The organism is Chromobacterium haemolyticum (assembly GCF_009936155.1).
Lineage (GTDB): Bacteria > Pseudomonadota > Gammaproteobacteria > Burkholderiales > Chromobacteriaceae > Chromobacterium > Chromobacterium haemolyticum.
Genome location: NZ_AP019312.1, coordinates 2,429,614 through 2,542,481 on the forward strand (window position 1 = coordinate 2,429,614; position 112,868 = coordinate 2,542,481).

Below are 112,868 nucleotides of genomic sequence, written 5' to 3' on the forward strand. Positions count from 1 at the left end.
GTCAGCTGTTTTGTCGCGACTTTGACAAGAGTCTTGCCGGTGCTTGGAGATTGAATTTGCTCAGACACGGTTAACCCTCCAAATAGATATCGATCTGGTGCTGTTCTGCGACAGAAGCCAGCAAATGCGTGTGTCCATTCGAATCTGTTACGCCATGCTCAGGCTCGCCGCCATCCACAGACAGTGCATACTCGGTATTGGCCAGCGGTGTTCCTTCGGAGTCTTTGATAACGTACTTGTCATTGAACATCAATGCGGCAGCTGCATTAGCAGCTGCAAGCATAGAACCGCCAAGTTCTGCCCCGACGCTAGCAGCAGCGCCCGGCGTGTTATCAACCGTGGCTTGTCCCTGCGAAGCGATCAGCACCGCTCCGCAAGCAGTATGCATGCCTTCGACAGCGACGTTTTTACCCATGAAGGTGTAGTTGACTGCCCCCGCCACGATAGGAAAGCTCCCTTTGCACATCGGACAGAAAACCTGATGGCCGATCCCTGAGGCGTTTTTGCCAAAGACGGTGAGGGTAGGGAACGCTTCCAGAACCGTTCCCCCGTGCGAGGTGGAGTCGCCCTCTCGGATAATGGGCTTACCCATACTGCGCGTCTTCACTTGGTACTGGTACATACGCAGGGTCGAGCAGTCCTTCGATCGATGGTTCGTCCGCATATTGAATGATGGTGACATCATTGTGGATGGGGCCGATGATGCGATCTCCATTGTCCAACTCGCTGCCTACGATAGCCATCGGCCGATCATCCATCACGCCGGCTGCGCCCGCGCCGCTGATGATCCTGGCTTCTGTCCCATCGGCATAGCACACGCTGTCGCCGACCAAGGCCACGCGCTCCTCAAACAGATACATGGGGGACGTAGCTATCACCTTGCCGCCACGCTCAGAATAAAACGCGCTGGTGGCGATGGGATAAACGGCCTTAACCGGTCTTGCTGAGATTCGCGCCATGAGATCGACCGCTATGCGTTGTCCTTGATCTGGAGTGTGTTGCATACGCTTGTCCTCAGGTTGTGTTGAATGCTTTGCCAAGGTGGCGGCAATATCGACTAACGCGTCCAGCGAGAAGCGGCCTGTATTCCCACGCCACAAGTCGCTGATGCGGGGCTGCGTCAGCCCGCACAATTGTGCAGCTTCGCTCTGCGTCCAGTCATTTGATGCAAGCAGTAGCCTGATCTTTTCTAGGACCATTGCGCGGATACCGTGGCTTGAGTCTCCATTGAGCCAATTGGCATAATTTATGGTTTGGAATAGTGCCATTAGGATACAATGCCATAAAGCGCATATTATGAGAAATCCACCGTGTTCCAGCCATAAAGGCAGGCATGCTCTAAGCTGATTTCATGTGCGTAAACTTCACTCCGCCAACTCACCGTCAGTTGCTGGATGGCTTCGGCCTGGACGCCACCGGCTTGGAGTGGCGCGCCGAAACCTGGCAGGACTACCCAGCGCCCATCATCACCGCCGGCGGCCTGCTACTGGCCAGCTACGGTTTCATCCCTAAGCCTCACTTGCCACCTGGCGTGCGACTGACGACGATGAATGCGCGCGCTGAGACGATAGGGGAGAAGCCGACATACAAAAGAGCGTGGAGCCGGTGTCAGCTGTGCTTGGTGCCGATGCAGGCCTTTTTCGAACCCTGCTATGAAACCGGCAAAGCCGTGCGCACTCGGATTGGCCTGGCCAGCGGCGAACCGTTTGCGGTGGCGGGGATGTGGCGAGAGTGGCAGGAGCCTGACGGAGGCGTTTCACATGCGTTCACACAGATCACCATCAACGCCGAGGAGCATCCGCCGATGAAGCACATGCACAAGCCTAGGGACGAGAAACGCTCGCTGGTGATTCTGCCTCGCGAGATTTACGGCGATTGGCTGGTGTGCCGCGAACCGGAGCTGGCGCGGGCGATGTTGGTGCTGTTCCCTGCAGATTTTGTGGTGGCGAGAGCTGTGCTGCTCAAAACAAGATGATAAGCAAAACTGGGGCTATGCTTTTTACTGTATAGATGTATTTATGCGTATGGACTTAGTGGTATGCCTGTGGTATATGTGCTAATTGAAAAGCATCTTAAGCACTGTACTGACACGGGAATTAATTAAGTGAACGCAAGACATAACATATTGCTGAGTGATTTAACCAAAGCTTATCAGCAGTCAAAGATACCTTTGCATGTGGTATGTGATTATTTAAAGGCTGAGGACAAACCCGTGGGGCGGTCTTGGGATGATTTATATGAAAAAAATAAAAATGAACTCGATTTGCTTGACAATATATTGGCAGAAATAAACTGCTTTGGCTGTAAAACCATCTTTGCTTTTGATGCGAAAGAAATTAACCTAGACTCATTGCGTCTATTTCAGGTTGATGAATCAAGCTTTTATACTAAGGCATTTAAAAATTATGCATATTACCTTCCTATAAAAAAAATTGACACGCACGACTATTGTGCAATCTCATTTGGTCGCACAAAATATGCATATGAGATATACAATCTAGTGGAGGGCGACCTCACTCAAATGGCAAGGCAAAAATTTTGGAAGTCGAATACGACTGTGAAATTAAAGTCTGAAATTCCTGTTCTTGTTTTTGATGGACTGGTTCATGATAGATTAAATAATATTCTTTTTGTTCTTATTGATAATAAAAGGTTCAGTTTTGATGAGAGTGCATCAGATATGTGTTCTCACTTTATGGCATTCTTAGAAGCATCCTTTCCTGGAGTTGCTGGCTGTGAACCCATTGATCTGTTTCCGCTGATTGAAGGAATTTACAATAGGTCATCAGAAGGACTGGTTCATCGTCTTGCTTTTGAGTGTTCTACGGGTGTTAGTCGTGATGAGAAATTAAAGACTGGCCAGCTCGACTTAAGGGATGAAGGCTACCATGTTTCAGGTAAAGCTGCTATTGGTGGAAAAGTATCACCATATAAAATTGGGATTACATGGACTACTCAAAAGAACAAGGGGCTGAGAAGTCAGGTTTGTTTCGAGTTGCATGGTCAGAAAATTAACTTACATAAGCAAGGAGGCATATTCTTTGGGGCAGCCACTTCTTACAATATGTTTGATGAGCTTTGTTTTAATTTAAAGAGAATAGGGTTGTATGTCTGACATTGCTAGAGGGCTAGCCATTAGTAGGCGCATAGACATATTAACTGGAGCATCTTCTCCAGTTAATCATGTAGTGCGTGAGCTCGTGCGCCACTATCAGAATGTAGACGTACGTCATATCCCATCGTATGAATTGGAAAAAATATTTGACCGGCTGAGTCTACCCAAAAGTGACAATTGGAAGGAGTTGATTGATTTGATCTGCTTCGACCTGAAGCTGGCCGAGTTAAAGTTTCATCTTGTTGATGGTGATTCTGACTTTGACTTGAATTTTGATGATATTCAAATGGTAATGCAAGGTCACCCTATACTGGTTAATCACACCTTCTACTCACCTGCCGCCGCAAGAGAAAAAATATTTACTTATCTCGTGCCAAATAAGCGATTTCGTTACTTGCTTTGTGCTAAAAGGGCTTGTGATGAGTAGCTTTGATGATTTTGCCAGACTCTATGGAGAGGTTCCATTCAGGCGAACATTGGAGATCATTGCCCCTGCCAATTATGACACATTCGTATCTCGTCTCTACGAAGAACTTGGGTGCATTATCCAAAATTTAGAAAGCGCCCCAAAGGAAAGGTCAAAAGATCTAGAAGATAGGTTGTCTTTGGAAATAGTAAACTGTTTGAAGTCTGCAGGTTATATCTCAGAGAAAGATCCTACGCACGGTGGGCATGTAGATATCCTTGTTTACCCTGTGCAGAAGAAGGACATGAAATGGTATGCTGAAGCAAAAATCTGGGGTGGTGTGGAGTACTTAAATGGAGGAATGGATCAGCTGTTGACACGCTATGCATCTGGCCGACATCCCAGCTTAGGTTTTATCGTGTATTTTAAAAATGGCGAAATTATTGATAGTATGAGTAAATGGGCTGTTTGCCTTAAAGATAGAAGCGATTTTCAAGAGAAAGACGAAAGCGAAGATGGCTTCACATTTTCCACCATGCACAACCACGCTTCTGGAAAGAATATTATGGTGAGACATTTTGCGGTCAATTTAAATTGGAGCCCGAAAATTCGAAAATCAAAGCGTATAAAATTGTGACCTAAATCATCGTCAGATACTCAATAACTCATTGATCTTCGTTGTTAAACAGGGAGACCGCAGCTCCTGCCGCATGTGCCAGTCCGCCGTCAGGGGACTTCCAGAAACCTCCCGTTCTGGCATGATCTGACCTGCCCCCTGACCGAGACACACCCATGAAGAGCCTGTTCGCCGCCGAAGAACGTGAAAGCAAACTGTCCAAGCTAGGAGACCCGCTGACATCGCTGAATCAGCATGTCGACTTTGCCGGGCTGGCTGCCAGCGTCGACCGGGCATTGCCGAGGCCACACCGCTACTTTGGCGGCAGACCGCCATATCCCACTGAACTGATGATCCGGCTCCTAGTGATCCAGCAGTTGTTCAACCTGTCCGATGCCCAGCTTGAATTCCAGGTGCTCGACCGAACCAGCTTCCAGCGTTTCCTGGGTATTCGCGACAGCGGAAAGGTGCCAGATCGAAATACGGTGTGGGCCTTCCGCGAGCGGCTTGCGCAGGCGGGGTTAGGTGCAAGCCTGTTTGACGAGGTGAACCGCCAGTTGCATGCCGAAGGCTATCTGGCACGCTGCGGCCAGATCATTGATGCCACCTTGGTGCCAGTGCCGACCCAGCGCAACGGGCGGACCGAGAACGCCCAGATCAAGCAGGGGGAAACGCCGGAAGAATGGTCGGCCAAAAAGCTCGCGCACAAGGATGTCGACGCTCGCTGGACCGAGAAACATGGCAAGCAGACCTTCGGCTACAAGCTATCGGTATCGACCGACTGCCGCTACAAACTGATCCGTACCGCGCACGTCAGCCCGGCCAACGAAGGCGACCAGACCCACCTGTTGAAGGTGCTCGATTGGAACAATACCAGCCGCGCCATGTATGCCGATCGTGGCTACACGGCGCTGGATATTCTCAAGGTGTGTGGTTGGCGGCAACACATCCAGCGCCGCGCCAAGCCGAAACAGGCCCTCTCCGAAACGCAGGTCGGTCGTAACCGGCGTATTGCCAAGATCCGTGCACGCGGAGAGCACCCGTTCGCCGGTCTACGCGCCTTGGGTGGCAAATTCCTGCGCTGCGTTGGCTTGCCGCGCGCGACCTTGCAACTGCACCTCAAGGTGCTGACCTATAACCTGAAGCGGATGTGCTGGCTGAAAAGCAAAGGGGTGGGGGTATTTTGACGCCCGAGGTGCGTCCGGAGTCTGCGAAATACGGGCTCCGGGCGCAAAAACAGCAGCTTCAGCGACGCTGGCTGCGTCAAGTTGCTGAAAATTTTATCTGTGTGAGGGCATGCTTGGTTTTTGATTGCCTGAAGCAGGTTTCTGGAAGTCCCCGTCAGCTGCTCCGCAGCGGTACGCAGCGTGCCGCGGCCCCAGTCCTTATTGATCTTGTCCATGGTGGCCATCAGCCGCGCGCGGCGAGGATCCGACGGTGCGGCGAACAGGTCCGACTGCTGCACCGCCTGATCGCCAATCTCCAGCAACATAATTCCCGCCTTGTGATAGCGAAACCCTGGCCTGTATATCTGGCGCAGGCCGGCCAGCGCTGCGCGCGTGATTAGCAGGGTGTCGTTGCTGGGCTGGACGAGTGGCACGACAATATAAGGCCGGTATTGCGGTGTGTCGGCGAAGGGGCTGGTCATGATCTGCACCGCGACCAACCGAGCTGTGCTGTGCTGCTGGCGTAGCTTTTCGGAACCGCGGGCAGCGTGGTGAGCAACGGAAGCGGTGAGGGTGGCCAGGTCGGTGACTTTCTCGCTAAATGATCTGCTTGCGATGATCTGCTGCTTGGCCGGCGCCACGTCCTCCAGAGCCAGGCAAGAGACCCCGTTTAGCTCCTGCACCGTCCGTTCCACCACCACTGAGAACGTCCTTTTTATACGGCGCGGGTCAGCCTGCTTGAGCTGCAGCGCCGTGGTGATCCCCATGGCACCCAGCTTTTCGGTTAGCCGACCGCCGATGCCCCAGATTTCGTTGACCGGAATCTGCCCCATGAGTGCATCAGCCTCGGCTGTGCTCAGCCAGCCCCAGGCAAACACGCCGCCCCATTCTGGTCGCTTCTTCGCCACGCGATTGGCCAGCTTGGCCAGCGTTTTCGACGTACCAAAGCCGACACAGGTCGGGATACCAACTCGTTGCAGCACCGCTTGGCGGATGCGATGGCCGTGGCTGTCCAGGTCCGGCATGCCGTCCATGCCCAGGAAGCACTCGTCGATCGAATACACCTCTTGGTCCGCGGCGAACTCGGACAGCACGCGCATCATGCGCTGGCTCATGTCGCCGTAGAGCGCGTAATTCGAACTGAACACCGCTACGTGGTGCTTGCGGCATAGCGCCGCGACTTCGAAGTAGGGCCCGAACATTTTCAGCCCCCATTTTTTGGCCTCAGCGCTGGCAGCGACGACACAGCCGTCGTTATTGCTCAGCACCACAATCGGCCGGCCGGCGAGGTCTGGGCGAAACACTCGCTCGCAGCTGGCATAGAAGCTATTGCCATCAACCAGAGCAAACATTACCTGAACCTTTTCACACAGCCGCGCACCACGCCCCACACCTCCAGTTCCTGGCTGGCGGCCAGACGGATGGGAGGATAGGCCGGGTTCTCGGCGACCAGCGCACAGCGGCCGCGCACGCGGTGCAGTCTTTTGACGGTGAATTCGCCATCGACCACGGCGATGACGATGTCGCCATTATTTGCGGTCAGCCCCTTGTCCACCACCAGCAGATCACCCTCGTCGATGCCGGCGCCGATCATCGAATCGCCGCGGACGCGCACCAGGAAGGTGGCTGGTGGGTCGGCAATCAGGTAGGCATCGAGGCTGATGGCGTCGTCGAGGTAGTCGTCGGCGGGCGAGGGAAAGCCGGCGCGCACCGGAAACCCGGCGACAGGCAGCCATTGGCCGCTTGGCTGGCATGAATGAATTGTCATGTAAAGATGGGATAAATTGAATGTGTACGAATTCAAATTACACCACGAAATGCAAAAGATAAAGCTGATTTAGTAGGATTTTTCCAGCGGTGTCGATTCGTCCCAAAGCCTTGTCCACTCAAGCGCATAGCGTGATGCCAGCGGCTTTGCATTCCAGATCACCAGAACATTTTCCGCATTTTTACTGGCGGCTGCGGCGCTGTAGTTGAAGCTGCCGGTTTGAACATGTAAACCGTCAATAACCATGAACTTGTGATGCATGATCGAGTATTTGCCATTCAAGCGGACCGGGACGCCCTGGTTGGCCAGAAAAGTCGTGGCGCTGTAGCTCTGGCTATTGCTTTTCTCATCGGCGACCACCTGGACGGTGACGCCTCTTTTGTGCGCCTCTAACAACGAGGTGGCCACTGGCTTGCTTGAGAACGAGTAGGCTGCGACTTGGATGGAGGAGTTTGCGCTGCTAATGCTGCGTAGGATGAGGTCTTGGCTGCCACCTTTCGGCGAAAAGCCGACTTCGTAGCTGGCGCCTGGTGGCATGGACTGGAATAGACCGCTCCCGATAGGAGAGCGCAGATGAAGAGGAGGGAGAGTTTGGGGAACGTCATGGCATCGATTCCTTGAGCTGAGGGTGTCAGCGGACCGTACCATGTGACCGCGCAATGGCCCACTCAGCGTGGACTTGCGACGGGCGCTGCCGCGCGAGTGTCAGTTTTCAGCACGTCGTGTGTCGAGATAGCCGGTGGCGGGGAAGGGAAAGCCGTCCTGGACGGGGCTTGCAGCCAGAGGAAGCCGGCAGGATGCGGGTGGCTGGGCGATTGGTCTTGGCGAGTGCATGGTCTTGCGTAAAATGAATTTGTATAAATTCAAACCATACAAAAGAGTGACCGCTGCCAAGGGCGATTTGACTGATGGCTACTCCACATCAAGGGCATCGAGTAGCCAATTCAGCCAAGCTCTATCCTCAAGAGGGTAGCAGCCTACCCAGCGATCTCGGCTGATTGACCAATCACGGCGACTCCCGAAAGACGACACTATCGCACCCGGAAGAGAGGATAGGTCTGTGGCAGTGGGCTTCATCCTATTAGATGATATGACTTCGCGGACAAGGTCCGTGCTGAGGCCGGTCGGTCTCGGCGCAATTGCAACTGGGGCATGGGCTGGCTCGTAGTCGGCAGCAGTGTATTCAATAGGCTCTGCGTCACGTCGGTGGTACAGCCATGACTTGTCGGACGTACCCGTGATGACGATTTTCCGGAGGCAGTCGAGCGTAATTTTCTCCTCTCCTCGCTGGTAGGCTTTCAGTAGGCCGACGAGATTAATCGCGATGGCCGGCTGCTTCGCAATGCGGAAGGCATCGCGCATGCCCTGCTTCAGACGGCGGCGGAATTCGAGGACGATGGCAAGCTGTGCGTGTTTTTTGTGGAGCAAGAAGTCGGCGAGCATACTGCTCGGCAGGGCGGGAGATCGGATAATGTTGTCTGGGATAAAGCGTTTCACAGGTGTGCGCTGAGATTTGCCGAAAGCAAGACTGTCATGAATAGGGACTGAAAAGGGTAAGCCTTCGCGCAGTAGCTGGTCTACAGCAGATGAAATTGAGTTAGCAAGCGCCTCGCTGCAGGGAGGGACGCCGTGATGCGCAAAGTGATGAACGTTTACTTCTCCCTTTCTGGCTATGAGTGGCCCGCCGCAGGCTGTGCATACACACTCACATGCCAGCCCCCGTTCCACTTCTGAAATATCTACAATACGCCCTTGCTTAAGGCCGAAGGGAATGTGGTTACTCATACACTTTCAAGAGAGTCGATTGATATCGCATGGCTGAATGCTTTGCATTTTGCAATCAGCATGACAATGCTAGGTGAATTATGCAAATTTATAAATAGTCATGTGCGAGTTGTGTAGTAATTGGACGACGGTGCAATGAGTAGAGAACGCGGTTCATCGCGTGCTTTTTCTTCCTTGGCCGGCACTTCAGTCTCTCCTGCACCCGGGAAAGCCTTCAGGTTGGTCTTGCTCTTGACTCACTGCCACCGCGCGCGAATCTTGGCCGCTGGGCTGCCCAACAGGCGATTTTTGATGTGACAGATTTGTACCGCACAGTTCTGAGGGCAAAAGGGGGGCATGTGACAAAATAGCGCCGCAAAGCCGAGGCACTGTCCTGCACTGTGACGTAATGTGCCGTAACTTGCGAAATGGCAAAAGGCGCAAGCCATTGATTTAATTGCATTCTTACAAAACAGTTCTGACTTGTAATCAGGGGGTCGCGAGTTCGATTCCTGCCGCCGGCACCAATAAAATCAAGGGCTTATAGGGTTTCTCTATAAGCCCTTGGTGCTTTTTAGGCAAAATATTAGACAGCATCGTCTAAAATCCCCCCCAATCTCTCTCAATTCCCCGTTCGGTATTGTGTTCAAAGCGTATCCAATCACCCGTCCGGTCGCTTTATGCCCCCGTCCACGCCCTGAGAGCCCGTTCAAAGTCTGCCGCGCTGCGTGAAGCGTTGCACGGTGAGTACAAGCTCAAAATGCTCATGTCCCCCTTGGACATTCCGTTTTTTTGCTTGTTTTCGCCTTGCCTCGCCCTTGCCCGCGAGATTGGCTATCTCTATTCATTTTTATGGCAATCAGCATACTGAAAAGCGGCTTTAATAGCTTCTTCTGCGATGACACGCTTAGAATTTGTAAAAATTCAAGAGTCACAATCACGCGCCCGATCCCAAGCTGTCGCCGCACGACCAAACGCTATTCGTTAACACCACCTACTGCAAGCCGGTTTTCCTTCTGGTTTACTTGAACTTTCTGGCCAGGGCTGGCGCAGAGTTGGCGTAGTCATCAACATCTAGAAGAGGAGGAGGCCGGCCACCACGGACTATCCTCGGAGTGTGCGTTGTTTTGAATACAAGCAAATGAGCCCGACACACAGTCAAATGGTCAGAATATTCTTTTTTAATATTTGCTAATTAGTAATTTCCCCTGCCTAAAGTTTATCAAGCGAATGTGAATAATAACGAACAAAAGTCATGAACTGAAGTTGAATCATTAAGTCATTATAGTGTGCGGCCGCATTTATATTAACTTCATTGTTAATATTATTTTGATTTTGACTATCTTGATCTAGGCTCGTGTGCTTGTCTAGGCGAGAGCCTTTAGCTATTAGCATTGCCTGAATCTTATTGTCACTATAGAAATTTGCGGTTTTGCTGCGTTTTTCTTGCACACTAAAGGATTTGAGTCATGAAGACCGTCAATTCTCTAACCATTTCTTTTGCCGCTGCCCTTTTATTGGCTTCCTCCATCGTCAGCGCGTCATCTATCGGATCCACTCAAGCTAACGAAGTCACTTCCGCAACACAGCAAGCTAGCAAGAATGATAGCCATCCATCCTCAAATGCTCCAATGGATCAAATCCAACCAAGAAAACCAGGGCAGTGCTTCTCTGCAAAGAACTGCACAGGGAAGGTAATTGGCAATCACCAGCATGCGCACAATTGCAAGAATGCCGGCGGCAAATCTTGGCGAAGCGGTGTGACGGGACAATGCAGTAATTTGTAATTGTCCAGTTCCTAATCTCAAACAAAGGCTTCGCGAGCTTCGGTTCGCGAAGATTTTGCGAAGATATAAAAAGACCCCAGCCTAATTGGCTGGGGGTCATGGTCATAACAGGAGGCTGACATTGAGGGTGCCAGCTATTGCCTGTTATAGGCATCAGGTACGCTTATTCGCACTGACCAAAAGACCGGCCCCCCACCACTGGCCGACAGGCGAGCTCTGAAGCGGGCTCTCCGTGCCGCATTCATTAGGCGTAGTAGGTTTTGAAACGCTTTTTAAGCGGCAAAACGCTTGCGCAGCCAGTAATCCAAGCTGACATAGCGGCCGCCGCCGTAGAAGAACAGCACCAGCAGCATGACGAAGTAGGTGGCGGCGAATTCCATCCCGTTGTTGAGGATGACCGGATCGCCCAATTCGGTGATGTAGTTGTACCGGCCGGGGAAGTTCTCAGCCAGCCAGGACAGGAAGCCGGCCAGCCGCTGGCTGGATTCCATATCCTTGGAAGCGATGGCCAGCCAGCCGCGCGGCAGGTGCACCATGGCGCTGGCCGCGCTCATCAGTACCATCATCGGGATGGCCATTGCTCGGGTGAACAGCCCCAGCGCAATGCAGACCAGGCCCAGGACCTCGGTGGCCGCGGCCAGAAAGGCGAACAGCACAGGAAAGGGCAACCCCAGGCCGCCTTCGCTGGCGGGCGCGCCAAACCAGGTCGCCGCTTCGCTGAAGCCAGCCACTTTGGAGTGAGCGCCGACATAGATTACCGGCAGAAGATAGAGGCGGATACCCAGAAGAGCGATGAAGTCGTATTGTTTGCAGGCTGCAACCGCACGGTCGAAGCCATTCATTATCTTGGCAATCATTTTCGTGTTCCTTATGTTGGGCCGCCGGCGTCATACGTTGTCGACCGGCGACGACGTGTTGGCGTCGAGCATGTGTATCAAGCCGATAGCGGAGGCTTCGTCCAGCCAGGTAGCCAGAAGGTCGAGCGGGACGCTTGCCCGCAGCGTGGGATAGGCGCAGGGGCTCCGCAGCGTCTCCAGCAACCTGCGATCGAAACCGGTTAGCGGTTTCTGAATAATCTGATGGCTTGAGTCGCGAAATAGGGCGAAGGGTCCGGCAAGTCCGGCGACGTCCAGTTGGATCTCAATGCAGGCTAGCGTGGGATTGAGCGAGAAGATTGAGCGTTCCGTCACTTCGCTTGTGGATGGCGGCGGCACGAGAGCTTCGTCGATTTCCACGCTGAACAGCACCCATTCGTACTCCAGGCATTGGCGCAGATCTGCAGACAGGCGGGGCTGGGCGAAACAGAGAAACTCGGTGGCGATATGGTGGAACTCAGGGCTGGACGACGCGTGTTCCGCCAAAAACTCATCGATGCGCAGACTCAGCTCCGCTGCCGATAGCCTGGCGCAAAACAATGGAAAGACTTGAGTCAGCACGTCTTCGATATTGCCGCGCAGAAACTGGCGGTAAAGCTCGATGGAGCGATCACCCAAGACCGCCGGGCCATCTCGCAGCCGCCGGCTGAATGTTTCGATGTCCGATATCGTGTTCATGGCTTCTCCTTTGTCGCGCTCAGGCCGCCTTGGCCGCTGCTTGGTGGAGGCGTTGCCGCAGTTCAGCCGCTTCAGCGCATAACTCGCTCCACGGCGGCATGCTGTTGTCTCGCTCCAGCAGCAGGGGACGAGAGCCGTGCCGAGCTAGGGTGTACCGGGCAAGCTCCAGAACTTCCTCGCATACAGCCGCGCCATGGGTATCGATCAACATGCCGTCGTCGCGGCGCCAATGACCGGCGATGTGGAAGTAGCGAATGGCGGTGGACGGCAGTTCGGCGATAAAGCGCCGCGGGTCGTAGCCGTGGTTGCAGGCGTTGACGTAGACGTTGTTGATGTCCAGCAGTAATTGACAGCCGCTTTGCTCCACGACGGCGCTGATGAAATCCGCTTCCGCCATCTGGCCGGGGTGATTGTGGTAGTAGCTGATGTTTTCCAGAATCAGCGGCCGCTCCAGCATGTCTTGGGTTTGGCGGATCTTGGCTGCGATGCGCGCCGCGGCCATCTCGTGGCGCGGAATCGGCAATAGTTCGTACAGATAGCCCTGGCGGTCGCGGGAGTAGCTGAGGTGGTCGCTGTGAAGGTGAATCCGGTAGCGATCAAGAAAGCGTTTGGCGCGTTTGAGGTAGTCAACGTCCAACGGCAGTTCGTCGCCTATCGACAGGCTGAGCCCATGCGCGATCAACGGGTACTTCTCCGCCAGACGGTCCAACTGCTCGCGTTTGCGGCCGCCGACGTCCATCCAGTTTTCCAGCGTGATTTCCAGAAAGTCGATTTCAGGCTGCGGAGCGTGATCGGCCAGCCATTGGGCGTGCTCGGCGCGCAGCCCCACGCCGACGGCCCGCTGATTCATTGTCCGCATACACCCTCCACCATTTTGCCGGGGCCGGCTTTGCCAGGATGGATGCCTTGGCCGGTCTTGCCGCACTTGCCGTCGCGGGCGCGCACTAGTTGATCTTGCGGGTTGTGCTTGATGTCGGCTTTTTCATACATCTTCACCGTGCCGCACTTGCCGCTGGCGCATTTACCGCCATGGCCGCTTTGGCTTTTCACCTCTTGCGCTGGTTGGCTGGCTTCCGCCGCCAGCGCGGAGTCGGCGCCCAAACCAAGCAAGGACGTCATGGCAATGGAAAGGATGATCTGTTTTTTCATGTTGAATCTCCGTTGGGGTGGCGATGTTTAGAGCGGTGAACAACATCCGTTTTACGTCAGTGGCAAGGCGGGCCGGCGCGGGCAGTTTGAGTACGACAAGTCGGCGCAGCCCAGAGGTTTGTTAGCGGCTCTTAATGCACCGGGAAGCATGAAAGGTCGCGGCTGGCATAGATCGGCCCTTTGTAATAGCGGCGGACAATGGAGATGGATTGCTCCTTGAGCCGTAGCCCCTTGCCCATGAAATGGTTGAGCACCAGCTGCTTGGGTTTCACCGCCGCGGCGATGCGGCCAACGGCGGATGGTTTGGCGTGTAAGAAAGCAGAGGAGGGGTCCGCCTGCTCGTCGATGGCGAGCGGCATTACCAGAATGTCCGCGTTTTTGGCGAAATCGAGAAAGTGCGGGTTGCTGCCGTTCTGGTCCGCGGAGACGACAATGCTGCCGTCCTTCGTGTCTATGCGATAAGCCAGGCAGGGCACGTCGCCATGAGGAATGCCGAGCGCGCTGATGCTGACGCCGTCTTTTTCATACACCTTGGTCGGCGTGGTTTTGCGGTAGTCCACATTGGACAGCGACACCTTCAGTGGAATATCACCCTGGCCAGAGTAGATGCCTGACAGATAGGCGTAAGCGCCGTTCTTGGCGTTGAACTGGGCGTTCATGAAGCCGCTCAGGCTGGGAAAGCCGGCCCCGCTCGTTGGGCCGGACATTTCGATGGCGCGGGGAGAACTGAAGAAGTAGCTGCCTTTGAACAATGCGGGCAAATCCGATACGTGGTCCGTGTGGAAGTGGGTAAGGCCGATGAAGCCCACGTCTTCCAGGCGCGCGCCAGATTGACCGAAACGCAGAAAGGCTCCGCCCCCGGCGTCTATCATCGCCACCGGTTTGTTCTTCCACCAGATTAGCGAAGCCGACGAGGCGCGACCATCGTCGGAGATCGGTCCGCCCGAGCCCAGTAGTTGCAACGAAAAGCTCTTGTTTTCGCATTGAGTCGGGCTGGCGAGAGTTACGCCGGTGCCGCTGGCCAGCATGAGTGATAAGGCAAGCATGCGGATTTTCATTGTGCACTCCTTGCGCGGCGCGAAGATTTTGCCTGCGGAAGGAGACCGCTTGCGAAGTTGGCGCCGTATGTCTTTGAATTTAAAAATCTACCGTTGCTGAGAGAAATTTTGCCGCTTTGGCTTTGGCTTTGGCTTTGGCAATGATTAAAGCTTATCACTGCCCGTATATCAGTATTACTTTTTGTATTTATGTATATAAGTAGAAAAATTTATATGAAACAATGAGGAGCAGGGTGGGAAAGAGCATCTTCGGAATGATGCATAGGCCAATAAGGAATCAAGCGAGCTGCGCAGGCCCACTTGCGGAGGAAGGAACTTAGCCATGCGGCGCAAGAAGCCGGAAGCCTGACGGCAACCAGCCAACTCGCGAGCTAGCAGAGATAAGGTGTTGCGACAGAGGAGGGGGTGAAACGCAGAGGCAGGGGTTGACTAAACTTGCCCTTCATCCTTCTCGCGCAGCCAAGCCACAGTATGTTTCAGCAATTGATAGGCAATGGAGATGGGTGTCGGCGTTTGCGGCAGGGCGTCGATGTCGAACCAGCCGGCGTCTTCGATTTCCCCCTCCTGCGGCAGGATCTCGCCGCTGTCGTATTCGGCGGTAAAGCCCAACATCAGCGAGTGGGGAAAGGGCCAGGATTGCGAGCAGACGTAGCGGAGATTCTTGATTCGAACGCCCACTTCCTCGAAGGCTTCGCGGTGCACGCATTCCTCCAGTGTTTCGCCGGGTTCGACAAAGCCGGCCAGCGCACTGTAGACGCCGGGAACGAAGTGAGGGCTGCGCGCCAGCAGCAACTCTCGGCCGCGATGAATCACCACCATCATCGCCGGCGACAGCTTGGGATAGTAAAGCTGGCCGCAGCTGGAGCAGCGTTTGCCGCTATCCCCGGACCGCTGAAGCAGCGGCCCGGCACAACGGCCGCAATAGCGATGAGTGCGCTGAAACTGGCGGATCTGCGCGGCGCGGGCGATGGCGGGCGTCAGCCCGGAGGGCAGGCTGAGCAAGGCCGGCCGCAGAGCCAGCCAGTTGCAGCCGGCCGGCGGCGCGCCCACCAGTTCCGCCAAATAAAGATTGTGACCATCATGTACGCCGATGAACAGTTGCTGGGACAGAGGCCAGCCGCGCGCGCGCTCATCCGGCAAGGCCTGATCCAATAGTAAAATCTTGGACCCTTCGAAAATGCAGTAACGGGCAGGCAGGGCGGGGTCGGGCAGAGCGGGCAGGTCGAATGGCATGGCGGCTTGGGCTAATGTCGTAGCCGCTTAGTTTACGCCCACACCCGGTGCCTCGTACATCCAGTGTTCGCTTTGTTGCCGCACAACTTCGGATAGAGAACCGCTGCCGTCGAACACTTGGCGCAGCCAGGCGCTGTCCGACTGTCGCTTCAGCACTCGCTGACGCAAGGCGGCCAGCTGCGCCTGGTTACCCAGCGCCTCGGCCTGCGGCTCCAACTGATTCAGAGTGTTGACCAAGTCCTCCTGCAGTCCGATCTGACTATTGTTGCCAGCATCGACCAACATGCCGTCAAAACCGAAGCGGCAGGCCTGAAAGCGATTGTAGCTATAGGTCAGATAATGTTCCTGACACACCTCGTCCTGCTGTTCGCCCAGGCAGCGATGAGCCAGCATCTGCGCGTAAGCCGCCAGCAACACAGGGGTCTCCACCGACAACGGTGTATCGCAAATACGGATTTCCACCGTGCCGTATTCCGGCTTGGGCCGGATATCCCAGTAGAAATCCTTCATGCTGGCGACAATGCCCAGATTGGCCATGCGCCGGAAGTAGTCGTTGAACTGCTCCCAGTTGTTGACGCAAGGCATGCAACCGGACAGCGGAAAGGCGTTGACGCTGGTCAGCCGCGAGGTCTGGAACAGCGTATCCACGCCCTGGTAAAAAGGAGAGGAGGCGGATAGCGCGATGAAGTGCGGGATGTAGCGCGCCAGATAATGGGTCAGCCGCACCGCGCTGTCGCCGTCCGGGCAGCCGATGTGAATGTGCTGACCGTAGACGGTGAATTGCTTGGCCAGATAACCGTACAGCTCGGATACCAGGTGATAGCGCTCTTTGGGATAAATGCGCTGTTCGTCCCAATGCTGGAACGGATGCGAGCCGCCGCCGGCCAGACCCAGGTTCAGTTTGCGCGCGCTGCTGACCAGCAGCTCGCGGATGGCCAGAATCTCCTCCAGCATCTTGTTGACGTCGCTGTGCACTGCGGTGCCGATTTCTATCATGCCCTGGGTGATTTCCGGCTTGATGTCGAAACCGTGTTGCTGACGATTCACCTGCAGCAGCAGATCGTCCGAGCCACGGGTCAGGTTGTAGTCGCGGCGGTTGAGGATCATCAATTCCAGCTCCACCCCCAGAGTCAGCGGCTGACTGTGGTTGAACTCCAGCATGTTCTCACTCCTGCGCCCGGGTTTCGCCGGCCAGCCGCAAGGCCAGCCGGGTCAAGACCGGCGCGCACAATTCATTGATCACCAGGATGGACATCATCGCGCCGCTGAAGCTTTGCGCGGCGGCGCCCAGCGACACCGCGCCCAGGCTCATCAGCAGCGCGGTGCCGCCGGACCAGGCATTCAGCGCCAGGCCCAGGCAGGCGCCATGGCGTTTCGGCAAGCCATTGGCGCCGGCCGCCAGCCACCAGATCAGCATCGCCAGCCCGGTGCGCAGCGCCAGACAGGCCAGCGCCAGCGGCCAGAACTCGGCCAGCGATTGCGGAGCCAACTGCGCGCCGGCGGCAACGAAGAAGGCCACGGTGAAAATCTGCGCCGACGACATCACGCCGCGCTCGGTCACGGTATGGCCGTGCTTGAGGTTGCGGGTGGCCAGCCCGGCAACCAGCAGCGCCAGCGACGGCAGCACCTGCAGCATATCGGCCACCCCGACCACCAGCGCGATCAAGCCGAACAGCATGACCTTTTGCGATTCGCGCTGCCGGCCACCCAGCCAGCGATTAAGCTGGATTGCCGCGAGGCCGGCCAGCAAACCCAGCGCACAGGAGGCCAGCGTAAGCCAGCCCGGCAGCAAAATACCGCTTTCCACTCCGTTGTTGCCGGAGAGATGTCCATAAGACAAGGCCAGCGCGAAGCAGGGCAGCGCCAGCAGATTGGAGAGCGCGGTGGCCACCAACAGGCGCTCGCTGACCTGACCGTCCGCGTTAGATTCCCGCACGATTTCCAGCGTGACCACCGGAGAAGTGGCCACGCCCAGCGCCGCCAACATCAGACTGGCCGCCAGCCCCAGGCCGAACAACTGCAAGGCGGCGAACAGGCCGAGCAAGGTCAGCAGACAATAGAACAAGGTGGTCAGCAGCAAGGTGCGCTCCACCCGTAGCCACCGCAGATCCACGCGGCGCCCGGCCTCAAACAGCGCGATGCCCAAGGCCAAGTGCACGAAAATGGACGCTTGCTGCAAGAGTTGCTCGTCCAGCAGGCGCAGGCTGTGCGGGCCGATCAGCAAGCCGGTCAGCACATAGCCGACGATGGCGGGCAGCCGCGCCACCCGCACCGCGATCTGGCCGCCTATCACCCCCAGCGACAGCAGCACGCCGAATGCCGCCAAAGGATTGAGCGCCAGCGTTTGCCAAGGCAGGCTCATGATAATTCCCCCGTTTATTTTATGATTTTGACTGTTGCGCCAGCCTGGGCCGGCGCAGCGAAAGCGGAATGTTGACGTCTTGCGACAGATCGGATGGGGCGCGCATTGAAATGTGCAAAATCGCCCTCAGAGTAGGAGAGACGATAAAACGGGACGAGAGTTCATGGTGATTGAGTGGATTCGCCGCGCGCTATCCGGCAAAACCGCTCCGGAAACGATGGCAGCGCTGCGCGAACAGGCCGCGCGCATGCCGCTGCTGTCCGGTTTGGACGAAGCGGAGTTGTTGCGCTTGATCGAGTTGGCCGCCTGGGTGTTGCACAGCAAAAGCTTTTCCGGACAGGACGGGGTGCGGCTAGGCACCCGCTCCTGCGCCAGCGTGGCCTTGCAAATGGCGCTGCCTGCCATGAATCTGGGCAAATCCGCCTTGAGCGGATGGAGCGATGTGGTGCTGTATCCGTCTCCGTTTGTCGCGCGCGACATCTGGATGGACGGCATCGGCTTGCAGCATGAAAGCGAGAGCGTGCTGATAGGCCAGGCGCGTCAGGACGGCCCGGTGGTGCTGTCGCTTCCGGACGCGCGAGCCTCAGAGCAATTGGATGGATGGAATGTGGTGATCCATGAAGTGGCGCACAAGCTGGACATGCTCAACGGTCCGGCCAACGGCTCACCGCCTCTGCATAAAGGAATGAACCAGGCGCAATGGAGCCGCGCCTGGTCTCAAGGTTATCGTTTATTGTGTCGCATGCTGGACCGCGGAATCAATCCTGGCTGGCTGGATCCGTACGCGGCGGAGAACCCCGCGGAGTTCTTCGCCGTGTTAAGTGAGGCTTTTTTCGAGCTGCCGCATCATCTCAAGCTGGACTACCCGGAGCTTTATGAGCAGCTTGCCTTGTTCTATCGGCAAGACACGGCAAGGAGATTGCCCGAACCCGAGGGGATGCCCGCCCCAGAACCCGAGCGCTGACTCAGCCGACCCGCGGCGCCGGCAGTTTCTCCAGATCATCCAGCAAGCCCAGCAGCTGCGTCAGTTTTTCCTGGCCCAAATGGCTTTCGATCTGTCGATAACAGTCTTCCGCCAACGGAGAGATCTGTTGAATCAGCTCGCGCCCGTCCCGCGACATTGAAATGATCAAACGCCGGCTGTCTATATGATCACGCTGGCGATGGATCAACCCCGCTTTTTCCATGCGGACCAAGATGCCGGTCAGACTTGGAGGCAAGATGCAAGCCCGGTCTGCGATCACGCCGGCTTCTTGGTCTCCAAAGTCTTCCAAAACTCGCAAAATGCGCCACTGTTGCTCTGTCACCCCGTAACGGTTGAGGATCGGGCGGAAGTAGGCCATCACCGATTCTCGTGCCCGTAGCAGGTGCTGGGGCAGCCGTTGATTATGTAGTTTTATGTTTTTGTTGGTCATTTAGATCGTTGCTTCCGGCTGCGCGCAGCCAGTGTTGCTGGTTATCGCTCTCGCGGGCGAACTCGACAAATAAAATGCCATGCAAATACCTGTCACATATTTACTTTATTCCAAATTTTAATCCAAAAACAAAAAAAATAGCATCTCAATACCATATATCCTTCGAATTAATTATGCATACCGGGCGAAGTGACTGGCACAAGCGCTACGATGCAGAGCGACTAAGCAGACTTTTTACGTTACAGTGACGATAAATTTCAATTTTCGTCACTGTAACGCATAATAAATCCAGGCAAGCAGAGGAGGGCACGCGATGAACACAGACCCGTTGCAAGAAAAGGCCGACGTCACAGTCAAGAAACGCGGCCGACCAACCACCGGCCTAGCAATGTCCGGCGCCGAACGGCAGCGAAAGTATCGGGCAAATACTGTCACCGTAACGTTAAATGATAAGGAGTGGGCACACCTGACCAATATGCTGGAGCAGGCGCTTAAGGCCGATCCATCACGTTATGGCGAATCCGATTTCGCGCTGGCCAGAAAAATTTACAGAGCCGCCATCAAAGGCAATCCGCCGCCGGATTGCTTTCACAAGCCAGCGGTCAAGTGATAGAACAGCGCGCAGTCTTGCCATGAATTGTAAAAACAGCCCTGAACTGATACCCAGTTCAGGAGGATTGACCTAAATTGAGGAATATTCATTATTTGACATAATATACAAATGGCATGTTGCGGCAACGCCACATGCAGCATTTGTCATGCGCTGAGACGCACTAGCATTGTTAGCGCTTAGACTCCCCATCAGCATCGCCCCCGCCGTCAGCCCGCCCAGGGCGAGGGCGCCCATCTTTTTTAGCAAGTCCTCCCAAACGTCCTTACGTGCTTGATTTTTCTCGCGTTCCATCTGTGCTGCCGCGATGACAATCATGCCGTCAATACCCAAGATTTTGGCGACCATGATGCATGCGAAGTCGTCCATGATGCGTTCGCCGCTTAGGTATTGCCCGATGGTGTTCCCATGGATGCCTAGCTTTTCTCCTGCCTTCCTATTGCTTGTCTCGCCCATCTTTTCCATGGCTTCGCGCAGGTAGTCGCTGCTGAGCTTCATGTTTTCCTCTCTTGTTCACTCAACCGAGTGAGAATAATATCCGGCTGTCACTCATGCGAGTGAATTTGTCTGTTACCCAATTTTAGCAGGGGGGAGCGCCATGGAAGCCAGTCAGCCGCAAAAACTCACTTACCGCGTATCAGCCTACGGGACGCATGCTCGCCGTTTCGATCCTCCCGCAAACGCCAAGGCACTGAATGCTCTTTGGACCTACATGGATCTGCACACCCCTGGTTGCTTGATGTGGTTCTGCGGCGACTCGGTTCCTCCGGTTGTTCGCCGTTTCCCCTTTCCGTCCTACGCCCATCTGCTGGCTCCAAAGCCGCGCCACATGCTTTGGAGTCTCCACGACGCCGGCCATCGTAGTCGTCAACAGCAATATCGCTCGGTGGATCTGGCCACCTTTGCCCCAGTGGCCGGTTTTTTCTACGAGATTATTTGTCACTGTAACGGTAATTACATTTCCACCTTTATTTTTCACCGTAACGCTTTTATTCCCGTATCGGATAGCTTCTTTTAACAGGCTGCATGTCCATGCAGCCCTTTGTTTTTACTTACTCTTGAGGACCTACCCATGAAAGCCATTTTGTCCGGTTTCCTTCACATGAGCGGCATTGCCAAGCAGTCCGGCAAGCCGTTCGACATGCGCACATTGATTGTGCTTGTCCCGGCTCAGAACGCCGCGTCCGAGAAATTTAACAAGCTGGGTGTTGGTTATGAAGTCGCTGAGTTGCCGGTGGCTGACTCCGCCAAACCGGCTTTCATGTCGTTGACCTATCCCTGCCATGCGCAGCTGGACATCAGCCACGAGATTTTCAACGGCAAGATGCAGCCCATGGTCAACGGCGTTTCCCACGTCGTGTTGCTCAAGCCTGTAGACAAGGCCGCCGCCTGATATGTCCGCTTTCATCGACTACATCTCGATCTCGCAAGTGCATCCGGGTCGACTTAACCCCGAAACTGGGGTAGTCGAACCGAGATTGCCGCTTGTGGATTCGGGCGTGGTCGGTAAGTGGGGCAGGGACATGGAAACCGGTGATCTGATTGATAACCCGGAGTGGGGACAGTCTTCAAAGCTGTTCCTGCGCGGCTCTTTCGATAGCCTGGTTATCGTCAAATGCGACGGTTTCCGCATCACCTTGTCCGGCAACGTGGGCCGCCTGGATCGGCCCGACAACCTGTTCAACCTGGACTTCGAACAGACAATTGCGAAGTGCAATGAAATCCTGTCGCGTTTCCGTTTGCCTCCTTTCACCGCTGGTGAGCAGGTGGTAAACGCAAATCCGTCAGCGTATGACCTGGAACACGGCGTCAACCTCGTTCAGTGGAGCGGCGCCACCGTCTCCGGCCTCCATATCACGCGCAACTATCAAACCGGCAGTCCGAAGGATGCCGAAGCCTTTATGCGCTGGCTCTCTACCCAGTCCATCAGCAACGTCAAACGTAACCGCGCTAGCCCTGAGTCGTGCGCCTGGGGCAGCAAGGGCGGTCGCAAAATGTTGAAGGCCTACATCAAGTATCTCGAAATGCTCGCCCCCGGTCACAAGCATGGGCGCTCTACATCTCAAATTAAGTGTGACCCTGTTTATCAATTTGCACGGGAACAAGGCATTGTGCGGCTGGAAATGGAGGCAGGACGCCTCTTGCTGCGCGACAAAGGTCTTCGGTTCCTGGGAGATATCACGATGGATAACATCGTCCAACTCTTTGACGCCGAAGTCCGGCCCCTCCTGTCCCGCGTTCGCCAAGACATCACCCGCCTGGACATCGAGGGCTTGCCCTCAAAAATACGCATGACTGCGGCCTGCTACTTGCGCGGCGAGGACGTTCGCCAGTTGGTCAGCCAGGCCACGTTCTACCGTCACGCAAAAGCCTTGCGTGATTACGGCATCGACATCAGCGAACCGCTGGCCAAGTTCGACAAGATCAATCAAGTAATCAAGGTCGTTGAAGTCGCGCCGGCCACTTGCCCTGACTGGTACTGGCAGCACCAGGAACGCTTGTTTGTCGAGCGCACACGCCTTGAAGCCGATCTGGCGCTTGTAGAGGCTGAACGCGCAGATCGCGCCGCGGCTATAGCTGCAAACGAGGAAATCCCGCTCCCGTTGGTTGCCAACGGCCGCATTGAAGACCCCGACAGGCTCGCCCACTTGCTCCAGGCCGCGAAGGACTATGAAGTCCCTCGCGCCAGGCCTCAAGGCTTTCAGCAATATTCGTCACAGTAACGAAAATATCTGGTTGCAGCGTCTGGCTACGCGCTGCATCTGGTTCTTGTAGTGGCCACAGGAGATTTACATGAAATATCGCGTTGTTGCTCAAAAGTTCGCTGCTCGTGCCGCCTTGGCTGGCTCTTTCCTGCTGGGCACTTGCGCAACTGCTTACGCCGCGCTGCCGGCTGACGTCAAGACCTCTGTTGAGGGCGCTAAAGGCGATGCAACCGAAGCCGGCGGCTTGGTCATCGGCGTTGTCGTTGCCATTTTCGGGCTGATGATCATCAAGGGCATGTTCAAGGGCCGCTAACCATGGGCTTTCAAGTCGGCTGGCAGTGTGTTGCCGACTCGAACAAGGCTGCGGATTTGGTGCTATCCAATTCGCAGCCTTTTTTGTTCGAGTCATATGTAAAGCAATACGAAAAGGGCGCGGATGGCTCTTGGAGCCTTGTCACGTATGACGCGAACAATACCGCAATTTCAACTCAAGCTGTTTCCCTTAAATTTCCAACTTGTTCTCCAAGCGAGCAATTTAATGATGGCGCTGAATTGGGCTGGCTTTTGTTTGGCGTAATGCTGATTGCTTGGTCAGGCCGTCAGATTAGGAGGTTTTTCTAATGGTCATTGATTTTTACTTCTTGCTAGGTTTCTTTATTCCGCTTTGCTTGGCTTGGGTGCTTTTCAAATGAGACATATTCGGAACCTCCTGTTTTTTATTATTGGCGCAGCTATATCTTTCGTTTCGCTTTATTCATTTGCCGGCGTCGTTACTCCGGTCGATGATGGGTATATTTATGAAAATGGCAGATTAAAACCTGCTCCGGGCTATCGCGTTCCCGCAGGCTCTACAATTGTTACCACGCCGGCTAATGATCCGTACTTGAAAATGACGCGTAGTGTTGGTGTGGTTTTAAAAGACATGGAAGGCCACGCGGCCAATGCCACTGTCAAAGACCTTATTAGAGTTAATCGCGCTGTCGCTATTGGTAATATCGTTTCTATTATGCGTGGCGGCTTATACCAAGCGGCAGCTTCATTTGCTACGGACTATCTTATCGGCAAGGGCTGGGAGTGGATGAGCGATGCCCAGTATTGGGCTAAGAAAACTGATCCAGATGTGACAAAGGCTATGGCTGATTTAAGCTTTGACCCAAATGGCTATTGCCGTGCGCAAGGTTACTCCGGATATACTGGTGTACATATTGCCATTGGTGCCACTCCGGAAGGCGGTAAAGCTCCCTATCTTTATTGCGCTTGCAAAGATGGCCCTGAATATCGTTTTGGCCCGCTTGCTGATTCCTATAGCCCAGAGGGCAAGGTTAAAGTTAATGACGCTGAGGTTGCGGATGCTGGTTATGAGCTCGTAAATAGCAATCAACAAGGTACGGTTGATTTCTTGCAGCAATTAAAGAGTTTGCCTTATGAGAGCAGTACACCAACGCTTGATGCTCCGCTTTCAGTTGATTCTGAGCCTTACGCCCATCCGGATGGCGCTTCAAAAACACGGTTTACTTTGACGCCCGATGCGACTGGCGCAGTTTCTGTTGGAGTAACTCGCGTTCCTGCATCATCTCCAAATCCGAATCCTGACCCCACTAAGCCCGATCCTAAGCCTGATCCTGAAAGCAAAGACCCTTGTCAAACGAATCCTAATCGTATCTCTTGTTCCGAATACGGCGACATCCCAGAGGGCGAAATGCCGTCACAGCAACAAGGTTCAGATTTTAAAGTGTTTTCATTGAGCTTCTCCCATTCTTGCCCAGCTCCTCGCGCCTACCGTGCTGGAGGCAATGTTTATTATTCGGACTGGACGCAAATGTGTAATTTTGCTGAGAAAATTAAGCCCATCATTATTCTGGCGGCTTCCATTGTTTCGGTCCTGATTATTTCTTTCGGGGTTAAGTCATGAAAACGCTAGCCGCCTTTTTAATGGCAATGGTAAAGCCATTACTCCAAAAGATTTTCCTTTCACTCGGGCTAGGGATTATTACATATGCGTCGATACAGCTTGCGTTCGATAAGCTTGTCACATATACGGTTTCTTCGATTAGCTCGTTACCTCCGGAAACTTCTGCGATATTGGGTCTTGCGGGCATAGATATTGGTCTTGGCTTGATATTGGGTGCTGTGTCTTTTGTTATTTCTATGACTGTGGTTTCCAAAATTGGGATGATGAACAAATGATTACGGTTATAACCGGCGGTCCTGGCATGGGTAAAACTAGTCTTGTGGTTTCTATGATTATGGATGATCCCCATTTGCAAAATCGCCCCATATTCACAATGGGCATTAATGACTTGCTACTGGAGCATATTCCATGCCCTCCAGTTAAAGAGTGGACGGAAATGCGCGTTTCTGATGAAGATGAAACGCTGATGTTGCCTTATTTCACGTTTCCGCCCAATGCGGTTGTTATTGTAGATGAGGCTCAACGTGTTTATCGTGCGCGCGGGAATGGCACTAAAGTTCCCGATCATGTGGCAGCTTTGGAAACCCATAGACATGGCGGTATCGATTTCATATTGATGACGCAAGGCCCATCCTTACTTGATTCTAATATTAAAGTTCTTGCTGGTCGCCATCTCCATATTCTCAAAACCAAGCTGGGACTTAGAAAGATTGTTGAATGGCCATCTATCCATAACCCTCAAAGCAGCGCTGACATTAATTCCGGCATTACAAAGCCATTTGTTCTCAAGAAAAAAGCTTTTTCCAAATATAAAAGTTCTGAGGTTCATACAAAGCAGACATTTGCATTTCCTTGGCCCGTCTTGTGGCTTCTAGTGCCTATTATTTTGATTGCCTACTTTGGCCCTCGTTTTTATAACCGGTACTTTGCAAGCAAGCCTCAGCCTGTCGCGGAATCCTCACCCGCGCCCATGCCGACAGGGCAGGGGGGCGCGCCGGCTGGCGCGACACACGGACCTGGAGGCCAGGGCGCGCAGTCTACGCCAGCGGCTGCGGTGGCTCCTCCGGTGCAAGTAGGGTCTTCTTATCGCTCTGATGCGTTTATCCCTACCGTTTATGATCACCCTGAGTCCGCGCCGGCTTACGATGGTTTGCGGCAGGTAAAAAGCTTCCCCTGGCCTGCTGCGTGCATTGCTACAAAGTCGCGTTGTCAGTGTTATTCAGAGCAGGGCACACGTGTCACGATTTCAGTTGAGGCGTGCCGCGAGATTGTTGAGGGGGGTCGGTTTAATCCGTATCAGGAAGCTCCTGTTTTACGTTCAGCTTCGCCGCCTCCTGTTTTGATTTCTTCTCAAGAGCGTAAAAACACAAAGGGCTAAATATGTCATTGACAGTCCTTCTCGTTATTATTGTTTGTTGCTGGGCTGCACTTTTTCTTCATCTCTTATTAGGGGGTTAATGCGATGCCTTGGTACTACACTTTAGTCTTTTGCTTAGCGTTCATCTTCTCTGCATTCGGCCTTTGTTTTTTAATAAAGGAGATTTGATCATGCCTTGGTATGCAATTGCATTTTGTTGGTTCGTGATGTGTTTTTCGATTCTTGGAGTCATTATTAAGATACTCAATTATGAAATGCGGGGCTAATTCTGAATAAAATTCGTAGCCGTAATAAAAATCCCAAGCGTAAAAAAGCCCAGGTACTGCCCTGGGCTTTTTTTTAACCACCTCCCAGAATTTATTAAGCACGCTCTAGTACTTTTTCTTCCCTAGGGTGCATTCTTTTAAGTACGCTAGCGTACTCATCTAGTGTTCGCTGTGGGGGTGTTCTTGGGATCCGAAGTGGCATGAGTCCTATTTGCCTAATGATCGAATCTCTTTGTCTGTCTTTCTCTTCTTTCCCAATGTGGGACCTGTCATCAAGCTCTATGATCGCGATCATTGTGAGGTCTGGCTTGCAGATCACGAAGTCAGCTACTTTCTGACTCATTGTTCTGCGTAGCCCTTCGTTGTCGAATTTGCTCCCTCCTTCAGTGTCGATAATCTGGCTAAAGGCTACTTGAGGAAAAACGAGGAAGTCGGGGGAAAGACTTTTTGTCAGGCGGTTAAAGCACTCTTGCTCACGCTGTGTGAGCAGAGTTTTCCCTTTGAGTTTGAACCTTGCTGACCCGAACTTCCTGGGGCTTGTTGCATTGTTGAATGAGCGCTTGGGTGCTTTGCTTTTCTTCGCTCCACTCATCGCTCCAGCTACGATAGCCATCACGATGAAGATGATGACGATTGTTGTCATGCTTTTTCTCATCACGTTACGGTAACGGCGATGCTAGACGAATAAACCCTGCCTGCAAACCCATCTTATTCGTCACCGTAACGAAAATAGAGAGAGGCCACGCCCCGGCTCTTTTGCAGACAGTAAAAACCGTGTAGAGCGATCACCTATGGTCAGCCCCGCGCTCGCGCGCCCGTGGGGGCCCCATGCCGGCGTTTTGTGCCGGCAATGGGCGGAACGGGGACTAGCTCGGCCTTGGCCGAGCGTAGTAGGGCGTTGCAGCATGTTGGCGTCGCGCCGCCTTCGGGCCGCGTAGCGGCCTAGACGGGTGACTGGTAATACCCGTCTTTTTTCTCATTTTGAGAAAACCGGTAGGAGGGCGGCAGCATCGAAACGGCGCTGCAAGGCGCGCCAGAGCTGGCTTTTGGGTCTCTCTGACAGAGCGCGTCTTTTTTCTCAAGAATGAGAATGGGAATGCTGATGGAATTGCCTGTTAGCAGCTGTCGTCGGGGCCGATAATTCGGTTCAGCATCGCGCCGAACTTGGCCTGCCGGTGGCAGTTCTCACGGTAGAAGTCCCGCTCGATCATGAGCCGTTCGATCAGCTCCGCTTGCTGTACTGCAAGGCGCTTGGCCCGGCGATAGTCTCGCATTAGTGCAACTTCTTCGTAGTTGATGCGTTCACCCGTGGCCGGGCAGATTAGCGCCTGGCCATCGTTGGCCAGCTTCCAGCCCCAGAACGGGCCGAATTGCTTGCCTAGTACGGTTGATGCTTTGTGAGCTAGATAGAGATAGGCAAGCTTCGGGACCGGCTTGTGTCCGGATCGCCAGCGGCCGACCTCGTCAACGTCTACGCCGATCTCTGCGGCAATTTCCGTTACGTCACGAAAACAAACAGCCCTGATCAAGTCATCAGGGCTGCACGGGAACTCACACCAAGGTAGCTTGCGTTTCATTTTGCTGCGGATAGTTGTTGCTCGAACCTCCAACGATGGAAAGTGTTGCGTTTTATTAACCTGTACAAAAGGTCAGGGTATTGAACCAATGGAGCAGGCTGCGGACCCTACGCCGTATGTTTCCAAGATTTGACATAATATACATTATGCGAACAAATGGATTAAACCGTCGTAGGGTAAGACTGCGCCCTGTGTCTAACGCACTCTGCCTGGCTTGCGGCTTGTTCACTCTCCCGCGAACAAGCCGCTGAGGATCGGCGCCAGGTCCAAATGTTGTTCCAGCATGTCCGCGAGTTTGTCGATATTCGCTTCGCGCAGCGCCGGATAATCGAGCGCCACGGGTTCTTGCAATCCGGCCCAGTGCAGGATGGCCTGGCAAGCGGCGGGTTCGTCGAACACGCCGTGCAGATAGGTGGCCAGGATCTGATCGTCTTCAGAGCGTGCGCCGTCAGTGCCGCCGCCGTTGAAGTACAAGGCAGGCCGCTCCAGTGCCGGCCCGGCGCTGACGCCCATATGGATTTCATAGCCGGTGGCCTCGGCATTGTCCAAGCTCAGCCGGCCGCGCATCCGCGTCAGCCGCTTTTCCGCCGCCAGTGTGGTTTCCATGTCCAGCAAGCCCAAGCCGTTGCCGCTGCCCGGTTCGCCCTCCAGGCCATCTGGATCGTGCAGTTTGCGGCCCAGCATTTGCAGGCCGCCGCAGATGCCTAGCACCTTGCCTCCGTAGCGCAGGTAGCGGCGTATCGTTTCCTCCCAGCCCTGCGCGCGCAGCCAGGCCAAGTCGGCCAGCACGCTCTTGCTGCCGGGCAGCACGATCAGGTCGGCCGGCGGGATGGTTTGGCCTGCCCGCACTAGGGTGAATTCCACTTGCGGATGCAGGCGCAGCGGATCGAAATCGGTGTGATTGCTGACGCGCGGTGCGGCCGGGGCGATTACGCGCAGCTTGTCGCCGGTGGCAGTTGAACCGTCGGGCTTGTCCAGGCCCATGCTGTCCTCGGCCTCCAGATGCAAGTCGTGTAAATACGGCAGCACGCCCAGCACTGGCTTGCCAGTATGCTGTTCCAGCCAATCGATGCCGCTCTTGAGCAGGCTGGGATCGCCGCGGAAGCGGTTGATCACTAGGCCGATCACCCTGGCGCGCTCGGATTCCGACAGTAGCGCCAGGGTGCCGGCCAGGTGGGCGAACACGCCGCCGCGCTCGATGTCGGCCACCAGAATCACCGGGCAGTCCACCGCCTCGGCAAACCCCATATTAGCGATATCGCCGTCGCGCAGATTGATCTCCGCCGGGCTGCCGGCGCCCTCGGCGATGATGCACTGGTATTGCTCCGCCAGCCTGGCGTGCGATTCCAACACCGCCTTCATCGCCACCGGCTTGTAGCCGTGATAGCCGCGAGCCTCCATATTCCCTATCGCCCGTCCTTGGATGATGACTTGCGAACCGGTATGGCTATTGGGCTTCAACAACACCGGGTTCATGTCGCTGTGCGGCTCCACCCCGCAGGCTTGCGCCTGCACTGCCTGGGAGCGGCCGATCTCTCCGCCGTCCACCGTCACCGCGCTGTTCAGCGCCATGTTCTGAGGCTTGAACGGCGCCACCCGCACGCCTCGGCGCGCCAACAGTCGACACAAACCGGTGGCCAGCGCGCTCTTGCCGGCATCTGACGTGGCACCCTGAATCATGATGGTCTTGGCCATGGCGCTCCCCCTGCACATAGATGGCGAACAAGGCTTAGAATGGCGGCTTGATTCATTCCGGCCAGCCCAAACCCTAAAAATTTACGCATTGGATACCTCCAAGCGGCGGTCGGCCATTATATAAGGTTGTGCGTTGAGTTCCGCATTGTTTCTACCGCTAGCGCTATTGCTGGATCGCCTGTTGGGGGAGCCACGGCGCTGGCATCCACTGGTCGGCTTCGGTCGGCTGACCCGAGCCGTTGAGCGCCTTGGCTACCCCTCCTCGCCCGCTGCCGAGCCCAAGTGGCGCATGCGTATGCGCGGCGCCCTGTCCGTTTCGCTGCTGCTTCTGCCGCTGACGCTGGCGGCCTGGCTGCTGGCCCGGCTGCCGTTGCTGGACGTCATCGCGCCCATCGCCCTGCTCTACCTGGCGATTGGCGCCAAGAGCTTGGCTCTGCACGCGGAGGTGGTCAGACAGGCCCTGGACAACGGCAATCTCGCTTTGGCCCGCGAACGGGTGGGCTGGATCGTCAGCCGCGACACAAGCGAGCTGGATGAGGCCGGGGTTGCCCGTGCCGCTATTGAATCGGTGCTGGAAAATGGCTGCGACGCCGTTTTTGCCGCGCTGTTCTGGTTTCTGTTGCTGGGCGCGCCCGGGGTGGTGTTGTACCGGCTGTCCAACACGCTGGATGCGATGTGGGGCTACAAGAACGCGCGCTATTTGCATTTTGGCTGGGCCGCCGCCCGCCTTGACGATGTTTTGAACTACATCCCGGCGCGGCTGACCGCTCTCACCTATCTGCTGCTGGGGCGCGCGGCAAACGGTTGGCGCTGCTGGAGAACGCAGGCGCCCACTTGGTACAGCCCCAACGCCGGCCCGGTGATGGCGGCTGGCGCCGGCGCGCTGGGCGTCTCCCTTGGCGGCGGCGCGCGCTACCATGGCCAGTGGAAGGAGCGGCCGCCCTTGGGCTGCGGCCCCGCGCCCACGCATCAGGACATCGGCCGCGCGGTGCGCTTGGTCAGCCGCGGCGCATGGCTGTGGGCCGGTCTTTCCATATTGTGGGCTGTTTTGATTGGAGTAATGCATGCTTGAACACGGAGGTGGCCTGCTGCGCGCGGCCGCTGAATACGGTATTCCGCATGGGGATTGGCTGGACCTGTCCACCGGCGTCAACCCCAATGGTTGGCCAGTGCCGCCGCTGTCCGCCGACGCCTGGCTGCGGCTGCCGCAGGACCATGATGGGCTGGAAGCGGCGGCGGCGGAATATTACGGTTGCGAGCAACTGCTGCCGGTGGCGGGCTCCCAGCCCGCCATCCAGGTGCTGCCGCGGCTGCGAGCGCCCTGCCGCGTCGGCATGTTGACCTTGTGCTACGCCGAGCATCCTTATCAGTGGCAAAGGCGCGGGCACCGCGTGGAACGGTTCACGCCGGACGCGCTCGCCGCCAACATCGATCGGCTGGACGTGGTTCAAATCTGCAACCCCAACAACCCCACCGGAGATCGTTTCGAGCCGGATTTACTGGAGGACTGGCGGCAAAGGCTGGCGGAGCGCGGCGGCTGGCTGCTGGTCGACGAAGCATTCCTGGATGCGTCGCCGCAGGACAGCATGCTGCCTCATATCGGCAAGCCGGGCTTGATCGTGCTGCGCTCGGTCGGCAAATTCTTCGGCCTGGCCGGCGCCCGCGCCGGTTTCGTGTTTGCCCAGCCTGCGTTGCGGCAGGCCTTGGCCGAGGAGTTGGGCCCCTGGTCCATGGCAGGTCCGGCGCGCGAAGCGGTGACGCAGGCGCTGCGCGATACGGCGTGGCAGCAGTCCATGAGAAGCAAGCTGCTACGCGATAGCGCGCGGCTACGAAACTGCCTGGAGCGGCACGAACTCGCCCCGGCCGGTGGCTGCGATCTTTTCCAGTGGGTGCCCGGCGATGCCAGCCTGTCCTTGCACCGCTATCTGGCGGGATGCGGCATCTTGAGCCGTTACTTCGAGTCCATGCCCAGCCTGCGCTTCGGCTTGCCGAAAAGCGAACAGGACTGGGCGCGGCTGGATCAGGCCTTGGCAAACTGGCGGCGATTGTAATTAAAATCAAAACGCCAGCTGTTCACAGCCTGGTTTTTGTCACGTATCATCCGACCCCATCATGACGGTGCCCCAAAAATTTGTGTACGACCTTGCCAGCCAAGACGCGCGGCAGTACGTAAACAGGTTCTCAGAGGGTGAAACGGGAACGCGGTGCAAGACCGCGGCTGCCCCCGCAACTGTAAGCGCAGAGTCCACGCCTGACGCCACTGGCCCCTAAACGGGCCGGGAAGGCGGCGCCGGACCACGACGCGCGAGCCAGGAGACCGGCCGTCATACGTGTCGACGCAAGCAGAAACCGGGCGGGGTGTACCGGGGGATACGCACATGCGCCACTCATGAAAATCCGGCGGTCTGTGCCCTCGTTTGCGCGACGGAAATCGTCTCCGAGGGCACCATGCATTTATCCACCGCGCCGTCCACCGGCCGTCGTCTGGCGCAGCACGCGCCGATACTCGCCGGGCTGATCCTGGCCAATCTGCTGGCCTGGGCCTGGGCGTTCGCCGCCTTCGCCGATCATCCGGCCCAACTCGCCACCGCCCTGCTCGCCTATCTGTTCGGCCTGCGCCACGCGGTGGACGCCGATCACATCGCCGCCATCGACAACACCGTGCGCAAGCTGATGCAGGAAGGCCGCCGGCCATCCGCGGTGGGCCTGTTCTTTTCCCTGGGGCACTCGGCGGTGGTCGTCATCGCCGTCGCCCTGATCGTATTCGCCGCCAGCGCGCTGCAAAGCCGCGTCGCCGGCTTCAAGGAGATAGGCGGCGTCATCGGCACCAGCGTGTCGGCCTTCTTTCTGCTGACGCTGGCACTGATCAATCTGTCCTCCTTGCGCGCGGTATGGGGCGTCTTCCGCCGCGCCCGCGCCGGCGAAGCCATCTGCGACGAGCAGCTGAATCTGCTGCTGAACAACCGCGGCCTGATCGCGCGCCTGCTCAAGCCGCTGTTTCGCATGGTGACCAAGAGCTGGCATATGTTGCCCATCGGCTTTTTGTTCGGCCTGGGTTTCGACACCGCCACCGAGATCGGCCTGTTCGCCATCGCCACCTCGCAAAGCACCAACGGCGTGGCGCTGTGGCACATCATGGTTTTTCCGGCGCTGTTCGCGGCCGGCATGGCGCTGGTGGACACGCTGGACAGCATGATGATGGTGGAAGTCTACGGCTGGGCCTTCGTCAATCCGGTGCGCAAGCTCTGGTACAACCTGACCATCACCTTTGTCTCCGTCCTCGTCGCCGTCGGCATTGGCGGGCTGGAAGGACTGGGCCTGCTGGCGGACAAGCTGCAACTCAGCGGCGGCTTCTGGGACCTGATCTCAGCGCTCAACGACGATCTGGCTCACTTCGGCTACTTCGTCATCGGCGTGTTCCTGCTGACTTGGCTTGCCTCCGCCGCCATTTATAAATGGAAGCGCTTCGACCAATTGACGCCGGAGGCGCGATGAGAACCCACGATAAACACGTGCTGATGTGCACCGGCCCGCGTTGCACGCCGGACGGTCAAGGCTCGGAAGCGATGTTCCTGCACCTGGGGCGCAGCATAGACGCCTGCGAGGGCCTGCGCGCCAAGCGCACCCGCAGCCACTGCTTCGCGGTATGCAAGCAAGGTCCGGTGATGGTGGTATACCCGGACGGCGTCTGGTACCGCAAGGTAAACGAAACCGACATCGAACGCATCGTCTGGCAGCATCTGAAGGGCGGCGTCCCGGTTGAGGAATTGGTGTTCCATAAAACCGGCATTGGCGACATCGAAACGGAGGCGCAGCCATGAGCGCCGAAATCGCACTGTTGAGCCACGCCGGCACCGACCTCGCCGCGCTGTTGCGCGCGCGCTGGCCGGACGATTTTCCCGCCGTCGCCGGTATCTCGCTGCAAGGCATCGCCGACGAAGCCGCGATGCGGGTACTGCTGGACGGCCAGCTTGCCAACGCCCGCGCCATCGTGCTGCGCGTGCTGGGCCGCGCCGACGCGATACCCGGCCTGGACCTGTTGCTGGCTCACGCCCGGCGGCTACAGACCGCGGTCATCGTGGTCAGCGGCACCGGCGAGCCGGACCCGGAGTTGCAAGCCTTGTGTAGCGCGCCGGTATCGTTGCAGCAAGACGTCCACGCCTATCTGCAGGCCGGCGGCAGCTCCAACCTGGGCGAGTTGATGCGCTGCCTGGCCGACAGGCTGCTGCTGACCGGCTTCGGCTACCAGAGCCCGCAGCCGCTGCCCGAGCACGGCATTTACCACCCGGAGCTGGCCGCGCCCTGCTCGCTCGACGATTGGCTTGAAATCCGCAATCCGGACTGGCCTAGCGTGGGCCTGTGCTTCTACCGCGCCCACTGGCTGTCCGGCAACACCCGCTTCATCGACCTGCTGGTGGACTGCCTGGCCGAGCGCGGCGTCAACGCGCTGCCGGTGTTCACCTCGTCTCTGCGCACGATAGAAAAAAATGGCCTGCCGGCGGCGCTGGCGCTATTGGCCGATCCGCGCGCGAATGTTTCGCTGCTGATCAACACCACCTCATTCGCGATGGGCGACATCAATAACGACGGCCCCACCCAGCCTGGCTGGGCGGTGGAAGCGTCGGACCAGCTCGACCTGCCGGTGCTGCAGGCCATCACCAGCAGCATGACCCGCGAACAGTGGGAAGCGTCCGACCGCGGCTTCAATCCGCTGGACACCGCGATGAACGTGGCGCTGCCGGAATTCGACGGCCGCATCATCGGCGTGCCGCTGAGCTTCAAGCAGCCGGCGGAAGCAGGACAAGCCGAGCAATACGCGCCGCTGCCGGACCGCGCCCGCCGCCTGGCCGGCATCGCCGCGCGGCTGGCGCGGCTGCGCCATGTGGAAAATGCCGACAAGCGCATCGCCTTCATCTTCACCAACTCCAACAGCAAGGCCTCGCAGATAGGCAACGCGGTGGGGCTGGACTCCCCCGCGTCTCTATACGCTATGCTGCGCGGCATGCAGGGCCGCGGCTACCGGATGGCCGCGCTGCCGCCGGACAGCGACGCGCTGATGCACGAGTTGATAGACCGCGGCGCTTACGACCAGGACTACCTGAGCGCCGAGCAGATGAAAAACGCCGCCGCCCGCGTGCCCGCCCAGCGCTACCAGGCATGGTTCGACGAGCTGCCAGAGGCGCTGCGCGGCAAGATGCTGCAACGCTGGGGCCAGCCGCCGGGCGGCGCCTACGTCGACGGCGACGAACTGGTGTTCTCCGGCCTGGACTACGGCAATGTCTTCGTCGCGCTACAGCCGCCGCGCGGCTACGGCATGGACCCGGACGCCATCTACCACACGCCGGACCTGCCGCCCACCCACCACTACTACGCGCTGTACCGCTGGCTGCGCGACGACTGGCAGGCCGACGCCATCGTCCACGTCGGCAAGCACGGCACGCTGGAATGGCTGCCGGGCAAGGGCGTGGGCCTGTCGCAGAACTGCTTCCCGGACGCGCTCTTGGGCGACATGCCGCTGTTCTACCCCTTCATCGTCAACGATCCGGGCGAAGGCTCGCAGGCCAAACGCCGCGGCCACGCGGTGATCATCGACCACCTGACGCCGGCGATGACCACCGCCGACAGCTATGGCCCGCTGGCGCAGCTGACCCAGCTGGTGGACGAGTACTACCAGGTGGAGCTCTTGGACCCGAACAAGCTGCCGCTGCTGCAGCAACAGATCTGGGACCTGATCAAGGAAGCCAAGCTCGACACCGACCTGGCGGCGATGCTCAAGCACGACCACGACCATGACCACCATCACGGCCACGATCATGCCCACCCGCATAGCGGCCACCTGCACGCGCCCGCCGCTGTCCACGGCAAGTACCGGCCGCAGGCCGCCAAGCCGGCGATGGTTGTAAAACCTGCCGCCGCGACGAAATACCGCCCGGCCAAGGCCGCGCACGCCCACGATCATGGGTGCCATCACCACCACGATCATGATCATCACGTCCACAGCCACGATCACCACGACCATGACCATGACTGGGACGACACGCTGAACGAAGACGGCGTGCCCTTGAGCCTGGCCAAGATGGACGGCGTGGACGTCGCCCACCTGATCGAGGATATCGACGGCTATCTGTGCGAGCTGGGCGCGGCGCAGATCCGCGATGGCTTGCACGTGCTGGGCAACGCGCCGCAGGGCGAAGCGCTGATCGACATGCAGCTGGCGCTGACCCGTCTGCCCAACCTCGGCATCCCCGGCCTGCCCGCCAGCGTGGCGGCGGCCTGCGGCGGCGATTGGCCGGTATGGCAGCAAGACCAGGGCAAGCGCCTCGCTGAGACGCCCGCCGCCTTGCAGGCCTTGGCCGGCCAAGCGCTGGTCACCCGCGCCGATGCGCACGACGCGGTGCTGAAGCTGTCGCGCGCGCTGATCGCCGAGCTGGCCGCGCGCGGCTACGACGCGGCCGCGGTGCCGGCCGCCGTCGCCGCCGTTCTGCCCGGCGTCGAGCCTTGTGCGGAACTGGAACAGGTGCTGAGCTTCATCTGCGCCGAGCTGTGCTCCAAGCTGGCCCGCACCGCCGAGGAGATAGACAATCTCTTGCGCGGCCTGGAGGGCGGCTACGTGCCGGCCGGCCCCAGCGGCGCGCCCACGCGCGGCATGGCCCACACCCTGCCCACCGGCCGCAATTTCTATTCGGTGGACCCGCGCAGCCTGCCGTCCAACGCCGCCTGGCGCATAGGCGACGGCCTGGCCCGCGAAATGCTTGCCCGCCATCTGAAGGAAACCGGCCAGTATCCGGAGTCGGTGGCCATCAGCGTGTGGGGCACCAGTGCGATGCGCACCCACGGCGACGACATCGCCGAAATCCTGTCCCTGCTCGGCGTCAAGCCGCGCTGGCAGCAGGAAAGCCGCCGCGTGCAGGGCCTGGAAGTGATCCCCTTGGCCGAGCTGGGCCGGCCGCGCATCGACGTCACCGTGCGCATCAGCGGCTTCTTCCGCGACGCCTTCCCGCACCTGATTTCGCTGATCGACGAGGCGGTGCACACCGTGGCGCGGCTGGATGAGCCGGTGGAGCAGAACTTCCTTCGCAAGCACTATCTGGCCGACCTGAAGAACGAACTGCTGGGCAAATTGCCCGACGCCGACGCGCAATCGCTGTACCGCGTATTCGGGGCGAAACCAGGCAGCTACGGCGCCGGCATCCTGCCGCTGATCAACGAGCAGAACTGGCAGAACGACGCCGACTTCGCCACCGCCTACGTCAACTGGGGCGGCTACGCCTACGGCCGCGCGGCCAACGGCGCCGACGCCCGCGACGCGCTGCGCCATCGGCTGGCCGGTGTGGAAGTCGCCCTGCACAACCAGGACAACCGCGAACACGACATCTTCGACAGCGACGACTACCTGCAATACCACGGCGGGATGATCGCGACGATACGCAGCCTCAGCGGTCGCCAGCCGCGCGCCTTCTTCGGCGACAGCCACAATCCGGAGCTGCCTGCGGTGCGCGGGCTGAAGGAGGAAGTGCTGCGCGTGTTCCGTTCACGGGTGGCCAACCCGAAGTGGATAGCCGGCATCCAGAAGCACGGCTACAAGGGCGCGCTGGAGCTGACCGCCACTGTCGATTATCTGTTCGGCTACGACGCCACCGCCCAGGTGGTGGACGACTGGGTCTACGAGCAGCTGGCGCAAAGCTACGCGCTGGACCCGGCGATGCAGCAGTTCTTCGCCGACAGCAACCCGTGGGCCTTGAACGCCATCACCGACCGCCTGCTGGAAGCCGCGCAGCGCCAGCTGTGGGCGGAGCCGGACCCGGAGACGCTGGCCGCCTTGCGCCAGCTGCACCTGGATAGCGAAGCGCTGCTGGAAGCGCGCGGAGAAAACAAGCCTTGATACCCAAAAACACAATGAGCCACGGAAACACACGGAACGCACGGAAATGAACAGCGGAAAAAGCCACCGCCTCCCTCTGCGTCGCCTCCGTCCGTGTATTTCCGTGTGCGTCCGTGGCAAATGAGGTTTTTAGAATGACGCCGATCTACCCCTTCGCCGCCATCGTCGGCCAAGAGCAACTGAAGCAGGCGCTGCTGATCTGCGCGGTGGACCCCACCGTCGGCGGCGTGCTGGTGCGCGGCGACAAGGGCAGCGCCAAGAGCACCGCCGCGCGCGGCCTGGCCGCTGTGCTGCCGCCCATCCGCCGCGCCGCCCGCTGCGGCTACAACTGCGAGCCGGACCATCCATTATCGCTATGCCCGGTGTGCTCCGGCGACGCGCGCGCGCTGCATGACGGCCCGGTGCCCTTCATCAACCTGCCGCTGGGCGCCACCGAGGACCGGGTGCTGGGCAGCCTGGACTTCGAAAAAGCGCTGCAAGGCGGCAAGCAAGCGTTCAAGCCAGGCCTGCTGGCAGCAGCCCACCGCGGCATGCTCTACATCGACGAAGTCAACCTCTTGGCCGACCACCTGGTGGACGTGCTGCTGGACGCCGCCGCGATGGGCGTCAACACCGTGGAGCGCGAGGGCCTGGCGGTCAGCCACCCGGCGCGGGTGACGCTACTGGGCACCATGAACCAGGAAGAAGGCGATTTGCGGCCGCAGTTGCTGGACCGCTTCGGCCTGATGGTGGACGTGGCCGCGCCGCGCGAGCCTCGCCTACGCGCCGAGGTGGTGCGTCGCCGCCTGGCCTTCGAAGCCGACCCGGCCGGCTTCGCCGCCCAGTGGCAAAGCGACAGCGAGGCGCTGCGCGCCAATATCGCCGCCGCGCGCGCCTTGCTGCCGCAAACCCGGCTTAGCGATCAGCTATTTCACTTCGTCAGCGAGCTGTGCTGCGAATTCGAAGTCAGCAGCCTGCGCGCCGACATCGTGCTGAACAAGGCCGCCCGCGCGCTGGCGGCGCTGGATGGCCGCGCCGACGCCACCGCCGAGGATGTCCGCGACGCCGCCCGGCTGGTGCTGCCGCATCGCCGCCGCAGCAAGCCGTTCGAACAGAGCGGGCTGGACCAGGACAAGCTGGAACAGATGACGCAGCAGGCATCCAGCCCGCCTCCGCCAACGCAGGACCAGGGCGACGCCGATCAGCCGCAGCCGGAGGCCGACAGCGAGCAGGGGCCGAGGCCTAGCGGCCATGGTTCGGAACAGATTTTCGCCGCCGCGCCGGCCGGCGACATCGCCCGCATCCGCGTGCAGGCGCCCTCCTCCGGCGACGCCGCCGGCCGCCGCAGCGACGGCGCCAGCCGCCAGCGCGGCCACTATGTGCGCGCCGAGGCCAATCCGCAGCCGGCCCAGCTGGCGGTGGACGCCACGCTGCGCCACGCGCTGCTGCGCGATCCCAACAACTTCACGGTCACCCGCGCCGACCTGCATGACAAGGTCCGCGTCGCCAAGCAGGGCAATCTGATCCTGCTGGTGGTGGACGCGTCGGGATCGATGGCGGCGCGCCAGCGGATGGAACAGGTCAAGGGCACGGTGCTGAGCCTGCTGGAAGACGCCTACCGCCGCCGCGACCAGGTGGCGCTGATCGCCTTCCGCGGCCAAAAGGCAGAACTGCTGCTGCCGCCGTGCAACCGCGTCGAACAGGCCGAGCGGGCGCTGCGCGAGCTGCCCACTGGCGGCCGCACTCCGCTGGCCCACGCGCTGGCATTGGCGGCCGACACGCTGTCCCGCCAGCTGGGCGGCCCGGCGCCGCTGCTGGTTGTCCTGAGCGACGGCCGCGCCAATGTGGCGCTGGACGGAGACGGCGACCCGTGGCGGCAGGCGCTGGACCTGGCCGGCCAACTGGCCGGCGCGCCGGCGCTGGTGCTGGACACCGAGCAGGACTTCGTCCGCCTGGGCCGCGCCCGCGAGCTGGCCGAGGCGCTGGGCGCCGAATACCTGGCTTGCGACGCCCTCAGCGGCGAGCAGCTGACATTGACGATTCGACAAAGACTGGGCCGCTGAGATGACGGGCAAGGTTTATCTGATAGGCGCCGGCCCCGGCGACCTAGACATGCTGACGCTGAAGGCCGCGCGCTGCCTGAAGCTGGCCGATGTGGCGCTGGCGGACGATCTGGTGCATCCGGATATCCGCACCATGCTGCGGCCGGATGCTGAAATCGTGCCGGTGGGCAAGCGCGGCGGCTGCCCGTCGGCGTCGCAAGCGGCCATCGAGCAGCGCATGGTTGACGAAGCCCGCGCCGGCCGCATCGTCGCGCGGATCAAGGGCGGCGACCCCTTCGTCTTTGGCCGCGGCGGCGAGGAAATGCTGACGCTGCGCGCCACCGGCGTCGAGGTGGAGATCGTCAACGGCCTCAGCGCCGGCCTGGCGGTGCCGGCCACGCTGGGCATTCCATTGACCCACCGCAGCTTCGTCCACGGCGTCACCTTCGTCTCCGGTCACCCGCAGCAGGACGGCGACGAGCCCAACTGGCAGGCGCTGGCGCAAAGCGGCATGACGCTGGTGATCTATATGGGCGTCAAACGGCTGCCCTTGATCCGTGCCGAACTGCTGCGCCACGGCCTGAAACCCGACACTCCGGCGGCGGCGATAGAAAACGGCACGCTGCCGCAGCAGCGCCAGGTGCTGAGCACGCTGGACGCGCTGGAACAAGACATGAGCGCGGCCGGCATCCACAGCCCGGCGCTGATCGTCATCGGACCCACGGTGGCGCTGGCGTCCTGTAGCCGGCCGGATGCGAGCACAAGCCTCAAAACCTTTTTGAGCCACGGAAACACACAGAAAAGCACGGAAGCAATGCAATGACACGCCTCGTTCGCTCAATGCGATCACAGGCCATTCTTCCGTGTATTTCCGTGGCTATTTCTGCCCTTTTCAGGATGAAGGAATACACATGATCATCTGCATAGGCGCCGGCCCCGGCGACATCGGCTACCTGCCGCAGCGCTCGGCCCAACTGATACGCGAGGCCGACGTGGTGGCCGGCTTCAACGCGGTGGTGGACGTGGTGCGCCCGCTGATCCCGGGCAGCGCCGAAGTGATCCAGATGGGCTACCGCGACCAGGTGGCCCAGCTGGACATCGTCGCCGAGCGCCACCATGCCGGCAAGAAGTGCGTGGTGGTGTTCATGGGCGACATCCACTTCAGCGGCTTCCAGTACCTGGAACGGGTGGAGCGCGCCTGCGGCCACCCGGTGGAGACGATACCGGGCATCTCGTCGGCGCAGATCCTGGCCTCGCGCGGCAAGGTGTGCTTCGACGAGACCAGCTTCATCACCTTCCACCGCCGCGGCGACCTGACCCCGTTCAAGCGCCACCTGGTGCACGTGCTGCAGGACGGCCGCAACGCCATCGTGATTCCCTGCCCCTGGGACGAGGCGCGCTCCTTCATGCCCTGGCATATCGCCGCCTATTTGCTGGAAAACGGCATTCCGGCCGGCCAGCCGGTGGAGGTGTGGGAAAACCTGACCCGCAACGAGGCGGAATGGCGCGGCACGCTGGCCGAGTGCGCCGAGCAGCGCTTCTCCGACATGAGCATCATGCTGATCCGCACGCTCGCGCCGATGGACAGCCAGATCGAGCCGACCCACAAATGAGCCAATCAGACTACGCCATCGTGCTGGCCGGCCACGGCAGCCGCGATCCGGACGGGGTGAACGAATTCATGCAGCTGGTGGACGCGCTGAAGGCGCGCGCCGGCGAGCGCCCGGTGGCCCATGGTTTTCTGGAGTTCGCCCGCCCGACGATAGACGAGGCGGTGGACCAAGTGATCGCCGCCGGCGCCAAAACCGTGGTGATGGTGCCTGGCGTGCTGTTGGCCGCCACCCACGCCAAGAACGACATGCCCAGCGAGCTGTTGGCGCTGCAGCAGGCGCATCCCGGCGTGACTTTCCACTTCGGCGCGGCGCTGGACCTGCATCCGCGGCTGCTGGCGCTGTGCCGCCAGCGCATCGTCGAGGCCGAGGCCGCGTCGCCGCAGACCGTGTCGCGCAATGACGCCTGTCTGGTGGTGGTGGGCCGCGGCACCACGGATCCGGACGCCAATTCCGAAATCTCCAAGCTTGCGCGGATGCTGGAAGAAGGACTGGGCTTCGCCGCGTCTTTCACTTGCTATTCCGGCACCGCCAAGCCGCTGGTGGCCGACGGCCTGCGCGCCGCCGCGCTGCTGGGCTACCGCCGCATCGTGGTGCTGCCCTACTTCCTGTTCGACGGCGTGCTGGTCAAGCGCATCTACGGCGCGACGGCGGACCTGGCGGCGCGTTATCCGGAAATCGAGGTGCTCAGCGCCGGTTATCTCGGCCCGGACCCGCAAGTGGCCGAGGTATTCCTGGAGCGCGCGCAGGAAGGCGTGGAAGGCCGCGCCGCGATGAACTGCGCGCTGTGCAAATACCGGGTGCAGATCGTCGGTTTCGAACAGCAAGTGGGCGAGCCGCAGCGCGGCCACCACGGCAAGGTGCGCGGCCTGCTGGAGCGCGAGCCTGCCGCCAATCAGCCGCCGGCCTGGAAACGCTACACCCCGCATCCTATCGAAGCGGAAAGCATGCGCATCATCGACGAAGGCCGCGACTGGTCGGCCTTCCCCGCCGAGCAGCGCACCGCGCTGATGCGGCTGGTGCACACCACCGGCGACTTCAACAGCGTGGACGACCTGTTCTTCTCGGCCGGCGCCTGCGAAACCGGCATGCGCGCGCTGCTGCGCTGCCGCCGCGTGGTCACCGACGTCACCATGGTGGAAACCGGTCTGAAGCGCGAAGTGCTGCGCCAGCTGGAAGTGGAAACCTGGTGCGGCGTGCACGACGAGGAAACCCGGCTGCTGGCCGAGGCCAGCGGCATCACCCGCTCCGCCGCCGGCATCCGCCGCGCCTGGCAGAAGTTCGGCAACGACTGCGTGGTGGCGATAGGCGACGCGCCGACCGCCATCCGCGAAGTGGTGCGGCTGGTGCGCGATCACGGCTGGCGGCCGCAACTGGTGGTGGGCCTGCCGGTGGGTTTCGTCGGCACCCGCGAATGCAAGGAAGAGCTGCGCGCGCTGCTGCAAGTGCCGCGCATCACCAACCGCGGCACCCGCGGCGGCTCGCCATGGGCGGCCACCGTGGTCAACGCGCTGATGATAGACGCGATCGAACACGTCCATCAGCAGCAACAGCAGGAAGTCTGAACCCGGTGCGCCAGCCTTACGACCTCGCCGCCCCCGCCCCCAACGGCATGCGCCGCGGCCGCACCACCGGCAGCTGCGCCACCGCCGCCGCCAAGGCGGCGCTGCTGATGCTGCTGGACGGCGTGGACGCCGACGAGGTCTTCATCAGCCTGCCGGATCCGGACTTTTACCTGGCGGTGCCGGTGCAAAGCGTGGCCTGGCTGGACGCGGACACCGTCCGAGCCGAGGTGCTGAAGTACGCCGGCGACGACCCCGACAACACCGACGGCGCAACGATCTTCGCCGAGGTGAGGCTAAACCACAGCGGCGCGCTGCGCTTCCTGGCCGCGGCCGGCGTCGGCATGGTCACCCAACCCGGCCTGCGCATCCCGCCCGGCGAGCCGGCGATCAATCCGGTGCCCAGGCGGATGATGCGGATGGCGGTGGAAGAGGCACTGGCCGGCCGGCCCGATCCGGGCTTCGACCTGGCGATAGGCTGCGTAGACGGCGACAAGATCGCCAAACGCACCTTCAACCCGATGCTGGGCATCGTCGGCGGCATCTCGATACTGGGCACCAGCGGCATCGTCGAGCCGATGTCGCAGGCGGCGTGGATCGCGTCGATCGAAGTCTATGTGCGGGTGGCGCTGGGCGAGCTGCCGCCGGCCATCGCCTTCACCCCCGGCAAGATAGGCCGCGGCTACGCCGCCGACACACTGGGGCTGGAGAAAAAACAGGTGGTGCAGATCGCCAACTTCGTCGGCGACTCGCTGGACTTCGCCGAGTCGGTGCTGATCGAACAGGGCCGCATTCTCGACACGCTGTGGGTGCTGGGCCACCCGGGCAAGATCGCCAAACTGCTGGACGGCGTTTGGGACACCCACTCCGGCAAGAGCGGCATGGCGATGGACGCCGTCGCCGGCGTCGCCGCCGACCTGGGCTATCCGCCCGAGCTGGTGGCGCAAATCAAACAAGCGAATACCGTGGAGAATGTAGTGCAGATCATGAACAGCCAGCCGGACGCGCGCGGCTACTGGATGGAAATAGAACGCCGTACCGCCGCGCTGATGGCGAGCAAGGTGCCCAGCGTGCGGCAGGTGGCGGTGCGGCTGTTCAGCATGGACGGCACCCCGCTGGGAGAAGCCGCATGAAGCTGGGACGATTGATAGGCATAGGCGTCGGCCCCGGCCCGGCCGGCTTGATCCCGGTAGCGGCGCTGGCCACGCTGCGCGAGGCCGACGTCGTCTACCTGCCGCGCGCCAGCTCCAGCGACACTTCCGTCGCCCGCCAATGCCTGGCCGGCTTGGATCTGGACGAAAGCCGCTTCCGCGAGATCGAATTCGAGATGAATCCGGAACGCAGCGCGCTGTCGCGCCACTACGGCGCGCTGGCCGAACAACTGGCAACCGAATTGAAAACCGGCCTGAACGTCGCTTACCTGACCATAGGCGACTCAATGACCTACTCCACTTACGGCTACCTGCTGGCGGCGCTGCGCGAAATGCTGCCGGCGCTGGAAACCCAGACCTTCCCCGGCGTCACCAGCTTCGCCGCCACCGCGTCGGCGCTGTCCTGGCCGCTGGGCGAAGGCAAGGAACGCATCCTGATCCTGCCCTGCCCGGACGATATGGAAGCGCTGCGAGCCGACATCGACAGCCATGACCTCATCGTGCTGATGAAGATAGGCAAGCGGCTGCCGGAGGTGCTGGCGCTATTGAACCAGATGGGCATCGCCCAACTGTGCGCCTTCGCCCGCCGCATCGGCCTGCCCGGCGAAGTGCTGTGCGCCGATGTCTCGCAACTGAGCACAGACGCCAGCGGCTACCTCGCCACCATGCTGATCCGCAAGACAGCCAGAGAAAGACGCCACTCATGAAAGTCTATTTCATCGGCGCCGGCCCCGGCGCCGCCGACCTGATCACGCTGCGCGGCAGCCGCCTGTTGGGCGCAGCCCCGATGGTGCTGTACGCCGGCTCGCTGGTGCCGGCCGAGATGCTCAGCCACTGCCGCCCTGACGCGGAAATCCACGACACCGCCGAGCTGAATCTGGACCAGCAGGAAGCGCTATACCGCCGCGCCCAGGCCGAGGACAAGGACGTGGCGCGGCTGCATTCCGGCGACCCGGCGATCTACGGCGCCACCAACGAGCAGATGCGCCGGCTGGAAGCGCTGGGCATCGCCTACGAAGTGGTGCCCGGGGTGTCCTCGTTCACCGCCGCCGCCGCCGCATTGGGCAGCGAACTGACCCGGCCCGCGGTATCGCAGTCCATCATCCTGACCCGCACCAGCGGCCGCGCCAGCGCGGTGCCGGAGACGGAATCCATCGCCAGCTTCGCCGCCCACCGCGCGACGATGTGCATCTTCCTGTCCGGTCAGCGGCTGAAGCAGACCGTCGCCGACCTGGCGCTGCACTACCCGCCCACTACCCCGGTGGCGTTGGTGCGCCGCGCCAGCTGGCCGGACCAGTCCGTCCACCGCAGCACGCTGGGCAAGATGCTCACCGAGGTCAAGCAAAAGGACTGGCTGCTGACCACGCTGCTCTTGGTCGGCGAGGCGCTGTCGCGCGAAGGCGGCGTCGAATCCAGCCTGTACGCGGCCGGCTTCACCCATATCTTCCGCGACGGCGACGAGCGCAAGACCAAGCGGGCCAGCCTGCGGAAAGAAAAGCAGGCATGAGCCGCGCCGTGTGGCTGGTGCGCGCCGAAGCGCTGCCCTTGGGCCGGAAGCTGGCGGCGGCGCTGGACGCCCAGCTATACCAGCCGTGGCTGCAGCCCGACGCCAGCGGCCGCGAGCAATTCCGAGCCGCCTTCCATGCGCACAGCCATTGGATACTGGTGATGGCCAGCGGCATCGCCGTCCGCTATCTGGACGGCCTGCCGCAAAGCAAATACAGCGACCCGGCGGTGGTGGTGATGGATGAAGCCGCCCGCTTCTCCATCCCGCTATTGTCCGGCCACGAAGGCGGCGCCAATGCGCTGGCTTACGAAGCGGCGCGGCTGACCGGCGCGGTGCCGGCAATCACCACCGCGACGGAGGCGATTAAGCCGCTGACGTTGGGCATCGGCTGCCGCCGCGGCAAGAGCGCCGAGGCCATAGCACAAGCCGTGCTGCAAGCCTTGGCCGGCCGGCCGCTGTCCGATGTGCGCGAAGTGGCGACGATAGACCTGAAGGCCGACGAAGCCGGCCTGCTGGCCTTCTGCGCCCGTCACGCGCTGCCGCTGCGCGTCATCGCCCGCGCAGACGTCGCCGCCCGCGGCTGGACCGGCGCGCCGTCGGACTGGGTGCGGCGGAACGTCGGCGTCGACGGCGTGTGCGAACCGTGCGCGCTGATCGCCAGCCCACGGGGGCGGCTGATCGTGCCAAAAACCGCGGTAGATGGGGTGACGGTGGCGGTGGTGGAGGATGCTTCCCTTTGATCGCGCCGGCCCAAATGACATCGACGTCACCCCTAAAAAAACGCCTGCGCAGCAGGCACAAATTGACTTTGACGGCGGAACGCCCCGGCGCAGCCGGAGCTTAACAATGGATGACAAAATGACCGGCAAACTCTACCTCGTCTCGGTCGGCCCCGGCCGCGCCGAGCTGATTCCCGACCTCGCCCGCCAGGCGCTGGCGGCGAGCGATGTGATCGTCTCCTACGATTTTTACCTGACCTGGGTGCAACCGTGGATAACCGGCAAGGACATCCGCACCCTGCCGCTGACCCAGGAACGCGAGCGCGCCCAGCTGGCGCTGGCGGAAGCACGCGCCGGCAAAACCGTCGCCCTGCTGTCCAGCGGCGACATCGGCGTCTATGCGATGGCCACGCTGGCCTACGAGGACATGCTCGAAGACGATGTGTTCGACGTGCAGCTGATTCCCGGCATCACCTCGGCCAATTCCTGCGCGTCCTTGCTCGGCGCGCCGCTGTCGCACGACTTCGCCACGCTGAGCCTGTCCGACCTGCTGTGCCCGTGGGAATGGATTGAAACCCGCGCCCGCCACATCGCCCAGGCCGATCTGGCGGTGGTGTTCTACAACGTGCAGAGCCGCCAGCGCCAGGAAGGCGTCTACCGCATCCTGGACATCATGCTGGAGCACAAGAAGCCGGAAACGCTGTGCGGCATCGTCCGCAACGCCTACCGTGAAGACCAGGCGGTGGAAATCGTCACCCTGGCCGAGCTGCGGACCCGCCGCTTCGACATGCTGACCAGCATTGTCATCGGCAACCGCTTCACCCGCCGCAAACGGAACTGGATGTTCACTCCGCGCGGCTACTTCAACTGGGACAACACCAGCGACACGGTCAAGGCCGACGCGCTGCCCGCCGGCGCGGCCTGGGTGTTCTCCGGCACCAGCGACGGCAACGCGCTGTCCCGCGCCATCGCCGACGCCGGCCGCGCGGTGGTGGTCAGCAGCGCCAGCGATTACGGCAATGAGCAGGCGCAGCAGGCGGCGCCCGGCGTGGCCACCGTCAGCGGCCGGCTGGGCGTGGAGCGCCGCCGCGAACTGTTGTCCGGCAGCCGGGCCAGCGCCATCGTCGACGCCACCCACCCCTACGCCAGCGAGATGTCGCAGCAACTGATGGCGCTGGCCAAGGAACTGGCCCTGCCCTATCTGCGCTACGAACGCCCGGCCAGCAGCAGCGCGTATCCGCTGATCCGCTGCGCCGACAGCGACGCGGCCGCCAAGCTGGCGCTGACGAAAGGAAAACGTGTTTTCCTCGCCACCGGCAGCAAGGAACTGCACCGCTTCCTCGCCGCCGATGCCGAGAAACAACGGCAATGGTTTGTACGCCTGGCGCCGGACCCGCAGCATTTGCAGCGGGCGCTCGATCTGGGCATCCCGCGCTCGCGCATCTGCGCGATGCAGGGGCCGTTCTCGCAAGCGGCCAACGAGGCGCTGTGGCGCGACTGGGGCATTGACTGCGTGATCAGCAAGGACGGCGGCGAGGCCGGCGGCTTCAACGCCAAGGCCGCCGCCGCGACCGTGCTGGGCATCCCCTTCATCGTGATAGACCGCCCGCAGCTGGACTATCCGCAAACGTTTAGCGACTTTGACGCCGTCTTGGCGGCCCTAGCTAAAGGAGAACCCGCATGAGCGCGCCGCGCCTCCCCGTCACGGTATTGACCGGTTTCCTCGGCGCCGGCAAGACCACGCTGCTGTCCAAGCTGCTGGAAAACAATAAGCAACGCCGGCTGGCCATCCTGGTCAATGAGTTCGGCGAGGTGTCGATAGACGGCGGCCTGTTGCGCGACGCCGACGCCGGCGGCGTGGAAATCCACGACCTCGCCCACGGTCTGGTGGCCTACGACGACGACGCCAACTTCCTGCCCACCATGCTGGCGCTGTGGCAGCGTCGCCAGCAGATCGACCACGTGCTGATCGAAACCTCCGGCCTGGCCTTGCCCAGCGCGGTGATGGCCCAGTTGCAGAGCGAGGCGCTGGCGCCCTATTTCGTGCTGGACGCCACGCTGGCGGTGGTCGACACCCCGCTGCTGCTCGCCGGCCGCTTCTCCCCAGCTGGAGACGGCGGCAAAGCCGACGCGGTGGCGGAGCTGTTCGACCAGCAACTGGGCCACGCCGACATCGTGGTGCTGAACAAGGTAGACGCGCTATCCGCCGACGCGCTGCTGGCGGCGGAGGAAGCCGTGCGCAGGCAAGCGCCGTCGATCCGCTTCATCGAGCTGGCTTATCAAGCCAAGCTGGACACTCGGCTGACGCTGGGCCTGCATCTGCACGAGGCCGCGCCGGCGGCGCACCGCCATTACGGCCCGGTGGCCAGCATGCCGGGGCTCGCGATGCGGCCGCTGGCCAACCAGGCGCTGCTGGACGGCCACAGCCACGGCGGCCAGGCCGCGCACAGCCATGGCCTGTCCACCCACAAGCATTTCCACGAGCAAGACCCGGGCTGGCAATCGTTCATGATCCGCAGCAAAGAGGCGCAAAACGCCGACAAGCTGGCCGCAGCGCTGGAGGTTATCGCCGATGAGGAGCCCCTGCTCAGGATCAAGGGCTTCGCGGCCTGCTCCGAAGGCCCTGGCCGCTTGCTGGCCCAGGGCGTGCGCAAGCGCATCGAGCTAAGCCGCGACGAAACCCTGGCCGCTCCACGCCAGGCTCAGCTCGTGTTCATCGGCTACCACCCCAGCCGCCCACGCGTGCTGGCGTTGCTGCGCGACATCACCGGCGCCCACTGGAGCTAGCCGGTGAGCGCCTTGGAACTATGCGGCCTGGACTGGTCGCCGGACAGCGCGATAGCGCCTGAGGCAAGACTGCTGCACGACATTGCGCTGTCAGTCCGGCCCGGCGAATTCGTCGGCGTCATCGGCCCCAACGGCAGCGGCAAGACCAGTACCTTGCGCTGCGCCTTCCGCTTCAACAAGCCGCTAGCCGGCGAGGCCAGGCTGGACGGCGCCGATATCTGGTCCCAGTCCGCCGCTGCCTTCGCCCGCCGCGTGGCGGTGGTGCTGCAGGAATTTCCCGAGGACTTTGGCCTGACCGTGCGCGAGGTGGCGGACATGGGCCGCATTCCGCACCAATCGCTGCTGCGCGGCGGATCCGCCGCCGATCACGCCATCGTCGACGAGGCGCTGGCCCAGGTGGGTTTGACGGCGCAGCAACGGCAGCCCTTCGCCACGCTGTCCGGAGGCGAGAAGCAACGCGCCTTGTTGGCGCGGGCGCTGGCGCAGCAGCCCGAGCTGCTGATCCTGGACGAACCCACCAATCACCTGGACCTGCGCCACCAGCTATCACTGCTGCGCCTGGTGCGCCGGTTGGGCATCGCCGCCATCGCCACCCTGCACGACCTCAACCTGGCGGCCGCCTTCTGCCACCGCCTGTACGCGCTGAAGGCCGGCCGCATCGTCGCCAGCGGCGTCCCGGAAACCGTCTTGACACCCCGGCTCTTGGCCGAAGTGTTCGGCGTGCGCGCACTGGTGGACCGCCACCCTCAAGCCGGTCATCCCCGCATCACCCTGCTGGAAGAAGAAAGCATATGAAACTTAAACCACCTCCGCTCATCGCCTGCGGCCTGGCCGCGCTGCTGGCCTCTCAAGCTCATGCCAGCACCTATCCGCTGACTATCGATAGTTGCAACCGCAAAGTCACCTTCCAACGCCCGCCTCAGCGCGCGGTCAGCCACGACATCAATCTGACCGAGATGATGGTGGCGCTGGGCCTGCAAAATCGTATGACCGGCTACACCGGCATCAGCGCCTGGAACAAGCTGAACGCACCGTTGAAACAGGCATTGGGCAAGCTGCCAGAGCTGGCCGGCGACTATCCGTCGTCGGAAGCGCTACTGGCCCGCAACGCCGACTTTTTCTTTGCCGGCTGGAACTACGGCCTGCGCGTGGGCGGCCCGGTGACGCCTGCTTCTCTGGCACCCTTGGGCATCAATGTCTACGAGCTCAGTGAATCCTGCGCCCATGTAATGAAACGCCCGGCGGCGAGCCTGGACGATGTCTATCGCGACCTCAACAATCTGGGCCGCATCTTCGACGTGGAGCCGCGTGCGCAAAAAGTGGTGGCCGAGATGCGCGCCAAGGTGGACGGTACCGCCGCCCGCGTCGCCAAGCGCAAGGCCACGCCGTCGGTCTTCGTCTACGACAGCGGCGAGGATCGCCCCTTCAGCGCCGGCAAGCTGGCCATGCCGAGCGCGTTAATCCAAGCCGCAGGCGGCCGCAACATCCTGGGCGACGTCAACGCCAGCTGGACCCGCGTCGACTGGGAAACCGTGGTGGCGCGGAATCCGCAGGTTGTCGTGATCATCGACTACGGCAAGGTCTCCGCCCAGCAGAAGATCGCCTTTCTGCAAAACCATCCGGCGCTGAACAAGATGGCGGCGGTGCGCGACAAACGCTTCATCGTGCTGCCCTACGACAGCGCGACGCCCGGCATCGCCAACGCTGACGCCATCATCGCGCTGGCGCGCGGCTTGCACCCGGAGGCCTTCGCCAAGTGATCCGCTCCGCCGTCAACCATCCATCGGCCTGGCCCTTGCTGAGCATCTTGCTAGCCCTGCTCGCGTTGTCGCTGCCGCTGGCTTCCGGCCTGGGCGCCGCGCCGGTGGAGTTCACTGTCAGTTCCAATGTACTGCTGCACCAGCTGGGCCTGCCGGTGGAACCGGCCTGGCAGCCGGGCCAGGACCTGATCATCTGGCAGCTGCGGCTGCCGCGGGTGTTGCTAGGCGGCATGGTCGGCGCCGGCCTGGCCCTGGTGGGCGCGGCCTTGCAGGCTACCACCCGCAACCAGCTGGCCGACCCCCACCTGCTGGGCGTCAGCTCCGGCGCCACGCTGGGCGCGGTGACGGTGTTGCTATTCAGCGGCAATGTGCTGGGCGGCGCCACCCTGCCGCTAGCCGCCTTCACCGGCGCCTTGCTGGCCACCCTGCTGGTCACCGGCATCGCCGTTCGCCAGCGTCGCTTGCAGGCCGAGCGGTTGTTGCTGGCCGGCGTCGCCGTGTCCTTCCTGCTGATGGCTTTAGCCAATCTGATGCTGTATCTGGGTGATCATCGCTCCGCCTCGGCGGTACTGTTCTGGATGCTGGGCGGTCTAGGCCAGGCGCGCTGGGAGCTGCTGCCGGCGCCGCTGGCCGCGCTGTGCCTGGGCCTGGCAGCCTTGTTGACGGTGGCCAGGCCGCTGAACGCGCTGATGGCCGGCGAGCAGACCGCGGTCACCTTGGGCATACGCGTGACCAGGCTGCGGCTGGCGGTGTTCGCCGCCTCCTCGTTGCTGACCGGCACTATGGTGGCGGTCAGCGGCGCGATAGGTTTTGTCGGCCTGATGATTCCCCACATCGCCCGCCGCTGCGTCGGCGCCGACCACCGCCGCTTGCTGCCTGCCTGCGCACTGCTGGGCGCCTTGTTCCTGATCTGGGTGGACGCCGCCGCGCGCACGGTCATCGCCCCGGAAGACATCCCGGTTGGCGTTGGCACTGCCGCCGTCGGCGGCGCCTTCTTCATCTGGCTGTTGCGCCGCTGACGGCGCGCGCCCCACACTCAAGGACAACACTATGAAAACCGATCCGGCCTCCCACCAGCGCATGACTGAGAAGCGCAAGGCGGGCTTCGAGAAGAAAAAGGCCGCCGCCACCGGCGAAAAAGGTCTGCTCATCGTCAACACCGGCACGGGCAAGGGCAAGAGCAGCGCCGCCTTCGGCATGGGCCTGCGCGCCGTCGGCCACGGCATGCGCCTGGGCGTGGTGCAGTTCATCAAGGGCGCTCTGCACACCGCCGAACGCGACCTGTTGGGCGGCTTCGACAACTGCGACTTCCACACCATGGGCGAAGGCTATACCTGGAATACCCAGGACCGCGAGGCCGACATCGCCACCGCGCGCAAGGGCTGGGCGCAGGCGCTGGCGATGATGGAGAGCGAAGACTACGACATGGTGATCCTGGACGAACTGAACGTGGTGCTGAAATACGAATACCTGCCGCTGGACGAAGTGCTGGCCGCCTTCGCCGTCCGGCCGGCGATGCAGCATGTGGTGGTCACCGGCCGCCACGCGCCGGAAGCCTTGCTTGAGGCGGCGGATCTGGTCACCGAAATGCGCTTGGTCAAGCACCCCTACCGCGAGCAAGGCATCAAGGCGCAACGCGGAGTGGAGTTCTGATGACATCGTTGCGCTGCCCGGCACTGTTCCTGACCGCCCCCGCCTCGCACCAGGGCAAGACCACGCTGACGGCGGCGCTGGCCCGCCACCATCGCAATCAGGGACGCCGGGTGCATGTGTTCAAAACCGGGCCGGATTTTCTGGATCCCTATATTCTCGAGCGTGCCAGCGGGCACACCGTCTATGGCCTGGACTTGTGGATGAACGGCGAGGACGATTGCCGCGCCCGCCTGTACAAGGCCGCCGCCGAGGCCGACCTGATCCTGATCGAGGGCAGCATGGGCTTGTTCGACGGCACGCCCAGCAGCGCCGATCTGGCCGCCCTGCTCGGCATCCCGCTGGCGGCGGTGATAGACGCCGCCAGCATGGCGCAGACCTTCGCCGCCGTCGCCCATGGCCTGGCCAGCTTCCGCCCAGGCCTTCGCTTTCATGGCTTCATCGCCAACCACGTCGCCAGCGAGCGCCACGCCGAAATGCTGGCCCAGCAGCTGCCGGCACATCTGCCGCTGCTGGCCGCGCTGCGCCGCGACGAGGCGGTGCGGCTGCCGGAACGCCATCTGGGCCTGGTGCAAGCGCAGGAGATCGCCGATCTTGACGCCCGTCTCGATCTCGCCGCAGCGCAAATCGCCGGCACCACGCTGGCCGAGTTGCCGCCTGCGGTGGCGTTTCCCCCTGTCGTCCAGCCGGGCATGCCGAAACTGCTGGCAGGCCGGCGCATCGCCATCGCCCGCGACGCCGCCTTCGCCTTTGTCTACCCGGCCAATATGGAAACACTAGTCCAACTGGGCGCGGAGCTGGCCTTCTTCTCGCCACTAGCCGACTCCGTGCTGCCTGACTGCGACGCGGTCTACCTGCCTGGGGGCTATCCGGAACTACATCTGGACACGCTGTCCGCCAACACCGCGCTAAAGGCGGGACTACATGGGCATGTGGAAGCCGGCAAGCCCCTGTACGCGGAGTGCGGCGGCATGCTCTATCTGCTGGACCGGCTAACCCGCCGCGATGGCGAGAGCGCGGCGATGCTGGAGTTGCTGCCCGGCCACGCCGTGCTGCAGCCTAGGCTGTGCGGGCTGGGCCTGCAGCAAATGGACTTTCCCGGCGGCGCGCTGCGCGGCCACACTTTCCACTACACTCGGCTGGAAACCAGCCTGGAGCCTGTCGCCCGCGCGACGCGCGCCAGCGGCGCCGGAACCGGCGAGGCGCTGTATCGCCGCGGCAGCCTGCTGGCCAGCTATTTTCACGCCTATTTCCCGTCCAATCCCCTAGCCGCGGCGAGCCTGTTTCTGCAATAAACCTTTGCCCGCAATCCGAAATACGGCTTGGCTGCTCACGCTTGCGCGCAGAACCGCTGCCGCGGCGAACTTACCTTCATGACTTGCCTCGCTCCCACTTCTCTCTCCAGGGCAACACCTTAGCCGCAGGCATCGGCTTTGCAATGCTGTAGCCCTGAGCCAGGTAGCAGCCCAGCCGCATCAAAACTGGCCAATATTTTTTGCGCTCCACGCCTTCAACGATAAAGTTGATGGAACGGCTCTGACAAAACACCGCCATGCACCGTATCAGCGAGGCGTTGAACGAACCCGGCTCCAGTTCCTGCGCAAAAGCCTTGTCCAGTTTGATCTCGGTGATTGGGCAGTTTTTCAGGTAGGTAAAAGATGTGAAACCCGCTCCAAAATCGTCTATCGACAAGGACACGCCCTGAGCATGCAATTGCTCGATCATCAGCTTGGCCTTGACCGGATTGATGACCAGAGCGGTTTCCGTCAGTTCCAGCACCAGTAGCTCGGGTGGAATCTTGTAACTGGCCAAACGCGCCATCACTTCTTCCACAAACCGACCATCTTCCAACATCCGCGCGGAAATATTCACCGCCACCTTGAATGGTTCCCGCAACTGGCTGATCCATATCTGTTGCTGAGACAGCACCAACTCCAGCGTCAGATAAGTAAAACGGCTCAGTAGATTGCAAGACTCCAGCGTGGGCATGAAATCATCGGGATTTACCTGGCCCTGTGCCGGGCTGTTCCATCGGACCAAGGCTTCGAATCCGACCACTTCCTCGGTGTCCAGCCGGACTTTGGGCTGGTAATGCATTTCCAGTTCCTCGTGCTGGATCGCCCGGGTTAGCTGGGTAATCAGGGCTTGCGTGGTTTGTCCCGACTTGGGCCAGGGCTTGTCGTTTTCACCCGCGTACAAGGCCACTGAGCCGAGGTTGCTTTTTGCCTGATACATAGCGATATCTGCGCAGGACAACAGTTGGGCGGGATCGCAGCCATGCTGCGGGCACATCGCCACACCGAAGGAAGCGCCTATCGACAAGGCGTGTTCTCCCACCAGAATCGGCGCATCCAACGTATGCCCCACCTTCTCCGCCAAGGCCAACGCGCACTCCGCTCCATCCACCTCCAGTAGCAAGGCGGCGAATTCATCGCCGCCCAGACGCGCGATGGTGTCCGAACCCCGCAGCAGGCTGGCGAAGCGCGCGCCCACTTCCCTCAACACCAAATCGCCTGCCTGGTGGCCCAGTTTATCGTTGACCTCCTTGAAGCGGTCCAGGTCTATCATCAACACGGCAAACGGCAACTGATTGCGAGCGTGCAATGCGCACAACTGTTCCAGACGATCAAGAAACAGATTGCGGTTGGGCAAGTCGGTCAGCGAATCGTACAGGCTGCGGTGCTGCAGCAACTGCTCGGTTTCACGCAGCTTGGTTTGTATCGCCGCCACCCGCACGCCGTCGCTGATGGTTTGGCGCAGCCGGTCCTCGGTCAGTTCGAACTTGGGCAGATATTCGTAGACGCCCAGTTTGATGGCCTCGGCTGCAATGCGCTCATTGCCGGTGCCGGTGACCGCCACGATCAGACAGGATTGATTGCGTTGCTGGATTGAGGGCACCAGTTCGCGGCCGTCGCCGTCGTCCAGTTTGAAATCCAGAAAAACGAAATCAAATAGCTCCCGGCCCAGAAGACTCAAGGCGCTGGCCTTGGAGTCCGCTTCCAGGATTTGCGAACATAAGGCATTTCTATGCAGCAGGCGGATGATGCGCTCGCGGTCGACGTCGTCGTCGTCCACCACCAGCACGCTGACTTGCTGCGGAGCCTCTTGCAGGCATTCGACATCGTCGATCATTGCGATTACCGGGCCGGCAAAACCACGGACTGGGCGTAAGAATGCAATAGATCCATCAGTTTCACGAATTGCGGACCCACGGCGGATTTCATCATATAACCCGCCACGTTTTCCTCGTAAGCGCGCATGCGGTCCGCGTCCCGCGACGAGGTGGTCAGCACGAAGATCACCGAATTGCGCAACTGGTTGTCGGCGCGGATGGTTTCGAGAAATTGAAAACCGTCCATCCTCGGCATATTAAGATCCAGCAAAATCAGGAAGGGGCTGGTGATCCGCTTGCTGTCGTGCGTTCCCCGCAGGATTTGCAAGGCCTCAAGGCCATCGCAGGCGGTCACCATATTGCACTCAAGCCCTTGGCGGCGCACGCCGCGCAATACGCCTTCGATGGCCACGTCATCGTCATCCACCAGTAAAACCGTAATGTCGCTTGATATCACCGCGCTTGTCATCACTCCACCTCCTTGAGCGGAAACCGCGGCCAGCGGATGCGAAAACAGGCTCCGCCCAGCATGCCGTTTCGATCCAGAATCACGGTGCCGCCATTGCTGTTGACCATGCGGCGGGTTACCGCCAGTCCAACGCCATGTCCCGCCGCCTGGCTGCTGGCGCGGTGAAACAACTTGAAAATACGCTCTTCAGAGCCCTCCGGCACGCCAACGCCGTCGTCTTCCACCGTGAACAGATTAAAGCGCCCTTCTTCCTCCACCGTGATGCGAATCACGCCTTTGCCGCCACCGTGGTGCTTGCAGGCATTGGACAGCAAATTGCGGATCGCCAAGGACAGCGGCGTGCGGGCGGCGGGAAACGGCCTGGCGTTGATTTCAACCTCCAGCCGGAAATCGGGGGAAATATCGAGAAGATCCACGGTTTCGCGCACCAGTTGGCCGGGGTCGATCTCTTCGACTCGTTCATCCTGGCGCCCTGCCCTCGCGTATTCCAACAAGTCTTCTATCATGCGTTCGGCGCGGGCAATGCGCTCTTCGGCCCGTGCAAAGTTTTTCTCTATGTCCGCGCTGAGCTGGGACGGGTCCAAATCTTCGCGAATCCACGAAATCAGATCCGCGATGCCGCGCAAAGGCGAGCGCAAATCATGGGAGGCCACATAGGTGAACTCCTCCAGCTGAGCGTTGGCCTGCTGCAGCGTTTCCTCAAATTTCTTGCGCAAAGAGATGTCGGTGATTGCGGCCAATACCTGCCGCTCCCCTTCGGTTTCCAAAGGGGTCAGCCCCACTTCCACCGGAAATTCGCTGCCGTCCCGGTGCTGGGCCAGCAGGTCGCGCCCGGAGCCCATCGCCCGCACTTCCGGCGCCTTGGCGAAGGCGGAGCGCAAAGCCGGGTGGCCGTTTCTCACGCGCTGCGGCAGCAGCACCTCCACCGGCTTGCCCACCAGTTCGCCTGGTGGATAACCAAACATGGCGTCCAGCGCTTGATTGGTCATTGAAATCCTGCCATCCGCGCCCGCCATCAATAGGCCGATAGGCAGCGAAGACACCACTTTGGAAAAGCGATGCTCGAGCCGGCGTCGCGGCGTGATGTCGCTGACAAAGGCCACCGCGCAGACTTCGTCGTCGTGCGGCATCGAACCCAGGCCGATTTCGATCGGGAACTGGCGTCCATCGGCATGCTGGGCAAACAGTTCGCGGCCGCTGCCCATGGTTCTGGGCGTGGGATTGGCAAAAAACAGCTGACGAAAATCTAGATGGCGTTCGCGGATATCCGCCGGCAACAGCATTTCCACCGGCTGTCCAAGAAGTTGGGCCTTGCTGTAGCCAAACATGTTTTCCAGCGCGCTGTTGACGTAGAGCATGCGACCATCGGCCGCCACCACCAACACCCCCACCGGGGCGGCCTCTACGACGGAAGCCAGTCCGGCATTACCGGCGGCGCCCGCGGCAGGAACCTTTTCCGGAAATTTGAACGACATCTCGCCCTGCTTTCACCTATGTTTTATTGCTGTAGGTTTAGCATAGGGCTTTCTCGCGCGCTGTTAATTCTGATGTCCTATCCGCTTCATTTACAACGCTTTGCTCAAGCAAGCAGCAAGGCCAGTTCCGCCGCCGCCTCGCGCAGCACCGGCAAAATGCGCAGCAACAAATCCTCGCGGCTGACGCGCGCGGCCTGCACGCCGACATTGATCGCCGCCGCGGCGCGGCCATCGCCCCCGATGATGGGCACGGCAATGGAACGCAGACCGATTTCCAGTTCCTGATCAATCAAGGCGTAGCCCTGCTCCGCCACCCTCGCCAGTTCCGCCTCCAACTCCGGCCGCCCTACGATGGTATGCGGCGTGTGCTGGACCAGCCTCGCCCGGTCCAAGAGTTGAGCGAGTTCCGCGGCGGGCAGCCGGCTCAGCATCGCTCGGCCCATTGATGTGCACGTCGCGGGCAAACGGCTGCCTATATCCAGGTCCACCGTCATGATTCGGCTGGTAAAGGCACGCGCGATATAGAGGATGTCGTCGCCGTCCAGGATGGCGATAGAGCTGGATTCGTTAACGCTGCTGCTGACGTGGCGCAGCACAGGCTGGCCGGCGCGCGCCAACGGAGTTGAGCCCAGATAGGCGTGCCCCAGCGCCAGGATGCGCGGCCGCAGGGCGAAATGGCGGCCATCCTCGCTGTCCACGAAACCCAGCTTGTTCAAGGTGTACAAGCAGCGTCGCACCGCCGCGCGCGGAATGCCGGTGCGCTGGCTGATTTGCGAGGTGGACAGCAGGCGACGCTGTGCGGAGAACGCCTGAATCACCGCCAAGCCGCGCGCCAGCGAGGCCATGTAGTTGGGGTCGCCGCTAAAGGTCTCTTCCACGCCTTCTTCGGAAATGGGGTCTTGCCGCTGTTGCATCTTGCCTCCTTTTTTTCATCTTGAGCGATTACCGCACACTATTGCGATCATCGTATTGACCCCGCGGCTGGCCGGCAAGCATGCTGAATGCGCGATTAAAGTTATTTGGTTCGATAATCGCACAAACTCTTTTATGGCTGCACGCAGCCCGCAAAGGACAGTCGATGATAGATAAAATGGTAAGCTCGCCCGCCGCCGCCATTGCCGACATCCACGACGACGCCACGGTAATGATCGGCGGCTTCGGCGTCGCCGGCCAGCCGGCGGAATTGATAGACGCGCTGATAGACCATGGCGCGCGCAATCTCACCATCGTCAACAACAACGCCGGCAACGGCGAAACCGGTCTGGCCGCCTTGCTGCGGGCACGCCGAGTTCGCAAGATCATCTGCTCGTTTCCGCGCCAGGCGGACTCCCAAGTGTTCGACGCGCTCTACCGCGCCGGCGACATCGAACTGGAATTGGTGCCGCAGGGCAATCTGGCGGCGCGCATCCAGGCCGCCGGCGCCGGGCTGGGCGCCATCTTCTCGCCCACCGGCTACGGCACTCTGCTGGCGGAAGGCAAGGAAACCCGCCGGATCAATGGCCGCGACTATGTGCTGGAGCTCCCCATCTACGCCGACTTCGCGCTGATCAAGGCCTGCCGAGGGGACCGCTGGGGCAATCTGCAATACCGCAAGGCGGCGCGCAACTTCGGCCCCATCATGGCCACCGCCGCGCGCCAGACCATCGTCCAGGTGGGACAGCTGCTGCCGCTAGGCGAAATGGACCCGGAAACCGTGGTGACGCCGGGCATCTTCGTTCACAAGCTGGTTTGCGTCGGCGGCCAGTTAACGCAAGGAGGCCGGCATGAATAAACGACTGAATCGCGAGCAGATGGCGGCGCGGGTGGCGCGCGACATCCCGGAGGGCGCGTACGTCAACCTGGGCATTGGCCTACCCACCCGGGTGGCCGACTATCTGCCGCCGGAGCTGGACATCTTCCTGCACAGTGAAAACGGCCTGCTGGGCATGGGTCCGGCGCCGGCTCCAGGTCAGGAGGACCCGGACCTGATCAACGCCGGCAAGGAGCCGGTCACGCTATTGCCAGGCGGCTGCTTTTTCCACCATGGCGATTCCTTCGCCATGATGCGCGGCGGTCATCTCGACATCTGCGTCTTGGGCGCCTTTCAGGTGTCGAGGCGCGGGGACCTGGCCAATTGGCACACCGGCGCGCCGGACGCCATCCCGGCGGTGGGCGGCGCGATGGACCTGGCCATAGGCGCGAAGCAAGTGTTCGTGATGATGGAGCATCTGAGCAAACAGGGCGAATGCAAACTGGTGGAAGCCTGCAGTTACCCTCTGACCGGCGTGGCTTGCGTGCATCGCGTGTACACCGACTTGGCGGTGATAGACCTCCGCGACGGAGAGTTGCTGGTGCGCGAATGCGTGCCTGGCCTGGATTTCGATGAATTGCAGCGCCTGACTCCGGTTCGACTGACCGATGCCCGCCAAGGAGACATCCGATGAGACAAGCTTATATCTGCGACGCCATCCGCACGCCCTTCGGCCGCTACGGCGGCGCGCTGTCCGCCTTGCGCGCCGACGATCTGGCCGCCCTGCCCTTGGCCGCCTTGCAACAACGCAATCCGGGCGCGGACTGGGCCTTGTTGGACGATGTGCTCTATGGTTGCGCCAACCAGGCCGGCGAAGACAACCGCAACGTGGCTCGCATGGCCGCGCTGCTGGCCGGCCTGCCGGCGTCCACCCCTGCCAGCACGGTCAACCGCCTCTGCGGTTCCAGCCTGGACGCCATCGGCCAGGCCGCGCGCGCGATCAAGAGCGGCGAGGCCGAGTTGCTGATCGCCGGCGGCGTGGAGAGCATGAGTCGCGCGCCCTATGTGATGGGCAAGGCGGACAGCGCTTTCGCCCGTAATCTGCGCATAGAGGACAGCACCATGGGCTGGCGTTTCGTCAACCCCTTGCTGCGCGAGCGCTACGGCGTGGACTCAATGCCGGAAACCGCGGAAAACGTGGCCGAGCAGTTCCACATCTCGCGCGCGGATCAGGACGCCTTCGCGCTGCGCAGCCAGCTGCGAGCCGCCGCCGCGCAGGAAGCCGGCCGGCTGGACGATGAATTGATGGAAGTGCTGATTCCGCGCGCCAAGGGCGAGCCGCTGAGTTTCACGCGCGACGAACACCCGCGCGCCACCTCGCTGGAAGCGCTGGCCCGGCTCAAGGGCGTGGTGCGGACCGACGGCAGCGTCACCGCCGGCAACGCCTCCGGCATCAACGACGGCGCGGCGGCGCTGCTGCTGGCCGGAGAAAACGCGCTGAAACGCCATGGGCTGACGCCGCGCGCGCGCGTGCTGGCCATGGCCTGCGCCGGCGTGGAGCCTCGCATCATGGGCTTCGGCCCGGCCCCTGCCATCCGCAAAGTCCTGGCTCTGGCCGGGCTGCGCCTCGATCAAATGGACGTAATCGAACTTAACGAGGCCTTCGCCGCCCAGGCGCTGGCTGTATTGCGAGACCTGGGCTTGCCGGACGACGCCGAGCACGTCAACCCCAACGGCGGCGCCATCGCCCTTGGTCACCCTCTGGGCGCCAGCGGCGCGCGCCTGGCCGCCACCGCTCTGTACCAATTGCAACGCAACGGCGGCCGTTATGCGCTGTGCAGCATGTGCATAGGCGTCGGTCAAGGCATCGCGCTGATCATCGAGCGCGTCTGAAAACCTGTTCGCCGTCCACCGCACGTCGGCTAGGCGCTACACGGCGAGAGCCGACCGCGCGCCCACTCTCATAGGAGCCTCCCATGAAGGACAAGCCCATGGACATCAGCGAGTTCATCGACGACAGCCCGCTGTCCCGCTATCAAGTCATGGTGTTGACACTGTGTTTTCTCATCGTGCTGCTGGATGGCTTCGACACCGCCGCCATCGGCTACATCGCGCCGGAGCTGATCGGCCAATGGGGCATCTCACGCGGCCAGCTGGCCCCGGCTTTCGGCGCAGGCTTGTTCGGCATGCTGATAGGCAATTTCGCTTTCGGTCCGGTGGCGGACCGGCTGGGCCGCAAGCGGGTGCTGCTGCTGTGCACGCTGATCTTCGGTCTGGGCACGCTGGCCTCGGCCCAGGCGGAGTCCATCGAGACACTGGCGCTGCTACGCTTCGCCACCGGCATCGGCCTGGGCGGCGTGCTGCCCAATTGCATCACCCTGAGTTCGGAATACTCGCCGGCGCGCCACCGCATGCTGCTGGTCACCCTCAGCTATGCAGGCTTCACCGCTGGACTGGCGCTGGGCGGCGGCGTCGCCAGCCAGATCATCCCGCTGTGGGGCTGGCGAGGCGTGCTGGTGGCCGGCGGCCTGGCGCCCTTGCTCCTGCTGCCCTTCATGGTTTGGCTACTGCCGGAGTCGGTGTGCTATCTCGCCGGCAGGCCGGAGCAGATAGACGCGCTGCGGCGCATCGTTGCCCGCATCAATCCGGACCCGCGCTGGCAGCAACAGGCCTTCTGTCGTGAAGGCGCCGCTCAGGGCAGTCGTTCGCCGGCCGCCTTGCTGTTCGTCGCCGGCGCCCGTGCCCGCACCTTGCTGTTGTGGCTGACCTTTTTCTGCTGTCTGTTCGTGTTCTACCTGCTCACCAACTGGATGCCCACCATTCTGCGGGACCATGGCTACAGCACGGCGCAGGCGGCGCGCATCAGCGCCATGGTGCCGCTGGGCGGCGCGGTGGGCGGCGTGGTCATGGCCATGCTGATGGACCGGATGGGCGCGCGCCGGGTGCTGCCCTGGCTATGCCTGCTGGCGGCGCTGGCGCTGTCCGCCGTGGGCGCGGCGCTGGGCGACGGCGGCTGGCTGTTCGCCACCGTGTTCCTGGTGGGCTTCAGCCTGACCGGCGCGCTGAACAATCTGAGCATACTCGCCGCCACCCTCTACCCCACCCAGGCGCGCGCCACCGGAGTAAGCTGGGCGCTGGCCGCCGGCCGGGCCGGCTCCATCATCGGTTCGATGACCGGCGCCCTGCTGCTGGCCGCCGCCGGGTCCGCGCCCGGCTTCTTCGCCTGGGCCGCGGCACCGGTGCTGGCCGGCGCACTGGCCTTGTTCGCGATGGCGCGGCTGGACGCCACGCCCACGGTTTTGAAGTCCCTGGCATAGAGAGGAGCCCCCATGCCCATATTGAAACTGGCCAGCCATTCGCTGCACTATCAACTGGACGGGCCGACTGGCGCGCCGACACTCTTGCTGTCCAACTCCCTGGGCACCACGCTGGACATGTGGCGGCCGCAACTGGCGGCCCTGAGCCGGCATTACCGCGTGCTGCGTTACGACACCCGCGGCCACGGCGCCAGCACGGCCAGCGCCGCGTGCCGGCTGGCGGATCTCGCCGGCGACGCGATGTCCTTGCTGGATGCGCTGGATATCGAGCGCGCGCACTTTTGCGGCATCTCGATGGGCGGCCTCACCGGCCTGTGGCTGGGCGTTCACGCGCCGGAGCGCCTGCAGTGTCTGATCGTCAGCAATAGCGCGGCCAAGATAGGCGCAAGCGAAGCCTGGCGGCAGCGCGCCGCCCAGGTGCGCGCCGAGGGCCTGGCCGCGCTGGCCGCTAGCGCGCATCAACGCTGGTTCAGCGCCGATTTTTGCGTCCAGGCGCCGGACATCGTCGAGCAGGCGCGCGCCTGGCTGGCGGCCACCTCGCCGGGCGGCTACGCCGCCTGTTGCGAGGCGCTGGCCGACGCCGACCTGCGCGCCGACTTGCCGCGCATCGCCGCGCCGACTTTATTGATTGCCGGCCAGCTCGATCCGGTCACCACCGCGGCGGAAGCGGAAGCCATGGCCGCGACCATTCCGCAGGCCCGGCTGGCGCTGCTGCCGGCCTCCCATCTGTCCAATCTGGAAGCCCCGCTCGCCTTCGAACAGGCCATGCTGGCTTTTCTCGACGCGCGCTGAAGCAAGGATGCCAATGGAACTGCTCAGTCCCTTGTTCCGCCCCGGCGCCGGAAGTCAGGCTTTCACCCCTGCCGCCGCCATCCAGGCGATGCTGGACGTCGAGGCCGCGCTGGCGCGGGCCGAGGCCGCCGTCGGCGTGATTCCGCCGGCCGCGGCGGAAGCCATTGCCGCGCATTGCCGCGCCGCGCTGATAGACCCGGTCCGGCTGGCGGCCGACGCCGCGCTGGCCGGCAATCTGGCGATTCCCCTGGTCCGCCAGCTGACGGCGCTGGTCGCCACCGACGATGCCGGCGCCGCCGGCTTCGTGCACTGGGGCGCCACCAGCCAGGATGTGCTGGACACGGCGCTGGTGCTGCAACTGCGGCGGGCGCTCGAGGACGTCGGCGCCGATCTCGACGTCTTGATCGAGCTCTGCGCGGAGCGCTGCGCGCGACACCGCAACGAGATCATGGCCGGGCGCACCTGGCTGCAACAGGCACCGCCCACCACCTTGAGCTTGAAGCTCGCCGGCCTGCTGGACGCGTTGCTGCGCCAGCGCGAGCGTTTGCGGCAGCTGCGCCCGCGCCTGCTGACGCTGCAATTGGGCGGCGCGGTCGGCACCCTGGCCGCGCTGCAGCCGCATGGTCTGGCAGTGGCGGAGCAGATGGCGCGGCGGCTGGATCTCGCCGCGCCGGACCTGCCCTGGCACAGCCAGCGCGACCGCCTGGCCGAATTGGCCTGCTGGTGCGCGCTCTTGTGCGGCACCCTGGGCAAGCTGGGCCGCGATGTGTCCTTGTCGATGCAAACCGAAATCGCCGAGTTGTGCGAGCCGGAACAAGCTGGCCGCGGCAGCTCGTCCAGCATGCCGCACAAGCGCAATCCGGTGGCCTCGGCGGTGATGCTGGCCGCCGCCGCGCGGGCGCCGGGATTGGCCGCCACCCTGCTGACGGCCCAGGTTCAGGAGCAGGAGCGCGGCCTGGGCGGCTGGCATGCGGAGTGGGAAACGCTGCCTGAGCTGCTGTGCTTGTGCGCCGGGGCCTTGCGCCAGGCGGTGGAGCTGTTGCGCGGGCTGGAAGTCCGGCCCGACGCCATGCGCCGCAATCTTGCCGCCAGCGGCGGCCTGATCATGGCGGAAGCGGTGACCATGGCCTTGGGAGAGCGGCTGGGCCGCGCGCGCGCGCATCAGTTGGTGGCGGAGTGCTGCCAACAGGCGCGCCTACGCGGGGAAAGCCTGGCCGACGCGCTGCGCGGCCACCCCGAATTGTCGGCCTTGCTGAGCCACGACGAATTGAGCACGCTATTGGAGCCTTCTCAAAACCTGGGCGCGGCCGATGCCATGGTGGCGCGGGTCTTGCGTCGTTATCGGGAGCGAACGGATGGATGAACAAGAACGACTGCGCCAGGGCGAAGGCATACGCCGGGAAGTGCTTGGCGACGCCCACGTGGACCGCAGCCAGGCTGGACGCAGCGACTTCAACGGCGATTTCCTGGACCTGATCACCCGCTACGCCTGGGGCGAGATCTGGGATCGTCCTGGCCTATCGCGCCGACAGCGCAGCCTGATCACCATCGCCATGCTGGCGGTGCTGGGCAGAGAGGCGGAGCTGAAGCTGCATTTGCGCGCGGCGCGCAACAACGGCGTCAGCCGGGAAGAACTGAAGGAAACTCTGCTGCAGGTGGCGATATATGGCGGCGTGCCGGCCGCGAACACCGCCTTCCAGCTGGCGGAAGAAGCCTTGGCCGCCTCGTACTGCGACGGCGGCGACGGCTCAGGCGCTTAGCCGCAACCCTTCCAGCAAGATCTCCAGCGCGTCCAGCGTCTGAGCCAGCGCCGCCGCCGGCTGCTCGGCGCCGGACGCCCAGCAAGCACCCTCCACCAGCGCGCCGTTGATCAAGCGCGCCAGCGCCTGAGGATCGGCGGGGCGGATCAGGCCGGCGTCCATCAGCGCGCGCAAGCGCTCGGCGATGGCCCCGACGCACTGCCGCTGGCCGGCCTGCACGTATTCGGCGCCCAGCGCCGCCGGCGCATCATACAGCAAAATGCGTTGCGCCTCCGGCTGCGTGACCGCTTGCAGGTAAGCGCGGCAACGGCGCTTGAAACCCTGCCACGGGTCCGCCGCCTCGCACTCCGCCCGCGCCAGGCCGGCCTCGATCTCGGCGTCCAGCGCCTGGGCCACCGCCAACAGCAAGCCCTTCTTGTCGCCAAAGTGGTGGTAGAGCGCGCCACGAGTCACGCCAGCGGCGGCGGTCAACTCGTCCATCACCGTCGCGGCGTAACCATCGACGCCAAAGCTGCGGCGCGCAGACTGCAGCAGCCGGTTCCGGGTTTCCTCCATGGTTTCGCTGCGCGTTTTGCCTGCCATCGCGTTCTCCTGTTGCCGCCTGGGTCGTTACCCCGCATTTGACATACGGAATGTATGTCGATTAGTTTAACATACGTCGCGTATATTAAAACAGCGGACGGGCTGTATTCACATCGTCCGTCACAAGGAAACCCGATGGCCAACCCCTACCTTAGCCTGTTCTCCCATCCCGGCAGCTTGGCTTTCTCCGCCGCCGCCTGGGTAGCGCGGATGCCAATCTCCATGACCGGCATCGGCATCATCACCATGTTGTCGCAAACCTCCGGCTCCTATTGGCTGGCCGGCGCCGTCGCCGCCACCTTCACCTTTTCGATGGCGTTGCTGGCGCCGCAGATCTCCAGACTGGTGGACCGCTACGGCCAGCGTCGGGTATTGCCGGCCGCCACCGCGCTCAGCGTGACGGCGATGCTGGCGCTGTTGTTTTGCAGCTGGGCGCAATGGTCGGTGTGGACCTTGTTCGTTTCCGCCGCCCTCGCCGGCTGCATGCCCAGCATGTCGGCGATGGCGCGCGCGCGCTGGACCGAGATCTATCGCGGCTCGCCGCAACTGCACACCGCGTTTTCGCTGGAATCGGTATTGGATGAGGTTTGCTTCATCGTCGGCCCGCCCATTGCCGTTGGCCTGAGCGTGGCGGCGTTTCCGCAGGCCGGGCCCTTGCTGGCCGCCGTGCTGCTGGCCGGCGGCGTCGCCGCCTTCTGCGCGCAAACCGGCACCGAACCGCCGGTGCACCCCGGCGCGCGGGAACGCCGCGGCTCCGTTGCTGCGCTGGCCGGCATGCGGGTGTTGATCCTAGCCCTGCTGGCGTTGGGCGCCATCGCCGGCGCGGTGGACGTGATCAGCGTCGCCTTCGCCCAGCAGCAAGGGCAGCCGGCGGCGGCCAGCATCGTCTTGTCGGTGTACGCGATCGGCTCCTGCCTGGCCGGCCTGCTGTTCGGCGCGCGCAAGCTCAGCATGCCGCTGCCGCGGCTCTTCGTCTGGGCCGCCGCCGCCACCGCGCTGGCCACCCTGCCCTTGCTGCTGGTTTCCAATCTGTGGCTGCTGGGCGCGGGCATGCTGCTGGCCGGGGTGTTCTTCGCGCCCACCATGATCGTGGCGATGGGCTTGGTGGAGGAGATGGTGGCGCCGGCTCAGTTGACCGAGGGCCTGACCTGGCTGATCACCGGTCTGGCCAGCGGCGTGGCCTTGGGCGCGGCGGTGACCGGCTGGGTGGTGGACCACGCCGGCGTGCGCGCCGGTTTCGGCGTGACGCTGGTCGCCGGCGTGCTGATGGCCTTGATCGCCTGGGCCGGGCGGAGCCGCTTGAAAACGCGTGTCCTCGAAGCGGCCTTGGACAGCTGATTGCGCGGCCCTTACAACTCGAAGAACACTGTTTCCCGCTCCCCTTGCAGGTGGATATCGAAACGGTAGGCGAGTCCGTCGCTGGAGCTGTCCGGCAACGCCAGCAAGGTTTGCCGCCTTGCTTCCCCGTCGATCAGGTTCAACACCGGGTCCGCGGCATTGGCCTCGGCCTCGTCGGCGAAGTAAATCCGGGTATGGAGGCCGAGATTGATGCCGCGCGCCACCAGCCAGACATTGATGTGCGGCGCCATCCAGCGGCCGTCCCGACCCATCACCCGACCCGGCTTGATCGTGTCGAAGCGGTAGCCCCCGCTGTCGAAATCGGTGCAGGCGCGTGCCCAGCCGCGGAAGCCTCCAGCCTCCGCTCCCGCATAGCGGCCGTGGGCGTCCGCCTGCCAGATTTCCAGCAGCGCGTCGCGCACCGGCGCGCCGGCGCCGTCCAGCACTTGTCCATGCAGGACGATGGCTTGGCCCTCCAGACCGTCCGCCAGCAGGCTGGAGCCCAAGCGACACTGGAAAATATCGAAACCCGCCTGTTGCGGCGCCAGGCCGATATGAACATAGGGCCCGGCGGTTTGGGAGGCGGTTTCGCGCAGCACGGCTTGCGGAATCGGAAGCGGATTCATAAATCCTCCTGCGTGGCTTGAACGCGGTTTTCGAACAAGGTGGCGCGCCGGCCGCGCAACACGATGTCGAAACGATAGGCCAGGCTGTCGAAAGGCACTGTCGCCCTGCGATCCAGTTGCGCGATCAACCCCCGCACCTGCTCCTCGTCGCCTATGGTCCCGACAATGGGGCAACTGGCGATCAAGGGATCGCCCTCGAAATACATCTGAGTGATCAAGCGCTGCGCATAGGCGGCGCCGGACAGGGAAAAATGGATGTGGGCCGGCCGCCAATCGTTGGCGCGGTTGCGCCATGGATAGGGACCGGGCTTGATGCTGCGGAAGAAGTAATAGCCGTTTTCGTCGGTCAGCGCGCGGCCGCAACCGCCGAAATGGGGATCTATGGGCGCCAGGTACTGGTCTTTGCGATGCCGGTAGCGGCCGCCGGCGTTGGCCTGCCATATTTCCACCAGGGTATTGGGCGCCGGACGGCCGTTCTGGTCGCGAACAAAACCGTGCACGATGATGCGCTCGCCTATCGGCGAGCCCTGGCGCGCGTAATTGCGCGTCAGATCGTGATCCAGCGCGCCCAGCTCTTCGCCATGGAAGACCGGTCCGGTGATTTCCGACAGCGAATGCTGCAAGGCGATCAGCGCATGGCGCGGCGCGCGCAACACGCTGCTCTTGTAGTCCGGCGTCAATGCCGGCGGATGATCGCGATGATCCCGCGGGTAAAGTTCATCCGCGCTCTGAGCGGGTATCCACATGGGCTTGCTCCTGTTCGTTTGAGGTTGGCAGCGACGACGTTGCGGGCCGGGCTGCGTCGAAGGGCGCCGCCACGGCGGCAAAGCGCTGCTTGCACAGCAAGGCAGCGGTGGCCAGCGCCGCCGGAATCGCCAGCAGCGCGAAGATGGTGTCCAGTTCCAGCTGCCGGCGCAGCAGCTCGCCGCCCAGCAAGGCGCCGGCGATGCCGCCAAAGCGCCCGATGCCCAGCATCCAGGCCACGCCGGTGGCGCGGCCATGGGTGGGGTAGAAGCCGGCGGCCAAGGCCGGCATCGACGATTGAGCGCCGTTCATCGCCGTGCCGGCCAGAAAGATCAAGCCGCCCAGGCTGAGCATCGTCGCCGTGCCCTGCCCCACGGCGAAGATCAGCGCCGCGGTCAAGGCATAACCCAGCGCCACCACCCGGTTGGGGTTGAAGCGGTCCATCAGATAACCCGCGGCCAGGGTGCCGATGCCGCCGCCCAGCGGAAACAGGGCCGTCATCAGCGCGGCCTGGCTGATGGTGAAGCCGGCGTCCTTGATCAGGATGGGCAGCCAGCTGGTCAGCAGATAAAAAATCAGCAGCCCCATGAAGTAAGCCAGCCACAGCATCAGCGAGCCCAGCCGGTAGGCCGGCGCCAGGACGACGCCCACCGCCGAGCGCCCGCCCAGCGCCGGCTCGGCGGCGACAAAGCCGGGCTCGGCGGACAGATCGCGCCCGGCGATGCGCTCCAGCACGCCGCGGATACGCGCCGCCGGCGCGCCGTGGGCGGCCATGTGGCGCACGGACTCCGGCAAATAGCGCCACAGCGGCACGGCCAGCCCCAGCGGCGCGAGGCCGCCGAGCAAGAGCACGCTGCGCCAGCCGTAATGCGGAATCAGCCAGGAGGCGAGCACCCCGCCCGCCGACGCGCCCAGCGGAAAGCCGCAGAACATCGCGTTCACCAGCACCGCTCGGTAGCGGGCCGGCGCGAATTCCGACATCAGCGTCACCGCATTGGGCATCGCCGCGCCCAGCCCCAGGCCGGTCAGAAAACGTAAGGCGGTCAATTGCTCCAGCGTGGCGGCGAAGGCGCTGGCCAGGCTGCCGGCGCCGAAGAACAGAACCGAGGCCAGCAGCACGGATTTGCGGCCGTAGCGGTCCGCCAGCGGCCCGGCGCTCAATGCGCCAAGCGCCAGGCCGAACAGGGCCGCGCTCAGCACCGGCCCCAGCGCGGCGCGCGGCACGCCCCACTCCTGCACCAGGGCCGGCGCGATATAGCCGACGGCGGCGGTATCGAAGCCATCCACCGCCACCACCAGGAAGCAAAGCGCCAACAACAGGCGCTGACAAGGGCTGAAACGCTCGTCGATGATGGTCTGCACATCCAGCGGCGGTTTGCTCATGACCTCTCCTTTGAACAGGCTCTTGCTTGTTGACGGCTCAGTCCCAGTCCCTGGGCATGCCGACATAGTTCTCGGCCAGGCTGGTGGCCGCCGCGCGCGAGGACACCAGGTAGTCGAGCTCGGCGCGCTGCATCTCGCGTTCAAACGGGCCGGCATCGGGAAAAGCGTGCAGCAAGCCGGTCAGCCGCCAGGAAAAATGCTCGGCGCGCCAGATGCGGCGCAAGGCGCGCCGGCTGTAATCGAGCAGCGCCGCTTCGCTGCCGTTCCGGAAATGTTCTACCAGGGCCAAAGCCAATAAACGCACGTCGGCCGCGGCCAGGTTGAGTCCTTTGGCGCCGGTGGGCGGCACGATGTGGGCGGCGTCGCCAGCCAGAAACAGCCGGCCGCGCTGCAAGCTGCGCGCGACGAAACTGCGCATCGCGACGATGTTCTTGTGCAGGATCTCCCCCCGCTCCAGGGCCACGCCATCGGCGGCCGGCACCCTGGCCTGCAATTCGTCCCAGATCCTGGCGTCCGGCCAGGCGTCCACGCTGTCGTCCGGCGCGCACTGGAAGTAGAGCCGCTGCAGCGTGGGCGAACGGGTGCTGACCAGGGCGAAACCGCGTTCATGGCAGGCATAGATCAGTTCCGGAGCCGAGGGCGGCGTCGCCGCCAGAATGCCGAACCAGGCAAACGGGTATTGCCGCTGCCAAGGCGGTTCGCGCTCGCCCAGCGCCTGGCGCGCGATGCCGTGAAAACCATCGCAGCCGACGATGAAGTCGCACTCCAGCGCCCGCTCGCCGCCGGCGTCGCGGTAGCGTATCCGGGCCGGGCCGCTGCCGTCGAAAGCCTCCAGCGCCGTGACCGGGCAGTCGAACAACAGCCCGCCACCGGCCTCCAGCCGCGCGGCGATCAAATCCTTCAGCAACTCGTGCTGGGCGTAGACGGTGATGGCGCGCCCGGTCAGCGCGTACAAGTCGATGCGGTGGCGGCCGCCGTCGAAGGCCAGCGCTATGCCGCGGTGCTCCTGCCCCAGGCGACGCAGCCGCGCGTCCGCGCCGGCCTCCGCCAGCAATTCCACCGTCCCCGGCTCCAGCACGCCGGCGCGCACCGTCGATTCGATCTCGGCGCGCCCCCGCGCCTCCAGCACCACGGAATCGATGCCGTGCCGCTGCAGCAACTGCGCCAGCAGCAGGCCGGCAGGGCCGGCGCCGATGATACCCACGGATGTACGCATGGCAAGCCTCCATGAAGAGCGTGACAAGGCTTGCACGATTGCGGCAATGCCAAGCCACCGCATATTGCGCCGCAGCAATGACGGCGAAAAACCGTGCAGCCGAATACATTGATTTGCCAGGGAAATCCTAGCCGCTACCGGGAACGTGCTAAATGGAGCAAGCTGACAAAGACTTGTACTATTTGCTCAGTCTTGATTCGGGAGAGCCGCATGGACCGCGCGCCGGAATTCACCCTGTATGGCGAAGAGAGCAGCGTCACAGACGCGGCGTTTCTGCATCTCGAGCTGCTCAGCTCGCGCAGCCGCCGCTTCGACTGGGAAATCGTCGACCATTGTCATCGCGGCCTGTTCCAGTTGCTTTGCCTGCTGGACGGCGAAGTCAAGGCTCGCATCGACGACCGGGAATATCCGCTGAGCGGACCGGCGGCCATTTGCCTGCCGCCGGCGACGGTGCATGGCTTCAGTTTTCTGGAAGAGGCGCAGGGCTTTGTCTTGACCGTGGCCGAAAGCGCGCTGATCCACGATCCGGATCAAGCCGGCGCCTTGCTGCGGCCTCTGCTGCAAGCGCCCAGGCTGGTGGATCTGCGACGGGACTGGCCGGCCAGGGAACGCATCGAATCCTTGTTTGGCCAATTGCTGGCCGAATTGCACTGGCCGCAACGCGGCCAGGACTTGATGGTGGACTGCTTGCTCAAGGCCATTCTGCTGATGCTGGCGCGCCTGGTCGACGAGCAGGACGCCGGCGGCGGCGGGTACCCGGCCGAGCGCGATTTGCTGGCCCGTTTCCACGCCTTGCTGGAAGAACGCTATCGTGAACATTGGGACATCCCGCGCTATGCGGACGCCTTGTGCGTGACGGCCAGCAAGCTCAACCGCGCCAGCCTCAAGCTGAGCCGGAAAACAGCCTTCGCCTTGACGCAGGAGCGCCTGATGCTGGAGGCGCGCCGCATGCTGGCTTACAGCGCCTGGCCGATCAGCCGCGTGGCCTATGATCTCGGCTTCAACGATCCCGCTTATTTCTGTCGCTGCTTCAAGCGCCAGCTTGGCTTATCTCCAAGCGAGTTCCGCAATAAGACATGAACCCGCGCCAACGCCCTACTCCTCCAGCGTCTCCTCGCGCGGCAACAGCTCGCGCAACAGCCGCCGGATCAGGGCCAGTTCCTCGGAGCAGTCTCCGCGCCGCGCGCTCATGATCAGCGGCGACACAAGGCCCTCGTCCGTCAACGGCCGGTAGACCACGTCGTCGCGGCGCAAGCGCAACACGCTGGCCGGCACCACGCATACCCCCATGCCGGCGGCCACCAGGCCCAGCGCGGCTTGCAGCTCGCGCACCTCCAGCGCGTAAGCCGGCTCCAGCGCGCGCTGGCGGAAGGCGGCCAGCACCTGGTCGGCATAGCTGGGCCGCGGCTGACGCGGATAGATCAGCACCGTTTCCTCCGCCGCGTCGCGCAAGCGCAGCGGACCCTCGCGCCGCGCCAGCGGGTGTTCCAGCGGCAGCGCCAGCCACAAGGCCTCCTCGGCCAGCACCTCGCGCTCCACCGCCGGGTCGTCGAACAGCAGCCGGCCGAAGCCTACGTCGATGCGGCCGGCCTTCAGCGCCTCCACTTGCTCCATCGAAGTCATTTCCAGCAAGGACAGCTCGGTGTCGGCGTGGATGGCGCGAAAGCGGCGTATCACTTCCGGCAGCGGCCGGTACAGCGTGGAGCCGACATAACCTATCACCAGCTGACGGCGCGCCAGCGCGATCTTGCGCGTCATGGCGCGCATGCCCTGGGCCTGGGCCAGCAGATTGCGCGCCTGGGCGTAGAAGAAGCGGCCGGCCTCGGTCAGTTGCAAGGGCCGCGCGCCGCGGTCCAGCAGCAACAGGCCCAGTTCCTCCTCCAGTTGCTGGATCTGCCGGCTCAGCGGCGGCTGAGCGATATGCAGCCGTTCCGCCGCGCGGGTGAAGTTGAGCTCCTCGGCGACGGCGACGAAGTAGCGCAGATGGCGCAATTCCATTCAATACCTCACAGGTATGGAAGCAGACGAAAACGGTGTTGGACCCATGGTTCCACAGGCTTGCATGATATCCGAAACCACGGGAGCGCAATCTTGAGACCTGATACCGCGATAGACACGGTGGAGGCCATTCTGGTCGATCTGCCCACCATCCGCCCTCACCAGCTGTCGGTGGCCACCATGCGCAGCCAGACGCTGGCCCTGGTGCGCATCCGCTGCCGCGACGGGCAGGAAGGCTGGGGCGAGGCCACCACCATAGGCGGGCTGCAGTATGGCGAGGAAAGCCCGGAAAGCGTCAAGACCAATATCGACCGCCACCTGGCGCCGCTGCTGCTGGGCGAGGATGCCCGCGGCGTCGGCCGCCTGCTGCTCAAGCTGCGCCGCGGCGCCCGCGGCAACCGTTTCGCCAAGTGCGCTCTGGAAACCGCGCTGCTGGACATCCAGGCGCGGCGGCTGGGCGTGCCGCTGAGCGACTTGCTGGGCGGCCGGGTGCGCGACAGCCTGCCGGTGGCCTGGACGCTGGCCAGCGGCGACACCGGCCGCGACATCGCCGAGGCCGAGGCCATGCTGGAACAGCGCCGCCATCGCGTGTTCAAGCTGAAGATAGGCCTGCGCGCGCCGGAGGAAGACGTCGCCCACGTGCTGGCCATCCGCCGCGCGCTGGACGGCCGCGCCAGCGTCCGCGTCGATGTCAACCAGGCCTGGAGCGAGATGCAGGCAGAGCGCGCCATCGCCCCGCTGCAAGACGGCGGCGTGGAGCTGATCGAACAGCCGGTGCCGCGTGAACACCCGGCGGCGCTGGCCCGGCTGGCGCGCCGCTTCGCGGTGCCCATCATGGCCGACGAATCCCTGCACGGCCCGGCCGACGCCAACCAGCTGGCGCGCCAGGACGCCGCCGATGTGTTCGCGGTGAAGATTGCGCAGTCCGGCGGCCTGTTCGCCGCGCGCCAGGTGGCCGAGATCGCCGCCGTCAACGGCCTGGGCCTCTACGGTGGCACCATGCTGGAGGGCGGCATCGGCACCATCGCCTCGGCCCAGTTGTTCGCCACTTTCGAACAGCTGGACTGGGGCAGCGAGCTGTTCGGCCCGCTGCTGCTGACCGAGGAATTACTGACCGAGCCGCTCTGCTACCGCGATTTCGAGCTGCGCCTGCCATCCGGCCCCGGCCTGGGCGTGAGGCCGGACCTGGACAAGCTGGCGGCCCTGCGCCGCGACCGGACCGCGCCGCGCTTGCACGCGGTCTGAAACCCGACATCACAAGGAGACCACCATGCTGTTTCATGTGGAAATGCAAGTCAGCCTGCCGCACGACCTGGACCCGGAGCGGGCGGCGGCCTTGAAGCTGGACGAGCGCGAACGCGCCCAGGCGCTGCAGCGCAGCGGCCAGTGGCGGCACCTGTGGCGGCTTAGCGGCCAGTACGCCAACATCAGCGTATTCGACGTCGCCGACGCCGAAGAGCTGCATCAGCTGTTGTCCAGCCTGCCCTTATTTCCCTTCATGCGCATCGAGGTGCGGCCCTTGAACCGGCACCCGTCCAGCATCCACGCCGACGACCGCTAGGCGCCCGCTTTACCGGTCCACCGCGGCGGCACCAAAACACAAGACCCCCGCCCCGCCCGTCAACAAAGGAGAAACACCATGGAACGCGCCGAAATCGACGCCCTGCTGCAACGCTTTGACCAACCGGCCACCGACAAGGCCAACCCGCGCACCCGCGCCATCGTCAACCGACTGATGCGCGAGCTGTGCTACGCGATCGAGGATTTCGACATCCAGCCGTCGGAATTCTGGAGCGCGGTGGGACTGCTGGCCGACGCCGGCCGCAGCGGCGAGCTGGGGCTGATCGTGCCTGGGCTCGGGCTGGAACACTTCCTGGACCTGCGCGCCGACGAGGCCGAGCGCAAGGCCGGCCTGCTCGGCGGCACGCCGCGCACCATAGAAGGGCCGCTCTACGTGGCCGGCGCGCCCTTGTGCGAATGCGAGGCGCGGCTGGACGACGGCAAGGACGACGGCGAGCCCTTGTTCATGCGCGGCCAGGTGCGAGACAGCGCCGGCCAGCCGGTGCCGCACGCTCTGGTGGAAGTGTGGCACGCCAACAGTCTGGGCAATTACTCCTACTTCGACCAGACTCAGAGCGCTTTCAATCTGCGCCGCAGCATCCGCACAGACGATCAGGGCCGCTACCGCTTCCGCAGCATCATGCCCTGTGGCTACAGCGTGCCGCCGGACGGCCCCACCGACCGCCTGCTGCGGCAGCTGGGCCGCCACGGCCACCGCCCGGCTCACGTGCATTTCTTCGTTTCCGCGCCGGGCTTTCGCAAACTGACCACCCAGATCAACATCCAGGACGATCCGTATCTGTGGGATGACTTCGCCTTCGGCTCGCGCGAAGGGCTGGTGCCGGAGATCCAGCGCGTCAGCGCGGCGGAGGAACTGCGTCAGAGCGGCGTCGGCAAGCCTTTCGCTCGCATCGAGTTCAACTTCACCCTGCACCGCGAAGCGGCGCCGGCGCCCTCCACCGAGGTGAGCCGCGCCCGCGCCCAGGGCTGATGGGCTGATTGAAACCGCGGCCCCGTCCGATGCGGCGAGGCCGCGGGAATGCAGAAAGGAGATTACGATGAGCACAACCTTCCGCACCACGGAGCAATGGCGCAGCTTCGTCGGCGGCTGCCTGGACTTTCGTCCGGACGACGGCGTCTACCGCATCGCCCGCGACATGTTCACCGACGCGCAGCTGTTCGATCTGGAGATGGAGCTGATCTTTGAGAAAGTCTGGATCTACGCCTGTCACGAAAGCGAAATCGCCGCGCCCAACGACTTCATCACCGTGCAGGCCGGCCGTCAGCCGCTGATCATCAGCCGGGACGGCAACGGCGGGCTGCACGCGCTGATCAACGCCTGCCAGCACCGCGGCGCCACCCTGGTGCGTCAGTGCAAAGGCAATCAATCCACCTTCACCTGCCCGTTCCACGCCTGGTGCTACAAGAACGACGGCCGTCTGCTCAAGGTCAAGGCCCCGGGCGAATATCCGGCGGACTTCGACAGGGCCGCCCGGTCGCTCAAACAGGCGCGGATCGCCAGCTACAAGGGCTTCGTCTTCGTCAGCCTGGACCCGGACGGCGCGGACTCGCTGGAAGATTATCTGGGCGACGCCAAGGTCTTTTTCGACATGATGGTGGCGCAGTCCCCCAACGGCGAGCTGGAAGTGCTGCCCGGCAAATCCAGTTATACCTACGATGGCAACTGGAAGCTGCAAAACGAAAACGGCCTGGACGGTTATCACGTCAGCACCGTGCACTACAACTACGTGGCCACGGTGCAGCACCGCCAGGAGGTCTGCCGCCAGCAAGGCGAGGCGCAGGCCGCCACGCTGGATTACAGCAAGCTGGGCGCCGGCGACGCCGCCACCGACGACGGCTGGTTTTCCTTCCCCAACGGCCACAGCGTGCTGTTCAGCGACATGCCCAACCCGGCGGTGCGGCCGGGCTACGCCGGCATCATGCCGCGCCTGGTGGCCGAGCACGGTCAGGCCAAGGCGGAATGGATGATGCACCGGCTGCGCAACCTCAATATCTATCCCAGCTTGTTCTTCATGGACCAGATCAGCTCCCAGCTGCGCATCATCCGCCCGCTGGCCTGGAACAAGACTCTGGTGCAAAGCCAGTGTTTGGGCGTCAAGGGCGAATCCGCCGCCGACCGCGAAAACCGCATCCGCCAGTTCGAGGACTTCTTCAATGTGTCCGGCATGGGCACGCCGGACGATCTGACCGAATTCCGCGAGGCCCAGCGCGGCTTCCAGGCGCGGCTGGAACGCTGGAGCGACATCTCGCGCGGGTACCCGCGCTGGCAGACCGGCGCCACGCCCAATAGCGAAACCCTGGGCATCGCCCCCTGCCTGACCGGGACCGAAATCACCCATGAAGGCCTGTACGTCAACCAGCACAGCGCCTGGCGGCAGTTCCTGCTGCAAGGGCTGGCGCGGCGCGCCGCCGCCGAGGGAGCCTAGCGATGAACATCGAACTTCATTACCAAGTGGAACAGTTTCTCTACCGCCACGCCGAGCTGTGCGACAGCCAGGACTGGGACGGCTATCTGGCCAATTACGCGCCGGACTGCGAATACCATGTGCCGCAATGGGACGCCGAACACGTCTACACCACTGATCCCAAGCGCGAGATGTCGCTGATCTACTACGCCAGCCGCGCCGGCCTGGAGGACAGGGTATTCCGCATCCGCACCGGCAAGTCCGCCGCCTGCAACCCAATGCCGCGCACTTTGCACCAGCTGACCAATATACGCGTTGAACGCGGTGCTGATGGTTTGGTGGAAGCCCGCGTCAACTGGGCCACTTTCTACACCCGCTTCGGCGAGACTGGTTATTTCTACGGCCGAGCCGCTTACACGCTGGCGCGCAACGGCGACGACTGGTTGATCCGGCGCCAGCATGTGCTGCTGTTGAACGATACCGTGAACGCGGTGCTGGATTTCTACCACCTCTGAGAACCTGTTTACGATCTGCCGCGCGTCGAAAGCCCTTTGCCGCTTAGAAATGCTTATGCGCCGTCCGCGCACTTCGCTTTCTCCGCCGCAACGGCTCTAGCTCGCAAGATCGTAAACGCGCTCTGAAATCTCAAAGCGGAAACACCGAAATGCATCAAGTGGCTTTGAATTTTCTCGACGGCCATACCCTGTTTCTAGAGGCCAAGCCAGGCGAACTGCTGCTGGACGCCGCGCTGCGCCAGGGCATCAAGATCCCGATGGATTGCCGCGAAGGCGTGTGCGCCACCTGCCGCGGCCGCTGCGACCGCGGCGATTACAGCCAGGACTACGTCGATCCCGAGGCGCTGTCCGTGGAGGAACTGGCGGAGCGCCGCATCCTGTCCTGCCAGACCAGGGTGTTGTCCAACGCCGCTTTTTCCTTCGACTTCGACTCCAGCCTGTGCCGGAGCGCGCCGGCAGCCCGCCTCTCCGCCGTGGTGAGCCGGGTGGAGCCGGTATCGGACAGTTGCGCCGTGCTGTGTCTGGACGCCTCGGCCGCCGAGGGCGCGCTATCCTTCCTACCCGGCCAATACGCGCGGCTGCGCGTGCCCGGCGGCGAGCAATGGCGCGCCTACTCCTTCGCCCACGCCCCCGCCCCGGACAAGCAGCTGCGCTTCCTGGTGCGGCTACTGCCGGACGGCGCGATGAGCAATTATCTTCGCAACGGCTGGCGGGCCGGCGATCGCATCGAACTGGAAGCGCCGCTGGGCAGTTTCTACCTGCGCCACATCGACAAACCGGTGTTGATGCTGGCCGGCGGCACCGGCTTGTCCGCCTTTCTGGGCATGCTGGAGCAATTGGCCGAACAAGGCGGCTGCGGCCAGCCGGTGACGCTGTACTACGGCGTCAACCGCGAAGGCGATCTATGCGAGCAGCCGCGGCTGCGCGGCCTGGCCGAACGGCTGCCCGGCTTTGCCTGGCATCCGGTGGTGATGGCGGCGGAAGACGGCTGGAGCGGCAAGCGCGGGCTGATCCCCGAGCACCTGGACGCGGATGCGCTGCGCGCCCAGGCCGCCGACATTTATCTATGCGGCCCGCCGCCGATGGTGGACGCGGTGCGCGACTGGCTGCGCCGTCATGGTTGCGAGCATCTCAATCTCTATCTGGAAAAATTCGCCGATAGCGGCGGCTAAACGAGCGTCGGCGCAAACGCCCGGGATGCGCGCGTCCCGGGCGCTTGCCTGTCCGTCGCGCCTATTTCTTCATGAAAGGCGCGAAGAAGGCTTCCGGCATTTCGGTGGGGAAGCCTTTGGCGTCGCTGGGGCGCAGATCGGACATGTCCGGCTGGAAATCGTAAGTCTTCTGCCGGCGTTGCTGGTCCTGGTGCACCGCCACCTGCTTGTCCACCGCGGACTTGATCGCCGTCATGTGGTCCAGCATCTGGCGGCCCACGTCCTGCACATTGCCGATCAGATTGCTGGCGTTGCTGCCGGAGGCGATGTTCATGCCCGGCACCGCGTTCATGAACGGCTCGGCCATGGAGCCGCCGGCACTCTGGCCGTACTGGTGGGCGGCGCTGCACGCCTTGAGGATTTCCGCCGGGTTGATCATGTTTTCTGCGGCCTTGGTCATGGTGTTTCCTTTCAATGAGTAATGGAACGAAACAAACAGCGGAAAAACCCGCCTGGCGCCCGTTCAAAATCTGCTGTGCTGAACGGGCTCCCTCTTGTCGGGGCCGACGATGCCGGCCCCTGAACCGTCGTCAGCCGCCTTGCGGGCAACGGAAGGACTGGATCAGCCCGGACCACAGCGGCGACGGCGAGGACAGCGACTGCCACTCTATGCGCACCGAACCCAGGCTGCCCTGATACAGTCGCTCGCGGCGGTCCGCGGTCCCGCCCACGCCGCGGCCGGCGTCGAAGAAGCGGAACAGCGCCCACGGTCCGTCGTATTGCAAGGTGTTGACGCGGCCGTCCACCGACTTCATTTGCAGCCGTATCGCCAGCTTCTGGCTCTGGCCGTTCCAGTCGATGCGCTGCGGCGTGGTGGCGCCGTGGGCGAAACGCAGAGTCTGGCCGGCCAGGTCCAACTGCACCTCGGCCAGTTGCGGGTCCATGTCCAGGAAGCGCAACACCGTGGGCACCCGCAAGCGGCCGCCGTCGTCCAGCATCGCATCGCGGATGCGGCTGGCGCTTTCGTAAGCGCCAATCACCTCTTGGCTCAGCAGCGCCTGCTTGCCGCCGTCCACGCTGCGCGCCTTCCACGGCGTCACCGAGGTATCGACATAGGCGGCCAGATGATCGCGGAAGTACACCGCCATCGCGCCCTGCGGGGCGAACAGCCGCTCAAAGCCCTCAACGCTGGCGTCCGCTCCGGCGCCTCGGCGGAACGGGTAGCGGCCGGTCAGGCCCTGATCGCAGGCGCTGCGGGTGGCGCCGGCCGCGCCCTTGTTCAGCACCGCCTGGGTCTGGCTGGAGGTGGCGGCGCTGCCGTTGTTGATCAGGTCCAGCATGATGCCGCGCACCGGCTCCGGCTGCAGGCCGGCGTCGCCGCGCAGCTTGGTGAACACATCGTATTGCGCCGGCAGCACTTGGCCGGTTTGCAAGGCGCCGTTGACCAGGCCCAGCTGGCGGTACAAAGAATCGAACAGCCGCGCCAGCGGATTGCTGCCGCTGTTGTCGTTCTTCTCCAGTTGCTTGGCGATCTGGCGCAAGGCCTGGAAGTGCTCCTCCACCGCGTGCTCCGGCAGCAAGGTGGTGCGGTAGCGCTCGCCGTTGATCTCGCCCACCAGAGAGCGGCGGCTTTTTTCCAGCCGCGCCTTCTGGCGGTCTATCCAACTATCCATGCCGCCGTCGTAGCTGCCGGTCAACATGGTTTCGCGTCCGGCGAAACGCAGCAGATTGGCCAGCGGCGATTGCGAGTTCATCATCGATGCCGCCAACTGCGCGGCGTCGTCCAGGCCGGTGACGGAGCGCACGCTGACATTGGCCAGAAAGCTTTGCCAGGCGGTGATGTAGTCCTGCAGATATTGATTGCGGGCGCTGTCGGCCAGCTTCTGCACCAGGCTGTCGATCTCAAAGCCGTTGCCGCGCAGCGGCTCGTTGCGCAGCACCCAGCTTTGCTCCTCCAGCATGGCGCGGGCGCTGGGCTCCAGCCGAGGCAGGAAGGCGTCCACATAACCTGCGCGGGTGTACCAGCCGGAAACGGCGCTGTCGGTATCCGGCACGTTGTTGCGCATGCGCAAGCTCATCGCCGAGCCAAAGCCCGCCGCGCGCGCCAGCGAGATGTCCTGTATCTGGGACGGCAGGCCCTGCTCCCGCACATGGTTGAGCACCCGAGTCACTACCGGAATCTGCGAAGCGCGGGCGCGGGCGGTCTGCACCAGGTTGGCGTCCTCCGGCGCCGCCGGCAGGCCGGGCAGCGTGATCAGCGCGCGCGCGTCGGCGATCAGCATGCGCCGGTCCTCGTCGTTGTACTGCCCTTCGGACAGCGCTTCCCAGCGGCCGGAGATCCAACGCTCCACCGCGCTGGCGGAGCGGTACTGCGGCCGGCACAACATCAGATAGACCTTGAGCGTCAGGAAGATGTCGCCGGGGCTGCCTTCGGTCTGCGCCTGCAAGGTGCGCTTCACCTCGTTGTACAGTTCCGGCATCAGCGTTTTCTGCAAGTGGCGGTGATAGGTGGCGGTGGCGGTTTCAGCCACGCGGCGGTGCTCGAAGTATGGCGTCCTCATCCCGCGCTCGGCGCTTTCAGCCTGGGCCTGCGCGTAGCGCATTTGCGCCGCCACCGCCAGCAACGGCGATCCGGCGCTGGGCGCGCTGCCGGCCTGTTCCCGCGCCAGCGTCTTGCCCTCGCTGAACTGAGCCCAGACGTATTCCAGATAGTTGCGCTCGGCGAAATAGCCCCAGGCCACCCAGACCAGCAAGGCCAGCGCCAGCGCCGGCAAAGCCGCCCAGCGCAGCGCGTTCAGCAACCGGCGCTTGCGCGACGGCGGCGCGGGCGGAGCCGGCCGTTCCCGCGCCTGGCGTTCGGCCGCGGTCAGGTTCTGCTCCATCAATTGCCGTTCCACGGCCACCTGCCGCAGCAAGGGCGTCCACAGCTCGCCCAAGGGCCGCGTCGTCGGCTCCGGGCCGTCGATTTCAATGTCGGCCACTTCCGCCACCGACCCCAGCCAGAGCCCGCGCAAATGGGCGGCGTCTTCGTCGCCGTCGCGGGCGAACAGCGGCGGCAGCAAGCCCTGCAAGGCCTGGCGCAGCCGGCCCAGGGCCTCGACGAAGCGCAGCTGGGCGTGATTGGCCTCCACCTCGCCGGCCAAGGGCGCGGCGAACAGCACCTGGCGCTGAACCCGCTGTTCCAGGCCGCGCATGGCCGGCGCCCAGGCCCCGGCGGCGTCCGCGCCGGCTTCCAGCGGCAGCGGGAAGCCGATGCCGCGCGCCCACCGCTCCGGCCGCATCTGGTTCAGCATCGCCAACGCGCCGTCCAGCCGGTCCGTCCCGGTCAGCGCCAGGTAGACGTTGGGGGTGCGGCCCAGCCCGTCGCGCAGCTTGAGCAGGCGTTGGCGCAAGGTGGCGGCCATTTGCTGACGGCGTTTGGACGCCATCGAGATCAAATCATCGCCGCCCACGCACAGCACCACTCCGCTGACGCGGATCTTGTCGCGCAAAGCGACTAGGCCGGCCAGCAGCTTGTCCCAGGCGGCCGCGGCCTCCTGGTCGTAACCTTCGCCGACATTCCACTGGCCCTGAGTGTCCAGCCACACCGCGTCAGAGGACAGGCGGAAGTCCAGTCCCAGTCCCTGTCCTATCGCCGCCGCCGGCTCCGCTCCATCGCGCAGCGTCCAGGAGAACAAGCTGCTTTTGCCGCTGCCGGCGGCGCCCAACAGCAGATAGCACGGCAGCGGCGCGCCGCCGCGGCGGCTCAGCTGGCGTTCCAGTTGCTGCAAAGTGTCGCTGATGTAGTCCGGCGGGCCGGGGTCCGGCTCAGGCTCGGGTGCCGGTTTGGGCGCGCGGCGGAAGGAACGCGGCGCGGCGGTCAGCCGGCCCCACAGCCAGCTCAGTAGCGGCCAGAAGCCCCAGATCAACGCTGCCGCGACTAAGATTTGCCGCAGCAGCGCCCAGCCCAGCGGCCGGTAGACGCCGATGGAAATCAGCGGTCCTATCCACCAGATCGCCAGCGCGATCAACAGCGCGATCAACACGCGCATACTTTGCCGGATCATGGTTGTTGCTCCTTATAGCCGGGCTCAAGCGGGCTGGGCCCGTTGCCTATGCCGACGCCGGGCGCCAGCGCCAGCGGGGCGGGCGTCTGCGGGGATTGGGCTTGGGGGACGGACGGCTGGGCCTGTGCGCCCTTGGCGGCGTCGGCCACTTTCCACAACACGTCGACGCGGCGGTTGCGTTCATAGGCGGCTGGGGTCTGCGCCGCGTCCAACGGCGCGCTGTCGCCGCGTCCAGAGGAGTCGATGCGGCGCGCCACCGCGTTGTCGGGCGCTTGCGCGCCGCCGGGGATCGCGGTCTGGCGCAGAGAGTCCGCCACCGAGCGCGCGCGCGCCTCGGACAAGCGCTGATTGCTGGGGAAGGCGCTGGTCTGGATGGGTTGGCGGTCGGTGTGGCCTATCACCTCCAGATCGCCCGGCCACGGCGCGAAAGCCTGACCCAGCCGTTCGATGTTTTTCTGGAAGGAGGCGCGCACTTCGGCCTTGCCTACATCGAAAGCACCGTCGCTACGGAAGACCAGCAGCCAGCCCTGCGGGTGCTTATAGGCCACCAGCCAGCCTTCGGACAGCAGCTGCGGCAGCGGAGGCGGCAAGGTGGTGGCCAGATTGATGCTGCGCAGCGGCGGGGTCCAGGCCGCCAGGGCTTCGCGTATCGGCCGGCCCAGCAGATCCAGGCTGATGTTGGCCGCGCCGTAGGCCAGCGCCACCACGCCCAGCGCGATGGCGCCGCCTCGCAAGGGCGTCAGCCAGCGCTGGCGAGGGGGCGCTTCGGGCTCCGGCGGCGGCGGCGGGGGCGGCGGCGCGATCAATTCCGCGCCCAGCGGCTCCGGCTCCCGCTGGCGCCAGATCGCGGCATGCAGCTGCGAGCGCAAATCCTGCAGCAACGCCTCGCCGCGCTCCAGCACCCGGTAGCGGCCCTGCCAGCCCAAGGCCAGCACCAACTCGTAAAGCTCCAGCAAAGGGGTGGGCGCCGGCTCGTGGCGCAGCCAGCGCTGCAGGTCGGCGAAGGCGTCCTCCCCGCCCCAGGCGTCGTCGTGGAACTCCACCAAAAGGCTGCGCTCGCCGTCGTAGGGCTGTTGGCCGGCGCCGCGCGCCGCGTCGTTGCAGACTTCGTCCAGATAGGTGCACAGCAGATAGGAGGCGTCCTGAGCCTGCTGCCACTCGCAGCCGGACGCGGCCAGCCGTTCTCGGTAAAGCTTGAGTTCCAGGCCCAATTGGGCGCGGATCTGCGCCTGGCTCTCCGCCGCGCCGCCTTGAAGCCGCTGCAATTGCAGCACCGCCGGCAAGGCGTGGGAGATGAAGGGGTTGTCCCATTGCGCCTGTTGCAAGCCGGCCTTGAGCAGGCCCCCCCGCGCGCCGGAGCGCTGATAGATCACCGGCGCGCCGTCGGTCTCCGCCTGCGCCCTGCCCGCGCCCGCCGTCGGCGGCGCGGCGGGTGGGAGGGCCAGCGGCAACGCGTTCAAGGCTTCCGGTTCGGCTTCGGCCCCCAAGGTGGACACTTGCTGGCCCGGCATCAGCAAAGGCAGGTTTTCCAGCCGGCTGCGCATCGCGCCCTCCAGCATGCCGCTGTTCAGGTGCGCGGCGGAGGCCCGGCGGAAGATGGAGGAAAAATTGTGCAGCAGATTCATTTTCGTTCACTCTTTCGGCTATCTTGGTTTTGAGCCTGTTTTACGACCCCGCTAAGCTGCGCGGCAGGTCGTAAACAGGTTCTAAGCGACCTTGCCTTCGCGCAGCCCCCAGGCCTCGAACCGCATATCCTGGAAGTCCCCGACGATGCGCAGCGCCAGCGCCGAGCCGGCGAAGGCCTGCGCCCAGAACGGGTCGCTGGATTCCACTTCGAAATACACGCTCTGCGCGTAGTACGGCACCTGGCGCGGCGGATTGGGCGCCGGAATCAGGCGCGCGCCCGGCAATTGCAGGTCCACCAGCTTCTGGATCTGTTCCACCGCGCCCAGTTTGGCCTGCTGCGGCAAGAGCTGGCGCAGCTTGTCCGCCGGCATCGCCGCGGAGAAGGCGAAGACCATCTTCTGCAGCTTCCACTGGCGGTCCACCACGCAGACATGCACTTGGTCGCCGCGGTCTTCAAACTTCAGCGGCAGCACCGGGGTTTCGATCACCCTGGCCAGCGCGTAGCGCAAGGTGGCGGCCAGCGGCTCGAAGCTGGCTTGCAGCTCATCATGGCGGTAGGCGAACTGTCGCTCGGCCAATGCCTCGTCCACACCGGGCAGCACGCTGAGCCGGCCCAGCAGGCCGATCAACTCCTGGAACAGCAAGGCCGGCGGCAGCGGGTTGAAGGCGTCCAGGTGAGCCAAGCGCATCCGGTATTCGGCGATGCCCTGGCGCAGCATCAACTCCACCAGGTCCGCCAGGCCGCCGCCGGCGGACAGCACTCGCAAGCCGGCGCTGCCGGCCAGCCGCACTTGCAGCGTGCTTTGCAACTCCTCGATCAGCGCTCGCAGCGTCTGGTGGGCGCGGCTGTCCAGCAGCGGCGGGATGAAACGCGGGTCCAGCAACAGCGTCAGCGCGCTGCTGCGCCCCGCCACCCGGGCGAAGGGCAAGGCGGTTTCCTCGGCGCGCAATTGCGATTGCCAGCACAGCCGCGTCATCATGCGGCCGGTTTCCAGCGTCAGGCGGCGCGGCGAGCCCGGCGCGTCCAGGCCCACGCTGAGATCGGGCACCTCGGTGGCGGCTGCGCGGTAGCGCGCGGCCGCAGACGCGTCGCCAAAGGCCATTTCCGGGCCGCCGCAACCGGCGGCCGGCAGCGCCAGGCAGGCAATGTCGCCGGCCTGGGCGTCCGAGGTGTCCAGCGGGGCCGGCAAAGGGTCGTGCGCCGGCAGCGCGAACGGGGTGCCGTCCGGCAATATGCCTTCGGCCGCGCGCAGGCCCAAGCGGCCGAGCCCCAAACCGTCGCTGTCCACATCCAGCAGAGAAAAGCCCCAGCCATGGTTGGAGGTCTGACGCAGGCGCAGGCCGAACTGATGAGCCAAGTGGCGTTCCTGCTGCTGAAAATGCTGGGTTTCTATCAACATGCCGTCGCTCCAGGCGACGGGTCCTACTGGCAAAGCGCTCATGGGCTTTCCTCCAAATGGGCGATGGGCGCCTTGCGCGTCTTGCGCCAAGGCTTGCGGGAGGGCTTGGCCGGCGGCGGCGACGCGGCCGGGGTCGACGCGGGGGTGTCCGCCAACGGCGCGGCGGCGGGCCGCAGCGCGTCGACGATGCGGTTGCGTTCCAGCAGCACCGCCAGATGGATCAGCTGACGGCCGTCCACCCGGATGCGCAGCGGCGCGTAGCCGGGCGGCTTGCTGGCGAAATCGGCGTCCGCCAGCAGCCAGACCGGGTCCGAGCCGGAGGCCGGCAGCAGCACTTGCTGCACCTGATTGGGCGCCACCACGTGGCGGGATTCGGCCGCCACTTCGCGGCCGCGCTGGGCGCAACTGGAATCCTCCAGCCCGGCCGGCGGCAGCCAGTTGGCCTCGCGCACCACGTACAGGCAGACCTGCACCGGCCGCGGTCCGCCGCCGCTATTGTTGAGCTGGCCGCCGCCCACCAGGGTGACGTGCAACTGGCGCGGCCCGTCGTCGCCGCGCGAGGAGAACAGCGAGGAGCAACCCGCCAGGCCGGCCAGCGCGCACAGCAGCAGCGCGCGCCGGACAAAGGGAAAAGAGGTCATTAGCTCAAAGTCATGGTGATGGTCTGGGAAGGCGCCACCGTCTGCCCGGCGGTATTCTGGTTATTGGGCAGATTGGTGTCGGTCAGCCGCGTTTGCGGCGCGCCCTGGATCAGCACCTTGCCGGAGCCGGTCACGTGGCGGGACAACGCCGCCACCGTGCCGGAGGCCACCCCGCCCATGGAGCCGCCCTCGTCGCCGTGAGTCATCGGAATGATGGTGTTGAGATTGTGCACCGGGCCGCCGGCGTAAATGATGGTCGGCACATTGGGCACCGCCTCCGGCTTGTTGGCGATATTGGCGTAGGTGGACGGAATCCCCAGCGGCGGGGTCTTGCACACGTCGGAAGCCGCCAGGGCCATGCCGCCGGCGGAACAATTGGCGAACATCGCGTTTCTCCTTTAGGCTACGTGGATTTGACCGGCGTCCAGCTTCAACAGCGAAGCCGAACTCAGCGCGGTGCTCTTGGCGTGCAGCCCCATGTGGCGGTCCGCGTGCAGCAACAGGCTGCCGCAGTGCTCGGCGTCGGTGCCGCCGATATGGGTCTGCCGCTCCTGCGCCGCGGTGGCGATGGCCTGGGCGCGGCTGTTGAGCTGCCTGCCGCTCAGGCTCAGCTCGCCGTCGGCGCACAGATGCAGTTCGGCGGCGTGCAACTGCACGCTGGCCGCGCCCAGTTCCAAGCGGCAAACCCCGCCCGGCTGCGGGCGCTCCAGGATGGCCAACACCCAGCAAGCCTCATCCGCCGCAGCCAGTTGCACCAGATCGCCGCGTTGCGGCCGCACCAGGCAACTGAAGGCGGCGCGCGCCTGGCGCAGCGCGCCGGACGGCAGCCGGACCAGCCATTCGCCGTCCTTCTCGCCTTGCGTGCATACCCGCGCCGGCAGCCATTCCTGGCTGGGTCGCGGCGTAGGCGCGCCCACGCGCAGCGCGCGCAGCACTGGATCGGACTCGGCCGGAGTTTCGGCCCAGGCCAGGGCGCTTTCTTGCATCCATGTCATCATGCGGCTCCTCTAGGTCCGGGCTGCGCCTGTTGCCGCCAAGCCCGGTCTTGCTCAAGTTTGCTATCGTCGAACAGCGCGCCGGCGGTGTCCGCCGCGCTCCATGCGCCGCGCGGCTGGCCTACCAGCCGGCCCCCGCGGCAATCGCAGCCGGACAACTTCACCGACTGCAGCGCGGCGCCGCTGGCGTCCAGTCCGCGCAGATTGGCGCCCGACAGGTTGACCTGCTCCAGCCGCGCCTGCCGCAGCGATAGCCGCGGCGCGTTCAATTGCTCAAAAGCGCAATCCTCCAAGCGCGCGCCGTCGAACATGGCCTGCTCCAGATCCGCCTCGCGCGTCTGCACTCGGCGCAGCCGGGCCTGGTCGAAACTGGCGCCGGCCAGGCGGCTGGAGCGGATGGCGCCGCCGTTCCAGACACTGTGCGACCAGGCCGCCTGTTTCAGCTCGCAGTGATCCAGCGCCATATGCTCCAGTTCGCAATCTATCCAGCGCGCGTTCAAGCCGCGGCAGGCGCTCAGCGCCACGCGCCGCGCCTGGCTTTGGCCGTGAATGAAGTTGTGCAGCTCGGCCTCCTCCACGCTAAAGCCGTCCAACTGATTGCGTATCCAGGCGCTGTCCGACCAGCGGCCGCCCTGCAGCCGCCATTCCCGCAGCCGGCAGTCGACGAAAGAGCCGTGCTCGCTGCGAACATCGCTGACGCGCCAGCCGGCGGCGTCCAATTCCACGCAGGAAAAATCCCGTTGCCGCCCGCCTCGCCACTCGGCCCCGGACGCGATCACCCGCTGCCAGCCCACCCGCTCCAACTCGCACTCCTCCCAAACGCAGTCGATGAACTGGCTGTCGGCGCAGCCTACTTCGCGCCAGACGCAGCGTTCGAAACGGTTGGCCTCGAAGCGGCAATTGACGAAACGCGTCTCTTCGAAACGGCACTGTCGCCAGTGCACGCGCTCGAAACGGCAGTCGATGTAGACGGTGCGGCTCAGCGTCGCCGCCGGCGGCGCGTCAAAGTGGCGGCCCTCCACCACGGCGGGCAGTTGCCCGGCCAACTCGCGCAGCGAGTCCTCCCGCGCCGCGCTCATTGCGCCCTCCTCGGCCAGTCCTGGCGGCCGGTTTCCAGATTGCCGCGCCAGCCGCCGCCGGCCGGCGGCCGCATCCAGGCGGTTTTGGCGTCGATCAGATTGCAGCCCTCCATCCAGCTGTCGCTCAAGGTCGCGCCGTAGAACAGCGCGTCCTTCAAGGCGCAGGCTTCGAAGCGCGCTCGCGACAACTCGGCGTGGGTGGCGTTGAGGCCGTCCAGCGCGCAGCCCCGCCACAGCGAATCCGGCGCCCGCAGCCGCTGCGCGTGCAGCTGCGGGCAGGCGCAGTGCTCGATCCGCAGCTGAGCCGCGTCCAGCTCCTGCCAACTGCAAGACAGCAGCTCGCAGTCTTCCAGCCGCGCCTGGCGCAGCGAGCTGCCGTGGGACACCACGCCGAAACGCTGCTGGCAGCGCTGCCAGACGCTGGCGGACAGATCCGTGTCCAGCGCGCTGAACTTCAACAGCCGGCATTGCCGCCAGCCGCTACGCGGCAGTTGGCACTCCACTAGCCCCAGTCCGTCGGCTTGTACCCCGGTGAAATGCCAATCCTCCGCGCGAACCCCGCACCAATTGACCTGGTCCCAACGCAGCAGGCCAACCCGGCCGCCGGCGCCGCCCTCGCCCTGCACCGTGACCGCGCGCCAGGCGCCGCCGTTAATCGCGATGTCGTCCAGCCGGCAATCCTCTATGCCCAACTGCGCCAGTTCGACGCTGTTCCAAACGCTGGCGCCCAGATTGCAGCGGTTCAGACCGCCGCCGGTCCAGCGCACCGCGTCCAGCACGGTGCCGGCTAGCGAGCAATCGACGAACTGCACCTGTTCCAGCCGGCATTGCCGCCAGCGGCCGTGGTCCAGCTTGCAGCGCTCGAAACGGATCTGGCTCAGCTCGCGGCCGTCGAAGACCAGGCCGCTCAGGTCGGCGTCGCGTATGGTCAGCTCGCTCCAGGGGCCGCGCTCGCTTTGCAGCCGCGCGCGCCAGTCCTCGCCGTCGGGCGCCGCTTGCGGCAGGCCAGCCAAGGCGTTTTCATTGGCGCGTACAAAGGACTGCAGCCGGGTCTGCGCCGTCTGCGCCTCGCGCAAGTCCTCGTGGTTCTGCTCCAGTCGCGCGAGGATTTCGGCGCGGTCGCGCGGCGGCGGCGCGAAGCGCGGATGGTCGGCGGAATCGAGTATCTGTTCCCAGACCCAGCCGCGCGCCGGGTCCGGCATCAGCGCGTGATCGGCCAGCAGCAGCGGGTCCTGGTCGTCCAGCCGCGCGCGGCGTTCGGCGAAGGCGGCCAGCGCCTCCGGCCGCTCCGCTTCGGCGGCGTCCTTGAAGCCCAGCGCCAGCCTGCCTACGCCGTCGTCCAGCACATAGTCCAAGGGCAGGAAGCCGTTCCACCACATCACGCCCAGGTCCGCGTCCGGCAGCAGCCACACGGTTTGCAACGCCAGCTCCGGCCGTTCGTCCAGCGGGCCGTCCCCTTGCCCCGCCAGCAGCAGCGGCCGCACAGCCGGCAACCGTCCCTGGACTTCTCCACCGCGAAAGCCGCTGAGCGCGTACGGAGCTTGAGCCGGCCAGCAGGCCTGGTCCGACCACTGGTCCGGCGCAGCCTGCTGGAAAAAGCGCAGATCGGTGGCCGCCGGCCATCCCATATGGCTGCCGTCGTCCGCCATCGCTTGCGGAGAGCCGGCGAAGCGCGGCTGCCATTGGCGGCGCTCCGGCCAGTCGCCGCCCAGCGGCCCCATCGCCGCCAGCGGCGCCGGGCTCACGTTCAAGCCGCGGACCCGTTGCAAAGGCGGCGACGCGTGGCGTTGGCCGAAAGGATTTTCGCCTTGCAGGCCGGCAGCGGCCTGGCGCGGGTCCAGCGCCAGGCTGGCCTCGACGCGTCCGCCGTCTATACGCGGCTGCGCCCGGCAGCTCGCGATCTTGCGCACGCCGCCCAGCTCAGCCTCGGCCAGCCAGTCCAATACGCCGACGCCGGCCGCCGGGCCGCGATAATGCGCGCTGCCCAACAACAGCCATTCGGCGCGCAGCTTGGGCATTGCCGGTTCGAACAGCGGCAGCGCCGGCTTGGCCGCCTTGATCGCCTCCCAGCACGCGGCCTCGTGCGCCAGGATGAAGGGATCGCTCAGGCGGAAACCGATGCCGACGCCGATGCGCAACATGGCTTGGGAGCCAATCTGGGTGCGCGACGAGGAAACAAGCGCCGCCTGGGGTTTGATATGACGCAAGGGCATCAGCTTTTGACCTCCATGCCGACTTTTTTCAGATCCACGCCGGTGTCCGAATAGGACGCGCCGGTGTAGGAGTATTTGAAACCGGTGGTGGAGCTGCTAAAGCCGGTGCTGCTGACTTCCGAGCCCACGGAACTGATGCTGGAGCCGGTGCTGGACATCTTGCTGCCCACCGCTTTGATTTCAGCGCCGGTCAGCGAAGTGTCGCTGCCCACCAGCTTGACCGAGGCGCCGGTGGTGGACGCCGAACAGCCGGTGACGCTGGCGTCGGACCCGGTGGTGGACATCTTGCTGCCGACCACCTTGGTGGCGCTGCCGGTGGTCGACATCTCAGTGCCCGTCACGCTGATTGAGGTACCGGTGTCCGACATCGAAGTGCCGATCACGCTCTTGGAGCTGCCGGTCACCGACATCTTGTTGCCGGTCACGCTGGTAGAGGTGCCGGTATAGGACGAAGACACGCCGATCATGCTTTGCGACATGCCGGTGGCCGACACGCTGGTGCCCGTCATCGAGGTGGACACGCCGGTCATGCCCTGCGAGGTGCCGGTCACCGAGGTGCGTGTGCCGGTCAGGCTGGTGGACACCCCGGTAAAGCTGGTCGACACCCCGATGAAACTCGTCGATATCCCGACGAAGCTGGTGGAAACGCCCTTAAAACTGGTGTCCACCCCGGTGAAGCCGGTGGAGACGCCGGTAAAACTGGTCGATACCCCGATGAAGCTGGTGGACAGACCGGTAAAGCTGGTCGATACCCCGGTAAAGCTGGCCGACAGACCGGTGAAGGACACCGACACCCCGGTAAACTTGATCGAAGCTCCAGTCACCGAGGTCGAGGTCCCTTTCACATCGATGTTTTTGTCCTGGCCCACCGCCTCCGAGCTGTTGCGCTCGGTGGTCTGCTGCATGTCGCGCTCGGCGTGCACCATCACCCGCTCGGCGCCGCGCTGGTCGTCGAAGGTGATCTGGCTGGCGTTGCTGTAGCGGCCCTGCTTCAAGGAGCGCGTGACCAAGCCGGTGTAGCGGATGTCCTTGGGCAGGTCGTACGGCGTCGGGTTGTCGCCGTTGTAGACGATGCCGGTGATCATCGGCCGGTCCAGATCGCCGTCCACATAAGTGACCAGCACTTCCTGGCCCACCCGCGGCATGGCCAGCACGCCCCAGCCCTTGCCGGCCCAGGCCTGCGACACCCGGATCCAGCATGAGGCGTCCTCCTCCTGGGTCTTGTAACGGTCCCAGTGGAAGTGGACGCGGATGCGGCCCAGCTTGTCGGTATGCACCTCCGCGTTCACCGGCCCCACCACCGTCGCGCTCTGGATGCCGGGCAGGATGGGCTTGGGCGTCAGCCGCAACGGGCGGAACGGCCGGTCGTCCCGCATCGCGCGGAATACGACCATCACATTGCGGCCCTGGCCGCTGCTGTCCGGCCCGTCCTGCAAGAAGGTCAGCTGGCTGGCGGTCACGTAGTAGCGGCGGTTGCGCGCCGCATCCGGATGGCCTTCCAGCGTGAAAGCGCCGCCAGTGGCCAGCCCGCGGGCGTTGGCCGTGCCGGTGAGCTGGTGGGAGTCCGCCTGCAGCGCCTCCAGCCGCAGCCTCGCCAGCCGGTCGCCGCCGGCCTGATCGCTATAGCCCGCGCCGTAGTCGTAGTGTTCCAGCCGGATGCCGTCCAGGCTGGTCTGGGTCTCCTGAGCGTCGCTGTCCAGGCGGTTGGACGGCGCGTGGTAGTCGAAGTCGCGCAGCGCGACATTGGTCGGCCTCACCCGCCGCCCGCGTTGCAGCCGCTGCACGCCTTCGCGGCCCGGCACCGGACGGAACTCGTCGCCGTCCGGCAGGAAGCGCAGCCGGCCGTAGCCGGCGGCCAGGTCGTCGAAGCGCTGGGTGTCGGACACCACCACCACATGGCGCTCCGGCTGGTGCTCGACCCAGAAGTAAATGCCCTCGTCCTCCAGCAGCCGCTTGACGAAGTTGAGGTCGGACTCCAGGAACTGCACGCAGTATTCGCGTGGCTCGTAGGCGTGTTCCAGCTCAAAGCGGAAATCCGGCCGCTGGTGCTCGGCGAACACTTGCTCGACGATCTGCGGCACCGTCAGTTGCTGGAACACGCGGCAGTTCTGGTTCTCGGCCAGGAAGGACAGCCAGCTGCCCAGTTCCAGCGTATAGGTGTAGCGGTCCTGGGTCTGGCCGCTGTCGTAGCCGCCCAGCACCTGGCAGTGGAAGGGCCGGACGCCCTCGTCGCCCAGGTCGATGTCCACCGTCAGTGGCGAGCCGAGCAGGCTGTCCAGGTCCAGCGCCGGATCGGCGCAGGCGATGTCGAGCTGGTAGCTGGGTTCCTGCGACAGACGCTCGTCCGCCTTGAAGCTCAGCGCAACGCTGTCCGCGTCCAGCAAGACACTGTGCAGTTCGATCAAACGCATTTCCGCTCTCCTTTCCCGTATCCAAGCCTGCGCCGCGCCATCAGTTTTTTACCTGCATGCCCAGCTTCTTCAGGTCCACGCCGGTGTCCGAATAGGATGCGCCGGTGTAGGAATAACTGACCCCGGTGGTGGAGCAGCTGGAGCCGGTGCTGGACACGCTGGAGCCGGTGCTGCTAACCGAGGAACCGGTGGTGGACATGCTGGAACCGGTGACGCCGGTGGACGAGCCGGTAACCGAGATCGACGAACCGGTCACGCTGGCGGAGGCGCCGGTGGTGGACACCGAGCAACCGGTGACACTGGCGGAGGAACCGGTGGTGGACATCGAGCAGCCCGTCACACTGGTGGACGAGCCGGTGGTGGACATCGAGGTGCCGGTGATGCTGGTGGACGAGCCCGTGTCCGACATCGAAGTGCCGGTCACGCTCTTGGACGTGCCGGTGACCGAGCAGCTATTGCCGGTCACGCTGGTGGAGGTGCCGGTATAGGACGAGGACACCCCAGTCATGCTTTGCGACATGCCGGTGGCCGATACGCTGGTGCCCGTCATCGAGCAAGAAATGCCCGTCATGCTCTGAGAGGTGCCCGTCACCGAGGTGCTGGTGCCGGTCAGACTGGTGGACACCCCGGTAAAGCTGGTGGACACCCCGGTGAACCCGGTGGAGATTCCGGTGAAGCTGGTGGATACGCCGGTGAAGCCGGTCGACACCCCGGTGAAGCCGGTGGAGACGCCGGTAAAACTGGTCGAGACCCCGGTGAAGCTGGTGGACAGGCCGGTAAAGCTGGTCGATACCCCGGTGAAGCTGGCCGACAGGCCGGTGAAGGACACCGACACCCCCGTGAAACTGATCGAAGCCCCAGTGACCGAGGTGGAGGTGCCCTTGACCGAGGTGTTCTTGTCCTGGCCCACCGCCTCCGAGCTGTTGCGCTCGGTGGTCTGCTGCATGTCGCGTTCGGCGTGCACCATCACCCGCTCGGCGCCGCGCTGGTCGTCGAAGGTGATCTGGCTGGCGTTGCTGTAGCGGCCCTGCTTCAAGGAGCGCGTGACCAGACCGGTATAGCGGATGTCTTTCGGCAAGTCGTAAGGCGTTGGGTTGTCGCCGTTGTAGACGATGCCGGTGACCATGGGCCGGTCCAGATCGCCGTCCACATAAGTGACCAGCACTTCCTGGCCCACCCGCGGCATGGCCAGCACGCCCCAGCCCTTGCCGGCCCAGGCCTGCGACACCCGGATCCAGCATGAGGCGTCCTCCTCCTGGGTCTTGTAACGGTCCCAGTGGAAGTGGACGCGGATGCGGCCCAGCTTGTCGGTATGCACCTCCGCGTTCACCGGCCCCACCACCGTCGCGCTCTGGATGCCGGGCAGGATGGGCTTGGGCGTCAGCCGCAACGGGCGGAACGGCCGGTCGTCCCGCATCGCGCGGAATACGACCATCACATTGCGGCCCTGGCCGCTGCTGTCCGGCCCGTCCTGCAAGAAGGTCAGCTGGCTGGCGGTCACGTAGTAGCGGCGGTTGCGCGCCGCATCCGGATGGCCTTCCAGCGTGAAAGCGCCGCCAGTGGCCAGCCCGCGGGCGTTGGCCGTGCCGGTGAGCTGGTGGGAGTCCGCCTGCAGCGCCTCCAGCCGCAGCCTCGCCAGCCGGTCGCCGCCGGCCTGATCGCTATAGCCCGCGCCGTAGTCGTAGTGTTCCAGCCGGATGCCGTCCAGGCTGGTCTGGGTCTCCTGAGCGTCGCTGTCCAGGCGGTTGGACGGCGCGTGGTAGTCGAAGTCGCGCAGCGCGACATTGGTCGGCCTCACCCGCCGCCCGCGTTGCAGCCGCTGCACGCCTTCGCGGCCCGGCACCGGACGGAACTCGTCGCCGTCCGGCAGGAAGCGCAGCCGGCCGTAGCCGGCGGCCAGGTCGTCGAAGCGCTGGGTGTCGGACAGCACCACCACATGGCGCTCCGGCTGGTGCTCGACCCAGAAGTAAATGCCCTCGTCCTCCAGCAGCCGCTTGACGAAGTTGAGGTCGGACTCCAGGAACTGCACGCAGTATTCGCGTGGTTCGTAGGCGTGCTCCAGTTCAAAGCGGAAGTCCGGCCGCTGATGCTCGCCGAACACCTGCTCGACGATCTGCGGCACCGTCAGTTGCTGGAACACCCGGCAGTTCTGGTTCTCGGCCAGGAAGGACAGCCAGCTGCCCAGTTCCAGCGTGTAGGTGTAGCGGTCCTGGGTCTGGCCGCTGTCGTAGCCGCCCAGCACCTGGCAGTGGAAGGGCCGGACGCCCTCGTCGCCCAGGTCGATGTCCACCGTCAGTGGCGAGCCGAGCAGGCTGTCCAGGTCCAGCGCCGGATCGGCGCAGGCGATGTCGAGCTGATAGCTGGGTTCCTGCGACAGGCGCTCGTCCGCCTTGAAGCTCAGCGCGACGCTGTCCGCGTCCAGCAAAGGGCTGTGCAGTTCGATCAAACGCATGCGGTTTCTCCCGGGATGGCGGATTCGGCCGGCGCTGGCGGCGGCAACGGCACGCCCTCCCCGTCGTCGAAAATCAATTCCAGCTTGTCGGCGGCGCTCAAGCGCACGCTGCGCAAGGCGCGGTCGGCGGCGCGCGCCTCCAGCACCCCGCGGGCGATGGCCGGCATCACTCGCTGGCGCAGCAAGTCGCCCACCGCGCGGCCGCTGGCCGGGTGCCTGGCCACCGCGCGGGCGATCCAGTCCGCGGCCTCGGCGTCGGCGCGCCAAGCCAGGCCGTTGGCGCTCAGGCGCAGGCCGATGTCGTCCAAAGCCTGGCGCGCGATGCCGGCCAAGGCCGGCTCGCCCAGCGGCCGGAAGGCCACTACCCGCATCCGAGCCAATAGGGCCGGCGCGAAACGGCGCTGCAAGCGTTCGCGCGCCAGCGCGTCCAGCCGGGACTGCGAGACTTCGGGCTCCGCCGCGCAAGCGGCCTCGATTTCGGCGTCGCCCAGGTTGCTGGTCAGCAAAATCAGGCAGTTGCGGAAGTTGATGTGCCGCCCTTCGCCGTCCTCCATCCAGCCCTGGTCGAACACTTGGTAGAACATTTCGTGCACGTCCGGGTGGGCGCGGTCGAACTCGTCCAGCAACAGCACGCTGTAGGGTTTCTTGCGCACCGCCTCGGTCAGCCGCCCTCCTCGGCCGTAGCCGACATAGCCCGGCGGCGCGCCTTTCAGCGTGGACACGGTGTGGGCTTCCTGGAATTCGTTCATATTGAAGCGCAAGAGATTGCGCTCGCCGCCAAACAGCGCCTGCGCCAACTCAGCAGCGGTCTGACTCTTGCCGGTGCCGGTGGGGCCGGCCAGCAGCATCACCGCCAGCGGCCGGCGCGGATCGCCCAGGCCGGAGTGCGCCACTTGCAGCGCCTCCACGATGGCGTCCAGGCCGCTCTCCTGGCCCCGAATCCGCTGGTTCAACCCTTCGCGCAGGGCCATCAGACGACGCGCCTCGTCTTGCGCCATCTGCGTGACAGGCACCTGGGTCCACTCCGACAGCACTTCGGCGATGGAGTGGGCGTCCACCCAGGGACGCACCAGCCGATCAGCCCCGCTCAGGGCTTCGGCCCGCTCAGAATCGCCGGCGCCCGCTTCCAGATCGCCCAGCCAGGCGTCCACTTCGGCGCGCTGCTCGCTCAGGGCCGCGTCCAGTTCGTCGGCGCGCGCGGCGGTGTCGGCGCGTTCCCGCTCCAGTTCCGCCGTGTCTTCCGGCGTGGACAGCCCCAGCCTCGCATCGCTGGCGCGCCAGTTCAGCGCTTGTTCCAGCGTCATGGCGCGGTGACGCAGCCGGTCCAGCGCCGCCGGCTGGCAGCTCTGGCTCATCCCCACCCGCGCGCAAGCGGTGTCCAGCAGGCTGATGGCCTTGTCCGGCAACTGCCGCGCCGGCAGATAACGGCGCGACAGCGTGACCGCCGAGCGCAAGGCGGCGTCGGCGATGCGCACGCCGTGATGGCCTGCAAAGCGCGGCGCGATCATGCGCAGCATGTCCACAGCCGTGTCGTCGTCCGGCTCGTCCACCGCCACGGTCTGGAAACGGCGCACCAGGGCGGCGTCCGGCTCGATGAACTGCTTGTACTCCGCCCAGGTGGTGGCGGCCACCATGCGCAGCTGGCCGCGCGCCAACATCGGTTTGATCAGGTTGGCGGCGTCGCCGGTGCCGGCGTTGCCGCCGGCGCCGATCAGGGTATGGGTTTCGTCGCAGAACAGAATCACGGGGGCCGGGGACGCGATCACCGCGTCTATCACTGATCGCAGCCGCTGCTCGAACTCGCCGCGCGCGCCGGCGCCGGCTTGCAGCCTGGCCACGTCCAGGGCCCAGATTTGCGCGCCGCGCAGGCCGGGCGGCACTTCGCCCCGATGAATGCGCTGAGCCAGCGCCTCGGCCACCGCGGTCTTGCCCACGCCTGCCTCGCCCACCAGGATGGGGTTGTTCTGCCGGCGCCGAGACAGCACGTCGATCACCGCGCGCAATTCGGCGTCGCGGCCTATCACCGGATCCAGCTCGCCGGCGGCCGCCTGCTCGCTCAGGCTCACCCCCCATTGCCGCAGCACCGCGCCTGGATCGGCGGCTTCGCCGGCGGCCGCCTGGCCAACGCTTCCGACAGGCGCGTCGGCCGCTTCCGGCCAAGCGCCGGCCAGCGCCTCATAACGCTCGACAATATCGTCCAGCGACAACTTCGCCAGCGCCTGGCCCACTCTATGCTGCAGCCAGCGCCGCGTCGGCTCTTCGTCCAGCCAGGCCAGCAAGAGATGGCCGCTGCGCACCTTGGCGGCCGGCGCGGCCACCTGGCTCCAGCTGATGGCCGGCGCCACGCTGCGCTCCAGCGCCGGCGAGATGTCGCGCAGCGATTCTCCGCCGGCTTCGGCGGCCTCCAGCGCCTTGCCCACGCGTTGCAGCGCGGCGGCCGGATCGCAATCCAGCGCCTCCAGCAAGAGCGCGACGTCGCCGCCGCCTCGGCGCAGCAGGCAGAGCAGCCAATGATCTAAATCCACCAGCGCGTGCCGGCGCGAGCGCCCCAAAGCGGTGGCTTCCACCAAGGTGTCGTATGCGGTTGGGCCTAAGCGGCCGAAGATGCGTTCTCGGTTCACAGCGGATCCTGGAATGATTCATACACGGTGAGAGTCCGGAGCGAGACGCCGGGGCGGGACCATGCGTCCACCCCCAGGCGCATGCGCCCCACCTTGCCTGCCAGTTCCGGCCGGGTGCGGACCTGGACCTTGATGACCGGAGCGGCCCGGCCATCGGCGAAATCGGCGGCGACGGCGAACATCGCCAGCACCGCGGGCGAGCCGCGCCGCCAGCGGGCAAACTCGGAGGCGTCTATCGGCCCTATGGTGATGTCCAGCGCGTGCTGAGCGTCCCAGATCCGGCTGCCGACGCGCCAGTTTCCCAGCCGGCGCGGCCCCCCGACGCCGCGCAGCGGTATCCAGCGCCCCTGGCGCGGGGACAGGCGCACCGGCGCGCCGAAGTAGCCGGCCAGGATTTTTCGCAAGTCCGCCAGCGAACGGCGCGGCGCGTGATAAGCGCCGGGATGGCTGCGACGGCAGGCGGCGGCGTGCGGGTCCAACAGAGAGTCCGCCTCCGGCGCGGCGCCGGCCAGCGCGGCGACGCGTTCGGCGAAGGGATGGCGACCGCGCTCGTAGCCCAGCGCCGGATGCATCGCCGCGCGGGCGGCGTAATGCAGCCAGGCCAGATCGCCGCAAGCCAGGTTGACGAAGCGTTCGAAGGCGGCGTTGCGCTCCAGCCGGCGCTCGTGCAGCGCGTGCTCGGTAATGTGCAGCGGCAAGGGGCCGTAGGGCGCGAATAGACCGAAATGGCGACACACCACGCTGACGCGCGGCGCGGCGGCGTCGTCCTCCGCCTCCTCCACCCTCACCCCGCTGATTTCGCTGCTGGCGAAGTGCATGTCGGCAGCCTGTTCCAGGCCCAGCCAGTCCGGCCGGCGGCGCAGCCGGCTTGCCGCGGCCGCGTCCGGCAAGCGCCATTGCCAGGTTTCGACGCGGCGCATCAGTTCGAAGAAGGTGCGTTGCGGGTTCAATTCCCGGATCATCTGCTGCCGTTTCATTGCAGTTCTCCGTCTGCGCGCTGGGTATTGCCGTGCCTGCTGACCAGCTCGCCGTCCAGCCGCAGGCTGACCTCGATGCCGTCGTTGAGCGTGACCGCCTGGGCCAGCGCCTGCGCCAGCAGCCGGCCGAACAGCCAGCCGCCTCGGTCCGCGTGCATCACGGCGGCAATGTCGATGTCCACCAGGGCGGCGCGCACCAGGGCTTGCGGCGAGCTCCGGCCGGCGGGCAAAAAGCCGGCTTGCAGATGCGCGGCCTTCAGGCTGTCTATGCGCTGCCGGTCCAGCGCCAGCTCCGGCTGCGCGGCCAGCCGCAGTTGTTCTGTCAGCCGAGCGCTGATGTCCTGGCGGCCGGCGCCGCGCAAGCTGAGCGGATTCAAGCCGATATGGGCCACCGCTTGCCAGCAGCGCTCCTGGTCCGGGATCGGCCGCGGCGCGCTGGCAGGCCACAGGCATTCCAGCCGCGCCACCGCGCCGCCCTCGGCCCGCAGCTCCGCCGCCGGCAGGTCTTCCGGCCGCCAACCGCGGTCCGCCACCAGCGCGCGCCCGGTCAGGGTGGCGATGTCGTCCAGACCGATGTCGCCGGCGCAGGCGGAAATGGTAATCAAATCGTGGCTGCCCAGTGTGTCGGGGCGCGCCTGGCGCGGGCCCTCGCTTTGGAGCGCCGGCTCGCGGCGCAGCGAGTAGCGCGCCGCCGCCGGGGCGCTCTGGTAGCCGCCGGCGTCCAGAGCCGGCCGCGCTTCGCGAGAGCGGCCGTTTCTATCGCACACATTGACTTCCAGCAAGCGCCACAAGTGGTGCTCCGCCGGCCGCATCCGGTCCACCGGAATCCATTGTTCGGTCTGGTTCGGGTCGTAAGGCACCGGGTCCAGCCGCTTGGGGTAGAGATTGATCGCCGGGGTGGCGAACAGACGGAACTGGTCCGCGTCGACTTCGCCGATCAGATCCAGCGGCGCCTGGCGCAAAGCCAGGATCAGCTCGAAGCCGCGCGCCGACGGCGCCCGCGCCGCCAAGGCCGCCAGCGCGTCCAATTCCACGCTGAGCAGCCGCGCCGGCTGGGCGAAGTATTCGCGCAGCAGCCGCAAGCCCGGCAAACCGCCCGCGTCGGCGGGCAGCAGCGCCTCGGCCTCGTCGGCCGCGGACAGGCGCAGGCCGCTGAGCGGCAACTCCAGCAGGACTTCGCCGCCGCGCCCGTCGTCGGCCGTGGCGTACCAGGCCCCGACATCGGCCAACATGGCCCGGTGCAGCGCGTAAGCGCGCGGCAGATCGCCGGCCAAGCTCAATTGCAAGGGTTTGGCGCCGCCTTCCACGGCGGCCAAATCGCCCAGCGCCACCGTTCCCTCCAGCTTGAAGCTCAGCCGCAAGGCGGCCTGGGACGAGGCCAGCCGCCGCGCCAGTTCGGCGGATATCCGGGCCAAGCCGCGGCCGCATTCGGCTCGTTCCAGCCTAAGCGGCAACAGGGTCACTTCGCGCCCGGTGGAGAAAGTGACGGGCCGAGCCGCACCCGGCAGCGTCGCCTGGATCAGCGTGCCGCGCGGCATGCTGCGGCCGCGGAAGGCCTCCGGCGAAGCGAAGTCCGGATGAAAGGCGAAGCTGCTGATCGCCGGCGTGGCGCTCAGATAGAGCGGGCAAACCTGGGCCAGCGCCTGACGCGCGAATTCGGCGCATTCCAGGTCCAGCCGGGTCTGCACCCGGGCCGACAGAAAGGCCACGCCTTCCAGCAGGCGCTCGACAAAGGGATCCGCTACCGAGTTGGGTCGTAAGCCTAGCGCCGGAGCGATCTGCGGATGCTCGCGGGCGAAACGCGCGCCGGCTTCGCGCAGATGGCGCAATTCATTATTGTAGTGATCGAGGAAATTCATCCGGCTACCCCCGCCTCCGCCGTGCGCGGCAGGCCAAAATAGCCGTCCAGATAGTTAAGCGTCAGGCAAAGCCGCAATGTTTCTCCGCCTTCGCGGGTCTGTGCGGCCACGTCGAAATACAGCAGTTGCCGCGCTAGCGGCCCACTGCCGGCGCGCGCGCTCACATCCACGCGCTCCGGGTCCAGCCTCGGCTCGAAGCAGCGGATCGCGTCGCGAATGTGAGCGCAGACGCGCGCCGGGTCGATCAGGCTGGACTTCCTCTCCGCCAGCGGCGGCCGCCCGTAGTTCCACACCGAAGTATCCAGCTGACTGCCCGGCGCCAACGGCAGGCGCGCGCCGCGCAGCGCGGCGTTCATCAAGTGCGCCAGATCGCGCGCGATGCTGACGGCGAGCGTCTCGCGCCCCGCGCGGGCGGACAGTTGGTCGAATAGTCGTGGCGTCATGGCTGCCCGGCGCCGCCTGAGCGGCGCCGTCCCGATAGTGATAGAGAAGAAGGCCGGAAAGACCCGGCTCATATTGCTTAAACCGCGGCGTTCAGCTTCAGGTCGTAACCGGCCTTGATCACCGCGCCCATGGTTCCGTCATTGCGCTGTTCGCGGTATTCGAACTCGATCTTGGCGAAGTTGATCTTGATCTCGTCGGTGGGTAGCACGCTTTCCACGTCGCCGCTGCCGTGGCCCATGATGGCGTACGGCATATTGCCCAGGGTGCGGAACGAGGACACCAGGCCGCTGGCGAAGGTGATGATCATGAAGTCCTGCTGGCCGTTGCCGGATTTGCGGCAGATCAGCTTGGCGCGCGGGATGTGTTCGCCGGTGGCGCACATCAGGAACAGCTTGGGCGAGGCCTTGTTCGAGACCATGCGGAACTCGAAATCCTTCATTTCCACCTTGCCGGCACCGCCGCCGCTGCCGAAGCCCCATTTGCCCGAGTTCTCCTCGGCCCATTGCCAGCTCTGGATCTGGATCAGGCCCGTGTATTGCTTGTCAGTTGATTCCCCTTCGACCCCTTCAATCTGCAGAAAGTAGTCAACCAATGCATTTGCCATGTTGCGATACTCCGAAAAAAAGTGATGGACATGCCAGACCTGAAATGGAATGCAAGCCCGGGGCGACTCAGGTCGTTCCCGCCCCGCGCCAAACCGGCCGTCGTCCAACCCCGCTCACAACTTCGAAAGCCGGGGAGAAACGAGCCGAAAACGCTTGAAAAAACACAATGCGCGAGCGACGCTTGAGCCTTTGGAAACGGCTTCCAACGCGGCTTCACCAACACCCGGCGAACCTGAAGCGGGTTCTCAGCGGGCGCCCTCCTGCTTGGCCGACGGCAGCTTGGAAACCAGCCTCAGCGACACGGTCAAACCTTCCAACTGAAAGTGCGGCCGCAGGAAGAACTGGGCGCGGTAATAACCCGGGTTGTCCGGCAGTTCATCCACCAGCACCTCGGCCGCGGACAAGGGACGCTTGGATTTGGTGATCTCGCTGGAAATGCTCGGGTCCCCGTCCACGTAGTTCATCAGCCAGTCGTTGAGCCAGCGCTGAGTGTCTTCCCGCGATTTGAAGGAACCGATCTTGTCGCGCACGATGCATTTGAGGTAATGGGCGAAACGGCAGGTGGCGAAGATATAGGGCAAGCGCGAGGACAGATTGGCGTTGGCGGTGGCGTCGTCGTCCTCGTACACCGCCGGCCTGTGCACGGTCTTGGCGCCGATGAAGGCGGCCATGTCCGAGTTCTTGCGGTAAACCAGAGGCATCAGGCCGGATTCGGACAACTCATGTTCGCGGCGGTCGGAGATGGCGATCTCGGTGGGGCAATGCAGCTCCACTTCCTTATCCTGCGACGGCAGCACGAACTTGGGCAGCACTTCCACCGCACCGCCGGACTCCACGCCGCGGATCTTGGTGCACCAGCCGTAGGTGCTGAAGGCGCGGGTGATGTTGGCCGCCATTGCGTAAGCGGAGTTGGCCCAGCAAAAATCGCTGGCGCGGTTGGGATCCACCTTCTCCTCGAAACCGAACTCCTCTATCGGCTGGGTCTTGGGCCCGTAGGGCACCCGCGCCAGGAAGCGCGGCAGGGTCAGCGCCAGGTAACGCGAGTCGTTGCTTTCGCGCAGCCGGCGCCAGAAGGCGTATTCGGTGGCGGTGAAAATCTTGGACACGTCCCGCGGATTGCCCAATTCGCTCCAGTCGTCCATTTGCAGCAAGCTGGGCGCGGCGGCGGAGATGAAGGGCGTGTGCGCGGCGGCGGCGATCTTGGACATCTCTGTCAGCAAGGCCACGTCCTGAGCACTGTGGTCGAAGTGGTAGTCGCCGATCAGGCAGCCGAAAGGCTCGCCGCCAAACTGACCGTATTCCTGCTCGTAGATCATCTTGAAGATCGGGCTTTGGTCCCACACCACGCCCTTATAACGGCGCAGGGTCTTGCCCAGCTCTTTCTTCGACACGTTCAGGTAGCGGATTTTCAGGTTCTCCGTGGTGTCGGTGTTGGACACCAGGTAGTGCAGGCCGCGCCACGCGCCTTCGAGCTTCTGGAAATGCTCGTTGTGCAATACCAAAGTGAGCTGTTCCGAGATCTTCCGGTCCAGTTCGGCCACCAGTTGCTCCACCGTCTGCGCCACGTCTTCGCGCACCACCACCCGGCTGCGGCGCGCATAGGCCAGCAAGGTCTGCACCGCGCTTTGCACCGCTTCGGCGGCTTCATTGGTGCGCGGTCGGAAAGAACGGCGCAGGATGTCCTTCAATCCGTCGTCTACCGTCGTTTCGGTCTGCCCGGCCGCGGCCGGCGCCAGCATCTCGGCGTGGGTGCTCATTTCGCCTCCCCGTCGGCTTGGACCGCGTCGCCCGGCGCGGCGGCATCGTCCGCGGGCAAATGCAGATCTTTCAGCAGCTGCTCGATCAACTCCTCGGCCGCCACCTTGCCGTCCATATAGGTCAACAATTCCTTCAACTGGCTGCGCGCATCCAACAACACCGCCAGTTCTGGGATCTTTTTCACCACTTCCGCCGGCTCGAAAGACTCCATGGAGTCGAAGCTCAAGTCGATCGGGATCAAGGTTCCGTCGTCGGTGATCACGTTCTTCACGTGGTAGCTGAGTTCCGGCGCGATCTGCGCCATCCGCAGGTCGAAGTTCTCCACGTCGATTTCGGTAAAACGACGGTCTTCCACCGCGCCCAGCGGCTCGGTGTTGTCGCCGGACAAGTCCGCCAACACTCCGGCCACAAAGGGCAGCTCTACCTTTTTCTGCGAACCGTAAACTTCCACGTCGTATTCGATCTGCACGCGGGGCGCACGGCTTTCCCCGATGAACTTCTGCGCATCCTTCTGTCGCGCCATGGCATATGTCCTTTCCCTGATATTGCTTGACTACCCTTGTAAAGACCGGGGGCGATCCAATTTCGCCACCAGCGCATCCGATTCGGCGAACAACTCCGCCATCAACTCTTCAAAACCCGCGCCCAACATCCGCTTGGCGCGCAGCAGAAAGATCGGCGCCGGGTGTCCTGGCTCGTGCTCGCGGAAATACGCAACGATCAAGTCCAGCGCCGCCGCCACCTCCTCTCGGCTCTTCAAGGCGCCGGCCGGCAGCGCGCGCGCCGCCGGGACGGCCTCGCTCAAGCCGGGCACCTCTTCGGGAACCGCGGCAAGCGCCGGTGTCAGCGCCGCTTCCAGCTCATCCAGCAAGGCGATCAGACCGGCGCAGTCAAACTGCTCGGCAAAACCCTCGCTCTCGCTCAGATCCGTCAAGCCGGCCAGGCCGGCGCGCAGTCGGGATAAGTCCCGCAGCGCCTGCTCCCGCGCCGCCGGCCCCGCAGCGGTCGGATCCTTGGTTAATTGGCCGACGCTGACCTCGCTGTCCGCGCTTAGCCGGCTGTGCGCCAGTTGATGCAGGAAGGCCGGTCCGCACAGCCAGGCCAGATGCAAGGCATGGGTTTCGCCCGCCGGCGCGTCCGGCTGGCCAGCCGGGCGGATATTTTCCAGCGGCTGCTCCGCGATCGCGCCCAACGCGGCCAAGCCTTCCGCCGCGCCGGCCAAGCCTCTCTGAGCGATCGCCGCGCGCAGCAGCCAGACCCCTACCCGCACATCAGCCGCCTTGCTTAGCAAAGTGCGACACGTACTTTCCACGCTGGTCCAATGGAAGGGTTCCGCGCCCTTGCGCAGAGGAACGTGCCCCACAGCGTCGTATTCGCAGATCGCGGCGTCGACGCGAGCAAAATCGGCGTCGAAATCCAGTTCATCCAAGACAGGGCTTTCCGGCAAGGCGATATCGGCGGTGACATAGCTCATGGTTTCAGCGTTCCTGGCGAAAGTTTTATCTTGGCTGCTGCCCTGCACAGGACAGTCTCAATGTTTTGAATAAGGCGCCGATAAATACGTGGGCCCTTTCACAAAAACTCGAGAACAAAGTTATAAGCAAACGCTTGGGCCTGTCCAAACAAATGGCCGATGGCGGGTTTACCGGTAAACAAAGGGGAAATGGGGGAAAATCGCACGCCAATACAAATGCATAAGCCGTTTTTCATGACGGACACGCATGCAAGCAATCGGCAAATTGCTTAACGAAGCCGTTGAAGACAAGGCTTTCCGAGAAGGGAGTCGGAGACAAAAACACAAGACAAGAACGCCGTGCATGGCTTAATTGGAGCCTACTTTTAATCAGGCTTTAAAAACATACACCTTGTTCACAAGCTGCAGATTTTCTTTACATTTCCACGGAGGCTGACGGAGGCGATCAAGCGCTGGGCAGGCTCGCTTACGTGCGTGCTCGCATAGCCTCGCCCGTTGCCTTACTCAGCTTTGTCGGCCTTCTCAAAAAATTGGATGCGGACACTGGGCAATGTGTAAAATACATACTTATTAGGATAATTTTGAGAAAAGTTTTTTATATTGTGATTTGTTGAATGTAAATTGGCATAAACGGTCAGCTTGCTGAAAGCCTGCCTCGCATTTCAGTTTTATTAAGCCTATACTTAAAAAATCGATGCACGCCTGCTTATGTTCCGCCGCAAAGCGCAAGGTGCAAATTCACATTTTGGTCAAACATTGTTGCATTTGATACACAAAAACCACTTATTAGGAATGGTGCAATTTTTGCACGTTAGCATATTTAGATGATTGAGCACGTCTTGACGGCTTATCTGCATAAATCAAAAACAAGATTAGGGTTATCCCTAATCTAGAGCAATAAAATAAACGATTGTTTAATTTGGAAAGCGTTAAGTAATTTTTATTAAATTCCCTTCCGGCGATAAAAAAAATAAACCCCGCCAAAGACGGGGTTTATTATTGCCTGCAATTGCCTATGAGATTTGTGTCCAGGCCTAATCCGGTACTTGATCAAGTCTTCTCAAGCAAACTCGCCGGCTTCCAACGACTTGCCCACCAGGCGCTCACGCAGATCGAGGATTTCCTTGACCAGGGCGGCGCGTAGTTCCAATACCAAAGCCAGCAAAGTGGCCATGCGCCGGCGCGGCTCCAGCTTGGCCAGATCTTTGGGTTTCATTTGCCGCCCTTCCGTCGCCAGCTTGCCCATTCGCTGTTGCGACACCAGGTTCTGCAGGCCAGCTGGCAGCGATAAAGCATCGATCGCCTTCAGCTTTTCCAGGTTCTGCAGCATTCGCAGCAAAGCCGCGCGTGCCTGCAACACGATGGCCACTAGCGTGGCCATGCGGCGCTGCGGCTCAAGTTCGGCCAGATCATGACAACTCATGCCGTCGCCCGTGCGCGCCAACTCCAGCATCCGCGCCGGCCCCACCAACTGTGTCAAATTCGTAGGCAAGGCCAAGGCTTCCACCACCCTCAAGCGCTCCAGTTGCGGCGCCGCGCCGCGCGTTCGGTCCGAGTTCAGCCGCAGCCAGGCCAATGTCGTCAGCTTTCCGCCCTCCCTCAACTCCAGCAAAGCATCCAGCCGTTCACGCTGACTGCTGCTCAAAGCGTCGTTAAGCCGAGCGTAGACTTGACGCGATCCCAGGGTCAGCGCCGCCGCGCAACTGCGGTCTATCACGCCTATGCTTGGCAAAACGATACGGCGCTCTCGCAGCCAGGACACCATCGCTTGCGCCAAGGTCAACGCTTGATCGGTTTGATTGGCCAGCCTGGTCAGATGACGTAATACCGCCTGGCCGTCTTCGGCTCGGTAAGGTCTCAAGCCCAGATAAGAGTAAAGCTTGACTAGGTGTTCGCGCCGAGTCTGATCGCGGGTGGCGTAGCGCTCCCAGTCCGACTCACTCGCCCCCAACGCGGCGGCTACCCGCCGCAACAACCGCGGAGCAGGCTGGCAGCCTTCGTCCAAAGCGATGCCCGGGTGGCGCAAATAGCACAGCAGCACGGCCACCCCCAGCCGATTGGCGCTGCCGCGGTGCTGCTGAATCAAAGCGAAATCCTGTTCGCTGAAAGCGGTTAACTGATCTAGCTCGTATTCGTCCTCGGGAGGCTCCAGCAAGCTGGCGCGCTCCAATGGCGAGAGCAACGGACGTCTTGGCATGATTCTCTTCCCCTGGCCTTGGCCAATGTGCGAAGCGCCAGCATTTCTTCGGGCCGACTGCTTCGGGTCGGCTCCATCTCTCCGAATGGCGGGCTGGAGCCGGTGAGGCCCTCTACCGGCGCAATTCCCGCCGACGAAAGGGCTAACTAAAACATTGTGAAGACTAGCTTGCTTCTATAGTAAGCAATACTTTGTGATTGACCACCTTTGTGGTAGTTCCCGAAAATATGCCGATTTCTTAATTCCAACGACAAATTAGTCACACGACAAAGAACTACACCCCCAAAAAATGCCAATGTATTTATTTTGAATGTAGCAAAGGAATAAAAACGGCTGGCCGCAATGGGACGCCCAGACGTGAGCGCGCGCGGCGGATGCTCTTCGCGTAAAAAACACGGGAACTTCTGTCATTCCAAACGAATCCCATGCTTCCATAAAGTGCTTAATATTGTCAGTTTCGCCCGCGGCGACGGCTCATGCCTCCAACGCCGCCCGCGCCTTGCAAGGGAGACGCCGATGTTCGAGTCCTGGATCCGTTTTTCCGTACTCCTATCTATAGGAGTGACTGTGTTGTCGCTGGCCATCACCGGCTTTCTGCTGTTTCGCTCTTTCGACTGGACCTCGCAACTACGCGGCCTGTCCGGTCCATGGCAGCGCGAAAGCGTGAAAGACGGTATCAGGCTCAATGCCGACGTGCTCTCGATCCGCCAAACCGGCTTGCTGGTCAACCAAGTACCGATGATGCGTTTGGAATTGAAGGTATGGCAGGACGGCTTTAGCCGGGATCTGACAATTGAACAACTGATAGATCTAGGCAATATGCCGAGAGCAGGCGAGAAGGTGGAAATCATGGTGGACCGCCATGATCCGTCTCGCGCGTCCTATCTGCGCTTGGCGCCGGCGGGAGACCCGCGCGCAACGCGTTTCCCCTGAGAACGTGTTTACGATCTCTCAGGCCAAGCCACGCCGAGACAAGGCGAAAATGGCTGAGAAAGCGAAGCGTATCAACGGTACATCGGTATTTCGAAGCGGTACGCGCCGCGCCAGGCCTCACAACGCACAGCAGATCGTAAACATGTTCGAGAGATCTAGTTTCATGCGGTGCTAGGCCCGAGTCGATTTTCGCGGCCGCCTTGCGCGACGCTGCAATAGTTCTTCCAACTGAGCGCTGATTTCCAGCGACGCCCTCACGCCCAGCCCCTGTTGCAGCGCGTCGCGTTGCGGCGGCGCGGCCTGAGCGAACAGCATGGTTTCCCGCAACAAGGCGTTCATCGAATCCAGCCCGCCCTGCGCGTGCGTTTGCAAGCGCGCGTTGATGCGGCGCAGGCTGTCGGCCACGTCGATGGAATCCGTAACCGCGCTATTCAGCCGCATCAGCTGCCCTATCTTCAGATAGTCCTGCAACTTGATGGCTCCGCTCTGGCTCATGGTCAGCACCAGGCCTTCGATGATTCTCTCCAGCGCGGCTTGCCGCGCAACCAGCATCTCCAGAATGTCATCCATATCCACTCCTCAATATCAGGCGCGTCAAAGGCAGACTAACAAGTAAACAGTTTTAAATACATATTAATTTAGACCAGTTTACGCATCTGCTTTAACACGCCGGGTTTTTATCGGCTTATGGCATCAAATATTCAATATGGGAAACGGGTTTGGCAAGCGAAATACCGCAAGACTCAGGCATTGTCAGCGTGGCTGTCGCCAAATTGCGTCGCGGTGACAGACAAAAAAGCGGCGGGCAATGCCCGCCGCCGTTCGGAAGTTAAATCACTATTACATTAAATTCTGTTCAGCCACGTTCAGGTTCAAGTCAATCATCTGCTCGCTGCCGCTCTGCTCCGCCCCCGCCTTGCCGTCCAGCCGATCGGCCTCGATCGCGTCCAGATAAGCCGGCGTGATATCGCCGGTAATGTACTCGCCGTTGAAGCAGGAGGTTTCGTAGCTGCTCAGCTTGGGGTTGACGCTGCTGACCGCTTCTTCCAGCGCGGACAGATCCTGATAGATTACCGCGTCGGCGCCGATCTCTTCCGCGATCTCGGCCTCGTTACGGCCGGTGGCCAGCAATTCCGCGCGAGTCGGCATATCAATGCCGTAGACGTTGGGAAAACGCACCGCCGGAGCGGCCGAGGCGAAATACACCTTCTTGGCGCCGGCGTCGCGCGCCATCTGCACGATTTCCTTGGAGGTGGTGCCGCGCACGATGGAATCGTCCACCAGCAGCACGTTGCGGCCCTTGAACTCGCAAGCCACCGGATTGAGCTTCTGACGTACCGATTTTTTGCGAACCGCCTGGCCCGGCATGATGAAGGTGCGGCCGATATAGCGGTTCTTGATGAAGCCTTCGCGGTACGGCAGGCCCAGGTGATTGGCCAGCTGCAAGGCGCTGGGGCGACTGGTGTCCGGGATGGGCATGACCACGTCGATGTCCAGTTCCGGCAAGGCGCGCCGGATTTTCTCCGCCAGCTTCTCGCCCATCACGATGCGCGCCTGGTAGACCGAGGCGCCGTCAATCACCGAATCCGGCCGCGCGAAATACACGTATTCGAACAGGCAAGGCGCGTGGCGGGTTTCGCTGGCGCAGCTACGGGCGTGGAATTCGCCGTCGAAACCGACGAACACCCCCTCGCCCGGCTGCACGTCGCGCAGCAGATTGAAACCGGAACAGTCCAGCGCCACGGACTCGGACGCGAACATGTATTCGGTCTTGCCGTTGTTGACGCAAGTGCCTATCACCAGAGGGCGGATGCCGTTGGGATCGCGGAAGGCCACCAGACCGTAACCGGCGATCATCGCCACCACCGCATAGGCGCCGCGCACGCGGCGATGCACCGCTTCGATGGCGCCGAACACCGCGTCCACGTTCAGCTCGTTGCCGCTGAGCCGCTGGGTCAACTCGTGGGCGAACACGTTCAACAGCACCTCGGAGTCGGAGTTGGTGTTGATGTGGCGCAGGTCGTGGCGGAACATGTCCGCTTTGAGCTCTTCGGTATTGGTCAGGTTGCCGTTGTGCGCCAGCACGATGCCGAACGGCGAATTGACGTAGAACGGCTGCGCCTCGGCCAGGCAGGAGGCGGAGCCGGCTGTGGGATAGCGCACGTGGGCGATGCCGGCGGTGCCCAGCAGGGAGCGCATATTGCGGGTGCGGAACACGTCTCGCACCATGCCGCTGCCCTTGTGCATGTGAAAGGTCTTGCCATTGGTGGTCACGATGCCGGCGGCGTCCTGACCTCGATGTTGCAGCACCTGCAAACCGTCATACAGCAACTGGTTGACCGGAGCCTGACCGACCACGCCTAGAATTCCACACATCTTTTGCTCTCTTCCCTACAACTTAAAGAAACGGACAAAAAAACAAGACAAAGAAAAAGGCGGAATCTTGAAGTGAAGATATCAAGATATTCCGCCTTGTTCACCAGCTACCCGGTGTAGTGGAGGTTATCGGCCAGCATCGCCGGTAACCAGGGCCTTAATGATAAGGCCACCGATTCAAATGGCGCCGAGAGCACGGCATTCCTCCACATGGGTTGTCGCGGCAGATCGCTCAAGCCGCCCACCAAAACCAGGGCCGTCACCAGCACCAGCCCGCGAGCCAGGCCGAACACCGCCCCAAACAATCGATTGATTCCGCCCAGTCCCACACTGTCCAGCATGCCGGTCAGCGTGACCCGCAGCAAGGCCGTGGCCAGCCAGGCCAGGAAAAACACCGCCACGAATCCAGCCACCAGCCGTAAGCCTTCGGAACTGAGTTCGCCAGGCAAAAACGCCGACACCACAGGCGAAAACTGCTTGGCGCACCAAAAAGCGATCAGCCAGGAACCCAGCGACAGCACTTCGGCCACCAAGCCGCGCATCATCGCCACCAGGATGGAGCCGGCGATGATGGCGATGGCAATATAGTCGAAGATGGTCATGACGGCTACTTGGTCACGATAATGCCATTAACGCCGGCCTTGGCCAGCTTCTGCAAAGTGGCTTGCGCCTCGGCGCGGCTGTTGAACGGCCCCACCCGCACTCGGGTCACTTCGCCCTTGCTGGTCTGCACCTTGCTGAAATGGGCGGACACGCCTATCGACGACAACTTGGATTTCAAGGCGTCGGCCTTTTCCGGGTCCGATAGCGCCGCCAACTGGATCACCGATTTGCCCTCGCTCTTGGCGGAGGGCTCCTCTTTCTTCGCCGCGGGCTTGTCCAGCGAGTCGAAGCGCCCCTCAAGGATGGCCGCCGGGTCCGGTTTGCGCGCCGGCTTTTCATCCAGCTTGATCTCAGGCTTTTTATGCTCGGGCTTGGCTTCGGGCTTGGCCGGTTTTGGCTCCGGCTTGTGTTCGGGTTTGGGCTTGGCTTCCGCTTTCGGCTCGGCTTTGACTTCCGGCTTGGGCTCCGGTTTGATCGCGGGGGCCGGTTGCACCGCCGGCATGGCCGGCGTCATAGAAGACAGATTGGCCGCCAGTTCGGTGGCGCCGGGCTTGGACGCGGGCGAGACTTCGGCCAGCGCCGCGGAAGCGGGCTGGGCCGGCGGCGGCACGGTGCCCGCCGGCGCTTCGGCGTGATTGGCAGCCGGCGCGGAAGCGCCCGCGCCCAGCACTTCTATGGATTCCGGCTTCATCTGCTGCTCGGGCAGGCGGCCCACGACATTCCACAAAACGACGGTGGCGACGGTAACCAATACCACAGCGCCCACCAGACGGCGTCTGGCGCGCTTACGCAACAGGATCAACTCCTCGTGGGTGGATAAAGCCATGCTTTCCTCAAGCCGGGTGTTGCCGGGCTTCCATCACCTCGGCAACGGTGTGGAAGGAACCAAAAACGACAATTCTATCACTCTCCTCCGCCTGCGATAAGGCCGCCGACCAGGCTTGCGCCACCGTGGCGAAGGATTGCACCCGCGCGATGCCCATTTCCGCCAGCCTGGCGGCGATGCGCTCGCCGCTCTGGCCGCGCGGCATGTCGAGGCCGCCGACGAACCAAGCGTCAAACTCTTCCCGCGCCAAAAACGCCACCTGCTCCAGATCCTTGTCCTCCAGCATGGAGAACACCGCCAGCCGGTTGCGGGCGAACGGCAGCTGTTTCAGGCTGGCCGTCATCGCCTTGACCGCGTGCGGATTGTGACCCACGTCCAGCACCACCGCCGGGCGACCCGGCAGCACCTGGAAGCGGCCCGGCCACTCCACCTCCAGCAGGCCGCGCTTAACCGCTCCCAGGCTCACCGGCAAACGAGGCTTCAAGCACTCCAGCGCCGCCAGCGCGGCGGAGGCGTTGATCATCTGATAACCGCCGCGCAAGGCCGGCAGAGGCAAAGCGTGGCGGTGGGCGTCGCCCATATGGAAGGACCACTGGTTGTCCATGCGCTGATAGCCGAAATCCGGCCCGTACAGCTTCAAATCCGCGCCAATGGCCCGCGCGTGCTCGATCAGACGCCGCGGCGGATTCGGGTCCGCGCACAGGGCCGGCTTGCCAGCGCGGAAAATGCCAGCCTTCTCGAAACCGATATCCTCGCGGTTGTCGCCCAAGATGGCCTGATGGTCGATATCCACGCTGACCACCACCGACACGTCCGGTTCAAAGATGTTGACCGCGTCCAGGCGTCCGCCCAGCCCCACTTCCAGCACGATCACATCCACCTTTTCCGCAACGAAGCTGTGCACCGCCGCCAGGGTGCCGAATTCAAAATACGTCAGCGAGGTGTCGCCGCGCGC

General features: G+C 63.2%; 108 protein-coding genes and 1 riboswitch (2 of these 109 only partly in view). Of the genes, 52 read left to right on the top strand and 56 right to left on the bottom strand.

The features are described from left to right. The 3 genes in view from GYH29_RS11045 to GYH29_RS24670 are tightly spaced (at most 2 nt apart) and all read right to left on the bottom strand, a layout consistent with a single transcriptional unit that may run on beyond the window. Nucleotides 1–68: the 5' portion of a hypothetical protein gene (locus tag GYH29_RS11045; RefSeq protein ID WP_161523753.1), read on the bottom strand. It extends 547 nt beyond the left edge of the window; only the first 68 of its 615 coding nucleotides appear in the window; its start codon is at nt 66–68; its stop codon lies beyond the left edge, outside the window. Nucleotides 69–70: 2 nt separating this feature from the next. After that, entirely contained in the window at nt 71–592 is a 522-nt protein-coding gene (locus GYH29_RS11050; RefSeq protein ID WP_161523754.1) for a PAAR domain-containing protein, read from the bottom strand. After that, complete coding sequence (locus GYH29_RS24670; RefSeq protein WP_198001665.1) at nt 585–1,268, bottom strand: XRE family transcriptional regulator; 684 nt, start codon at nt 1,266–1,268, stop codon at nt 585–587. The genes GYH29_RS11050 and GYH29_RS24670 overlap by 8 nt, the downstream gene beginning before the upstream one ends. A gap of 83 nt (nt 1,269–1,351) precedes the next feature. On the opposite strand from GYH29_RS24670, the gene GYH29_RS11065 reads away from it, so the two are divergent. The 4 genes from GYH29_RS11065 (at nt 1,352) to GYH29_RS11080 (ending at nt 4,158) form a co-directional block, all read left to right on the top strand. Continuing rightward, the gene (locus tag GYH29_RS11065) at nt 1,352–1,975 is read left to right on the top strand and encodes an SOS response-associated peptidase (protein WP_161523755.1); all 624 of its coding nucleotides are present in this window, start codon (nt 1,352–1,354) and stop codon (nt 1,973–1,975) included. Nucleotides 1,976–2,104: 129 nt separating this feature from the next. Continuing rightward, nucleotides 2,105–3,115 carry a hypothetical protein gene (locus GYH29_RS11070; RefSeq protein ID WP_161523756.1) on the top strand — a complete coding sequence of 337 codons (1,011 nt, stop codon included), beginning with the start codon at nt 2,105–2,107 and terminating at the stop codon, nt 3,113–3,115. After that, nucleotides 3,108–3,542, top strand: a complete 435-nt coding sequence (locus tag GYH29_RS11075) for a hypothetical protein (protein ID WP_161523757.1) — start codon at nt 3,108–3,110, stop codon at nt 3,540–3,542. The genes GYH29_RS11070 and GYH29_RS11075 overlap by 8 nt, the downstream gene beginning before the upstream one ends. Further along, nucleotides 3,535–4,158, top strand: a complete 624-nt coding sequence (locus tag GYH29_RS11080; RefSeq protein WP_161523758.1) for a hypothetical protein — start codon at nt 3,535–3,537, stop codon at nt 4,156–4,158. The genes GYH29_RS11075 and GYH29_RS11080 overlap by 8 nt, the downstream gene beginning before the upstream one ends. Nucleotides 4,159–4,170: 12 nt before the next feature. Here the strand turns inward: GYH29_RS11080 and GYH29_RS25160 are convergent, their stop codons facing one another. Beyond that, entirely contained in the window at nt 4,171–4,380 is a 210-nt protein-coding gene (locus tag GYH29_RS25160) for a DUF4113 domain-containing protein (RefSeq protein ID WP_408610192.1), read from the bottom strand. Here GYH29_RS25160 and GYH29_RS11090 point away from each other — a divergent pair. After that, the gene (locus tag GYH29_RS11090) at nt 4,314–5,324 is read left to right on the top strand and encodes an IS5 family transposase (RefSeq protein WP_081551377.1); all 1,011 of its coding nucleotides are present in this window, start codon (nt 4,314–4,316) and stop codon (nt 5,322–5,324) included. The genes GYH29_RS25160 and GYH29_RS11090 overlap by 67 nt on opposite strands. Here GYH29_RS11090 and GYH29_RS11095 read toward each other — a convergent pair. The 4 genes from GYH29_RS11095 to GYH29_RS11110 all read right to left on the bottom strand — a co-directional run bounded on the left by GYH29_RS11095 (nt 5,270) and on the right by GYH29_RS11110 (nt 8,856). After that, nucleotides 5,270–6,655, bottom strand: a complete 1,386-nt coding sequence (locus GYH29_RS11095; protein ID WP_161523760.1) for a Y-family DNA polymerase — start codon at nt 6,653–6,655, stop codon at nt 5,270–5,272. The two genes, GYH29_RS11090 and GYH29_RS11095, sit on opposite strands and share 55 nt — an antisense overlap. After that, nucleotides 6,655–7,107 carry a LexA family protein gene (locus tag GYH29_RS11100; protein WP_232060574.1) on the bottom strand — a complete coding sequence of 151 codons (453 nt, stop codon included), beginning with the start codon at nt 7,105–7,107 and terminating at the stop codon, nt 6,655–6,657. The genes GYH29_RS11095 and GYH29_RS11100 overlap by 1 nt, the downstream gene beginning before the upstream one ends. Nucleotides 7,108–7,140: 33 nt before the next feature. Further along, a complete protein-coding gene (locus tag GYH29_RS11105; protein WP_161523761.1) occupies nt 7,141–7,719 on the bottom strand; it encodes a phospholipase D family nuclease in 579 nt (192 codons plus the stop codon). A gap of 264 nt (nt 7,720–7,983) precedes the next feature. Then, nucleotides 7,984–8,856 carry a competence protein CoiA family protein gene (locus GYH29_RS11110; protein ID WP_161523762.1) on the bottom strand — a complete coding sequence of 291 codons (873 nt, stop codon included), beginning with the start codon at nt 8,854–8,856 and terminating at the stop codon, nt 7,984–7,986. Between the two features lie 1,448 nt (nt 8,857–10,304). Between GYH29_RS11110 and GYH29_RS11115 the strand changes: the two genes are divergently transcribed. Next, entirely contained in the window at nt 10,305–10,622 is a 318-nt protein-coding gene (locus tag GYH29_RS11115) for a hypothetical protein (RefSeq protein ID WP_141113326.1), read from the top strand. A gap of 272 nt (nt 10,623–10,894) precedes the next feature. On the opposite strand, the gene GYH29_RS11120 is transcribed toward GYH29_RS11115, so the two are convergent. The 8 genes from GYH29_RS11120 to GYH29_RS11155 form a co-directional block, all read right to left on the bottom strand. Beyond that, entirely contained in the window at nt 10,895–11,479 is a 585-nt protein-coding gene (locus tag GYH29_RS11120) for an HvfX family Cu-binding RiPP maturation protein (protein WP_019104469.1), read from the bottom strand. A gap of 30 nt (nt 11,480–11,509) precedes the next feature. After that, nucleotides 11,510–12,175 carry an HvfC/BufC family peptide modification chaperone gene (locus GYH29_RS11125; RefSeq protein ID WP_019104468.1) on the bottom strand — a complete coding sequence of 222 codons (666 nt, stop codon included), beginning with the start codon at nt 12,173–12,175 and terminating at the stop codon, nt 11,510–11,512. Between the two features lie 19 nt (nt 12,176–12,194). Beyond that, complete coding sequence (locus GYH29_RS11130; RefSeq protein WP_161523763.1) at nt 12,195–13,034, bottom strand: DUF692 domain-containing protein; 840 nt, start codon at nt 13,032–13,034, stop codon at nt 12,195–12,197. Further along, nucleotides 13,022–13,324 carry a hypothetical protein gene (locus GYH29_RS11135; protein WP_019104466.1) on the bottom strand — a complete coding sequence of 101 codons (303 nt, stop codon included), beginning with the start codon at nt 13,322–13,324 and terminating at the stop codon, nt 13,022–13,024. Before GYH29_RS11135 ends, GYH29_RS11130 begins: the two co-directional genes overlap by 13 nt. A 131-nt stretch (nt 13,325–13,455) precedes the next feature. Beyond that, nucleotides 13,456–14,382, bottom strand: coding sequence for an MBL fold metallo-hydrolase (locus tag GYH29_RS11140; RefSeq protein ID WP_161523764.1), 927 nt, complete (start codon nt 14,380–14,382; stop codon nt 13,456–13,458). A gap of 429 nt (nt 14,383–14,811) precedes the next feature. After that, the gene (nudC, locus tag GYH29_RS11145) at nt 14,812–15,615 is read right to left on the bottom strand and encodes an NAD(+) diphosphatase (RefSeq protein WP_161523765.1); all 804 of its coding nucleotides are present in this window, start codon (nt 15,613–15,615) and stop codon (nt 14,812–14,814) included. 27 nt (nt 15,616–15,642) lie between these two features. Continuing rightward, a complete protein-coding gene (locus tag GYH29_RS11150) occupies nt 15,643–16,776 on the bottom strand; it encodes a YbdK family carboxylate-amine ligase (protein WP_043593168.1) in 1,134 nt (377 codons plus the stop codon). Between the two features lie 4 nt (nt 16,777–16,780). After that, complete coding sequence (locus GYH29_RS11155; protein WP_043593170.1) at nt 16,781–17,977, bottom strand: cation:proton antiporter; 1,197 nt, start codon at nt 17,975–17,977, stop codon at nt 16,781–16,783. A gap of 163 nt (nt 17,978–18,140) precedes the next feature. On the opposite strand from GYH29_RS11155, the gene GYH29_RS11160 reads away from it, so the two are divergent. Then, a complete protein-coding gene (locus tag GYH29_RS11160; RefSeq protein ID WP_232060576.1) occupies nt 18,141–18,941 on the top strand; it encodes a M90 family metallopeptidase in 801 nt (266 codons plus the stop codon). Between the two features lies 1 nt (nt 18,942). Here GYH29_RS11160 and hpaR read toward each other — a convergent pair whose 3' ends face one another. Continuing rightward, nucleotides 18,943–19,392: a homoprotocatechuate degradation operon regulator HpaR gene (hpaR, locus tag GYH29_RS11165; RefSeq protein WP_051002808.1), complete on the bottom strand. Its 450-nt coding sequence runs from the start codon at nt 19,390–19,392 to the stop codon at nt 18,943–18,945. Between the two features lie 313 nt (nt 19,393–19,705). Between hpaR and GYH29_RS11170 the strand changes: the two genes are divergently transcribed. Next, nucleotides 19,706–20,002 (top strand): hypothetical protein, encoded by a 297-nt coding sequence (locus tag GYH29_RS11170; protein ID WP_141113325.1) that lies wholly within the window; start codon nt 19,706–19,708, stop codon nt 20,000–20,002. Between the two features lie 72 nt (nt 20,003–20,074). Here the strand turns inward: GYH29_RS11170 and GYH29_RS11175 are convergent, their stop codons facing one another. Beyond that, nucleotides 20,075–20,500, bottom strand: coding sequence for a DUF3693 domain-containing protein (locus GYH29_RS11175; protein WP_161523766.1), 426 nt, complete (start codon nt 20,498–20,500; stop codon nt 20,075–20,077). A gap of 100 nt (nt 20,501–20,600) precedes the next feature. Between GYH29_RS11175 and GYH29_RS11180 the strand changes: the two genes are divergently transcribed. From GYH29_RS11180 to GYH29_RS11215, 8 genes are all read left to right on the top strand, one after another. Further along, a complete protein-coding gene (locus tag GYH29_RS11180; RefSeq protein WP_161523767.1) occupies nt 20,601–21,020 on the top strand; it encodes a hypothetical protein in 420 nt (139 codons plus the stop codon). 54 nt (nt 21,021–21,074) lie between these two features. Next, the gene (locus GYH29_RS11185) at nt 21,075–21,395 is read left to right on the top strand and encodes a hypothetical protein (protein ID WP_118267649.1); all 321 of its coding nucleotides are present in this window, start codon (nt 21,075–21,077) and stop codon (nt 21,393–21,395) included. Between the two features lies 1 nt (nt 21,396). Then, nucleotides 21,397–22,725, top strand: a complete 1,329-nt coding sequence (locus tag GYH29_RS11190) for a phage/plasmid replication protein, II/X family (RefSeq protein WP_161523768.1) — start codon at nt 21,397–21,399, stop codon at nt 22,723–22,725. A 70-nt stretch (nt 22,726–22,795) separates the two neighbouring features. Then, nucleotides 22,796–23,020 (top strand): major capsid protein, encoded by a 225-nt coding sequence (locus GYH29_RS11195; RefSeq protein ID WP_161523769.1) that lies wholly within the window; start codon nt 22,796–22,798, stop codon nt 23,018–23,020. Nucleotides 23,021–23,022: 2 nt separating this feature from the next. Continuing rightward, nucleotides 23,023–23,328: a hypothetical protein gene (locus GYH29_RS11200; RefSeq protein ID WP_161523770.1), complete on the top strand. Its 306-nt coding sequence runs from the start codon at nt 23,023–23,025 to the stop codon at nt 23,326–23,328. Nucleotides 23,329–23,395: 67 nt separating this feature from the next. Continuing rightward, the gene (locus GYH29_RS11205; RefSeq protein ID WP_161523771.1) at nt 23,396–24,619 is read left to right on the top strand and encodes a virulence factor TspB C-terminal domain-related protein; all 1,224 of its coding nucleotides are present in this window, start codon (nt 23,396–23,398) and stop codon (nt 24,617–24,619) included. Next, nucleotides 24,616–24,894, top strand: a complete 279-nt coding sequence (locus GYH29_RS11210) for a DUF2523 domain-containing protein (protein ID WP_161523772.1) — start codon at nt 24,616–24,618, stop codon at nt 24,892–24,894. The genes GYH29_RS11205 and GYH29_RS11210 overlap by 4 nt, the downstream gene beginning before the upstream one ends. Continuing rightward, nucleotides 24,891–25,997 carry a zonular occludens toxin domain-containing protein gene (locus GYH29_RS11215; protein WP_161523773.1) on the top strand — a complete coding sequence of 369 codons (1,107 nt, stop codon included), beginning with the start codon at nt 24,891–24,893 and terminating at the stop codon, nt 25,995–25,997. The genes GYH29_RS11210 and GYH29_RS11215 overlap by 4 nt, the downstream gene beginning before the upstream one ends. Nucleotides 25,998–26,357: 360 nt before the next feature. On the opposite strand, the gene GYH29_RS11220 is transcribed toward GYH29_RS11215, so the two are convergent. The 3 genes from GYH29_RS11220 to GYH29_RS11230 all read right to left on the bottom strand — a co-directional run bounded on the left by GYH29_RS11220 (nt 26,358) and on the right by GYH29_RS11230 (nt 29,535). Then, the gene (locus GYH29_RS11220) at nt 26,358–26,906 is read right to left on the bottom strand and encodes a DUF2726 domain-containing protein (RefSeq protein ID WP_161523774.1); all 549 of its coding nucleotides are present in this window, start codon (nt 26,904–26,906) and stop codon (nt 26,358–26,360) included. Nucleotides 26,907–27,378: 472 nt separating this feature from the next. Further along, entirely contained in the window at nt 27,379–27,840 is a 462-nt protein-coding gene (locus GYH29_RS11225) for a hypothetical protein (protein ID WP_161523775.1), read from the bottom strand. A 225-nt stretch (nt 27,841–28,065) separates the two neighbouring features. After that, complete coding sequence (locus tag GYH29_RS11230; RefSeq protein ID WP_161523776.1) at nt 28,066–29,535, bottom strand: cobyric acid synthase; 1,470 nt, start codon at nt 29,533–29,535, stop codon at nt 28,066–28,068. 133 nt (nt 29,536–29,668) lie between these two features. Between GYH29_RS11230 and cbiB the strand changes: the two genes are divergently transcribed. From cbiB to GYH29_RS11330, 20 genes are all read left to right on the top strand, one after another. Next, nucleotides 29,669–30,607: an adenosylcobinamide-phosphate synthase CbiB gene (gene cbiB / locus GYH29_RS11235; RefSeq protein WP_039753491.1), complete on the top strand. Its 939-nt coding sequence runs from the start codon at nt 29,669–29,671 to the stop codon at nt 30,605–30,607. Next, nucleotides 30,600–31,586 carry a threonine-phosphate decarboxylase CobD gene (gene cobD / locus GYH29_RS11240; RefSeq protein WP_019100217.1) on the top strand — a complete coding sequence of 329 codons (987 nt, stop codon included), beginning with the start codon at nt 30,600–30,602 and terminating at the stop codon, nt 31,584–31,586. Before cbiB ends, cobD begins: the two co-directional genes overlap by 8 nt. A gap of 107 nt (nt 31,587–31,693) precedes the next feature. Then, nucleotides 31,694–31,875: riboswitch (cobalamin riboswitch) on the top strand. A gap of 108 nt (nt 31,876–31,983) precedes the next feature. Further along, on the top strand, nt 31,984–33,030 hold the full coding sequence (locus tag GYH29_RS11245) for a HoxN/HupN/NixA family nickel/cobalt transporter (protein ID WP_161523777.1): 1,047 nt from the start codon (nt 31,984–31,986) through the stop codon (nt 33,028–33,030). Further along, entirely contained in the window at nt 33,027–33,356 is a 330-nt protein-coding gene (locus GYH29_RS11250) for a (2Fe-2S) ferredoxin domain-containing protein (protein ID WP_043593179.1), read from the top strand. The genes GYH29_RS11245 and GYH29_RS11250 overlap by 4 nt, the downstream gene beginning before the upstream one ends. After that, on the top strand, nt 33,353–37,417 hold the full coding sequence (locus GYH29_RS11255; RefSeq protein ID WP_161523778.1) for a cobaltochelatase subunit CobN: 4,065 nt from the start codon (nt 33,353–33,355) through the stop codon (nt 37,415–37,417). The genes GYH29_RS11250 and GYH29_RS11255 overlap by 4 nt, the downstream gene beginning before the upstream one ends. A gap of 134 nt (nt 37,418–37,551) precedes the next feature. Next, nucleotides 37,552–39,459 (top strand): putative cobaltochelatase, encoded by a 1,908-nt coding sequence (locus GYH29_RS11260; RefSeq protein ID WP_161523779.1) that lies wholly within the window; start codon nt 37,552–37,554, stop codon nt 39,457–39,459. A 1-nt stretch (nt 39,460) separates the two neighbouring features. Further along, a complete protein-coding gene (gene cobA, locus GYH29_RS11265) occupies nt 39,461–40,261 on the top strand; it encodes a uroporphyrinogen-III C-methyltransferase (protein ID WP_232060577.1) in 801 nt (266 codons plus the stop codon). 40 nt (nt 40,262–40,301) lie between these two features. Next, on the top strand, nt 40,302–41,051 hold the full coding sequence (locus GYH29_RS11270; protein ID WP_269473808.1) for a cobalt-precorrin-7 (C(5))-methyltransferase: 750 nt from the start codon (nt 40,302–40,304) through the stop codon (nt 41,049–41,051). Beyond that, on the top strand, nt 41,048–42,613 hold the full coding sequence (locus tag GYH29_RS11275) for a precorrin-8X methylmutase (protein WP_161523781.1): 1,566 nt from the start codon (nt 41,048–41,050) through the stop codon (nt 42,611–42,613). Before GYH29_RS11270 ends, GYH29_RS11275 begins: the two co-directional genes overlap by 4 nt. 5 nt (nt 42,614–42,618) lie before the next feature. Continuing rightward, entirely contained in the window at nt 42,619–43,743 is a 1,125-nt protein-coding gene (gene cbiD, locus GYH29_RS11280; RefSeq protein WP_232060578.1) for a cobalt-precorrin-5B (C(1))-methyltransferase CbiD, read from the top strand. Continuing rightward, nucleotides 43,740–44,468, top strand: coding sequence for a precorrin-2 C(20)-methyltransferase (cobI, locus tag GYH29_RS11285; RefSeq protein ID WP_161523782.1), 729 nt, complete (start codon nt 43,740–43,742; stop codon nt 44,466–44,468). Before cbiD ends, cobI begins: the two co-directional genes overlap by 4 nt. After that, nucleotides 44,465–45,268 (top strand): precorrin-4 C(11)-methyltransferase, encoded by an 804-nt coding sequence (gene cobM / locus GYH29_RS11290; RefSeq protein WP_019100226.1) that lies wholly within the window; start codon nt 44,465–44,467, stop codon nt 45,266–45,268. Before cobI ends, cobM begins: the two co-directional genes overlap by 4 nt. Then, nucleotides 45,265–46,008 carry a cobalamin biosynthesis protein gene (locus GYH29_RS11295; protein WP_161523783.1) on the top strand — a complete coding sequence of 248 codons (744 nt, stop codon included), beginning with the start codon at nt 45,265–45,267 and terminating at the stop codon, nt 46,006–46,008. Before cobM ends, GYH29_RS11295 begins: the two co-directional genes overlap by 4 nt. 106 nt (nt 46,009–46,114) lie before the next feature. Then, the gene (gene cobJ, locus GYH29_RS11300; protein ID WP_232060579.1) at nt 46,115–47,671 is read left to right on the top strand and encodes a precorrin-3B C(17)-methyltransferase; all 1,557 of its coding nucleotides are present in this window, start codon (nt 46,115–46,117) and stop codon (nt 47,669–47,671) included. Beyond that, nucleotides 47,668–48,774 (top strand): CobW family GTP-binding protein, encoded by a 1,107-nt coding sequence (locus tag GYH29_RS11305; protein WP_019104127.1) that lies wholly within the window; start codon nt 47,668–47,670, stop codon nt 48,772–48,774. The genes cobJ and GYH29_RS11305 overlap by 4 nt, the downstream gene beginning before the upstream one ends. Before the next feature lie 3 nt (nt 48,775–48,777). After that, nucleotides 48,778–49,569, top strand: a complete 792-nt coding sequence (locus GYH29_RS11310; protein WP_232060580.1) for an ABC transporter ATP-binding protein — start codon at nt 48,778–48,780, stop codon at nt 49,567–49,569. Further along, a complete protein-coding gene (locus GYH29_RS11315) occupies nt 49,566–50,534 on the top strand; it encodes an ABC transporter substrate-binding protein (RefSeq protein WP_161523784.1) in 969 nt (322 codons plus the stop codon). The genes GYH29_RS11310 and GYH29_RS11315 overlap by 4 nt, the downstream gene beginning before the upstream one ends. After that, nucleotides 50,531–51,553 (top strand): FecCD family ABC transporter permease, encoded by a 1,023-nt coding sequence (locus tag GYH29_RS11320; protein ID WP_019104130.1) that lies wholly within the window; start codon nt 50,531–50,533, stop codon nt 51,551–51,553. Before GYH29_RS11315 ends, GYH29_RS11320 begins: the two co-directional genes overlap by 4 nt. A gap of 31 nt (nt 51,554–51,584) precedes the next feature. Next, on the top strand, nt 51,585–52,187 hold the full coding sequence (gene cobO, locus GYH29_RS11325) for a cob(I)yrinic acid a,c-diamide adenosyltransferase (protein ID WP_019104131.1): 603 nt from the start codon (nt 51,585–51,587) through the stop codon (nt 52,185–52,187). Continuing rightward, on the top strand, nt 52,187–53,479 hold the full coding sequence (locus GYH29_RS11330; RefSeq protein ID WP_161523785.1) for a cobyrinate a,c-diamide synthase: 1,293 nt from the start codon (nt 52,187–52,189) through the stop codon (nt 53,477–53,479). Before cobO ends, GYH29_RS11330 begins: the two co-directional genes overlap by 1 nt. A 76-nt stretch (nt 53,480–53,555) precedes the next feature. Here the strand turns inward: GYH29_RS11330 and GYH29_RS11335 are convergent, their stop codons facing one another. The 4 genes from GYH29_RS11335 to GYH29_RS11350 form a co-directional block, all read right to left on the bottom strand. Continuing rightward, complete coding sequence (locus GYH29_RS11335; RefSeq protein WP_107731857.1) at nt 53,556–55,316, bottom strand: putative bifunctional diguanylate cyclase/phosphodiesterase; 1,761 nt, start codon at nt 55,314–55,316, stop codon at nt 53,556–53,558. 5 nt (nt 55,317–55,321) lie between these two features. Further along, nucleotides 55,322–55,765, bottom strand: a complete 444-nt coding sequence (locus GYH29_RS11340) for a response regulator (protein WP_019101815.1) — start codon at nt 55,763–55,765, stop codon at nt 55,322–55,324. Beyond that, nucleotides 55,765–57,240 carry a sensor histidine kinase gene (locus GYH29_RS11345; protein WP_081574590.1) on the bottom strand — a complete coding sequence of 492 codons (1,476 nt, stop codon included), beginning with the start codon at nt 57,238–57,240 and terminating at the stop codon, nt 55,765–55,767. The genes GYH29_RS11340 and GYH29_RS11345 overlap by 1 nt, the downstream gene beginning before the upstream one ends. A 104-nt stretch (nt 57,241–57,344) precedes the next feature. Further along, a complete protein-coding gene (locus GYH29_RS11350; RefSeq protein ID WP_019100995.1) occupies nt 57,345–58,154 on the bottom strand; it encodes an IclR family transcriptional regulator domain-containing protein in 810 nt (269 codons plus the stop codon). A 164-nt stretch (nt 58,155–58,318) separates the two neighbouring features. Here GYH29_RS11350 and GYH29_RS11355 point away from each other — a divergent pair, with 164 nt between their 5' ends. The 7 genes from GYH29_RS11355 (at nt 58,319) to pcaC (ending at nt 64,838) form a co-directional block, all read left to right on the top strand. Then, nucleotides 58,319–59,011: a 3-oxoacid CoA-transferase subunit A gene (locus GYH29_RS11355; RefSeq protein WP_161523786.1), complete on the top strand. Its 693-nt coding sequence runs from the start codon at nt 58,319–58,321 to the stop codon at nt 59,009–59,011. After that, nucleotides 59,004–59,663 (top strand): 3-oxoacid CoA-transferase subunit B, encoded by a 660-nt coding sequence (locus GYH29_RS11360; RefSeq protein ID WP_043593211.1) that lies wholly within the window; start codon nt 59,004–59,006, stop codon nt 59,661–59,663. The genes GYH29_RS11355 and GYH29_RS11360 overlap by 8 nt, the downstream gene beginning before the upstream one ends. After that, nucleotides 59,660–60,862, top strand: coding sequence for a 3-oxoadipyl-CoA thiolase (gene pcaF / locus GYH29_RS11365; RefSeq protein ID WP_019100992.1), 1,203 nt, complete (start codon nt 59,660–59,662; stop codon nt 60,860–60,862). Before GYH29_RS11360 ends, pcaF begins: the two co-directional genes overlap by 4 nt. An 83-nt stretch (nt 60,863–60,945) precedes the next feature. After that, nucleotides 60,946–62,286, top strand: coding sequence for an MFS transporter (locus GYH29_RS11370; RefSeq protein ID WP_081574588.1), 1,341 nt, complete (start codon nt 60,946–60,948; stop codon nt 62,284–62,286). A 12-nt stretch (nt 62,287–62,298) separates the two neighbouring features. After that, on the top strand, nt 62,299–63,078 hold the full coding sequence (gene pcaD, locus GYH29_RS11375) for a 3-oxoadipate enol-lactonase (RefSeq protein ID WP_161523787.1): 780 nt from the start codon (nt 62,299–62,301) through the stop codon (nt 63,076–63,078). A 13-nt stretch (nt 63,079–63,091) separates the two neighbouring features. Then, entirely contained in the window at nt 63,092–64,441 is a 1,350-nt protein-coding gene (gene pcaB, locus GYH29_RS11380; RefSeq protein WP_161523788.1) for a 3-carboxy-cis,cis-muconate cycloisomerase, read from the top strand. After that, complete coding sequence (pcaC, locus tag GYH29_RS11385; protein ID WP_052052199.1) at nt 64,434–64,838, top strand: 4-carboxymuconolactone decarboxylase; 405 nt, start codon at nt 64,434–64,436, stop codon at nt 64,836–64,838. The genes pcaB and pcaC overlap by 8 nt, the downstream gene beginning before the upstream one ends. On the opposite strand, the gene GYH29_RS11390 is transcribed toward pcaC, so the two are convergent. Then, entirely contained in the window at nt 64,827–65,420 is a 594-nt protein-coding gene (locus tag GYH29_RS11390) for a TetR/AcrR family transcriptional regulator (protein WP_043593224.1), read from the bottom strand. The genes pcaC and GYH29_RS11390 overlap by 12 nt on opposite strands. A gap of 135 nt (nt 65,421–65,555) precedes the next feature. On the opposite strand from GYH29_RS11390, the gene GYH29_RS11395 reads away from it, so the two are divergent. Beyond that, the gene (locus GYH29_RS11395) at nt 65,556–66,758 is read left to right on the top strand and encodes an MFS transporter (RefSeq protein WP_043593225.1); all 1,203 of its coding nucleotides are present in this window, start codon (nt 65,556–65,558) and stop codon (nt 66,756–66,758) included. A gap of 11 nt (nt 66,759–66,769) precedes the next feature. On the opposite strand, the gene pcaG is transcribed toward GYH29_RS11395, so the two are convergent. The 4 genes from pcaG to GYH29_RS11415 are packed head-to-tail and all read right to left on the bottom strand — an operon-like array spanning nt 66,770 to nt 70,727. Beyond that, nucleotides 66,770–67,384 carry a protocatechuate 3,4-dioxygenase subunit alpha gene (gene pcaG / locus GYH29_RS11400; protein WP_043593228.1) on the bottom strand — a complete coding sequence of 205 codons (615 nt, stop codon included), beginning with the start codon at nt 67,382–67,384 and terminating at the stop codon, nt 66,770–66,772. Next, on the bottom strand, nt 67,381–68,130 hold the full coding sequence (gene pcaH, locus GYH29_RS11405) for a protocatechuate 3,4-dioxygenase subunit beta (protein ID WP_043593234.1): 750 nt from the start codon (nt 68,128–68,130) through the stop codon (nt 67,381–67,383). Before pcaH ends, pcaG begins: the two co-directional genes overlap by 4 nt. Then, complete coding sequence (locus GYH29_RS11410; protein WP_107731852.1) at nt 68,102–69,511, bottom strand: MFS transporter; 1,410 nt, start codon at nt 69,509–69,511, stop codon at nt 68,102–68,104. Before GYH29_RS11410 ends, pcaH begins: the two co-directional genes overlap by 29 nt. A 37-nt stretch (nt 69,512–69,548) precedes the next feature. Continuing rightward, a complete protein-coding gene (locus GYH29_RS11415; RefSeq protein WP_081574584.1) occupies nt 69,549–70,727 on the bottom strand; it encodes a 4-hydroxybenzoate 3-monooxygenase in 1,179 nt (392 codons plus the stop codon). A 210-nt stretch (nt 70,728–70,937) separates the two neighbouring features. Here GYH29_RS11415 and GYH29_RS11420 point away from each other — a divergent pair, with 210 nt between their 5' ends. Beyond that, nucleotides 70,938–71,807: a helix-turn-helix domain-containing protein gene (locus GYH29_RS11420; protein ID WP_043593243.1), complete on the top strand. Its 870-nt coding sequence runs from the start codon at nt 70,938–70,940 to the stop codon at nt 71,805–71,807. A gap of 15 nt (nt 71,808–71,822) precedes the next feature. Here the strand turns inward: GYH29_RS11420 and GYH29_RS11425 are convergent, their stop codons facing one another. Further along, complete coding sequence (locus GYH29_RS11425) at nt 71,823–72,725, bottom strand: LysR family transcriptional regulator (protein ID WP_019100980.1); 903 nt, start codon at nt 72,723–72,725, stop codon at nt 71,823–71,825. A 93-nt stretch (nt 72,726–72,818) separates the two neighbouring features. On the opposite strand from GYH29_RS11425, the gene GYH29_RS11430 reads away from it, so the two are divergent. The 6 genes from GYH29_RS11430 to antC all read left to right on the top strand — a co-directional run bounded on the left by GYH29_RS11430 (nt 72,819) and on the right by antC (nt 78,398). After that, nucleotides 72,819–73,970 (top strand): muconate/chloromuconate family cycloisomerase, encoded by a 1,152-nt coding sequence (locus tag GYH29_RS11430; protein ID WP_232060581.1) that lies wholly within the window; start codon nt 72,819–72,821, stop codon nt 73,968–73,970. Between the two features lie 25 nt (nt 73,971–73,995). After that, a complete protein-coding gene (gene catC / locus GYH29_RS11435; RefSeq protein ID WP_019100978.1) occupies nt 73,996–74,286 on the top strand; it encodes a muconolactone Delta-isomerase in 291 nt (96 codons plus the stop codon). Between the two features lie 78 nt (nt 74,287–74,364). Beyond that, nucleotides 74,365–75,276: a catechol 1,2-dioxygenase gene (catA, locus tag GYH29_RS11440; RefSeq protein WP_019100977.1), complete on the top strand. Its 912-nt coding sequence runs from the start codon at nt 74,365–74,367 to the stop codon at nt 75,274–75,276. A 67-nt stretch (nt 75,277–75,343) separates the two neighbouring features. Continuing rightward, a complete protein-coding gene (antA, locus tag GYH29_RS11445; protein WP_019100976.1) occupies nt 75,344–76,732 on the top strand; it encodes an anthranilate 1,2-dioxygenase large subunit in 1,389 nt (462 codons plus the stop codon). Nucleotides 76,733–76,734: 2 nt separating this feature from the next. Further along, nucleotides 76,735–77,226, top strand: a complete 492-nt coding sequence (gene antB, locus GYH29_RS11450) for an anthranilate 1,2-dioxygenase small subunit (protein WP_081574579.1) — start codon at nt 76,735–76,737, stop codon at nt 77,224–77,226. 149 nt (nt 77,227–77,375) lie between these two features. Beyond that, a complete protein-coding gene (antC, locus tag GYH29_RS11455) occupies nt 77,376–78,398 on the top strand; it encodes an anthranilate 1,2-dioxygenase electron transfer component AntC (protein ID WP_043593248.1) in 1,023 nt (340 codons plus the stop codon). Nucleotides 78,399–78,459: 61 nt separating this feature from the next. Here antC and GYH29_RS11460 read toward each other — a convergent pair whose 3' ends face one another. The 20 genes from GYH29_RS11460 to GYH29_RS11555 form a co-directional block, all read right to left on the bottom strand. Then, entirely contained in the window at nt 78,460–78,837 is a 378-nt protein-coding gene (locus GYH29_RS11460; protein WP_019100973.1) for a DUF6277 family protein, read from the bottom strand. A 130-nt stretch (nt 78,838–78,967) separates the two neighbouring features. Then, nucleotides 78,968–82,423 (bottom strand): type VI secretion system membrane subunit TssM, encoded by a 3,456-nt coding sequence (gene tssM, locus GYH29_RS11465; RefSeq protein WP_161523789.1) that lies wholly within the window; start codon nt 82,421–82,423, stop codon nt 78,968–78,970. Continuing rightward, complete coding sequence (gene icmH / locus GYH29_RS25030; RefSeq protein WP_161523790.1) at nt 82,420–84,048, bottom strand: type IVB secretion system protein IcmH/DotU; 1,629 nt, start codon at nt 84,046–84,048, stop codon at nt 82,420–82,422. Before icmH ends, tssM begins: the two co-directional genes overlap by 4 nt. Before the next feature lie 81 nt (nt 84,049–84,129). Continuing rightward, nucleotides 84,130–85,491 carry a type VI secretion system baseplate subunit TssK gene (tssK, locus tag GYH29_RS11475; protein WP_043593250.1) on the bottom strand — a complete coding sequence of 454 codons (1,362 nt, stop codon included), beginning with the start codon at nt 85,489–85,491 and terminating at the stop codon, nt 84,130–84,132. Further along, nucleotides 85,488–86,090, bottom strand: a complete 603-nt coding sequence (locus GYH29_RS11480) for a type VI secretion lipoprotein TssJ (RefSeq protein ID WP_081574576.1) — start codon at nt 86,088–86,090, stop codon at nt 85,488–85,490. Before GYH29_RS11480 ends, tssK begins: the two co-directional genes overlap by 4 nt. Next, nucleotides 86,090–86,476, bottom strand: a complete 387-nt coding sequence (locus GYH29_RS11485) for a DUF4150 domain-containing protein (RefSeq protein ID WP_043593253.1) — start codon at nt 86,474–86,476, stop codon at nt 86,090–86,092. The genes GYH29_RS11480 and GYH29_RS11485 overlap by 1 nt, the downstream gene beginning before the upstream one ends. Nucleotides 86,477–86,488: 12 nt before the next feature. After that, nucleotides 86,489–87,076, bottom strand: a complete 588-nt coding sequence (locus tag GYH29_RS11490; protein WP_161523791.1) for a DUF3540 domain-containing protein — start codon at nt 87,074–87,076, stop codon at nt 86,489–86,491. Nucleotides 87,077–87,084: 8 nt separating this feature from the next. Then, on the bottom strand, nt 87,085–88,164 hold the full coding sequence (locus GYH29_RS11495) for a pentapeptide repeat-containing protein (RefSeq protein ID WP_052052203.1): 1,080 nt from the start codon (nt 88,162–88,164) through the stop codon (nt 87,085–87,087). Continuing rightward, nucleotides 88,161–90,377 carry a DUF2169 family type VI secretion system accessory protein gene (locus tag GYH29_RS11500; protein ID WP_198001668.1) on the bottom strand — a complete coding sequence of 739 codons (2,217 nt, stop codon included), beginning with the start codon at nt 90,375–90,377 and terminating at the stop codon, nt 88,161–88,163. Before GYH29_RS11500 ends, GYH29_RS11495 begins: the two co-directional genes overlap by 4 nt. After that, nucleotides 90,377–92,788, bottom strand: coding sequence for a type VI secretion system Vgr family protein (locus tag GYH29_RS11505; protein ID WP_161523792.1), 2,412 nt, complete (start codon nt 92,786–92,788; stop codon nt 90,377–90,379). The genes GYH29_RS11500 and GYH29_RS11505 overlap by 1 nt, the downstream gene beginning before the upstream one ends. 40 nt (nt 92,789–92,828) lie before the next feature. Further along, nucleotides 92,829–95,240: a type VI secretion system Vgr family protein gene (locus GYH29_RS25035; protein WP_161523793.1), complete on the bottom strand. Its 2,412-nt coding sequence runs from the start codon at nt 95,238–95,240 to the stop codon at nt 92,829–92,831. Next, complete coding sequence (gene tssH, locus GYH29_RS11515) at nt 95,231–97,861, bottom strand: type VI secretion system ATPase TssH (protein WP_161523794.1); 2,631 nt, start codon at nt 97,859–97,861, stop codon at nt 95,231–95,233. Before tssH ends, GYH29_RS25035 begins: the two co-directional genes overlap by 10 nt. Continuing rightward, nucleotides 97,858–98,838: a type VI secretion system baseplate subunit TssG gene (locus GYH29_RS11520; protein WP_107731844.1), complete on the bottom strand. Its 981-nt coding sequence runs from the start codon at nt 98,836–98,838 to the stop codon at nt 97,858–97,860. The genes tssH and GYH29_RS11520 overlap by 4 nt, the downstream gene beginning before the upstream one ends. Further along, nucleotides 98,835–100,697 carry a type VI secretion system baseplate subunit TssF gene (tssF, locus tag GYH29_RS11525; protein WP_161523795.1) on the bottom strand — a complete coding sequence of 621 codons (1,863 nt, stop codon included), beginning with the start codon at nt 100,695–100,697 and terminating at the stop codon, nt 98,835–98,837. The genes GYH29_RS11520 and tssF overlap by 4 nt, the downstream gene beginning before the upstream one ends. Further along, nucleotides 100,694–101,140, bottom strand: coding sequence for a GPW/gp25 family protein (locus GYH29_RS11530; RefSeq protein WP_043590677.1), 447 nt, complete (start codon nt 101,138–101,140; stop codon nt 100,694–100,696). The genes tssF and GYH29_RS11530 overlap by 4 nt, the downstream gene beginning before the upstream one ends. Nucleotides 101,141–101,217: 77 nt before the next feature. Next, nucleotides 101,218–101,745 carry an Hcp family type VI secretion system effector gene (locus GYH29_RS11535; RefSeq protein ID WP_043590675.1) on the bottom strand — a complete coding sequence of 176 codons (528 nt, stop codon included), beginning with the start codon at nt 101,743–101,745 and terminating at the stop codon, nt 101,218–101,220. Nucleotides 101,746–101,991: 246 nt separating this feature from the next. Beyond that, complete coding sequence (gene tssC, locus GYH29_RS11540; RefSeq protein WP_019102292.1) at nt 101,992–103,503, bottom strand: type VI secretion system contractile sheath large subunit; 1,512 nt, start codon at nt 103,501–103,503, stop codon at nt 101,992–101,994. Then, nucleotides 103,500–104,027, bottom strand: a complete 528-nt coding sequence (gene tssB / locus GYH29_RS11545; RefSeq protein ID WP_019102291.1) for a type VI secretion system contractile sheath small subunit — start codon at nt 104,025–104,027, stop codon at nt 103,500–103,502. Before tssB ends, tssC begins: the two co-directional genes overlap by 4 nt. Before the next feature lie 30 nt (nt 104,028–104,057). Then, entirely contained in the window at nt 104,058–104,978 is a 921-nt protein-coding gene (locus tag GYH29_RS11550) for a type VI secretion system ImpA family N-terminal domain-containing protein (protein WP_039755387.1), read from the bottom strand. 1,060 nt (nt 104,979–106,038) lie between these two features. Continuing rightward, the gene (locus tag GYH29_RS11555; protein ID WP_081574567.1) at nt 106,039–107,175 is read right to left on the bottom strand and encodes a DUF4158 domain-containing protein; all 1,137 of its coding nucleotides are present in this window, start codon (nt 107,173–107,175) and stop codon (nt 106,039–106,041) included. 516 nt (nt 107,176–107,691) lie between these two features. Here GYH29_RS11555 and GYH29_RS11560 point away from each other — a divergent pair. After that, nucleotides 107,692–108,108, top strand: coding sequence for a hypothetical protein (locus GYH29_RS11560; RefSeq protein ID WP_198001669.1), 417 nt, complete (start codon nt 107,692–107,694; stop codon nt 108,106–108,108). A gap of 171 nt (nt 108,109–108,279) precedes the next feature. Here the strand turns inward: GYH29_RS11560 and GYH29_RS11565 are convergent, their stop codons facing one another. The 5 genes from GYH29_RS11565 to folC form a co-directional block, all read right to left on the bottom strand. Beyond that, nucleotides 108,280–108,678, bottom strand: coding sequence for a hypothetical protein (locus GYH29_RS11565; protein WP_019102287.1), 399 nt, complete (start codon nt 108,676–108,678; stop codon nt 108,280–108,282). Nucleotides 108,679–108,948: 270 nt separating this feature from the next. Continuing rightward, nucleotides 108,949–110,484: an amidophosphoribosyltransferase gene (purF, locus tag GYH29_RS11570; RefSeq protein WP_039755384.1), complete on the bottom strand. Its 1,536-nt coding sequence runs from the start codon at nt 110,482–110,484 to the stop codon at nt 108,949–108,951. A gap of 107 nt (nt 110,485–110,591) precedes the next feature. Beyond that, on the bottom strand, nt 110,592–111,086 hold the full coding sequence (locus tag GYH29_RS11575) for a CvpA family protein (protein WP_019102285.1): 495 nt from the start codon (nt 111,084–111,086) through the stop codon (nt 110,592–110,594). A gap of 5 nt (nt 111,087–111,091) precedes the next feature. Then, a complete protein-coding gene (locus GYH29_RS11580) occupies nt 111,092–111,913 on the bottom strand; it encodes an SPOR domain-containing protein (RefSeq protein WP_019102284.1) in 822 nt (273 codons plus the stop codon). A 7-nt stretch (nt 111,914–111,920) separates the two neighbouring features. Beyond that, nucleotides 111,921–112,868, bottom strand: the 3' portion of a protein-coding gene (gene folC / locus GYH29_RS11585; protein ID WP_107731842.1) for a bifunctional tetrahydrofolate synthase/dihydrofolate synthase. The gene runs 321 nt beyond the window's last position; only the last 948 of its 1,269 coding nucleotides appear in the window; its start codon lies off the right edge, out of view; the stop codon is at nt 111,921–111,923.

Bases quoted from the DNA above. Each gene is read 5' to 3' on its own strand.
- GYH29_RS11530 (WP_043590677.1), bottom strand. From the start codon at position 101,140: ATGACGCCACGACTATTCGACCAACTGTCCGCCCGCGCGGGGCGCGAG.
- GYH29_RS11205 (WP_161523771.1), top strand. From the start codon at position 23,396: ATGAGACATATTCGGAACCTCCTGTTTTTTATTATTGGCGCAGCTATA.
- catC (WP_019100978.1), top strand. From the start codon at position 73,996: ATGCTGTTTCATGTGGAAATGCAAGTCAGCCTGCCGCACGACCTGGAC.
- GYH29_RS11095 (WP_161523760.1), bottom strand. From the start codon at position 6,655: ATGTTTGCTCTGGTTGATGGCAATAGCTTCTATGCCAGCTGCGAGCGA.
- GYH29_RS11250 (WP_043593179.1), top strand. From the start codon at position 33,027: ATGAGAACCCACGATAAACACGTGCTGATGTGCACCGGCCCGCGTTGC.
- GYH29_RS11355 (WP_161523786.1), top strand. From the start codon at position 58,319: ATGATAGATAAAATGGTAAGCTCGCCCGCCGCCGCCATTGCCGACATC.
- GYH29_RS11050 (WP_161523754.1), bottom strand. From the start codon at position 592: ATGGGTAAGCCCATTATCCGAGAGGGCGACTCCACCTCGCACGGGGGA.
- cobO (WP_019104131.1), top strand. From the start codon at position 51,585: ATGAAAACCGATCCGGCCTCCCACCAGCGCATGACTGAGAAGCGCAAG.
- GYH29_RS25160 (WP_408610192.1), bottom strand. From the start codon at position 4,380: ATGTCAGCGGGTCTCCTAGCTTGGACAGTTTGCTTTCACGTTCTTCGG.
- GYH29_RS11480 (WP_081574576.1), bottom strand. From the start codon at position 86,090: ATGACCTCTTTTCCCTTTGTCCGGCGCGCGCTGCTGCTGTGCGCGCTG.
- GYH29_RS11340 (WP_019101815.1), bottom strand. From the start codon at position 55,765: ATGACAAGCGCGGTGATATCAAGCGACATTACGGTTTTACTGGTGGAT.
- GYH29_RS11395 (WP_043593225.1), top strand. From the start codon at position 65,556: ATGGCCAACCCCTACCTTAGCCTGTTCTCCCATCCCGGCAGCTTGGCT.
- GYH29_RS11105 (WP_161523761.1), bottom strand. From the start codon at position 7,719: ATGGTACGGTCCGCTGACACCCTCAGCTCAAGGAATCGATGCCATGAC.
- GYH29_RS11390 (WP_043593224.1), bottom strand. From the start codon at position 65,420: ATGGCAGGCAAAACGCGCAGCGAAACCATGGAGGAAACCCGGAACCGG.
- antB (WP_081574579.1), top strand. From the start codon at position 76,735: ATGAACATCGAACTTCATTACCAAGTGGAACAGTTTCTCTACCGCCAC.
- nudC (WP_161523765.1), bottom strand. From the start codon at position 15,615: ATGCCATTCGACCTGCCCGCTCTGCCCGACCCCGCCCTGCCTGCCCGT.
- GYH29_RS11520 (WP_107731844.1), bottom strand. From the start codon at position 98,838: ATGAAACGGCAGCAGATGATCCGGGAATTGAACCCGCAACGCACCTTC.
- GYH29_RS11160 (WP_232060576.1), top strand. From the start codon at position 18,141: ATGGTGATTGAGTGGATTCGCCGCGCGCTATCCGGCAAAACCGCTCCG.
- GYH29_RS11330 (WP_161523785.1), top strand. From the start codon at position 52,187: ATGACATCGTTGCGCTGCCCGGCACTGTTCCTGACCGCCCCCGCCTCG.
- GYH29_RS11140 (WP_161523764.1), bottom strand. From the start codon at position 14,382: ATGAAAATCCGCATGCTTGCCTTATCACTCATGCTGGCCAGCGGCACC.
- GYH29_RS11575 (WP_019102285.1), bottom strand. From the start codon at position 111,086: ATGACCATCTTCGACTATATTGCCATCGCCATCATCGCCGGCTCCATC.
- GYH29_RS11495 (WP_052052203.1), bottom strand. From the start codon at position 88,164: ATGAGCGCGGCGCGGGAGGACTCGCTGCGCGAGTTGGCCGGGCAACTG.
- catA (WP_019100977.1), top strand. From the start codon at position 74,365: ATGGAACGCGCCGAAATCGACGCCCTGCTGCAACGCTTTGACCAACCG.
- GYH29_RS11555 (WP_081574567.1), bottom strand. From the start codon at position 107,175: ATGCCAAGACGTCCGTTGCTCTCGCCATTGGAGCGCGCCAGCTTGCTG.
- GYH29_RS11120 (WP_019104469.1), bottom strand. From the start codon at position 11,479: ATGATTGCCAAGATAATGAATGGCTTCGACCGTGCGGTTGCAGCCTGC.
- GYH29_RS11075 (WP_161523757.1), top strand. From the start codon at position 3,108: ATGTCTGACATTGCTAGAGGGCTAGCCATTAGTAGGCGCATAGACATA.
- GYH29_RS11225 (WP_161523775.1), bottom strand. From the start codon at position 27,840: ATGAAACGCAAGCTACCTTGGTGTGAGTTCCCGTGCAGCCCTGATGAC.
- GYH29_RS11565 (WP_019102287.1), bottom strand. From the start codon at position 108,678: ATGGATGACATTCTGGAGATGCTGGTTGCGCGGCAAGCCGCGCTGGAG.
- cobA (WP_232060577.1), top strand. From the start codon at position 39,461: ATGACGGGCAAGGTTTATCTGATAGGCGCCGGCCCCGGCGACCTAGAC.
- GYH29_RS11115 (WP_141113326.1), top strand. From the start codon at position 10,305: ATGAAGACCGTCAATTCTCTAACCATTTCTTTTGCCGCTGCCCTTTTA.
- GYH29_RS11305 (WP_019104127.1), top strand. From the start codon at position 47,668: ATGAGCGCGCCGCGCCTCCCCGTCACGGTATTGACCGGTTTCCTCGGC.
- icmH (WP_161523790.1), bottom strand. From the start codon at position 84,048: ATGAATCTGCTGCACAATTTTTCCTCCATCTTCCGCCGGGCCTCCGCC.
- GYH29_RS11415 (WP_081574584.1), bottom strand. From the start codon at position 70,727: ATGCGTACATCCGTGGGTATCATCGGCGCCGGCCCTGCCGGCCTGCTG.
- hpaR (WP_051002808.1), bottom strand. From the start codon at position 19,392: ATGACCAACAAAAACATAAAACTACATAATCAACGGCTGCCCCAGCAC.
- GYH29_RS11255 (WP_161523778.1), top strand. From the start codon at position 33,353: ATGAGCGCCGAAATCGCACTGTTGAGCCACGCCGGCACCGACCTCGCC.
- GYH29_RS24670 (WP_198001665.1), bottom strand. From the start codon at position 1,268: ATGGCACTATTCCAAACCATAAATTATGCCAATTGGCTCAATGGAGAC.
- tssK (WP_043593250.1), bottom strand. From the start codon at position 85,491: ATGAGCGCTTTGCCAGTAGGACCCGTCGCCTGGAGCGACGGCATGTTG.
- GYH29_RS11230 (WP_161523776.1), bottom strand. From the start codon at position 29,535: ATGGCCAAGACCATCATGATTCAGGGTGCCACGTCAGATGCCGGCAAG.
- GYH29_RS11315 (WP_161523784.1), top strand. From the start codon at position 49,566: ATGAAACTTAAACCACCTCCGCTCATCGCCTGCGGCCTGGCCGCGCTG.
- GYH29_RS11135 (WP_019104466.1), bottom strand. From the start codon at position 13,324: ATGAAAAAACAGATCATCCTTTCCATTGCCATGACGTCCTTGCTTGGT.
- GYH29_RS11130 (WP_161523763.1), bottom strand. From the start codon at position 13,034: ATGCGGACAATGAATCAGCGGGCCGTCGGCGTGGGGCTGCGCGCCGAG.
- GYH29_RS11535 (WP_043590675.1), bottom strand. From the start codon at position 101,745: ATGGCAAATGCATTGGTTGACTACTTTCTGCAGATTGAAGGGGTCGAA.
- pcaF (WP_019100992.1), top strand. From the start codon at position 59,660: ATGAGACAAGCTTATATCTGCGACGCCATCCGCACGCCCTTCGGCCGC.
- GYH29_RS11425 (WP_019100980.1), bottom strand. From the start codon at position 72,725: ATGGAATTGCGCCATCTGCGCTACTTCGTCGCCGTCGCCGAGGAGCTC.
- cobJ (WP_232060579.1), top strand. From the start codon at position 46,115: ATGGATGACAAAATGACCGGCAAACTCTACCTCGTCTCGGTCGGCCCC.
- GYH29_RS11420 (WP_043593243.1), top strand. From the start codon at position 70,938: ATGGACCGCGCGCCGGAATTCACCCTGTATGGCGAAGAGAGCAGCGTC.
- pcaB (WP_161523788.1), top strand. From the start codon at position 63,092: ATGGAACTGCTCAGTCCCTTGTTCCGCCCCGGCGCCGGAAGTCAGGCT.
- GYH29_RS11295 (WP_161523783.1), top strand. From the start codon at position 45,265: ATGAGCCGCGCCGTGTGGCTGGTGCGCGCCGAAGCGCTGCCCTTGGGC.
- pcaC (WP_052052199.1), top strand. From the start codon at position 64,434: ATGGATGAACAAGAACGACTGCGCCAGGGCGAAGGCATACGCCGGGAA.
- GYH29_RS11350 (WP_019100995.1), bottom strand. From the start codon at position 58,154: ATGCAACAGCGGCAAGACCCCATTTCCGAAGAAGGCGTGGAAGAGACC.
- GYH29_RS11580 (WP_019102284.1), bottom strand. From the start codon at position 111,913: ATGGCTTTATCCACCCACGAGGAGTTGATCCTGTTGCGTAAGCGCGCC.
- GYH29_RS11345 (WP_081574590.1), bottom strand. From the start codon at position 57,240: ATGTCGTTCAAATTTCCGGAAAAGGTTCCTGCCGCGGGCGCCGCCGGT.
- pcaD (WP_161523787.1), top strand. From the start codon at position 62,299: ATGCCCATATTGAAACTGGCCAGCCATTCGCTGCACTATCAACTGGAC.
- antA (WP_019100976.1), top strand. From the start codon at position 75,344: ATGAGCACAACCTTCCGCACCACGGAGCAATGGCGCAGCTTCGTCGGC.
- GYH29_RS11490 (WP_161523791.1), bottom strand. From the start codon at position 87,076: ATGCAAGAAAGCGCCCTGGCCTGGGCCGAAACTCCGGCCGAGTCCGAT.
- GYH29_RS11090 (WP_081551377.1), top strand. From the start codon at position 4,314: ATGAAGAGCCTGTTCGCCGCCGAAGAACGTGAAAGCAAACTGTCCAAG.
- cobD (WP_019100217.1), top strand. From the start codon at position 30,600: ATGCTTGAACACGGAGGTGGCCTGCTGCGCGCGGCCGCTGAATACGGT.
- GYH29_RS11245 (WP_161523777.1), top strand. From the start codon at position 31,984: ATGCATTTATCCACCGCGCCGTCCACCGGCCGTCGTCTGGCGCAGCAC.
- GYH29_RS11220 (WP_161523774.1), bottom strand. From the start codon at position 26,906: ATGACAACAATCGTCATCATCTTCATCGTGATGGCTATCGTAGCTGGA.
- GYH29_RS11195 (WP_161523769.1), top strand. From the start codon at position 22,796: ATGAAATATCGCGTTGTTGCTCAAAAGTTCGCTGCTCGTGCCGCCTTG.
- tssF (WP_161523795.1), bottom strand. From the start codon at position 100,697: ATGAATTTCCTCGATCACTACAATAATGAATTGCGCCATCTGCGCGAA.
- GYH29_RS11370 (WP_081574588.1), top strand. From the start codon at position 60,946: ATGAAGGACAAGCCCATGGACATCAGCGAGTTCATCGACGACAGCCCG.
- tssM (WP_161523789.1), bottom strand. From the start codon at position 82,423: ATGATCCGGCAAAGTATGCGCGTGTTGATCGCGCTGTTGATCGCGCTG.
- purF (WP_039755384.1), bottom strand. From the start codon at position 110,484: ATGTGTGGAATTCTAGGCGTGGTCGGTCAGGCTCCGGTCAACCAGTTG.
- GYH29_RS25035 (WP_161523793.1), bottom strand. From the start codon at position 95,240: ATGCGTTTGATCGAACTGCACAGCCCTTTGCTGGACGCGGACAGCGTC.
- GYH29_RS11500 (WP_198001668.1), bottom strand. From the start codon at position 90,377: ATGCCCTTGCGTCATATCAAACCCCAGGCGGCGCTTGTTTCCTCGTCG.
- tssB (WP_019102291.1), bottom strand. From the start codon at position 104,027: ATGGCGCGACAGAAGGATGCGCAGAAGTTCATCGGGGAAAGCCGTGCG.
- antC (WP_043593248.1), top strand. From the start codon at position 77,376: ATGCATCAAGTGGCTTTGAATTTTCTCGACGGCCATACCCTGTTTCTA.
- GYH29_RS11460 (WP_019100973.1), bottom strand. From the start codon at position 78,837: ATGACCAAGGCCGCAGAAAACATGATCAACCCGGCGGAAATCCTCAAG.
- GYH29_RS11170 (WP_141113325.1), top strand. From the start codon at position 19,706: ATGAACACAGACCCGTTGCAAGAAAAGGCCGACGTCACAGTCAAGAAA.
- GYH29_RS11065 (WP_161523755.1), top strand. From the start codon at position 1,352: ATGTGCGTAAACTTCACTCCGCCAACTCACCGTCAGTTGCTGGATGGC.
- GYH29_RS11180 (WP_161523767.1), top strand. From the start codon at position 20,601: ATGGAAGCCAGTCAGCCGCAAAAACTCACTTACCGCGTATCAGCCTAC.
- GYH29_RS11110 (WP_161523762.1), bottom strand. From the start codon at position 8,856: ATGAGTAACCACATTCCCTTCGGCCTTAAGCAAGGGCGTATTGTAGAT.
- pcaG (WP_043593228.1), bottom strand. From the start codon at position 67,384: ATGAATCCGCTTCCGATTCCGCAAGCCGTGCTGCGCGAAACCGCCTCC.
- cobI (WP_161523782.1), top strand. From the start codon at position 43,740: ATGAAGCTGGGACGATTGATAGGCATAGGCGTCGGCCCCGGCCCGGCC.
- GYH29_RS11275 (WP_161523781.1), top strand. From the start codon at position 41,048: ATGAGCCAATCAGACTACGCCATCGTGCTGGCCGGCCACGGCAGCCGC.
- GYH29_RS11150 (WP_043593168.1), bottom strand. From the start codon at position 16,776: ATGCTGGAGTTCAACCACAGTCAGCCGCTGACTCTGGGGGTGGAGCTG.
- GYH29_RS11360 (WP_043593211.1), top strand. From the start codon at position 59,004: ATGAATAAACGACTGAATCGCGAGCAGATGGCGGCGCGGGTGGCGCGC.
- GYH29_RS11505 (WP_161523792.1), bottom strand. From the start codon at position 92,788: ATGCGTTTGATCGAACTGCACAGTGTCTTGCTGGACGCGGACAGCGTT.
- GYH29_RS11215 (WP_161523773.1), top strand. From the start codon at position 24,891: ATGATTACGGTTATAACCGGCGGTCCTGGCATGGGTAAAACTAGTCTT.
- GYH29_RS11550 (WP_039755387.1), bottom strand. From the start codon at position 104,978: ATGAGCTATGTCACCGCCGATATCGCCTTGCCGGAAAGCCCTGTCTTG.
- GYH29_RS11335 (WP_107731857.1), bottom strand. From the start codon at position 55,316: ATGATCGACGATGTCGAATGCCTGCAAGAGGCTCCGCAGCAAGTCAGC.
- GYH29_RS11125 (WP_019104468.1), bottom strand. From the start codon at position 12,175: ATGAACACGATATCGGACATCGAAACATTCAGCCGGCGGCTGCGAGAT.
- GYH29_RS11560 (WP_198001669.1), top strand. From the start codon at position 107,692: ATGTTCGAGTCCTGGATCCGTTTTTCCGTACTCCTATCTATAGGAGTG.
- GYH29_RS11175 (WP_161523766.1), bottom strand. From the start codon at position 20,500: ATGAAGCTCAGCAGCGACTACCTGCGCGAAGCCATGGAAAAGATGGGC.
- GYH29_RS11410 (WP_107731852.1), bottom strand. From the start codon at position 69,511: ATGAGCAAACCGCCGCTGGATGTGCAGACCATCATCGACGAGCGTTTC.
- GYH29_RS11190 (WP_161523768.1), top strand. From the start codon at position 21,397: ATGTCCGCTTTCATCGACTACATCTCGATCTCGCAAGTGCATCCGGGT.
- tssC (WP_019102292.1), bottom strand. From the start codon at position 103,503: ATGAGCACCCACGCCGAGATGCTGGCGCCGGCCGCGGCCGGGCAGACC.
- GYH29_RS11485 (WP_043593253.1), bottom strand. From the start codon at position 86,476: ATGTTCGCCAATTGTTCCGCCGGCGGCATGGCCCTGGCGGCTTCCGAC.
- GYH29_RS11200 (WP_161523770.1), top strand. From the start codon at position 23,023: ATGGGCTTTCAAGTCGGCTGGCAGTGTGTTGCCGACTCGAACAAGGCT.
- pcaH (WP_043593234.1), bottom strand. From the start codon at position 68,130: ATGTGGATACCCGCTCAGAGCGCGGATGAACTTTACCCGCGGGATCAT.
- GYH29_RS11080 (WP_161523758.1), top strand. From the start codon at position 3,535: ATGAGTAGCTTTGATGATTTTGCCAGACTCTATGGAGAGGTTCCATTC.
- GYH29_RS11210 (WP_161523772.1), top strand. From the start codon at position 24,616: ATGAAAACGCTAGCCGCCTTTTTAATGGCAATGGTAAAGCCATTACTC.
- GYH29_RS11155 (WP_043593170.1), bottom strand. From the start codon at position 17,977: ATGAGCCTGCCTTGGCAAACGCTGGCGCTCAATCCTTTGGCGGCATTC.
- GYH29_RS11260 (WP_161523779.1), top strand. From the start codon at position 37,552: ATGACGCCGATCTACCCCTTCGCCGCCATCGTCGGCCAAGAGCAACTG.
- cobM (WP_019100226.1), top strand. From the start codon at position 44,465: ATGAAAGTCTATTTCATCGGCGCCGGCCCCGGCGCCGCCGACCTGATC.
- GYH29_RS11185 (WP_118267649.1), top strand. From the start codon at position 21,075: ATGAAAGCCATTTTGTCCGGTTTCCTTCACATGAGCGGCATTGCCAAG.